This window comes from Cryobacterium algoritolerans (assembly GCF_004402785.1).
Taxonomy (GTDB): domain Bacteria; phylum Actinomycetota; class Actinomycetes; order Actinomycetales; family Microbacteriaceae; genus Cryobacterium; species Cryobacterium algoritolerans.
In genome coordinates this window covers 1-94,066 of sequence record NZ_SOFP01000040.1, presented here as the reverse complement: position 1 = coordinate 94,066, position 94,066 = coordinate 1, and the positions used below count along the sequence as shown (strand labels likewise).

Annotated in this window: 73 protein-coding genes, 2 tRNA genes, 1 other RNA gene and 4 pseudogenes; 57 read left to right on the top strand and 23 right to left on the bottom strand. The window is 67.6% G+C overall.

The annotated features are described in order from the left end of the window. Positions 1 to 334, bottom strand: a pseudogene (locus tag E3O19_RS07580) (hypothetical protein); the annotation flags it as partial. Positions 335 to 613: 279 nt separating this feature from the next. On the opposite strand from E3O19_RS07580, the gene E3O19_RS07575 reads away from it, so the two are divergent. The 19 genes from E3O19_RS07575 to nrdF all read left to right on the top strand — a co-directional run bounded on the left by E3O19_RS07575 (position 614) and on the right by nrdF (position 25,170). Next, a complete protein-coding gene (locus E3O19_RS07575; protein ID WP_134566670.1) occupies positions 614 to 1,978 on the top strand; it encodes a cystathionine beta-synthase in 1,365 nt (454 codons plus the stop codon). 18 nt (positions 1,979 to 1,996) lie between these two features. After that, positions 1,997 to 3,151, top strand: coding sequence for a cystathionine gamma-synthase (locus E3O19_RS07570; protein ID WP_134566668.1), 1,155 nt, complete (start codon positions 1,997 to 1,999; stop codon positions 3,149 to 3,151). 115 nt (positions 3,152 to 3,266) lie between these two features. Further along, positions 3,267 to 4,586 (top strand): APC family permease, encoded by a 1,320-nt coding sequence (locus E3O19_RS07565; protein WP_241981263.1) that lies wholly within the window; start codon positions 3,267 to 3,269, stop codon positions 4,584 to 4,586. A gap of 23 nt (positions 4,587 to 4,609) precedes the next feature. After that, positions 4,610 to 5,125 (top strand): cyclase family protein, encoded by a 516-nt coding sequence (locus tag E3O19_RS07560; protein ID WP_198413881.1) that lies wholly within the window; start codon positions 4,610 to 4,612, stop codon positions 5,123 to 5,125. Between the two features lie 282 nt (positions 5,126 to 5,407). Next, complete coding sequence (locus tag E3O19_RS07555; protein WP_134566666.1) at positions 5,408 to 6,430, top strand: LacI family DNA-binding transcriptional regulator; 1,023 nt, start codon at positions 5,408 to 5,410, stop codon at positions 6,428 to 6,430. Between the two features lie 383 nt (positions 6,431 to 6,813). Next, the gene (gene araB, locus E3O19_RS07545; RefSeq protein WP_134566664.1) at positions 6,814 to 8,538 is read left to right on the top strand and encodes a ribulokinase; all 1,725 of its coding nucleotides are present in this window, start codon (positions 6,814 to 6,816) and stop codon (positions 8,536 to 8,538) included. Next, positions 8,535 to 9,245, top strand: coding sequence for an L-ribulose-5-phosphate 4-epimerase (locus E3O19_RS07540; RefSeq protein ID WP_134566663.1), 711 nt, complete (start codon positions 8,535 to 8,537; stop codon positions 9,243 to 9,245). The genes araB and E3O19_RS07540 overlap by 4 nt, the downstream gene beginning before the upstream one ends. Further along, positions 9,245 to 10,762: an L-arabinose isomerase gene (gene araA / locus E3O19_RS07535; RefSeq protein ID WP_134566661.1), complete on the top strand. Its 1,518-nt coding sequence runs from the start codon at positions 9,245 to 9,247 to the stop codon at positions 10,760 to 10,762. Before E3O19_RS07540 ends, araA begins: the two co-directional genes overlap by 1 nt. Before the next feature lie 66 nt (positions 10,763 to 10,828). Further along, the gene (gene chvE / locus E3O19_RS07530; RefSeq protein WP_134566659.1) at positions 10,829 to 11,956 is read left to right on the top strand and encodes a multiple monosaccharide ABC transporter substrate-binding protein; all 1,128 of its coding nucleotides are present in this window, start codon (positions 10,829 to 10,831) and stop codon (positions 11,954 to 11,956) included. Between the two features lie 79 nt (positions 11,957 to 12,035). Next, on the top strand, positions 12,036 to 13,577 hold the full coding sequence (gene mmsA / locus E3O19_RS07525) for a multiple monosaccharide ABC transporter ATP-binding protein (RefSeq protein WP_134566658.1): 1,542 nt from the start codon (positions 12,036 to 12,038) through the stop codon (positions 13,575 to 13,577). Beyond that, on the top strand, positions 13,574 to 14,755 hold the full coding sequence (gene mmsB, locus E3O19_RS07520; protein WP_134508397.1) for a multiple monosaccharide ABC transporter permease: 1,182 nt from the start codon (positions 13,574 to 13,576) through the stop codon (positions 14,753 to 14,755). The genes mmsA (E3O19_RS07525) and mmsB (E3O19_RS07520) overlap by 4 nt, the downstream gene beginning before the upstream one ends. A 561-nt stretch (positions 14,756 to 15,316) precedes the next feature. Next, positions 15,317 to 16,867 carry a multiple monosaccharide ABC transporter ATP-binding protein gene (gene mmsA, locus E3O19_RS07515; protein ID WP_134566656.1) on the top strand — a complete coding sequence of 517 codons (1,551 nt, stop codon included), beginning with the start codon at positions 15,317 to 15,319 and terminating at the stop codon, positions 16,865 to 16,867. Further along, on the top strand, positions 16,864 to 18,192 hold the full coding sequence (gene mmsB / locus E3O19_RS07510) for a multiple monosaccharide ABC transporter permease (protein ID WP_134566655.1): 1,329 nt from the start codon (positions 16,864 to 16,866) through the stop codon (positions 18,190 to 18,192). Before mmsA (E3O19_RS07515) ends, mmsB (E3O19_RS07510) begins: the two co-directional genes overlap by 4 nt. 67 nt (positions 18,193 to 18,259) lie before the next feature. After that, positions 18,260 to 19,351: a substrate-binding domain-containing protein gene (locus E3O19_RS07505; protein ID WP_134566653.1), complete on the top strand. Its 1,092-nt coding sequence runs from the start codon at positions 18,260 to 18,262 to the stop codon at positions 19,349 to 19,351. Between the two features lie 322 nt (positions 19,352 to 19,673). Continuing rightward, positions 19,674 to 20,687, top strand: coding sequence for a type IV toxin-antitoxin system AbiEi family antitoxin domain-containing protein (locus tag E3O19_RS07500; protein WP_134566651.1), 1,014 nt, complete (start codon positions 19,674 to 19,676; stop codon positions 20,685 to 20,687). Between the two features lie 541 nt (positions 20,688 to 21,228). Then, positions 21,229 to 21,462, top strand: a complete 234-nt coding sequence (nrdH, locus tag E3O19_RS07495; RefSeq protein ID WP_134566649.1) for a glutaredoxin-like protein NrdH — start codon at positions 21,229 to 21,231, stop codon at positions 21,460 to 21,462. Between the two features lie 92 nt (positions 21,463 to 21,554). Next, entirely contained in the window at positions 21,555 to 21,959 is a 405-nt protein-coding gene (gene nrdI, locus E3O19_RS07490) for a class Ib ribonucleoside-diphosphate reductase assembly flavoprotein NrdI (protein ID WP_134566647.1), read from the top strand. Between the two features lie 5 nt (positions 21,960 to 21,964). Next, complete coding sequence (gene nrdE, locus E3O19_RS07485) at positions 21,965 to 24,097, top strand: class 1b ribonucleoside-diphosphate reductase subunit alpha (RefSeq protein WP_134566686.1); 2,133 nt, start codon at positions 21,965 to 21,967, stop codon at positions 24,095 to 24,097. Positions 24,098 to 24,195: 98 nt separating this feature from the next. Further along, a complete protein-coding gene (nrdF, locus tag E3O19_RS07480) occupies positions 24,196 to 25,170 on the top strand; it encodes a class 1b ribonucleoside-diphosphate reductase subunit beta (protein WP_134566645.1) in 975 nt (324 codons plus the stop codon). 367 nt (positions 25,171 to 25,537) lie between these two features. Here the strand turns inward: nrdF and E3O19_RS07475 are convergent, their stop codons facing one another. Beyond that, positions 25,538 to 26,836 (bottom strand): IS1380 family transposase, encoded by a 1,299-nt coding sequence (locus E3O19_RS07475; RefSeq protein WP_166804512.1) that lies wholly within the window; start codon positions 26,834 to 26,836, stop codon positions 25,538 to 25,540. Between the two features lie 162 nt (positions 26,837 to 26,998). After that, positions 26,999 to 28,042, bottom strand: coding sequence for an IS110 family RNA-guided transposase (locus E3O19_RS07470; protein ID WP_166804511.1), 1,044 nt, complete (start codon positions 28,040 to 28,042; stop codon positions 26,999 to 27,001). A 677-nt stretch (positions 28,043 to 28,719) separates the two neighbouring features. Between E3O19_RS07470 and E3O19_RS07465 the strand changes: the two genes are divergently transcribed. Beyond that, positions 28,720 to 28,902, top strand: coding sequence for a hypothetical protein (locus E3O19_RS07465; protein WP_134566640.1), 183 nt, complete (start codon positions 28,720 to 28,722; stop codon positions 28,900 to 28,902). A gap of 76 nt (positions 28,903 to 28,978) precedes the next feature. Here E3O19_RS07465 and E3O19_RS07460 read toward each other — a convergent pair whose 3' ends face one another. The 5 genes from E3O19_RS07460 to E3O19_RS07440 all read right to left on the bottom strand — a co-directional run bounded on the left by E3O19_RS07460 (position 28,979) and on the right by E3O19_RS07440 (position 33,752). Beyond that, positions 28,979 to 29,824 (bottom strand): hypothetical protein, encoded by an 846-nt coding sequence (locus E3O19_RS07460; protein ID WP_134566638.1) that lies wholly within the window; start codon positions 29,822 to 29,824, stop codon positions 28,979 to 28,981. Between the two features lie 315 nt (positions 29,825 to 30,139). Next, positions 30,140 to 31,120 (bottom strand): C-terminal binding protein, encoded by a 981-nt coding sequence (locus E3O19_RS07455; RefSeq protein ID WP_134566636.1) that lies wholly within the window; start codon positions 31,118 to 31,120, stop codon positions 30,140 to 30,142. Continuing rightward, positions 31,121 to 31,885 (bottom strand): amino acid ABC transporter ATP-binding protein, encoded by a 765-nt coding sequence (locus E3O19_RS07450; RefSeq protein WP_277613014.1) that lies wholly within the window; start codon positions 31,883 to 31,885, stop codon positions 31,121 to 31,123. It lies immediately after the preceding gene. Continuing rightward, positions 31,882 to 32,835 carry an amino acid ABC transporter permease gene (locus E3O19_RS07445; protein ID WP_134566634.1) on the bottom strand — a complete coding sequence of 318 codons (954 nt, stop codon included), beginning with the start codon at positions 32,833 to 32,835 and terminating at the stop codon, positions 31,882 to 31,884. Before E3O19_RS07445 ends, E3O19_RS07450 begins: the two co-directional genes overlap by 4 nt. Continuing rightward, positions 32,835 to 33,752 carry an ABC transporter substrate-binding protein gene (locus E3O19_RS07440; RefSeq protein WP_134566632.1) on the bottom strand — a complete coding sequence of 306 codons (918 nt, stop codon included), beginning with the start codon at positions 33,750 to 33,752 and terminating at the stop codon, positions 32,835 to 32,837. The genes E3O19_RS07445 and E3O19_RS07440 overlap by 1 nt, the downstream gene beginning before the upstream one ends. Before the next feature lie 116 nt (positions 33,753 to 33,868). On the opposite strand from E3O19_RS07440, the gene E3O19_RS07435 reads away from it, so the two are divergent. Further along, positions 33,869 to 35,482, top strand: coding sequence for a thiamine pyrophosphate-binding protein (locus tag E3O19_RS07435; protein ID WP_241981262.1), 1,614 nt, complete (start codon positions 33,869 to 33,871; stop codon positions 35,480 to 35,482). A gap of 44 nt (positions 35,483 to 35,526) precedes the next feature. On the opposite strand, the gene E3O19_RS17785 is transcribed toward E3O19_RS07435, so the two are convergent. The 3 genes from E3O19_RS17785 to E3O19_RS07420 form a co-directional block, all read right to left on the bottom strand. Further along, positions 35,527 to 36,201, bottom strand: a complete 675-nt coding sequence (locus E3O19_RS17785) for a GntR family transcriptional regulator (protein WP_166804510.1) — start codon at positions 36,199 to 36,201, stop codon at positions 35,527 to 35,529. 416 nt (positions 36,202 to 36,617) lie between these two features. Then, positions 36,618 to 37,505: a hypothetical protein gene (locus tag E3O19_RS07425; RefSeq protein WP_134566628.1), complete on the bottom strand. Its 888-nt coding sequence runs from the start codon at positions 37,503 to 37,505 to the stop codon at positions 36,618 to 36,620. Between the two features lie 59 nt (positions 37,506 to 37,564). Next, positions 37,565 to 38,032: an organic hydroperoxide resistance protein gene (locus E3O19_RS07420; protein WP_134566627.1), complete on the bottom strand. Its 468-nt coding sequence runs from the start codon at positions 38,030 to 38,032 to the stop codon at positions 37,565 to 37,567. An 87-nt stretch (positions 38,033 to 38,119) separates the two neighbouring features. On the opposite strand from E3O19_RS07420, the gene E3O19_RS07415 reads away from it, so the two are divergent. Further along, complete coding sequence (locus tag E3O19_RS07415; protein WP_134566625.1) at positions 38,120 to 38,644, top strand: MarR family winged helix-turn-helix transcriptional regulator; 525 nt, start codon at positions 38,120 to 38,122, stop codon at positions 38,642 to 38,644. Here the strand turns inward: E3O19_RS07415 and E3O19_RS07410 are convergent. After that, positions 38,641 to 39,009 (bottom strand): PGPGW domain-containing protein, encoded by a 369-nt coding sequence (locus E3O19_RS07410; protein WP_134566623.1) that lies wholly within the window; start codon positions 39,007 to 39,009, stop codon positions 38,641 to 38,643. The genes E3O19_RS07415 and E3O19_RS07410 overlap by 4 nt on opposite strands. Before the next feature lie 222 nt (positions 39,010 to 39,231). On the opposite strand from E3O19_RS07410, the gene E3O19_RS07405 reads away from it, so the two are divergent. Continuing rightward, positions 39,232 to 41,316: a carbohydrate-binding protein gene (locus E3O19_RS07405; RefSeq protein ID WP_134566621.1), complete on the top strand. Its 2,085-nt coding sequence runs from the start codon at positions 39,232 to 39,234 to the stop codon at positions 41,314 to 41,316. A gap of 210 nt (positions 41,317 to 41,526) precedes the next feature. Here the strand turns inward: E3O19_RS07405 and arsB are convergent, their stop codons facing one another. Further along, positions 41,527 to 42,636 (bottom strand): ACR3 family arsenite efflux transporter, encoded by a 1,110-nt coding sequence (gene arsB / locus E3O19_RS07395; RefSeq protein ID WP_134566619.1) that lies wholly within the window; start codon positions 42,634 to 42,636, stop codon positions 41,527 to 41,529. Between the two features lie 96 nt (positions 42,637 to 42,732). Between arsB and E3O19_RS07390 the strand changes: the two genes are divergently transcribed. Both E3O19_RS07390 and E3O19_RS07385 read left to right on the top strand, forming a co-directional pair. Next, a complete protein-coding gene (locus E3O19_RS07390; RefSeq protein WP_134566680.1) occupies positions 42,733 to 43,116 on the top strand; it encodes an ArsR/SmtB family transcription factor in 384 nt (127 codons plus the stop codon). Positions 43,117 to 43,466: 350 nt separating this feature from the next. Further along, the gene (locus E3O19_RS07385; protein WP_134566617.1) at positions 43,467 to 44,117 is read left to right on the top strand and encodes a M23 family metallopeptidase; all 651 of its coding nucleotides are present in this window, start codon (positions 43,467 to 43,469) and stop codon (positions 44,115 to 44,117) included. A gap of 81 nt (positions 44,118 to 44,198) precedes the next feature. Here E3O19_RS07385 and E3O19_RS07380 read toward each other — a convergent pair whose 3' ends face one another. The 4 genes from E3O19_RS07380 to E3O19_RS07365 all read right to left on the bottom strand — a co-directional run bounded on the left by E3O19_RS07380 (position 44,199) and on the right by E3O19_RS07365 (position 47,680). Continuing rightward, positions 44,199 to 44,525, bottom strand: coding sequence for a CHY zinc finger protein (locus E3O19_RS07380; protein ID WP_134566616.1), 327 nt, complete (start codon positions 44,523 to 44,525; stop codon positions 44,199 to 44,201). Positions 44,526 to 44,534: 9 nt separating this feature from the next. Beyond that, entirely contained in the window at positions 44,535 to 45,413 is an 879-nt protein-coding gene (locus E3O19_RS07375; RefSeq protein WP_134566614.1) for a DsbA family protein, read from the bottom strand. Beyond that, positions 45,414 to 46,193, bottom strand: coding sequence for a TetR/AcrR family transcriptional regulator C-terminal domain-containing protein (locus E3O19_RS07370; protein WP_134566612.1), 780 nt, complete (start codon positions 46,191 to 46,193; stop codon positions 45,414 to 45,416). 161 nt (positions 46,194 to 46,354) lie between these two features. After that, a complete protein-coding gene (locus E3O19_RS07365) occupies positions 46,355 to 47,680 on the bottom strand; it encodes a GNAT family N-acetyltransferase (RefSeq protein ID WP_134566610.1) in 1,326 nt (441 codons plus the stop codon). A gap of 175 nt (positions 47,681 to 47,855) precedes the next feature. Here E3O19_RS07365 and E3O19_RS07360 point away from each other — a divergent pair, with 175 nt between their 5' ends. From E3O19_RS07360 to E3O19_RS07330, 7 genes and pseudogenes are all read left to right on the top strand, one after another. Next, positions 47,856 to 49,043 carry a glycerate kinase gene (locus E3O19_RS07360; protein ID WP_241981260.1) on the top strand — a complete coding sequence of 396 codons (1,188 nt, stop codon included), beginning with the start codon at positions 47,856 to 47,858 and terminating at the stop codon, positions 49,041 to 49,043. 337 nt (positions 49,044 to 49,380) lie between these two features. After that, positions 49,381 to 50,658, top strand: coding sequence for a multidrug effflux MFS transporter (locus E3O19_RS07355; RefSeq protein WP_241981259.1), 1,278 nt, complete (start codon positions 49,381 to 49,383; stop codon positions 50,656 to 50,658). A gap of 79 nt (positions 50,659 to 50,737) precedes the next feature. Then, positions 50,738 to 51,460, top strand: a complete 723-nt coding sequence (locus E3O19_RS07350; protein ID WP_134566606.1) for a phosphatase PAP2 family protein — start codon at positions 50,738 to 50,740, stop codon at positions 51,458 to 51,460. A gap of 95 nt (positions 51,461 to 51,555) precedes the next feature. Beyond that, a complete protein-coding gene (locus tag E3O19_RS07345; protein WP_134566604.1) occupies positions 51,556 to 52,839 on the top strand; it encodes a saccharopine dehydrogenase family protein in 1,284 nt (427 codons plus the stop codon). After that, positions 52,836 to 54,209 (top strand): NAD(P)/FAD-dependent oxidoreductase, encoded by a 1,374-nt coding sequence (locus E3O19_RS07340; RefSeq protein ID WP_134566602.1) that lies wholly within the window; start codon positions 52,836 to 52,838, stop codon positions 54,207 to 54,209. Before E3O19_RS07345 ends, E3O19_RS07340 begins: the two co-directional genes overlap by 4 nt. A gap of 154 nt (positions 54,210 to 54,363) precedes the next feature. Next, entirely contained in the window at positions 54,364 to 55,167 is an 804-nt protein-coding gene (locus E3O19_RS07335; protein ID WP_134566600.1) for a GNAT family N-acetyltransferase, read from the top strand. Between the two features lie 182 nt (positions 55,168 to 55,349). Further along, positions 55,350 to 57,123 (top strand): annotated as a pseudogene (locus E3O19_RS07330) (helicase HerA-like domain-containing protein). A gap of 16 nt (positions 57,124 to 57,139) precedes the next feature. On the opposite strand, the gene E3O19_RS07325 reads toward E3O19_RS07330, so the two are convergent. Together E3O19_RS07325 and E3O19_RS07320 are read right to left on the bottom strand one after the other, a co-directional pair. Continuing rightward, positions 57,140 to 57,697 (bottom strand): hypothetical protein, encoded by a 558-nt coding sequence (locus E3O19_RS07325; protein ID WP_134566598.1) that lies wholly within the window; start codon positions 57,695 to 57,697, stop codon positions 57,140 to 57,142. A 163-nt stretch (positions 57,698 to 57,860) separates the two neighbouring features. Further along, a complete protein-coding gene (locus E3O19_RS07320; protein WP_134566597.1) occupies positions 57,861 to 58,433 on the bottom strand; it encodes a hypothetical protein in 573 nt (190 codons plus the stop codon). A gap of 285 nt (positions 58,434 to 58,718) precedes the next feature. On the opposite strand from E3O19_RS07320, the gene E3O19_RS07315 reads away from it, so the two are divergent. Genes E3O19_RS07315 through E3O19_RS07305 form a run of 3 tightly spaced genes read left to right on the top strand, consistent with a single transcriptional unit; the run spans position 58,719 to position 61,052 of the window. Further along, positions 58,719 to 60,086: a TrkH family potassium uptake protein gene (locus tag E3O19_RS07315; RefSeq protein WP_134566595.1), complete on the top strand. Its 1,368-nt coding sequence runs from the start codon at positions 58,719 to 58,721 to the stop codon at positions 60,084 to 60,086. Further along, a complete protein-coding gene (locus tag E3O19_RS07310) occupies positions 60,079 to 60,774 on the top strand; it encodes a potassium channel family protein (protein WP_198413878.1) in 696 nt (231 codons plus the stop codon). Before E3O19_RS07315 ends, E3O19_RS07310 begins: the two co-directional genes overlap by 8 nt. Before the next feature lie 38 nt (positions 60,775 to 60,812). After that, a complete protein-coding gene (locus E3O19_RS07305; RefSeq protein WP_174776907.1) occupies positions 60,813 to 61,052 on the top strand; it encodes a putative acetyltransferase in 240 nt (79 codons plus the stop codon). A 25-nt stretch (positions 61,053 to 61,077) separates the two neighbouring features. Here E3O19_RS07305 and E3O19_RS07300 read toward each other — a convergent pair. After that, positions 61,078 to 61,165, bottom strand: a tRNA-Ser gene (locus E3O19_RS07300). Between the two features lie 142 nt (positions 61,166 to 61,307). On the opposite strand from E3O19_RS07300, the gene ffs reads away from it, so the two are divergent. The 19 genes and pseudogenes from ffs (at position 61,308) to E3O19_RS07210 (ending at position 87,031) form a co-directional block, all read left to right on the top strand. Next, positions 61,308 to 61,404: signal recognition particle sRNA small type (gene ffs / locus E3O19_RS07295), an RNA gene on the top strand. Between the two features lie 137 nt (positions 61,405 to 61,541). Further along, on the top strand, positions 61,542 to 64,007 hold the full coding sequence (locus E3O19_RS07290; protein WP_134566593.1) for a phosphoketolase family protein: 2,466 nt from the start codon (positions 61,542 to 61,544) through the stop codon (positions 64,005 to 64,007). Continuing rightward, positions 64,007 to 66,217, top strand: a complete 2,211-nt coding sequence (gene pta, locus E3O19_RS07285) for a phosphate acetyltransferase (RefSeq protein ID WP_134566591.1) — start codon at positions 64,007 to 64,009, stop codon at positions 66,215 to 66,217. The genes E3O19_RS07290 and pta overlap by 1 nt, the downstream gene beginning before the upstream one ends. Further along, positions 66,214 to 67,428 carry an acetate/propionate family kinase gene (locus tag E3O19_RS07280; RefSeq protein WP_134566589.1) on the top strand — a complete coding sequence of 405 codons (1,215 nt, stop codon included), beginning with the start codon at positions 66,214 to 66,216 and terminating at the stop codon, positions 67,426 to 67,428. The genes pta and E3O19_RS07280 overlap by 4 nt, the downstream gene beginning before the upstream one ends. A gap of 155 nt (positions 67,429 to 67,583) precedes the next feature. Beyond that, positions 67,584 to 70,187: a DNA polymerase III subunit gamma and tau gene (locus E3O19_RS07275; protein ID WP_134566587.1), complete on the top strand. Its 2,604-nt coding sequence runs from the start codon at positions 67,584 to 67,586 to the stop codon at positions 70,185 to 70,187. A gap of 3 nt (positions 70,188 to 70,190) precedes the next feature. Beyond that, complete coding sequence (gene recR, locus E3O19_RS07270) at positions 70,191 to 70,790, top strand: recombination mediator RecR (protein WP_134566585.1); 600 nt, start codon at positions 70,191 to 70,193, stop codon at positions 70,788 to 70,790. A gap of 189 nt (positions 70,791 to 70,979) precedes the next feature. Continuing rightward, positions 70,980 to 72,317 (top strand): aspartate kinase, encoded by a 1,338-nt coding sequence (locus tag E3O19_RS07265; protein WP_134566583.1) that lies wholly within the window; start codon positions 70,980 to 70,982, stop codon positions 72,315 to 72,317. A 57-nt stretch (positions 72,318 to 72,374) separates the two neighbouring features. After that, positions 72,375 to 73,436: an aspartate-semialdehyde dehydrogenase gene (locus E3O19_RS07260; RefSeq protein WP_134566581.1), complete on the top strand. Its 1,062-nt coding sequence runs from the start codon at positions 72,375 to 72,377 to the stop codon at positions 73,434 to 73,436. A gap of 155 nt (positions 73,437 to 73,591) precedes the next feature. Continuing rightward, positions 73,592 to 75,985 carry an EAL domain-containing protein gene (locus tag E3O19_RS07255; protein WP_134566579.1) on the top strand — a complete coding sequence of 798 codons (2,394 nt, stop codon included), beginning with the start codon at positions 73,592 to 73,594 and terminating at the stop codon, positions 75,983 to 75,985. Between the two features lie 51 nt (positions 75,986 to 76,036). Next, a complete protein-coding gene (locus tag E3O19_RS07250; RefSeq protein ID WP_134566578.1) occupies positions 76,037 to 76,549 on the top strand; it encodes a DUF1801 domain-containing protein in 513 nt (170 codons plus the stop codon). 41 nt (positions 76,550 to 76,590) lie between these two features. Beyond that, positions 76,591 to 78,069 (top strand): malate:quinone oxidoreductase, encoded by a 1,479-nt coding sequence (locus E3O19_RS07245; protein WP_134566576.1) that lies wholly within the window; start codon positions 76,591 to 76,593, stop codon positions 78,067 to 78,069. A gap of 58 nt (positions 78,070 to 78,127) precedes the next feature. Next, a pseudogene (locus E3O19_RS18090) lies at positions 78,128 to 78,369 on the top strand (Rv2578c family radical SAM protein); the annotation flags it as partial. A 1,035-nt stretch (positions 78,370 to 79,404) separates the two neighbouring features. After that, a pseudogene (locus tag E3O19_RS18910) lies at positions 79,405 to 80,146 on the top strand (radical SAM family protein); the annotation flags it as partial. Positions 80,147 to 80,328: 182 nt separating this feature from the next. Beyond that, positions 80,329 to 81,555 carry a sensor histidine kinase gene (locus E3O19_RS07235; protein ID WP_134566574.1) on the top strand — a complete coding sequence of 409 codons (1,227 nt, stop codon included), beginning with the start codon at positions 80,329 to 80,331 and terminating at the stop codon, positions 81,553 to 81,555. Further along, the gene (locus E3O19_RS07230; RefSeq protein WP_134566573.1) at positions 81,552 to 82,334 is read left to right on the top strand and encodes a hypothetical protein; all 783 of its coding nucleotides are present in this window, start codon (positions 81,552 to 81,554) and stop codon (positions 82,332 to 82,334) included. Before E3O19_RS07235 ends, E3O19_RS07230 begins: the two co-directional genes overlap by 4 nt. A 27-nt stretch (positions 82,335 to 82,361) precedes the next feature. Beyond that, positions 82,362 to 83,018, top strand: coding sequence for a hypothetical protein (locus tag E3O19_RS07225; RefSeq protein ID WP_134566571.1), 657 nt, complete (start codon positions 82,362 to 82,364; stop codon positions 83,016 to 83,018). Between the two features lie 108 nt (positions 83,019 to 83,126). After that, on the top strand, positions 83,127 to 83,753 hold the full coding sequence (locus E3O19_RS07220) for a thymidine kinase (protein WP_134566569.1): 627 nt from the start codon (positions 83,127 to 83,129) through the stop codon (positions 83,751 to 83,753). Between the two features lie 285 nt (positions 83,754 to 84,038). Continuing rightward, positions 84,039 to 84,692, top strand: a complete 654-nt coding sequence (locus tag E3O19_RS07215) for a response regulator (RefSeq protein ID WP_134566567.1) — start codon at positions 84,039 to 84,041, stop codon at positions 84,690 to 84,692. Further along, complete coding sequence (locus tag E3O19_RS07210) at positions 84,689 to 87,031, top strand: sensor histidine kinase (protein WP_134566565.1); 2,343 nt, start codon at positions 84,689 to 84,691, stop codon at positions 87,029 to 87,031. Before E3O19_RS07215 ends, E3O19_RS07210 begins: the two co-directional genes overlap by 4 nt. A gap of 313 nt (positions 87,032 to 87,344) precedes the next feature. Here E3O19_RS07210 and E3O19_RS07205 read toward each other — a convergent pair whose 3' ends face one another. Continuing rightward, on the bottom strand, positions 87,345 to 87,668 hold the full coding sequence (locus E3O19_RS07205) for a hypothetical protein (RefSeq protein WP_134566564.1): 324 nt from the start codon (positions 87,666 to 87,668) through the stop codon (positions 87,345 to 87,347). Between the two features lie 1,592 nt (positions 87,669 to 89,260). On the opposite strand from E3O19_RS07205, the gene E3O19_RS07200 reads away from it, so the two are divergent. Both E3O19_RS07200 and E3O19_RS07195 read left to right on the top strand, forming a co-directional pair. After that, positions 89,261 to 89,677, top strand: a complete 417-nt coding sequence (locus E3O19_RS07200) for an SseB family protein (protein WP_241981258.1) — start codon at positions 89,261 to 89,263, stop codon at positions 89,675 to 89,677. A gap of 178 nt (positions 89,678 to 89,855) precedes the next feature. After that, positions 89,856 to 91,493, top strand: coding sequence for a GGDEF domain-containing protein (locus E3O19_RS07195; RefSeq protein WP_134566560.1), 1,638 nt, complete (start codon positions 89,856 to 89,858; stop codon positions 91,491 to 91,493). Positions 91,494 to 91,505: 12 nt separating this feature from the next. Here E3O19_RS07195 and radA read toward each other — a convergent pair whose 3' ends face one another. Further along, on the bottom strand, positions 91,506 to 92,873 hold the full coding sequence (gene radA / locus E3O19_RS07190) for a DNA repair protein RadA (RefSeq protein WP_134566558.1): 1,368 nt from the start codon (positions 92,871 to 92,873) through the stop codon (positions 91,506 to 91,508). A gap of 52 nt (positions 92,874 to 92,925) precedes the next feature. Beyond that, on the bottom strand, positions 92,926 to 93,690 hold the full coding sequence (locus E3O19_RS07185) for an SGNH/GDSL hydrolase family protein (RefSeq protein WP_241981257.1): 765 nt from the start codon (positions 93,688 to 93,690) through the stop codon (positions 92,926 to 92,928). 134 nt (positions 93,691 to 93,824) lie between these two features. On the opposite strand from E3O19_RS07185, the gene E3O19_RS07180 reads away from it, so the two are divergent. Continuing rightward, positions 93,825 to 93,914: transfer RNA gene (locus E3O19_RS07180), tRNA-Ser, on the top strand. The last annotated feature ends 152 nt before the right edge of the window (positions 93,915 to 94,066 follow it).

Genomic DNA, 94,066 nt, shown 5'->3' with positions numbered 1-94,066 from the left:
GGGCAGCCGGCGCGGATGGGCCGCCCGGGCTCGGCGTCGCGCCTGCTCCCGCGGTGCCGACCGATTCGCCCGGCGCGCTCGCCGGGGCGAGCACCGAGGAGACCAGCAGCGCGCTCACGGCCACGGCGGCGAGCACGCCCAGGGCGAGGCCGAACCGACGGTTCCAGATCAGGCGCTTCCGTTCGCGGGGCGCGTGCGCCGCATCCGCCGCATTGTCGATGAGTGAACCGTCGTCGTCTGGCGAACCGTCGTCGTCTGGCGCACCGTCGTCGTCTGGCGAACCGTCGTCGTCTGGCGCACCGTCGTCGTCTGGCGAACCGTCGTCAACGGGCACGGGCATCTTCCTTCATGGGCGTGATTCTACGCAGCCGGCCTGTGCGCGGTCGGAGAGTGAGCCCGGCCGTGCCCGCCGCAGTCTGGTGACTCCGAGCGCGCTTCGGTAGAGTGGGAGGCGTGCTCGTTCTGATGTCGTGTCCGCGGTGTGGCTGTCGCTAGCCGACCCGGGCACTCCCACACGACCTCGCGTTCCCTCGATTTGCCCAAAGCCGTCGCGTGCAGCCTCCGGCCGCGCGGCGAGTGAGAAACGGCGCGACACCATGACGAAGGACACTCCATGAAAATTGCCGACACCATTCTCGACCTGATCGGCGACACCCCGCTGGTCAGGCTGCACAAGGTCACCGAGGGCGTGGCCGCCACCGTGCTGGTAAAACTCGAGTACCTCAACCCGGGTGGCTCGTCCAAGGACCGCATCGCGACCCGGATCATCGACGCCGCCGAGCGGGACGGCCTGCTCCTCCCCGGCGGCACCATCGTCGAGCCCACCTCCGGCAACACCGGCGTCGGCCTCGCCCTGGTCGCCCAGCAGCGCGGCTACAGGTGCGTGTTCGTGCTGCCGGACAAGGTCGGCGAGGACAAGCGCAACGTGCTAACCGCCTACGGCGCGGAGATCGTGGTGACCCCGACATCCGTCGCCCCCGACCACCCCGACTCCTACTACAGCGTCTCCGACCGGCTGGCCACGGAGATCCCCGGGGCGTTCAAGCCGAACCAGTACGCCAACCCGAATGGTCCGCGGAGCCACTACGAGACCACCGGTCCCGAGATCTGGCGCGACACGGACGGCCGGGTCACCCATTTCGTGGCCGGGGTCGGCACCGGCGGCACCATCACCGGCACCGGGCGTTACCTGCGCGAGGTGTCCGGCGACACCGTGCGCATCATCGGCGCTGACCCTGAGGGCTCGGTCTACTCCGGCGGCACCGGCCGGCCCTACCTGGTCGAGGGCGTCGGCGAGGACTTCTGGCCGGCCGCCTACGACCCCGACGTGGTGCACGAGGTGATCGCCGTCTCCGACGCCGACTCCTTCGCGATGACCCGCCGCCTCGCGCTCGAGGAGGGCATCCTGGTCGGCGGCTCAAGCGGCATGGCCGTCGTCGCCGCCCTCCGCGCCGCCGAAAAACTCACCGCCGCCGACACCATCGTCGTGCTGCTGCCCGATGGCGGGCGCGGCTACCTGGGCAAGATCTTCAACGACGGCTGGATGCGCAGCTACGGTTTCACCAACGCGCCGGCCGGGCACACCGTCGGCAACCTGCTCGAATCGAAGACCGGCACTCTCCCGGCCTTCGTCTACGTGCACCCGAGCGCCACCGTGCGGGACGCGATCGAGCGGATGACCTCGTCGAGCGTCTCCCAGGTGCTCGTGTTGACCGCGAAACCGCCGGTCGTCATGGGTGAGGTCGTCGGATCCCTCGACGAACGCCACCTGATGGAACTCGTCTTCTCCGGGGAGGCGAAACTGGGCGACCAGGTCAGCGCCTTCGTCAGCGAATCCCTGCCGATGATCGGCGTCAACGAGCCGGTCGCTGCAGCGCGGGCCGCCTTCGCCCGGCACGATGCTCTTCTCGTCACCGACGGCGGCAAACCCCTGGGCGTCATCACGCGCCACGACCTGCTCAGTTACCTGAGCGCCTAGACAGTAAGGAACTTCTCCATGGCTCGCACGCAGAACTTCGACACCATCGCCATCCACGCCGGGCAGGGATTCGACCCGACGACCGGCGCCGTGATCCCACCGATCTACCAGACCTCCACCTATGTGCAGGAGAGCATCGGCAACCTGCGTGGCGGCTACGAGTACAGTCGCGGCGGCAACCCCACCCGCACCGTGCTCGAGACCCTCCTCGCCGCGCTCGAGGGCGGCAAGCACGGGCTGTCCTTCGCCAGTGGGCTCGCCGCCGAGGACACCATCCTGCGTGCCCTTCTTGCGCCCGGAGACCACATCGTGCTCGGCAACGACGTCTACGGGGGCACCCACCGGCTCATCAACAGGGTGCACGGCGCCTGGGGTGTGCAGAACTCCACCGTCGAGATGTCCGACCTGGCCGCCGTCGAGCGGGCGATCATCCCGGGTAAGACGAAGATCCTGTGGGTGGAGACGCCGAGCAACCCGCTGATGAAGATCAGCGACATCTCCGCGCTGGCCGAGCTGGGCCACCGCTTCGGGGTCACCGTCATCGTGGACAACACGTTCGCTTCGCCCGCGCTGCAGCATCCGCTGGCTTTCGGCGCCGACGTGGTCGTTCACTCGACCACCAAGTACCTCGGCGGGCACTCCGACGTGCTCGGCGGGGCCCTGATCATCAACGACGACGAGTTGGCCGAGAAGGCCGGGTTCCTGCAGTTCGCGGCCGGCCCGGTCTCCGCCCCGCTCGACGCCTGGCTCACCGTGCGTGGCATCAAGACCCTGTCGGTGCGGATGGACCGCCATTGCAGCAACGCGCAGGCCATCGCCGAACACCTGCAGGGCCACCGGGCCATCGACACCGTATACTACCCCGGCCTGCCGGACCACCCGGGCCACGACCTGGCGAAGAGGCAGATGCGCGGCTTCGGCGGCATGCTGTCCCTCGCGTTCGCCGGGGGAGCACCGGCGGCGCGCGCCTTCGCCGAGTCGACCCACCTGTTCCAACTGGCCGAGTCGCTCGGCGGGGTCGAGTCCCTCGTGAACTACCCGTCCGAGATGACGCACGCCTCGGTGCGCGGCACCGAACTCGAGGTCCCTGACAACATCATCCGCCTCTCGGTGGGTATCGAGGACATGGCCGACCTGATCGATGACGTGGAGCAGGCGTTGCCCGCCCGCTAGTACTGGCAGTTTTTCGACGGAGTGTGTCTTCTCTGCCATTTCGGTCGCGCCGCAGACGCACCAGCATGGTGGAGTGACCAGTGACCAGAACACCGAGACAGTGATGCCTGACCAAATGACGGATGCACGTCCCGCGCACGCCGGATCCCTCGGCCTGGTGCAGGGGGCGGCTCTCTACATCGCCGCCGTGCTCGGCACCGGTATTCTCGTGCTGCCGGGGCTCGCGGCGACCGCGGCCGGGCCGGCCTCGCTCCTGGCCGTGTTCGCAGTGTTCCTTCTCTCGATCCCGCTCGCCGGTACCTTCGGTGCCCTCGCCTCGCGCTTCCCCGACCCAGGCGGCGTGGCCAGCTACGTGCGGCGGGCTCTCGGCCAGACCTGGGCTCGAATGACCGGCTACTGGTTCTTCTTCGGGGTGGGCTTCGGCGCCCCGGTCGTGGCGATGCTCGGCGCGGAATATGTCGTGGCGATCGTCGGCGCTGACCGGGGCGCCGTGCCCTGGGTTGCCCTGTTGATCCTGATTCCGCCGTTCGTCTCCAACTTCTTCGGCCTGCGGGCGTCCGGCATTGTGCAGCTCGTGCTCACCGGAGCACTCCTGTTCGTCGTCCTCGGCGTGGTCGCCGTGGCGTTCCCCGCCGCCGACCCCGCCAACTTCGAGCCGTTCCTCCCGCACGGCTGGGGCGGCGTCGGCACGGCGATCAGCTTGTTCGTCTGGGCCTTCGCCGGCTGGGAGGTCGGCACCCACATCGCCGGTGAATTCCGCAACCCGCGCCGGGACATCCCACTGGCCACCGCGATCGCCCTCGTCGTGGTCGGGATCGCCTATCTCGCCCTGCAGTATGTGACCATCGCCGTGCTCGGCGAGCGGGCCGGCCACGGCCAGGTTCCCCTGCTCGACCTGATCCAGGCCGCCCCGCTCGGGGTCGGTCCCCTCTTCGTTGCCGTGATCGCCGCCGTCGTGGCGCTCGGTGTGCTGAACGTGTACGTCGGCGCGTTCGCGAAGCTCGGCGCGTCACTCGGCCGGGACGGCGACCTCCCGGGGTGGATGACCCCCGGCGTCGAATCCGGCGGGATTCCCCGCCGCAGCCTGGCCGTCGTGGCCACGCTCACCGGAACCTATTTCACCGTCATGGTCAGCCAGGGGCTGCCCCTGGCGGCATTCATCCTCATCCACACCAGCTCGATGGTGGCCATCTACACGCTCGGAATGATCGCGGCCGTTCGCCTGCTCTCCACCTGGTCGCTGGGCTGGTGGCTCGCCGTGGTGTCCGTGGTACTCACCGCCGGGTTACTCGTGCTGGCCGGGCCGAATCTGGTCGTCCCCGCCCTGCTGGCGGTCGTGGCGCTCATCGTGCGGGCCGCCAAACGATACGGCATCCGTACATCACTCACCAAGGAGTCCGTACGACCTGTGCCCGCCCCCGCTTCGTCGACCTGAACCACGAAATCCGGGCCGGACTGGTGACCTGCCCTGGGCTGCCTGCCCTCGTCATCTTCCCGCACCGCACCCGGGAGGACTCTCGGTCGCGAAACGTCCCCGGAACTGAACTCGCGATGGACCTGATCACGATGATCGGCAACACGGGCACCTGCCTCGACAGCCCAGTCCACCGCTACCCGCAGGGCGGCGACCTGGCGGGCCTCTCCCTGGACCCCCTGGTCGACCAGCCCGCGCGGGTATTCCATCTGACGGATGCCTTCTCCCGCGGCATAGCCGCCGACGCATTCGACCGGCGAGGGAGCGACCTGGTCGGCACTGCCGTGCTGCTTCACACCGGCTGGGACGCCCGCTCCAGCACCCCGGAGTACGCCGTCGGCGCGCCCTACCTGACCGAGGAGGCCGCCAGACGTCTGGTCGAGGCCGGGGTCTCCCTCGTCGGGTTCGACTCCCTCAACATCGATGACACGGAGTCCGGCGGTGAACGGCCCGCGCGCTCCCGGCTCCTCGCCGCGGCATCCACGTGGTGGAGCACCTAACTGGGCTCGCGGCACTGCGGGACGTCGGCGCCCGGTTCACGGCCGTGCCGCCGAAGATTGCGGGCTTCGGCACTTTCCGGGTGAGGGCCTGCGCCCGGCCGTGACAGTGACCTTTACAGATGCAACTGTCATCTTTTCGAATGTGACAGTCACCTGGAGGGCAGGGCACCGGGACATCCCGTCCATGTGACTGTCACACAGTGCTTTCCGACCAGCGGCCAGGTGTGCATAATTGATGTGCGTTCACATTTGTGACCGTGCACATGTGAACAAGGTCGTTACGTGACAGAGAATCTGCCCAAGGTGCGGGCGCCCAGCATCCGGGATGTGGCTCGCCTGGCCGGGGTGTCCCACCAGACTGTCTCCCGCGTGCTGAACAACCACCCGAGCATCCGGGAGTCGACCAAGGCCCGCGTGCTCGAGGTCATGGAAGATCTCCAGTACCGGCCCAACCGTGCAGCACGGGCGCTCTCCCGCGGACGATCCCGCACGATCGGGATCCTCTCGGCGCAGAGCTCCGAGTATGGCCCGGCCAGCAGCATCGCGGCGATCCAGGACGCGGCCCGTGAGGCCGGCTACTACGTGAACACCGCGAACCTGACCACGGTCGACCAGGAGTCGATCGAGGCGGCCCTGATGCACCTGATGCTTCAGGCGGTGGAGGGAATCGTGGTGATCGCACCCCAGGTGCGCGTGTTCGACGTGCTCGAACAACTCTCGATCACGGTGCCCTTCGTATCGCTGCAATCCACCGGCCACCTCGATGACCACGCACTGTCGGTCGACCAGATCGCCGGCGCCCGGCTGGCCACCCGGCACCTCATCGACCTCGGCCACCGGCGGATCTACCATCTGGCCGGGCCGCAGGACTGGATCGAGGCGGAGGCGCGGATGCGTGGCTTCCTCGACGAGATGGGGGCGATGGACGTCCCCACAACGGCGCCGATCCTGGGTGACTGGACGGCGGACTTCGGCTACCACGCGGGACGGGAGCTGTTCGGTCGCCGCGATTTCACCGCGATCTTCTCCTCGAACGACCAGATGGCGCTCGGCCTGATGCACGCGGCCCGGGATGCCGGCCTGGACCTCCCGCGCGACATCAGCATCGTAGGGTTCGACGATATTCCGGAGGCGGCGCACTTCTGGCCGCCGCTGACGACGGTTCGGCAGGACTTCGCTGAACTCGGTCGCCGCTGTATCGCGCTGTTGCTGAGCAACCTCCCGGGCGGCGAGCCCATTGTCGACCGCGAACCGATCATGCCACGACTGATCGTGCGCGAGTCGACGGCCCCGCCGGCCTTCTGACGCCGCGCCGGTTTCGGCAGGCCGCCACCGCGGGGGCGGGCGCGGCCTGCCGCAACCGTCGCGCCCCGGCAACGGGAGTCGCGCCCCGACAACGGGAGTCGCGCCCCGGCAACGGGAGTCGCGCCCCGGCAACGGGAGTCGCGCCCCGGCAACGGGAGTCGTACCGGGGCGAACTAGGCCCCTGCCCGGCTGACCCCGCGAACGCGGCCTGCCCTCGGACGGGGATAACAGTTCTCAAATCGACACAAATGGGACTTGACAGTGGATCCGGTAGTGGGTCTAACATGAGACCACTGAATGTGACCGTTCACATTCGAATGTCATATCCGGCCCGAGAATCACCCGGGCAGGCGTAACACCCGCCAGACAAGGGAGTCGATTTCGTGAGCACGACCGAGCAGTCCCCGACACAGGCGGGCGACGAGAGCTACGTCATCGGGATCGACTACGGGACTCTGTCCGGTCGCGCCGTCGTCGTGCGCGTCTCCGACGGCGTCGAAATCGGGTCGGCCGTGCTCGACTACCCACACGCCGTGATGGACACCGTCCTCGCCGCCACCGGAGCGGTTCTCCCGCCCGAGTGGGCGCTGCAGGTTCCGCAGGACTACGTCGCCGTGCTCAAGAACGCCGTCCCCTCCGCGATCAGGAACGCGGGCATCGACCCGGCGCTCGTGATCGGCGTCGGCACCGACTTCACGGCCTGCACCATGGTGCCGGTCCTCGCGGACGGCACTCCGTTGAACGAACTGCCGGAGTACGCCGACCGGCCGCACGCTTACGTGAAACTCTGGAAGCACCACGCCGCGCAGCGCCAGGCCGACCGCATCAACGAGCTCGCCGCCGGTCGCGGCGAGAGCTGGCTGCCACGCTACGGCGGACTCATCTCCAGCGAGTGGGAGTTTGCCAAGGGCCTGCAGCTGCTCGAGGAAGACCCCGAACTGTACAACCGGATGGACCACTGGGTGGAGGCTGCCGACTGGATCGTCTGGCAGCTCACCGGCAGCTATGTTCGCAATGCTTGCACCGCCGGGTACAAGGGCATCCTGCAGGACGGCGTCTACCCGAGTGAGGACTTCCTCGCCGCCTTGAACCCCGCGTTCGCCCAGTTCGCGAACGAGAAGGTCGCCCACCAGATCGGCGAGCTCGGTGCTGCGGCCGGCACCCTGTCGGCCGAGGCCGCAGCCTGGACCGGTCTGCCGGAAGGCATCATGGTGGCGGTCGGAAACGTCGACGCCCACGTCACCGCCCCCGCGGCGCAGGCGGTCGAGCCCGGCCAGATGGTCGCCATCATGGGCACCTCGACCTGCCAGGTGATGAACTCCGACCACCTCGCCGAAGTTCCAGGCATGTGCGGCGTTGTCGACGGCGGCATCGTCTCCGGGCTTTACGGCTACGAGGCCGGCCAGTCCGGCGTCGGCGACATCTTCGCCTGGTACGTCGCCAACCAGGTACCGCCGCGCTGCCACGAGGCTGCGAAGGATGCTGGGCAGAGCGTGCACGAGTACCTCACCGAACTGGTCCGGGACCAGCCGGTCGGCGGCCACGGGCTCGTCGCCCTCGACTGGCACAGCGGCAACCGCTCCGTGCTCGTCGACCACGAGCTGTCCGGGCTCCTGCTCGGCGCGACCCTCACCACACGACCGGAGGAAATCTACCGGGCCCTGCTCGAAGCCACCGCGTTCGGCGCCCGCACCATCGTCGAGACGTTCAACACGAGCGGGGTGCCGGTCACCGAGTTCATCGTCGCCGGCGGCCTGCTGAGGAACAGCTTCCTCATGCAGACCTACAGCGACATCCTGAGGATGCCGATCTCCACCATCGCGAGCGACCAGGGCCCCGCGCTCGGCTCGGCGATCCACGCGGCCGTGGCCGCGGGGGCCTACCCGGACGTGCGCGCCGCTGGCAAGGCGATGGGCAAGCTCAACAAGAACGTGTACAGCCCGAACGAAGAGTCGGCGACCGCCTACGACAAACTTTTCGCCGAATACTCGCTGCTGCACGACTACTTCGGCCGCGGCGCCAACGATGTGATGCACCGGCTCAAGGCCCTGCGGCGCGACGCCCTCGCACCGGTGGCCGCCGCCGACGCCCTGGCGGTGTCCGCATGAGCTCCTTCGGCCCAAGGGTCGAGGTGGCCGTCGCCCGGCTCCGCGACGACATCGCCCGCCTGCACTCCGAACTCACCCGCAACGGGCTGGTCGTCTGGACCGCCGGCAACGTCTCCGGCCGCGTGCCGGGAGCCGACCTGTTCGTGATCAAGCCCAGCGGCGTCGACTACGCCGACCTCGCGCCGGAGAATATGATCCTCTGTGACCTCGATGGCAACGTGATCCCCGACACCCCCGGATCCGACCGGTCGCCGTCCAGTGACACCGCAGCCCACGCCTACGTCTACCGCCACATGCCGGAGGTCGGCGGCGTCGTGCACACGCACTCCACCTACGCGACCGCGTGGGCCGCCCGCGGCGAGGCGATCCCCTGCGTGATCACTGCCATGGCCGATGAGTTCGGCGGCCCCGTGCCGGTCGGAACGTTCGCGATCATCGGCGACGACACGATCGGCCGCGGCATCGTCGATGCTTTGACCGGGCACCGCTCACGGGCAGTGCTGATGCAGAACCACGGCCCGTTCACGATCGGCAAGGACGCCCGCGACGCCGTCAAGGCGGCCGTCATGGTCGAAGACGTGGCCCGCACCGTGCACATCGCCCGCCAGGGCGGCGAGCTCATCCCCCTGCCGCAGGCCGCGATCGATTCCCTCTTCAACCGCTACCAGAACGTCTACGGACAAGCACCGCAAGGAGCACTCAAGTAATGCCCACTCTCTCCACGACCCTCGACCGCTACGAGGTCTGGTTCCTTACCGGCAGCCAGAACCTCTACGGTGAGGAAACGCTACGCCAGGTCGCCGAACAGTCGAAGACCATCGCCGACGCCCTCGGCGCGTCCAGCGACGTGCCCGTGAAGATCGTCTGGAAGCCCGTCCTCACCGACTCCGAGTCGATCCGCCGGGCCGCTCTCGACGCCAACTCCGCCGACCACGTAATCGGCCTGATCGCCTGGATGCACACCTTCTCCCCGGCGAAGATGTGGATCTCCGGCCTGGACGCGCTCACCAAGCCGCTGCTGCACCTGCACACCCAGGCCAACGTCGAGCTGCCGTGGAGCGAGATCGATTTCGACTTCATGAACCTCAACCAGGCCGCCCACGGCGACCGGGAGTTCGGCTATATCCAGACCCGTCTCGGCGTCTCCCGCAAGACCGTCGTCGGCCACGTCTCGAACCCGGCCGTGACCCTGTCGATCGGAACCTGGACCCGCGCCGCAGCAGGTTGGGCCGCGAGCCGAAGCATGAAGCTCGCTCGCTTCGGCGACAACATGCGTTACGTCGCCGTCACCGAGGGCGACAAGACCGAGGCAGAACTCCGTTTCGGCGTACAGGTCAACACCTGGCCGGTCAACGAACTGGCCGAGGCCGTGCACGCGGCAACGGATGCCCAGATCGACGCCCTCGTCGCCGAATACGAGGAGCTGTACGACGTGGCCCCCGAGCTTCGCGCGGGTGCCGCCCGCCACGACTCACTCCGCTACGGCGCCGCGATCGAGATCGGCCTCAAGTCCTTCCTCGAGGCCGGCGGCTTCAGCGCCTTCACGACCAGCTTTGAAGACCTCGGCGCGCTCCGCCAGCTGCCCGGCCTCGCCGTGCAGCGACTGATGGAGCAGGGCTACGGGTTCGGCGCGGAGGGCGACTGGAAGACGGCCGTTCTCGTGCGCGTGGCCAGTGTGATGGGCGCGGGTCTCCACGGCGGCGCAAGCCTGATGGAGGACTACACCTACGACCTCACCCCGGGGGCGGAGCTCATCCTGGGCGCACACATGCTCGAGGTCAACCCCGCACTGTCGAGCGCCAGGCCGACCCTCGAGATCCACCCGCTCGGCATCGGCGGCCGGGAAGACCCCGTTCGGCTGGTCTTCAACGCGGATTCCGGCCCCGCCGTCGTCGTCGCCATGAGTGACATGCGTGACCGGTTCCGCCTGGTCGCGAACGTCGTCGTCGTCGTCGAACCCACCGAGGCGCTCCCGAAGCTCCCGGTCGGCCGTGCTGTCTGGAGCCCAGAGCCCGACTTCGCCACCTCCGCCGCAGCCTGGCTCACCGCCGGCGCGGCACACCACACCGTCATGTCGACCGCCGTCGGCATCGAGGTGTTCCACGATTTCGCCGAGATAGCTCGCACCGAGCTCCTCGTGATCGATAAGACCACCACCCTGCGGGACTTCACCCGCGAGGTGCGCTGGAACCAGGCCTACTACCGACTGGCACAGGGCCTGTAATCACACCCATCAGCACCCACCTCCAACTGCAATCAGAGTTGATACAGAAACACGAAAGGTAAATCAGTGAAGACACGTAAGGTCCTCGCCGGCATCGCTGCCATCGGACTTGCACTCTCCCTCGCGGCCTGCTCCGGCGGAACCCGCGGCGGCACCACGACCGTTGACAACACGGCCGGAGCCAACAAGGGCGCCCTCGTCGGCGTTGCCATGCCGACCAAGACCTCCTCGCGCTGGATCAAGGACGGCGACGCCGTCAAGGCCTCGCTCGAGAAGCTCGGCTACAAGGTCGACCTCGAATACGGCGACGACAAGATCCCGAACCAGGTGCAGCAGATCAGCAACATGCTGACCAAGGGCGCCAAGGTTCTCATCATCGCCTCCATCGACGGCACCGCGCTCAGCGACCAGCTCGACCAGGCCGCCAAGTCCGGAGTCAAGGTCATCGCATACGACCGCCTGATCAACGGCAACAAGAACGTCGACTACTACACGACCTTCGATAACAACGAGGTCGGCGTGCAGCAGGCGACGAGCCTGCTCACCGGGCTCGGCGTTCTGGGCGCGGACGGCAAGGACACCGGCGCAGCCGGCCCGTTCAACGTCGAACTGTTCGCGGGCAGCCCCGACGACAACAACGCCACGTTCTTCTTCAATGGCGCAATGGACACCCTCAAGCCGTTCATTGACAAGGGCGTCGTCGTCGTCAAGAGCGGCCAGGTCGGCTTCACCCAGGTTGCAACCCTGCGGTGGGACCCGGCGACGGCCCAGAAGCGGATGCAGAACCTCATTGCCAGCACATACTCTGATGGCAGCAAGGTTGACGGCGTCCTCTCCCCGTATGACGGTCTCTCGATCGGCATCATCTCGGCGCTGACCAGCTCCGGCTACACCGCCAACGCCCTCCCGATCGTCACCGGCCAGGACGCGGAAGCTGCCTCGGTCAAGTCGATCGTCGCTGGCCAGCAGTACTCCACCATCTACAAGGACACTCGCCTCCTGGGCGAAGAAGCCGTGAAGATGGCCGATGACCTGCTCAACGGCAAGACCCCGGAGGTCAACGACACCAAGAGCTACAACAACAAGGTCAAGATCGTCCCGACCTTCCTGTTCCCGCCCAAGGTCGTCACGAAGGACAACTACAAGGCACTCCTGATCGACACCGGGTACTACACCGAAGCAGACCTCAAGTAGGTTTTCTCCCACACCGGGTAGTGGCGGCGGAAACGCTGCCACTACCTTTCCCCCCTTACCGCCGGAAGAAGAATTAACGGTGACCACAAATATTCTCGAGATGCGCAGCATCACGAAAACCTTTCCCGGAGTCAAGGCGCTTCAGGACGTCTCCCTCGCGGTGCAGCGGGGCCACATTCATGCGATATGCGGTGAGAACGGCGCCGGAAAATCCACCCTCATGAAGGTGTTGTCGGGTGTCTACCCGGCCGGCACCTACGACGGTGAGATCGTCTTCGAAAATGAGACCGTCGCCTTCAAATCGATCAACGAATCCGAGGCCACCGGCGTGGTCATCATCCACCAGGAACTCGCGCTCAGCCCGTTCCTGTCGATCGCCGAAAACATCTTCCTCGGCAATGAGCAACAGACCAACGGCTGGATCGACTGGAACAAGACCAACCTCGAGGCTGCGAAGCTGCTCGCCCGGGTAGGGCTCAGGGATAACCCGATCACCAAGGTGCGCGACATCGGCGTCGGCAAGCAGCAGCTCGTGGAGATCGCCAAGGCGCTCTCCAAGGAGGTGAAGCTCCTGATCCTCGACGAGCCCACGGCGGCCCTGAACGACGAGGACTCCGCGCACCTCCTGGATCTGATGAAGCATCTCAAGGGCCAGGGCATCACCTCAATCATGATCAGCCACAAGCTGAACGAGATCAAGGCCGTCGCAGACGAGGTCACCATCATCCGTGACGGCAAGCTGATCGAAACCCTCGACATGCACACCGACGAGATCTCGGAAGAACGCATCATCAAGGGCATGGTCGGCCGTGACCTGGGCAGCCGGTATCCGGACCATACACCGCACATCGGCGAGGAACTCCTGCGGGTCGAAGACTGGAACGTCTACCACCCGCTGGACCACCAGCGCAAGGTCGTCAAAGACGCGAACATCTCCGTCAAGGCCGGCGAAATCGTCGGCATCGCCGGACTGATGGGCGCCGGCCGCACCGAACTCGCGATGAGCGTCTTCGGCCACAGCTACGGCCACAACATCTCGGGCAAGGTCTACAAGAACGGCGCCCTCGTCGACACCAGCACGGTGGCCGCCGCGATCGATCATGGTCTGGCCTACGCAACGGAAGACCGCAAGCGCTACGGCTTGAACCTGATCGAAGACATCAAGCGGAACATCTCGCTGGTGTCGCTCCGCAAGATCTCAAAGCGCGGCTGGGTGGATTCCAACCAGGAGATCGTCGTCGCCGAGGGCTACCGCAAGAGCATGAACATCAAGGCCCCCAGCGTCGAGGCGCTGGCCGGTAAACTCTCCGGCGGTAACCAGCAGAAGGTCGTGCTGTCGAAATGGATGTTCTCCGACCCGGATGTCCTCATCCTTGACGAGCCGACCCGTGGCATCGACGTCGGCGCCAAATACGAGATCTACGGGATCATCAACAAACTCGCCGACGATGGTAAGGGTGTGATCGTCATCTCCTCCGAACTGCCGGAGCTGATCGGCATCTGCGATCGCATCTACACCATCTTCGAGGGACGCATAACGGCCGACGTGCCCCGCGGTCAGGCGACCGCCGAATACCTCATGCAGCACATGACTCAGGAAAGGGAGAAGGACAACCGATGAGCGCGTTCAGATCTGCACTTAATTACCTTGGCAGCCAGCTTCGCCAAGTTGGCCTCATCATCGCCCTTCTCGCGATCACCATCTTCTTCCAGATTGCGACGAGCGGCATCACGCTCAAGCCGATCAACGTCTCGAACCTGATCGTGCAGAACAGCTACATCCTGATCCTGGCCGTCGGGATGGTGATGGTCATTATCGCCGGCCACATCGACCTGTCGGTCGGTTCCGTTGTCGCCTTCGTCGGCGCGATGGCGGGCGTGATGATCACGCAGTGGAACATCCCGTGGTGGGCTGCCATCGTGCTCTGCCTCGGCGTCGGCGCTGTGGTCGGAGTGTGGCAGGGTTTCTGGATCGCCTACTTCGGGATACCGGCCTTCATCGTCACCCTGGCCGGCATGCTCACCTTCCGTGGCCTCACCCAGATCGCCTTGCAGAACCAGCAGATCTCACCATTCCCGGACGAGTTCCGCGCACTCGGCAGTGGATTCCTGCCCGACCTGGGCGGCGGAACGACCCTGCTCGAGCCGCTCACGATGGGCATCGGACTGCTGGCGACGGCGCTTCTGGTTGCCCAGGGCATCCGTTCTCGACTGGCCCGCAAGAAGTATGACGTGGAGGACGAGCCCTTTGCCTGGTTCATTCTCAAGCTCGTCTTCACGGCCGGCATCATCCTCTTCATCACCTACCTGCTCGCCAGCTACCGCGGCACCCCGATCGTGCTCGTCGTCCTCGGCCTCCTTACTGTCGTCTACGCGGCCGTGATGGCCAACAGCGTCTTCGGCCGGCATGTCTATGCGATCGGCGGCAACCTCAACGCTGCCGCCCTGTCTGGCATCAAAACCAAGCGCGTCACCTTCATGCTGTTCGTGAACATGGGTGTCATCTCCGCCCTCGCCGGGCTCATCTTCACCGCCCAGCTCAACCTGGCCAACCCGAAGGCCGGTGACGGGTTCGAGCTCGATGCCATCGCCGCGGTCTTCATCGGTGGTGCCGCCGTCACCGGAGGCATCGGCACCGTCACCGGCGCCATCATCGGTGGTCTGATCATCGGGCTGCTCAACAACGGTATGTCGATCCTTGGCGTCGGCACGGAGTACCAGCAGCTGATCAAGGGACTCGTGCTCCTGGCGGCCGTGGCGTTCGACGTCTACAACAAGCGTCGCTCCGGCGGTCGCTGACCCACGGTCGTCGGCCGGTCTCCGGCGGTCGCTAACCCACGGTCGCCGGCCGGTCTCCGGCGGTCGCTGACCCACGGTCGCCGGCCGGTCTTCAGAGCAGGGCCCGGTCGTCTTCGGGCGCCGGACCCTTCTCGATGTCCGGGGTGTGCCGGGGGGAGGTGGCACGGGCATTGCACGAATGGGCCTCGCATCGCGGGTTCTGCTGCCGGGGCGCGGACGCATCCGCTAGCCGTGCCTGCCGCGGGGGAGTACGATCCCTTTCTATCAACGGCGCGAAGGTCGATCCGCACCCGCGGGACGCCCTTGCACGTGCGTTACCCAAGTGTGACCAAGTGTCGCTTGACAGGGCTCGGTTCGCGCGAGAATATGAACGATGTGATCGGTCACATTTATTTGGCCGTTGTCAAGGTCTAGTCACACGACATTGAGGTCAAGCTGTGAGAACACTGATACACCATCCAAGTGCTGCCCGCAGTTTTTCAGCGACCGCGCCCCGCGCCGTCGTCGCCTCCACTGACCCTGCGGCGGATTCCCGCGCCCGCCGCGATGGGGAGGCCGTCGATGTCCACTGACCCGATCATCCTCGAGATGCGCTCGATCACCAAGGAGTTTCCCGGCGTCAAGGCGCTGTCGAACGTGTCGCTCACGGTCAGGGCCGGCGAAATCCATGCGATCTGCGGCGAGAACGGGGCCGGCAAGTCCACCCTGATGAAGGTACTCTCCGGCGTCTACCCCTACGGCACCTACTCGGGCGACATCGTCTACCAGGGCGAGGTCATGCACTTCAAGGACATCCGCTCGAGCGAGGCCGCCGGGATAGCGATCATCCACCAGGAGCTCGCGCTGATCCCCGAGCTGTCGATCACCGAGAACATCTTCCTGGGCAACGAGCCGACCAGATGGGGCGCGATCGACTGGATCACCGCCAAGAAGACGGCGCTCGACCTGCTCGCGCGGGTCGGTCTCCGGGACGACCCCGACACGCTGATCAAGAATATCGGCGTCGGCAAGCAGCAGCTCGTGGAGATCGCGAAGGCGCTCAACAAGTCGGTCAAGGTCCTCATCCTCGACGAACCGACGGCAGCCCTGAACGAAGCCGATTCCCAGCACCTTCTCGACCTTATCCGGGGACTCAAGGGCAAGGGCATCAGCTCGATCATGATCTCCCACAAGCTCAATGAGATCGAACAGGTCGCTGACTCGATCACGATCATCCGGGACGGCTTGACGATTGAGACCCTCGACGTGGTTGCAGACGGAGTCAACGAGGACCGGATCATCCGTGGGATGGTCGGTCGAAGCCTGGAAAGCCGGTTCCCCGACCGCACCCCACACATCGGCGATGTCTTCTTCGAGGTGCGCAACTGGAACGTGCAGCACCCCCAGGTGGCCGAGCGCATGGTCGTCAAGAACTCCAGCCTCACCGTCCGTAAGGGCGAGATCGTCGGCATCGCCGGCCTGATGGGGGCCGGCCGCACCGAGCTCGCAATGAGCATCTTCGGTCGGTCGTACGGCAACTTCCTCTCGGGGACGATGTTCAAGGATGGCAAGGAGATCCAGCTGCGTAATGTGGCCGAGGCGATCGACCATGGCCTCGCGTATGTCAGCGAGGACCGCAAGGCTCTCGGACTCAACCTGCTCGACGACATCAAACGGTCGATCGTGTCGGCGAAACTGACCAAGATCTCGGCCGGCCCGGTCGTCAACGATTCGAAGGAATACGCGATCGCGGAAAGCTATCGGACCAGCCTCCGGATCAAGACGCCGAGCGTCGACGCCGGCGTCAACAAACTCTCCGGTGGAAACCAGCAGAAGGTCGTCCTGGCGAAGTGGATGTTCACCGACCCCGACCTGCTGATCCTCGACGAACCCACCCGCGGCATCGACGTCGGCGCCAAGTACGAGATCTACGGCATCATCCAGCAACTCGCTGCGCAGGGGAAGGGAGTCATCCTGATCTCCTCCGAACTCCCCGAGCTGCTTGGCCTGGCCGACCGGATCTACACGGTCTTCGAAGGCGCGATCACCGACTGTATCCCGGCCGAAACGGCCGACCCCGAGACTCTGATGAAGAGTATGACCTCCGCAAGGAAGAAGGTTCAGAGCATATGAGCGCAGAGACGAGTCCCCGGGGCGGCCTCAGGGACCTGAAGAAGATCTTCGGCGGCGGCAGCTCCAATGTGCGGCAGTTCGGCATCCTGTTCAGCCTGATTGCCATCATTCTGCTGTTCCAGTTCCTCACCAACGGGCTGACGCTCTCCTCGGGCAACCTGATCAACCTGGTCAGCCAGTATTCCTACATCCTGATCCTGGCGATCGGCATGGTGATGGTGATCATCGCCGGCCATATCGACCTGTCGGTGGGCTCGATCGCGGCGTTCGCCGGGATCGTCGTGGCGACCGCCATGCAGGAATGGAACCTGCCCTGGCCGCTGGCGATCCTCCTCGGCCTCGTCGTCGGGGCGCTGATCGGGGCCTGGCAGGGCTTCTGGGTGGCCTACATCGGAGTGCCGGCCTTCATCGTCACGCTCGCGGGCATGCTCATCTGGCGCGGCGGCAACCAGGTCATAGGCAACGCGAACACGGTGCCGGTTCCCGACGGTTTCACCGTGATCGGCTCCGGCTACCTCCCCGAGGTGGGACCGTTCACGGGCTACAACAATCTCACCCTGCTCCTCGGACTCGTCATCGCTGCGGCCGTGGTGCTGGTCGAATGGCGCGCTCGCCGGGTTCAGAAGATCATGGGCTCCGATCCCGCGCCGCTCTGGGTCAGCATCCTCAAGGTCGTGCTTCTCGACGCGGTCGTGATCTACGCGACTGTGCTGTTCGCCGGCGGCCGGGCGGGTACAAGCTTTCCGGTGTCGGGCATCATCCTCGGCGTGCTCGTGCTGTTCTACTCCTTCATCACCCGTAACACGATCTTCGGCCGCCACGTCTACGCGGTGGGCGGCAACAAGCTCGCCGCCGAACTGTCCGGCGTCAAGTCCCGCCGGGTCAACTTCCTCGTGATGATGAACATGTCGATCCTGGCCTCGCTGGCCGGTATGATCTTCGTCGCCCGCTCGGTGGCCTCCGGACCCCAGGACGGCCTGAGCTGGGAACTCGACGCCATCGCGGCCGTGTTCATCGGCGGTGCGGCCGTCTCGGGGGGCATTGGCACCGTGACCGGTTCCATCGTCGGTGGCCTGGTCATGGCGGTGCTGAACAACGGGCTGCAGCTGCTCGGCGTCGGCGCCGACCGGGTGCAGATCATCAAGGGTCTCGTGCTCCTGATCGCGGTGGGCGTCGACGTCTGGAACAAGAGCCAGGGTCGGCCGTCGTTGATCGGGTTCCTGACCCGAAAGAGCAAGACCGGCGAGTTTCCGTCTGAGCCGCCGGCCGTGATCCCGACCTCCGGCACGCCGGACTCAGCACGGCCGTCGGATAATCCCTCCTGACCCGCCCGGTTCCGGGCGTTGCTTCACCCTTCCCTGCACCAACCTCTCCCACAGAAAGTGATTGACAATGCGAAAACTCCTTACGACCACCGCGATTGCCGCGGTCGCCTTGATGGCGCTGTCGGGTTGCTCGACCCGCACCGACACGACGTCCGGATCCAGCGCTGCTGCCGGTTTCCCGGCTGACTCGCTCATCGGCGTCGCGCTCCCGTCGAAGACCTCCGAGAACTGGGTCCTCGCCGGCGGGCTGTTCGAAGACGGCCTCAAGGCTGCCGGCTTCAAGGGCGACGTGCAGTATGCCGGTGCCTCGACCACGGTCAAGGACCAGCAGGACCAGATCTCGGCCATGGTCACCAAGGGCGCCAAGGTCATCATCATCGGCGCGGCCGACGGCGGCCAGCTCGGCACCCAGGCCAAGGCGGCGCACGACGCCGGCGCGATCGTGATCGCCTACGACCGTCTCATCCTGAACACCGACAACGTCGACTACTACGTCGCCTACGACAACTTCAAGGTGGGTGAACTCCAGGGCCAGGCGCTCCTGGACGGCCTCAAGGCGAAGAAGCCGGCCGGCCCGTACAACATCGAGTTGTTCTCCGGCTCGTCGGACGACGCGAACGCCCCGGTCTTCTTCAACGGCGCGATGAGCGTGCTGCAGCCGAAGATCGACGACGGAACCCTCGTCGTCGGTTCGGGCCAGACGGACATCAAGCAGACGGCAACCGCCGGCTGGAAGGCTGAGAACGCGCAGAGCCGGATGGACTCGCTCCTGACCAGCACCTATGGCGCCAAGGCGATCGATGGCGTCCTCTCCCCGAACGACACCCTCGCCCGCGCGATCATCACCTCGGTGAAGGCCGCAGGCAAGCCGATCCCGGTCGTCACCGGTCAGGACTCCGAGGCGGAGTCGGTCAAGTCGATCATGGCCGGCGAGCAGTACTCCACCATCAACAAGGACACCCGTGTTCTCGTGGCCCAGGCCATCGATATGGCGAAGGTCCTGCAGAAGGGCAAGACCCCCGAGGTCAACGACACCAAGTCGTACGACAACGGCAAGAAGATCGTCCCCGCCTTCCTGCTCCCCCCGGTCATCGTGACCAAGGCCAACGCGGCCGAGGCATACGCGAACGACCCGAAGCTGTCGCCGCTGACCAAGTAGCAGCCAGCCTCACAGCGCACTGAAGAAAGGGCCGGTCCTCTCGGGGGCCGGTCCTTTCTCCGTGTCCGCCCGCCCGTGCCCGTGTCCGCCCGCCGGGGTGGCTCGCGGCCCGGGCCCGAGAAGCGGGCGCGGCGTTGAACGTGCGCCCGCTTCCCAAAGGTGCGCCGCGAGTGTGTGTGGTTCTGCGCGCGGTGCCGTGGCTGTGGAGGCAACCTGCTCTCGGGGGAAGGCGCGCGTTTGTCCACAGGGCGGCATCCGGCTGGGTTGTGCACGGATGCGGCGGCGCACGCACTGGGGCGAGCCCGCGCCGCCACGGTGAGGGATGACCGATATTCGCAGCTCCGTCAGGGCCGATCTGCTGGACACCGTCAGCGCGCGACATGGCGGGCTCATCCCGGCTGCAGCGCTTCGCGAGAGCGGCCTCAATTCGCACGCGGTCGAGGCCTTGGTCCGCGACGGTTCGCTGGTGCGTCCGCGCAGGGGCCTCTACGTGCCGGGGGAAACGTGGCGCTCCGCTGACCCCGACGAGCGATATCGCCTCTACGTGCGGGCGACCGCTGCCATGGCCGCGCGGCCGATAGTTGTGTCGCACCTGTCGGCGGCCACATTGCACGGACTCCCGACCATCGGACACTGGCCGCGCACCGTCCACACGCTCAACCTTGACGCGTCCGGCGGCAGCACGGCGCGGCACCAGACCAGTCATCGCGGGGGTCCTGACCCGGAACTGCAGGTCATTGACGGCGTCCTGGTGACGTCGCTCGCCCGAACCCTCATCGACGTAGCCGCGGCCACGAGCTTCCTGATCGGGGTCGTAATGATCGACGATGCACTCCGGGTCGACCGGGAACGAGTGGCAAGTGCGGCGCGGCGCGGCATCCTTCTTCCAGCCGCTCTCACAAAAGCCCTCCTGTTCGCCGAACTCGCGGCGGTGAGCCCGCGGTTCGGTGCCAGGCAGGCGAACCGCGCCATCGAGTTCGGCAACGCCCTGTCGGCCAACGGCGGGGAATCGATGAGCCGGGTGCGAATCTTTCAACTCGGATTCGAGGTGCCCGAGCTGCAGGTTCCGTTTCGGAACGTCGAGGGGCGCGACTACTGGGTGGACTACTACTGGCGACGGGTGCGCAAGATCGGTGAGTTCGACGGAATGCAGAAGTACACTCGCGGCAGGGTACTGGCGGGGCGGGATCCCGGCGAGGTTGTCTGGCGGGAGAAGCGTCGTGAGGATGCGCTGCGCCGGCACTCCGACAGCTTCGACCGCTGGGACTGGGACACGGCATTGTCGCCCGTTCTCTTCGACCGTTTTCTGCGCGAGCGCGGTGTGCCGCGGGCGTGAGGGGCGCGGTGTGGTGCGCGCACATCCGGGCCACTCCCGCGCGGGCGAGGGATGTCGCGGCACGTGTTTGAGAACCCGGCCCGTCGTAGAACGTGCGCCGGGTTCTCGGCGGTGCGCCACGAGGTGGTGGCGTGCGGGAGTGGTGGCGTGCGGGAGTGGTGGCGTGCGGAGAAGACGTGGCGCGCGGGGACGGGACGGAACGGAACGCGGGCGGGCGGGCACGGCGCCCTGTGGGGGTCGCGACACGCCGCAGCAGTTTCCACAGGGGCAACCTCGGGTGGGCACCGGCCTGTGGATAACTTTCGCGAATGCCGCGGAGAATCGGCGTTGTCGCATCCGCTGGGCTGTGTACAACCGGTGGAATGTCGGTGGATAACTACATAATTGTAATTACTGCATGTAGTGGCCATTCCTATTTCCGATCACTACATGTAGTATAAAAGTTCAACACAGCACGCCTTGAACTTCAGATTTCACATGAAAACCGATTTTGAGCACTGAGTTTGAATACTGATTCCTGAACGACGAGAAAGGCCCTCCCATGGCAATCACGGTCTACACCAAGCCCTCCTGCGTGCAGTGCACGGCGACCTACCGCGCCCTGGACAACAAAGGCATCGAATATGAAATCCTCGACCTCTCGGTCGACGAGAAAGCCCTCGAGGCCGTCAAGGCCCTGGGCTACCTGCAGGCTCCCGTCGTCATCACCGACGAGGACCACTGGTCGGGCTTCCGCCCCGACAAGATCAACGAACTCGCGCAGCGCCTCGCGTAACCGCGGGGCTCTGGCTAGCCGGGCTCGGGCCGCGACCTCCAGCGCGCGGTTCACTACATTGCGGTCTTTTTCACACACGAAGGGGGTGTTCAGTGACCGATATCGTTTATTTCTCCAGCACCTCGGGCAACACGCACCGCTTCGTTGAGAAGCTCGGGCGGCAGGCGGCCCGCATCCCGCTCCACGCGCGGGACCAACCGCTGCGCGTCGAGGAGCCCTACGTCCTGGTGGTGCCGACCTATGGTGGCGGCGAAACCAAAGGCGCGGTGCCCAAGCAGGTGATCAGATTCCTGAACGACGAGCACAACCGGTCGCTCATCCGTGGGGTCATCGGCGCGGGCAACACGAACTTCGGCACGGCCTTCTGCGTCGCCGGTGACATCATCGCCGCGAAGTGCAAGGTGCCCCACATGTATCGATTTGAAGTACTCGGAACGCCGGATGATGTGCGCATCGTTCACGACGGATTGGAAGAATTTTGGAAGCAACAGCCGTGAAGACCATGACTCACCCGGCCCCAGGCCTGGCAATGGACTACCACTCCCTCAATGCCATGCTCAACCTGTACGGCCCGAACGGGGAAATCCAGTTCGACAAGGACCGTGAGGCGGCGCGGGAATTCTTCCTGCAGCACGTCAACCAGAACACGGTTTTCTTCCACAGCTTGCGCGAGCGCCTCGACTACCTGGTCGAGAAGGAGTATTACGAGCAGGCCGTGCTCGACCAGTATTCGTTCGAGTTCATCACCAGCCTCAACGACCTGGCCTACTCGAAGAAGTTCCGCTTCCAGACCTTCCTCGGCGCGTTCAAGTACTACACCTCCTACACACTGAAGACGTTCGACGGCAAACGTTACCTCGAGCGTTTCGAAGATCGTGTCGTGATGACCGCCCTCGGCCTCGCCCAGGGCGATGACCAGCTCGCGATTGCCCTCGTTGAGGAGATCATCGCCGGACGATTCCAGCCGGCCACTCCCACCTTCCTCAACTCGGGCAAGGCGCAGCGCGGTGAGCTCGTCTCCTGCTTCCTGCTCCGCATCGAAGACAACATGGAGTCGATCTCCCGCGGCATCAACTCGTCGCTGCAGCTCTCGAAGCGCGGCGGCGGCGTCGCGCTGCTGCTCAGTAACATCCGTGAGGCCGGCGCGCCGATCAAGCAGATTGAGAACCAGTCCAGCGGCATCATTCCCGTGATGAAGCTGCTCGAAGATTCCTTCAGCTACGCGAACCAGCTCGGCGCCCGCCAGGGGGCCGGGGCGGTGTACCTGCACGCCCACCACCCCGACATCATGCGTTTCCTCGACACCAAGCGTGAGAACGCCGACGAGAAAGTGCGGATCAAGACGCTCTCCCTCGGCGTAGTCGTGCCCGACATCACCTTCGAGCTCGCCAAGAAGGATGAGGACATGTACCTGTTCTCTCCCTACGACGTCGAACGCGTCTACGGGGTGCCGTTCGCGGACATCTCCGTGAGCGAGAAGTACTACGAGATGGTCGACGACCCGCGGATCAAGAAGTCGAAGATGAAGGCGCGTGACTTCTTCCAGACGCTCGCCGAGATCCAGTTCGAGTCCGGCTACCCGTACATCATGTTCGAAGACACCGTCAACGCGGCGAACCCGATCAAGGGCCGCATCAACATGTCGAACCTGTGCTCGGAGATCCTCCAGGTCAATACGCCGACCACGTACAACGAAGATCTGTCCTACGATTCGATCGGTAAGGATATCTCCTGCAACCTCGGGTCGATGAACATCGCCCTGTCGATGGACTCGCCCGACTTCGGCAAGACCGTGGAGACCGCCATTCGCGGTCTCAACTCGGTCTCGGAGCAGAGCCACATCTCCTCGGTGCGTTCGATCGAAGACGGCAACGACAAGTCGCACGCCATCGGCCTTGGCCAGATGAACCTGCACGGCTACCTCGCTCGTGAGCGGGTGTACTACGGCAGCGACGAGGCCATCGACTTCACCAACATCTACTTCTACACCGTGCTGTTCCACGCGGTCCGCGCCTCGAACAAGCTGGCCGTCGAACGCGGCCACGCGTTCGCAGGCTTCGAAGACTCCACCTACGCGTCCGGCGCGTTCTTCGACAAGTACACCGACCAGGTCTGGGCTCCCGCCACCGCCCGGGCCGCAGAGCTGTTCGAGACGTCGGGTGTGCGCGTGCCGACGCAGTCGGACTGGGCTGAGCTCAAGGCATCCGTCATGGAGCACGGCATCTACAACCAGAACCTGCAGGCCGTGCCGCCGACCGGGTCGATTTCCTACATCAACAACTCGACCTCGTCAATCCACCCGATCGCCTCGAAGATCGAGATCCGCAAGGAAGGCAAGCTCGGCCGCGTCTATTACCCGGCGCCGTTCATGACGAACGACAACCTGGATTTCTACCGGGATGCCTACGAAATCGGTGCCGAGAAGATCATCGACACCTACGCGGCGGCGACGCAGCACGTGGACCAGGGTCTCTCGCTCACGCTCTTCTTCAAGGACACCGCAACGACCCGCGACATCAACAAGGCGCAGATCTACGCTTGGCGTAAGGGCATCAAGACGATCTACTACATCCGCCTGCGCCAGCTGGCCCTCGAGGGCACCGAGGTTGACGGCTGCGTCAGCTGCATGCTCTGATCCAACCGCACCAGCGAACGGATGCACCGGTGGTCGGGTCTGGACAGGCTCGACCACTTGATCTCGACAGGCTCGATCACCGACTAAGGAAAGAACACATGATTGACAAGCTCAAGCTCGTCTCCCACGTTGACGCGATCAACTGGAACAAGATTGAAGACGAAAAAGACGTCGAGGTCTGGAATCGGCTGGTCAACAACTTCTGGCTGCCGGAGAAGATCCCGCTCTCCAACGACGTGCAGTCCTGGAACACGCTCACCCCGGTGGAGCAGCAGCTCACCATGCGGGTGTTCACCGGGCTGACCCTGCTCGACACGATTCAGGGTACCGTGGGCGCTGTTTCGCTGATTCCGGATGCGATCACCCCGCACGAAGAGGCCGTCTACACGAACATCGCATTCATGGAGTCTGTGCACGCGAAGAGCTACTCGTCGATCTTCTCGACGCTGTGCTCCACGAAGGAGATCGACGAGGCGTTCCGCTGGTCGACCGAGAACGTGAACCTTCAGAAGAAGGCCTCCATTGTCATGGACTATTACCAAGGCGACGACCCGCTCAAGCGCAAGGTCGCGTCGACCCTGCTCGAGTCGTTCCTGTTCTACTCGGGCTTCTACCTGCCGATGTACTGGTCCAGCCGCGCGAAGCTGACCAACACGGCCGACCTCATCCGCCTGATCATCCGGGATGAAGCGGTGCACGGTTACTACATCGGCTACAAGTACCAGAAGGGGCTCGAGGCGGCCACCCAGGAGCGCCGTGACGAGATGAAGGACTACACCTTCAACCTCGTCTACGAGCTGTATGAGAACGAGGTTCAGTACACGCAGGACCTCTACGACGAGGTCGGTCTGACCGAGGACGTCAAGAAGTTCCTGCACTACAACGCCAACAAGGCGCTGATGAACCTCGGCTACGAGGCCATGTTCCCGAAGGCCGTCACCGACGTGAACCCGGCGATCCTGTCGGCGCTCTCGCCGAATGCGGACGAGAACCACGACTTTTTCTCCGGGTCGGGATCCTCCTACGTCATCGGCAAGGCCGTCAACACGGAAGACGCGGACTGGGACTTCTGAAACAGGTGGTGCCGCGGGCAGGTGATCGCATCGCCCGCGGCAGCACCGAAGTTGTCGTCTCAGACGTCTAACGGCCCAGGGCCGCCCGCCGAGAGTGACACGGAACCGTTGCGTGACGACGTCACACACACTGTGACCGGTCACGCTGCTGAAGTCGTTCGCATGCGGGGACGTCGAGCCGGTGGTCCGCCGGGTATGTTCGACCGGGGACGGGCTCCTCTTAGCCTTTTTCCACCGATCGGCTGAGGCGGGGAGTCGTTTTCTGATTTGAGTTGCGGCGGCATGCTGGGGCGTGGTTGTGCGCTGAGCCTCGCTGCTCGTGGTGTTCCACTTGGCTTCCAGGTCGTGCCGGGTCGGGGTGGGCGGGTCACGTCGGGGTGGGGCTGGTTTGTGTGAAGGCGTGGTCGAAGAGGTGGGTCCAACCGGTTTCCCAGGGCCAGTTCTCGGGCAGGTGCAGCGTGATGCGCCGGGCTGAGGAGGCGATCCTTGCGGGGATGTTGATCAGTTTCCGGCGGATGGTCGCGGTCGTGGCCCGGGCCAGGCCGGTGCCGGCGGTCGTGGCGGCGGCGCGGGTGAGGTTGAAGGCGATGACGGCCAGCACCAGCCAGGCCGCGTTGGCGGCGAATACACCGGAGGGCAGGTGGGCCAGGGTGCTGGTGGTGAAGAACGCGTGGAAGCGGTGCAGGTCCAAGAGCGTGGTCTGGCCGGCGAGTTTGTGCTTGTTCAGTTCCGGGATCCGGCGCACGACGAAGCGGCCGGGGATGTGGTCCGACTTTTTCCGTGAGGTGAACGCGGTGTAGGGGATCTCGGCGACTTGGGCGTTGGAGATCCAGGTTCGGGTGTCCTCGTCGAAGATCGCGTGCGTGTACTTGATCGGCGTCCACCCGGTCGCCGGGATGGCCGCGATGCGCTTCCTGACGGCGGAATCGAGGCGGGCAGTGACGGAGACGTCCGCGCCGCCGGACAGTGCGGCGTGGATGGCCGCGAACGTGTAGAACGCGGAATCCGCGCGGAACAAGATCCGGGCGGCGGCCATCCCGGGCAGGCGTCGGAGGGTGGTGAGAGCGTCCCGGATCAGCCGGGTCGCGCCGTGCGGGGACGAGGCGGCGCCCCGGCGGAGGCGTTGAGCGAGAATGATCGGGGCGCCGGTGACTGTTTTCACTGTCGCGAGGATCGCGTTCAAACCCCGGACCCTGGACCCCGGAGTAGCCGAAGCTGGCGCCTTGTTTCTGGTGCCCGTGGACCTCGATTGAAAAGTGTCGTCCACGTCCAGGAACACATAGTCGTCGCCCGGTTCCGGAACAATCAGCGGGCTCTGGGCGGCGAGGCTGATCAGGAATCGGGACGCGATCGCATCAAGCTGGCGCACATGGCCGAACGTGAACGCGCGCAGGAACGACCCGAGCGTCGACGGTGCGTAGAGGTAGGCGAAGAGCTTCCGCATCCCGCCGTGGCGCAACACGGCCATATCATCGATGGAGTCCGCGCCGGCCACCATCCCCGCGACCAGCGAGGCGACTTTCAGCCCGGCGTGGGCGCCCTTGTCCGTGGGCACGCTCAACCATTTGTCAGCCAGGTGCCGCAGACCGGCCTTCTCGGCCAGTTTCATCGCCGGCACCAACCCCGCAGACGACACGAGGTTGGCGTCATCGAAGACGTGCGACACGGCGCGGGTGGTGTGCGAAACTTGAATCTACGAGATGCCCCTCTGAATCAGTCGAATTGTTCTGTGGTAAGTACAATTTTCCTTGATAAGACGGGCATTCTCTGTTTAACGCGCCGTTAGATCCCAATCCCGATCGGTGGATTGACGCTTCTATGGTTTTTGTCAAGCTGTTTGGGTGTCGAGTTTTCTGAAGAGTGAGCGTGAGATGTAGCGCTTGAGGCAGCGAAGTATCTCGTTGCGGGTTTTGCCTTCCTTGGTCCTCTTGGCGACGTATTCCAGGGTTTCAGGGTCGTGCTGGTAGCGGTTGAACGCGACGACCCAGAGGGCGCGGTTGAGTTGCCGGTCACCGCCTCGGTGGAGGCGGTAGCGAGTTGTGTTCCCCGACGACGCGGGAATCGGCGCAGCGCCCGCGAAACGGGCGAACGCCGCCTCACCGTGGATGCGGCCCTTGTGGGACCAAGTGACGATGAGTTCCGCAGCGACGAAGGGGCCGACGCCGGGTTCGTCGAGAAGCCAGGCCGCGATGGTTTTGACGTGCTTTCGGAGGCCTGCCTCGTTGTGCTTGAGCTCGCCGTCACGGCGGATGATCTCCTGCGCCTCACGGATGGCTTCCTCGCGGATCGTGGCAGCGCCGACGTCATCGCTGGGATGGGCACGCCACTGGCCAATCTGGGTGACCTGAGTCGCGGTGATGGGCCGGCGTGCGTCGATGCCGAGCCAGTGCGCGCGAAGCAATGCGGTGAGCTGGTTGATGGTGGCCGTCCGGGCGGTGCTGATGGCGTTGCGGGCAGTCAGCAGCACGCTCAAAGCGGCGTGGTCGCCGGTGTGCGTGCGGGGGGTGATTACCCGTTCGATTGGCAGGGCGAGGGCGTGGCGGGCGGCGAGTTCAGCGTCGATCTGGTCGGTCTTGCCGACGCGGCGGACGCCGCGCTTGGGAGGTCGTGTTTCAGCGACGGCGATGCCTTCCCGTGCCAACAGATCATTGAACTGGGCGCCGTAGGAGGCGGTACCTTCCATCGCCGCCAGCATGCGCCCAGGCGCATGGCGCAGCATCCAGGCGTGGGCGCGTTTGAGCCCAGCCGGGCTCGTCGGGAAAGTGTCCCCGGCTTGCTTGGCACCGTGGGAATCGAGGACGACTAACGTGTGGGTTTTGGCATGGGTATCGACCCCGATGACGTGGTCGAATTCTTGTGAGACGATGGTCACGATAACTCCTTCACCATTCGAAAATGCGGGTGTTATTACGTGCCGGTCTGGGATTCCTCACGGACATCTCTGTAATGAGCCACGGTCCCCGTGAGGGGTTCGGGCAGGCTTCTAATCAAGTCACGTCGAGGGCCACAGGCCGGCCCCGACACGATGCAGGAAGCGGACAAGTCAATCCCAAGACACGTTCTGAAGAACGGTCAGAGGCTTAGTGAGTCACACTCCTGCAAGCATCACGACCAGCCTGCCAGCTGATAACCAGACCAGCTAAAAGCCATTACAGAGGCTTACCCGTGGCGGCGCACGCAACGACGACCCACGGTCTCGCCGGGGTGTCGCCTGGGCCGGAGCGGGCCGTGCCTTCTGCCATCGTCACGTCCGCTATGCGAGGTGTCGGGCAGACGCGCCAGCACCTCGCAGCCAACAATCGCACCCCACCTGGAACCGACAACCGGCTTGCGTCGACAAGCGGCTTGTGTCGACAACCGGTTGGTACACCGTCGACATGCCCACGGCGCGCCAGGCCACCGCCCGCATGGCGTGCCAGTCGGCGGGACTGGCCGAGCGTCAGCGGCCGCTGACCTCACCAGGTTTGCCGAAGGCAATCCGGGAAACCTGGCTCCGCGACGCGCGCGCACGGACGTGCATGGGCCTTGAGGTCGAGGCTCAACACCAGGATGAGGTTCAACCTCGACACCGCGCTGGGCGAAGAGCTGAGCCGGGCAATGACACGGGATGCCTGGAACCGGTTCGAGGCGTTGGTGGCGACCGGCAACGCGGGGCAATACACCGGCGGGGTGCGCATCGAACACCAGGTGCAGGCCCACCGTCACGGCAGCGTCACGAGCAACGCCCGGTAGCCGCAGGGCGCGGGTAAGCCAACGGCCGGGAGCGCAGTGCGCTCCCGGCCGTTGGTGGTAATTCGCTTCGGGAGGGTCAGTTCCCGGCCTTGGCGTGCGCACCGGTGTCAGTGCTGCCCGGCTTGGTGTCGCTGTGCGTATCGGCTCCGGCCTCGTTCTTGCCCTGCGAGTGCGACTTTGCGCCGGCCTGGATACGCTCGACGATCTTTTGGATGTCGTGACCGTAGTCGCCGTTCAGCGCGGCCTTTTCGATCGCCTGGGCTGCGGCATCCTGCTCGGCGGCCGGAGCATTCTTCAGGTCGGTCAGGGCGGACTGCAGCTCGGCCGGGAGCTTCGAGAACAGCGCGGGGTTGTCGACAACGCCGAGGGCCAGCTTCGTGACCGAGGGGGCGGTATCCGTGCCCGTCGCGGTGTCCTCACCGAGTGCGCTGTGCAGCGCGGCGGCCAGCGGATGCGTGGGGTCGTTCTTCACGGCCAGCGCGACCTTGGCGATCTGTTCGCCGTAGCCACCGTCCAGGGCGGTGGTTTGGATGGTCTGCACCGCGGCGGCCCGGTCGGCCGCTGACGCGTCCTTGAGGGTGGTCAGGTCGGCCTGCAGATTTGCCGGCAGGCTCGCGAAGAGTTCGGCGTGGTCGACGAGCGTGGCCGCGACCTTCTGCGCCTTCTCGTTCACACTCTTTCCGTGGGAGAGGTCGCCGCGGAGCTCCTTCTGAATCGAAGCGAGGAACGCGTCGCCCGAGGTTGACTCGGCGGATGCGCTGGAGCTGGCCGTGTGCCCGGGCGCCGGGGTGAGTGGGGTAGCGCTCGCACCCTGCACGCCTGCACCGAGAAGAGCGCCCGCAGCCAGAACGGATGCTGCCCCGATGGTGAGGCGCTTCGTGCGGGATGCGCGGGGCGACTGGAAGATCTTGTTCTCGTTCATGGTGGTTCCTTTCGATTGCGGCGACCGTTTCGGCGAAAAACCCGGGCGGGCCGCACGTAGTCACCGGGCGAGTCTAGGCAGGCGAATTGTGCGGCCCGTCACTGCGGGCAGAGAAACCCGGTCGCAAACGGATGCAGCCCCTCGGCGCGTCGGCCGGACCGCGGCGACCCAGCGTGTAACCGCCGGCGCCGGGATTCGGCTCTCACCGGGGGATGCGTCCGACCGGCGAGGACGGCGGGCGGAAGGGCCGTATCCAGTCCGCCCAGCTTGTGTGCGCACCGGAGATTACGCTCTGCGCGGAGTTCCCGTGCGAAGTCAGCGCGGGTCGACCACCGGAACCGTCTCGGGCTCGCCCGTCGCAGAGAGAGAAATGACATTCTGGGCCTGGATGCGGACGTACTCCGCGAGCGTGTGGTCGGAAAGGAATCCGACGTGGGGCGTGACGATGGTGCGTTCGTGGGCGAGGAGCGGATGATCGGCGGGAGCCGGCTCGGCGTCGAGCACATCGAGTCCCGCCCCGCGGATCTGCCCGCTGTCCAGCGCGCGTGCGAGAGCGGGCGTGTCAATCAATTGGCCTCGACTGACGTTGACCAGGTAGCTACCCGGTTTCATCCGCGCGAGCGACTCGGCATTGATGATCCCGCGCGTTTCCGGCGTCAGCGGCAGGTGGAGGGAGAGCACGTCGGCGGAGGCGAGCACCTCGTCGAATCCCGCCAGGTGCACGCCCAGGGACTCCAGCCGGGCGGTCGCCTCCGGATTCTGCGCGAGGTAAGGGTCGTAGCCGATGATCTCCCCGAACAGCGATGATGCGAACCCGGCCAGCTTCGCGCCTATTCGGCCCAGCCCCATCAGCCCCAGCGTCTTCTGGCTGAGGCGGGGCGGAGTCCTGGCCGGACGCGCGTTCCAGTCCTCGCCGGCGACCCGCTCGAAGAACGGGAAATCCCGGGTCGTCGCCAGGATGAGTCCGAGCGCATGGGTGGCGACTTCTTCGGTCGCGACACCGGGCAGGTTGGTCACCCACACGCCGGCCGAGCGCGCCGCGTCGAGGTCGACGTGGTCGAATCCCATCGAGATGAGCGAGATGATCCGCAGGTCCGGCAGCCCGGCGATCACCCAGTCCGGAATCGGCGCGTAGCCGACCAGCAAGGCCTGGGCGCCTCGCGACTCCGCCAGGATCCGCTCGGGGTCGAGCGTTTCCAGGAAGCGAACTGTGAAGCCGCTCTGTTCCAGAAGGCGGATGCCCGGGGTCGGGTCGATGTCCTCGTTGTCGGTGTAGATCGCCAAGGGCTTCGTCATCTACAGGACCTTCGACAGGAACGTCTGGGTGCGCTTGTGCTGCGGGTTCGAGAGAACGTCCCTTGGGGCACCCTGCTCGACGACGACGCCGCTATCCATGAAAACGAGGTGGTCGCCGACCTCGCGGGCAAAGGCGATCTCATGGGTGACGACGATCATCGTCATGCCGCTTGCGGCGAGGTCCCGCATGACGTCGAGCACCTCGCCGACGAGTTCCGGGTCCAGCGCGCTCGTCGGCTCGTCGAAGAGCATGAGCTTGGGTTTCATGGCGAGGGCCCGGGCGATCGCGACGCGCTGCTGCTGTCCGCCGGAAAGCTGCGACGGATATTTCTGAGCCTGGTCTGCGAGGCCGACGCGTCCGAGGAGCTGCATGGCGTGCTCACGAACCTCCGCCTTCGGCAGGCGCCGGACATCCATCGGCGCGAGCATCACGTTCTGCAACGCGGTCATGTGGGCGAAGAGGTTGAAGCGTTGGAACACCATTCCGATGTCGCGTCGCTGGTCGGCGACTTCGTTCTCGTTCAGCTCATAGAGCTTGCCCGACCGCTCGCGGTACCCGACGAGCTGGCCGTCAACGGACAGTCGGCCCGCGTCGATGCGCTCGAGGTGGTTGATGCAGCGCAGCAAGGTGGACTTTCCCGAGCCCGACGGTCCGAGAACGCAGAAGACCTGACCCGTGCGAACCTCAAGGTCGATGCCCTTGAGTACTTCGACGTGGCCGAAGGACTTGTGCACGTTTTCTGCTGTGACCATGGGAGCGCTCATGAGCCCGCTCCACCTTTCGCGTAGACGACGGGCCGGTCGCCCGGCGTGATCACCGGAGAGGTGACCCGGCCTGGCTTGAGATTGAGCAGGATTCGACGACGGCGAGGCGCGACTCCGGCGACCCCCCTGGCGAACCGTTTCTCCAGTCGCATCTGGATCAGCGTGGAGATCGTCGTCAGGGCGAGGTACCAGATGCTGGCGACGATGAGCAGCTCGAAAATGTAGAAGTTGCGTGACGAAATGACTTGCGCCCGGTTGAGCAGGTCCGGCGCCGCGATCACGGTGACGAGCGAGGTCATCTTCAGCATGGTGATGAGCTCATTGCCCATCGGCGGAATGATGACCCGCATGGCCTGTGGCAGCACGATCTTGAACATGGTCGACCGGCGGCGCATCCCCAGTGCCATGGCGGCTTCGCTCTGGCCGTGGTCTACCGAGAGGATGCCGCCGCGAACGATCTCCGCCATGTAGGCGCCCTCGTTGAGGCCGAGCCCCAGCAGCGCGGCCACGAAAGCCGTGATGACCGTGTTCGTGTCGAGGCTGAATTCGCCCAGCCCGAGCCGCGGAAAGAACAGGGCCAGGTTGAACCAGAGCAGAAGCTGGACGAGCACCGGGGTGCCGCGGAAGGCCCAGATGTAGCCTCCCGCGACGGAGTTCAGCACCCGGTTCGGCGACAGGCGCATGACCGCCACGGTGACGCCGAGGGCGGCACCGATGATCAGAGACAGCACGGTCAGGGAAATGGTGACCCACAGCCCGCTCAGGATCGTCGGACCGAACAGGTTCGCGGCGATGATGGACCAGTCCAGGTTCTCATTTGTGGCGACGGCGTAGATGAAGGCAACCAGCGCGGCGAGCACGATGACGCCCGAGACCTGCTGTCCCCAATGTCGGACTGGGATGGCACGAATCGGAGTCTTCGCGTCAGTGGGCGCCGGCAGGCCGCTCATTACAGGGTGCCGCCGTTGACCATTACCTCGGTGACCGCGCCTGAGCCCAGGTCATGCTTGTCGAGGATGGACTGGTACGTGCCGTCGGCGATCAGTTTTTCGACGGTCGCCTTGACTGCGTCCCGAAGGCCGGCGTCTTCCTTGGTGAACATCGGCCCCATGACGACGGGCAGGAGCGGCTGGTCGTTGCCGATTTCAAACTTGCCCTTGCCGCCGTCCGCCGCGGCGTTGTAGCGCGCGACGGCATCCTGGGAGAAGGAGGCGTCGGCACGGCCGCTGTGCACTTGCAGCATCGCGTCCGCGTCGGTGGCCAACGCCGTGACGGTGATCGCGTTGCCAGCGCACTCTGCGGTGTTGAACTTCTCCAGCAGGCTGACCTGGGTCGAGCCCTCCAGGGCCGCCACCTTCCGGCCGCACAGGCCTTCGACGCCCGTGATGGCCTTGGGGTTGCCGGCCGGGACGACGATGCCCTGGCCGGTGAGGAAGTAGTCGACGAAGTCGTACTTCGCCTGGCGCGCCTTCGTGTCGGTCATGGCCGCAACGACGACGTCAATCCGTTTGGCGTCGAGGGCCGGGAGCAGGCCGTCGAAGGCCATGTTCGTAACGTCGACCTTGAGGCCGAGTTCGGCGCCGATCGCGTGGAAGAGGGCCATGTCGAGCCCGACGACGGTGCTGTTGTCGGCGTCCAGGTACTCGAACGGCGGGTAGAAGGCCTCGGTGCCGATCTTGAGCACGCCCGCCTCCTTGATGTCCGCGGGGAGCATGGCGCGGAGGGTTGAGTCCGCCGTGGGGGACGGGTCCGTGCCGGCCGCCTTGCCGGCTTCCGCCGAGCATCCGGCCAGCAGGGTCGCGGAAACCGCAAGGGTCACCCCGAGAACAATTGCCTTTCGCGTACCGCGCATTTTCATGGACAGCATGGCTCCTCCTTGAGCGTGAAATCGGGATGATGGTCAGACGATCATTGCATGAATGTAGAACATTATGACGTCTTTGCCGATAATTGTCCTACGATGGAGCAATGTTGACGACAATGATGACTGACGCACCCCCGACTACCCTCCACCACAACGGCGGGGCGGCGGTCGCCGAGACCCTGCAGGCGCACGGGGTCGATACGATCTTCGGCATCCCGGGCACCCACAACCTCGAGATCTACCGGCATCTCGTGCGCCTGGGCATCAGGCCGGTCACCCATCGCCACGAGCAGGGCGCCGGCTACGCCGCGGACGGCTACAGCCAGGTCGCAGGCAAGCCGGGCGTTGTCATCACGACCAGCGGCCCTGGCACGCTGAACGCCATGGTCGCCGCGGGCACGTCCTACGCGGAATCCCGTCCGGTTCTCATCATCTCATCGGGACTACCCTCCGGCACGGAGCACCTCGACGGGGGCGAGCTCCACGACACGAAGGACACCCTCGCCGCCATGGCGAGCATGACAGAGTGGAGCACCCGGGCGAGGACGCCGCGGGAAGCGACCGAGGCGATCGCCCACGCCTTCGAGGTCATGCGCACGGGGCGTCCGCGGCCGGTCTACGTGGAGATCCCGAGCGATGTGCTCGGCCAGGACTGGGACGGCCGGATCGCCAGAGCCGGTTCCACGCCCACCCCGTCGCTGGACGACGCGCTCGTGCATCGGGCTGCCCAGCTGCTCGGCGGCGCCAGCCACCCGGCGATCATCGTCGGCGGCGGCTCTCGCGGAGCCGACGCGCAGGTGCGCCGGCTTGCCGAGGCGCTCTCGGCACCCGTGATCTCGACCTGTAACGGCAAGGGGGTGCTGCCGGAGGATCACCCTCTCTCGCTGGGGGCGCAGATTCGCCTGAAGGCGGCCCAGGACTGGCTGAATGCCAGCGACGCGCTGCTGGTGATCGGAAGCGAACTGGGTGACTCCGATCTGTGGGAGGGCAAGATCACGTCGCCCCATGTCATCCGCATCGACATCGCCCAGAGCCAGCTGGCCCTCAACGCGCCGGCGCGGATTGCCATCCACGCGGATGCCGCCGAAGCGCTGACCGCGATCCAGGCGGCTCTCGACCAGCAGGGCGCCCTCGCTGAACCTTCCGATGCAGCGGCCGGCGATCTGGCCGAGCTCAAGGCGGCCCTCGCGGCCGAAGCTCGCTCCGACGGCGAACTCTGGTTTGACATCAACAATGAGCTCCGCCTGGCCCTGCCCGAGAACACAATCATCACGGGCGATTCCTCGCAGGTGACCTACTTCGGAACCGTGCACTTCTTCCCCGTCCCGTCGAAGAACTCGTTCCTCTATATGCCGCGCGTTGCCACACTCGGTTACGCCCTCCCCGCCGCGATCGGCGCGAAGGTGGCCAGGCCCGACGCGCCGGTCATCGCGCTCCTCGGGGACGGGGCGCTCATGTTCTCAATCCAGGAGCTGATCACCGTCGTCGAGCAGGGTCTGACGATAGTGGTCGTTGTTGCGAACAACGGCGGATACCGCGAGATCCGCGACCAGCAGGCGGCACGGGGCATCGCCCCGGTGGGCGTGGACCTGCATGTGCCTGACCTGGTGGCCCTGGCGAACGCGATCGGGGCGACCGGCGAGCGCGCCGCGAATGCCCAGGATGCTGCCGCCCGTGCCCGCGCGGCCCTCGGGCGCCCGGGTCCCACCGTCATCACCCTCGACTTTCCGTAACGGTGCGTCGTTCTTCCCGGGCGGTGGGGGTCCGGGAAGAACGGCTAGGCTTCGGCGGCGTCGAGCCGGGCGCGGAGCCGGCGAATGGTTTCGTTGATGTGATCCTGGACGAAGCGCGCGGCGCCCGCCCTGTCCCCGGCAGCGATCGCCTCGTAGATGCGCCGGTGTTCGTCCAGGAAAGACTCGTCCTCTGCGTAGTCGAGACGCGAGGCGGCGAGGGCGTTGAGGAAGAAGGAGAGTTCCACCGCGATCTGGGCGTAGAAGGCGTCGATGCGCTCGCTGCGGAAATTGCGAACCGTGGCGGCATGGAACGCGAGGTCCTTCGCGACGATCTCGCGGTCGTCGCCCTCCGTGGCGGCGCGTTCCAGGTCGTCGAGTGCTGACTTGATCCCGGCGATGTTCTCGGCGTCGGCGGGGAGGGAGACGGCGCCCACCTCGAGTCCGCGACGAGCGTCGTAGAGGTTGATCAGCGCATCCTTGGTCGGCTCGGCGACGATCGCCCCATGGTGCATCTCGTGACGGATGAGACGGCTTTGGCCGAGCAGCAACACGGCTTCGCGAACGGTGTTGCGGGACACGCTGAGAGCGGTGGCGATCGCGTTTTCCCGCAGGGGAGTGCCGGGTTTCAGCTCGCCTGCGAGGATCAGCGTCGTGATGTGGTCTCGCACGTGTTCCGCGGTGCTGACGCGCTGAACGGACATCTTCGTCAAACCTTGCATGGGCGCCAGTCTATTGCTCCTGCCCACATTGTTGTACGGTCCGACATTGGGACGCGCGGAGTGGGCTCCCGGTCCAGGCCGCGCGTCCGTTTGCCGCGGACTGGAGTTTGCACGGGAAATGAGTTTGTCAGGCTGCAGCGCTCTCGTGTGAATTGATCCTCTTCGGTGAATCCGCTTTGTCAGTGAATTCGGGTACGGCGGCTGGAACACCGCCGCCAACCCGCGGATCGGTGTGCAGCAGAAATTCGAACACGATCTCAACGGCGTGCTCGTCGACCTCAATTCGTTCGACGCCGCTCTCCTCACCGCCGCCCAGGGCTGTTCGGCGCTGACCTCGTGCTGACCATCCTGATGCCCGAAACGCACTGAGGTCGCCCGAACCGCACCGGCCATGCCCGAAAGGCGAGCGTGCTGCCTCAGCGCGGCCAGAACTCCTGCGCGCGGCACGGCTGGCCGCCGACCAGGTTCAGGCAGGACCCGAAGACGGTGGGATAGCCCTCCGTCTGCGCGGGGCCGAACCAGGCCGTGTAGAACAGCCAGAAATTCAGGTTGCCGTGGGTGGAGCAGCCGTCGCCGTCGTCTCCCGGCTGGGCCAGGGCGGCCTTGTTGGGCTGGTACGGCGTGTAGTTGTAGAGGTTGGCCGTGGCCTGGTTTCGAATGCGCACCGGAGACGCCCCGCAGGTGGGGTCAGGGTTGTAGCCGACATCCACGACGCCCACCTTGTAGGCACGGTCCGGCTCCTGGGTGTACTGCCGGAACTGCCAGGCCGCCCGGTAGACCTGATTGAAAAAGCCGAAATACTCCGTGTCGCAGTCGGCGGTGTCGGGGCAGCCGTACCCGGTCGCGCGCAGATAGCCGGATGCGCTGGGTCGGGTCAGCAGGGACTGCTCCTTCTGCAGGAGCACCAGCAGCACCCGCGGGCTGATGGTGCACGCCTTCGCGACCTTGGCGATGATGCGGCTCGCGCGCTCGGCGGCGGCCGGGTGATAGGCCGCGCAATGCCCGGCGCCCTGGGTGGGCTGGGCCGTGGTGGCCTCCCTGAACTCCCAGAGGCACGGCGCGTCCGCCCGGGCGACGCACCTTCGGTGCTCAAGGAACGACTGGATGTCGGCCTCGGTCATGGCGTCGGGGTTGAAGAAGTTGTAGTCGCTGATAATCGTGCCAGGGTCGAAGGCCGCCGGCGCCGCGATCGTCTCAATCCGGCGGATCGAGCCGCCGAGCGCGAAGCCGGAGCCGACGACGACCACGACGATTGCGGTCACCAGCGCGAGGAGTTTGCGGCGCGGCGTACCGAGGTGCATCATGGGGAAACCCTATCGGGGCCCGGCGGGAGAGCGCTGGGAGGCTCAGCCGCGCCCCGTGCCTAGTCCTCGTCGTCGACCACGACGAGGGTGACGGCGATGTTGCCGCGGGTGGCGCGGGAGTACGGGCAGACCTGGTGCGCGGCCTCAAGGACCTCCTGGGCGGCCCGGGCGTCGATGCCGGGCAGCTGGGCTTCGATGGTGACCTCGAAATCGAAGCCGGTGGCCATGCCGCCGACCAGGTGCACGGTGAGGGTGACCGCCGAGTCCGCCACGTCCAGCTTCCGCTGCCGGGCGACGCCCTTCAGCGCGTTGTGGAAGCAGGCCGCCCAGCCGCTGGCGAACAGCTGCTCCGGGTTCGTGCCGGGCCCGCCGTCGCCGCCCATCTCGGCCGGCATTGACAGGTCGAGGTCAAGCTTGCTGTCGCTCGTGACGACCTTGCCGGTGCGGCCGCCCCAGGATGTGGCGGAGGCGGTGTAGACGGCGGTGCTGGTTGGGGCGGCGGTGCTCAGTGCGGTGGGGGTACTCATGAAGGTCCTTTTTCTGCTGGGGGAGAGGGACACTAGGAACAGGCCCTCACGGAAGTGCTTCGTATTCGAAACAACTAGGAGTGACCGATGAGTATTCCCCCGGATGATTTCCAACCGGCGGTGACCCCGGATGAGATGCGCGCGTGGGCGGCGATCTTCGAGACATCCAACATCGTGCAATACGCCGCCGACCGGCAGCTTCGGGATGCCGTCGGCCTCACCCTGGCCCAGTTCGAGATCCTCGCCCGCATCGGCGAGGGGGTGGAGGGGGGCCGAAGGATGACCGACATCGCCGACGATCTCACCGTCTCCCGGAGCGGTCTGACGTACCAGGTCGACCAGCTGGAGAGGAAGGGGTTGGTCGCCCGCCGCCCGGCCGGCGACGACGAGCGGTCGGTCGTCGCGCACCTCACTCCCCGGGGCGCCGAGTGCCTGGCAGCCGGCAACCCCGGCTACGTGCGGCTCGTGCGCGAGATGCTGTTCGACCGGATCAGCCAGGCCGACCTGCTCGCGGTCACGGACATCCTCGACTCGGTGCGCACGCAGCTCAAATCCCAGCCGAAACGGTCCACCCTCCGCCGGCCGCGCCGACAGGCGGGACCGGCCACTTAGTCGGTGGTGGCCGTGCCGCGGGTTGCTTCTCGGGCCACGCGGGTTGCGGCGGCGCGGTTTCGCCACCGGGCCCAGAGTCGGGTCAGGATGCGCTTGAGGAAAGCCCCGACCCGATGAGCCGCCGGGTACTCCGTGCCGAGGACCGCGAGCCCGAGGAAGACGATGAGCCAGCCGGGGCCGGGCAGGGGGACGAGGATGAGGCCGATGCCCACGATCCCGGCCCCGAGCAGACCGACCAGGATGCGGTAGATCCAGCGCACCCTGCGATGAAGCTCCACCCAGGCGCGGCAACGCAGCAGGAGGCGCCGGATCGGGTGACCGGGGTTGTTGCCGCTGTCGATCTCCTCTGGAATGCTGGCTCCCATGCCCCGAGGCTAGAACCGCCCGCTGGGAATGGACTGCGCGCTTCGGATCGGCTCCGACGGCCACGGCGCACGATCGCCGCCTGGGGTGGCGTGTGCGGCATCCGAGGTCCATTCGTCCCGTGTTCGGGGGCCTTTCTGGGCGATTTCTCTTGACAGCATTCAACTTAACCGGTTTAGTTAACAGTGCTGAACCGGTTCAGCACTCGAACCAGGAGACCCACAATGACGTACACCGCCGTTCGCGCATCATCCACCCTCACGGTCGTCGCGCTCGCGGCCGCCCTGTCGATGCTTCTGCTCGGGGCGGGCCCGGCCGCCGCGGCCGCATCGCCACTGACATCCGTCGCCGATGGTGGGCAGGGAGCCTCGGCGCCCCTGACCAACCTCGCGCATCTCGACTTTCTCCTGGGCGTTGTGCCACTCACGGCCATCGAGGGCCACACGACCTACGGCATCGAGTCCACGCCGACCGCCCAGGCGCCGTGGACCTACTCGAACAAGTTGCCCGACGGCAGCTACGGCCGCGTCGGCGGCGGGTCGCTCAACCCGGCCACCGGCCATTGGAGTCAGGGAGCGTACAACGCCGACGACATCGCCCGCACCGCGGTCGTCTACCTGCGCCACTGGCAGCAGACCGGCGACGCCGGCAGTCGGGAGCACGCGATGCAGACGCTCCGCGCCCTGACCTACCTGCAGACCTCCACCGGCCCGAACGCGGGCAACGTCGTGCTCTGGCAGCAGGCCGACGGAACGCTGACGCCGAGCGCAACGCCCAGGGAGCTGCCCGATCCGAGCGACTCCGCCGAGTCGTACTGGGTTGCCCGCACGGTCTGGGCCCTCGGCGAGGGGTACGCAGCCTTCACGGTCGCCGATCCGAAGTTCGCCGCGTTCCTCCAGGACCGGCTGCATCTCTCCCTCGACGCGCTCGGTCGCCAGTCGCTGGCCAAATTCGGCCGGTTCGATGTGGCCGACGGCGTGAAGGTGCCAGCCTGGCTGATCGGGGGCGGGGCGGATGCCTCGGCCGAGGCAGCGCTCGGACTCTCCGCCTACGTCGCGGCGGCGCCCTCCGACACTGCGGCGAGCACCACTCTCACCCAGCTGACGGAGGGCGTCGCCGCGATGTCCTCAGGATCGGTGAACGAGTGGCCGTTTGGGGCGATCATGCCGTGGAACAAGTCGCAGACCCTCTGGCATGCCTGGGGTGGCATGGCCCCTGCCGCCGTCGCGACAGCATCCGCCACGCTCGGCCGGACCGACCTGCTCGGCGCGGCCGTGAGGGATTCCGCCCAGTTCACGGCGCAGCTGCTCGCCGCCGGCGGACCGGACAACGCTTGGAGCCCCACCCCCGGTGAGGCGCAGATCGCCTACGGCGTCGACTCGCGGGTGCAGGGCCTGGTCGCCACGGCCAAAGCAGCGAACGCCCCCGGCTTGATCGACCTGGCCGCCGTCACCGCCGGCTGGTTCTTCGGCGCCAACCGGAGCGGGCTGCCTGCCTACGATCCGGCCACCGGCTCCGCCATCGACGGCATCGAACACGACGGCCGGGTCAACCCCAACTCCGGCGCTGAATCAACCGTCCACGCCCTGCTCACCATGCTGGCGCTGGACGCGAACCTCACGCTGAAAGCGAAGGCACTCGGCATCAACAGGACGGTCGGCACCAACGGCCTGAGTGTCGTCGAGGCCGAGGCCGGCACGATCACCGGGACCGGCGCCGTTGTCCGGCCCGCATCAGCGTGGACCGGCGAGGCCAATCTCTCGGGCGGAGCATACGTCGCCCTGGCCGCCGGTGACACCGTGAGCATCCCCGTTCCCGCCGCCGACCAGGCGCGCAACGTGTACCCGATCGTCAACCAGGCCGAGGCGCCCTCCGGCACCACGACCTGGTCCGCCGGTACGGCAAGGCTGGGCCGTACCGCCAACGGCGGTGCGGGCGCGCAGGGAATCACGGATGCGCCGGGCCGGCTCTTTCCGCTCACGCTCCAGCGCTCCCTCCCGGCCGGTGTCACCGCCTTCGTGGGGGCCACCGACGGTCCTGCCGCCGTGGACGCCCTTCTGGTGCAGCCGCTCGTCTCCACCATCTCGGTGACCGGGCCTGCCGGGAACAGCACCGTTTACGTCAGCGCGGACGGGGAGACGGCCCTGCGAACGGTGGATGTACCGCGCGGATTCCGACTGCAGCAGCAGGCGTTCGATGCGATCGGCAGACCGGCGGCGTCCGGGCGAGGCGACCGGACGGGCGGACCGTCCAGCACGGTGACGGTGGCACCCGGCGGCTTCACCGTGGCGAAGCTGGTGCGCAGGTAGGGTCTCCCCTTTCCGGCCCTGACCGGCCCACGGGCGGTCGACCATGACCGGAAAGGTCGAACTCGCCGGCGAGGGTCAGGCGGCCGGGAGGATCTCGGCGAGCAGCTTCTCGATCCGGGCCTTGATCTCGTCGCGGATCGGGCGAACGGACTCGATACTCTGGCCAGTTCTTCATCTCGAGTGGGCGTGCAGGGCAGTGGTGAGAAGAGGCTAAACCCGTTCGGGGACCGGTTCGGTGGCGGTGAATAGCGGGGGCGCCGAGCCGGGGAACAGGCAGGAGCGCAGCCAGAGGGCCAGGTAGACGAGGGCGAGCAGAGCCGGAACCTCGATCAGCGGGCCGACGATCCCGGCCAGGGCTTGGCCGCTCGACGCGCCGAAGGTGCCGACGGCCACGGCGATCGCCAGCTCGAAGTTGTTGCCGGCGGCGGTGAAGGCGAGGGTGGTCGTGCGCTGATAACTGAGGCCGACCAGCCGACCGAGCAGGAATCCGCAGAGGAACGTCACCGCGAAGTACACCAGCAGGGGCAGGGCGATCCGGGCGACGTCCAGCGGCCGGTCGATGACCTGCCGGCCCTGCAGGGCGAAGAGGAGCACGATTGTGAAGAGCAGGCCGTAGAGGGCGAGCGGGCCGACCCTGGGAAGGAAACGGTCCTCATACCAGGCCCGTCCGCGGGTGGCCTCGCCGACCCGGCGGGACAGGTAGCCGGCCAGCAGCGGGATGCCGAGGAAGACCAGCACGCTGGCGGTGATCGCCCAGAACGAGAACACCGCACTGGTGGTCGACAAGCCGAGCCAGCCGGGAAGCACCTGCAGGTAGAACCAGCCGAGGGCGCCGAAGGCGACGACCTGGAAGACGGAGTTGACGGCGACGAGGAACGCGGCCGCCTCCCGGTCGCCGCAGGCCAGTTCGTTCCAGATCAGCACCATGGCGATGCAACGGGCGAGGCCGACGATGATCAGGCCGGTGCGGTACTCGGGCAGGTCGGGCAGGAAGATCCAGGCCAGGGCGAACATCAGGGCAGGGCCGATGAGCCAGTTCAACACCAGTGAGGAGAGGAGGAGGCGACGGTCGCCGGCGACGGCGCGGGCATCCGAGAAACGCACCTTGGCGAGCACCGGATACATCATGACCAGAAGCCCAACGGCGATCGGGACGCTGACCGAGCCGATCGTGACGGCGCCGAGGGCGTCGCCGATGGCCGGGGTGAAGACCGCCAGCAGCAGCCCGACGCCCATCGCCGAGAGGATCCACACCGGCAGCAACCGATCGGTGAAGCCGAGGCGGGCGGACGACTCGGTGGTCGGTTCGGGGGATGGCATGCGGCTCCGTCGATCTGCGCCACTGGTTCGAGCGGCGTCGGTATGGAGTCTGGCGAATGCATCGATGGATGTCAATTTATGGGGGATACTATCCAGATGTCGTTCATCGAGATCCAGCCCATCGCGGCAAGCCTGCGCGACGATGCCGTGATCGCCGAGACGGACACCGCCTGCTCGCCGCCGGCCCGCCGGGACGCGATCGGAGCGGAGGCCGCGGACGAGCTGGCCAGGTCGCTCAAGGCGCTCGCCGACCCGGCGCGGCTGCGCCTGGTCTCGATGGTGGCCGCCCATGTCGATGCCGAGGCCTGCGTCTGCGACCTGACGGAACCGCTCGGACTCAGCCAGCCGACCGTGTCGCACCATCTCAAGGTGCTCGTCGAGGCAGGGTTGCTGACCAGGGACAAGCGCGGCACCTGGGCGTATTACCGCCTCGTGCCGGGGGCGCTCGACTCGCTGGCGGCGCTGCTCGCCGCCGTCTGACTGCAGCCGGGCTACCATCGCCGGGCGAGCGCGCGGCGGAGTCCGGCGGCACGGTCATGGCTTTCACAGGGCGTTGAGATATTCTCAAGTCTTGCGCGCCTGACCCGATGCCGATCCAGGTGTGCCCCAGGACACTTCCCGACGAGGGAGCGTCGTTCCCTTGGGCCAACTCCTTGCCGTGAACGCATCTCCGTCTGCTGAGGTCTTCGCTTCCCGACCCTAGACGAGAGATTCCACGATGCCCCACCTCATTTCCCCTGTGCCTGGCGTGAACACGCCGACTCGCCTGTGCACGCCGACGAAAGGCGCCTGTGCGGACGCGTAGGCCGGCCACGTTCGCTTTCCTGTCCATGGTGTTCGCAGCCCTGCTCATCACGGTGCTTGCCATCCCGGCCCAGGCCGTCGATCGGGCTGCCGCCGCCGGGCTGCCGCTCAGCGTCACGGCGGCGGAGGCCGGTCAGGCGCAGGGCCTGGCTGTGGGCGACGTGCTCGAGGCGACGATCGCGCGTGACGGTTACTCCGTCGGCCAGGCGCCGGTCGCCGTGGCGAGCACCGCCGCCGCGACCGGACCGGCCGTGCGCTGGCCGTTCCCAACGGCGGCGCGACTGTCCGACACCTTTGGTCCGCGAGACGCGCCGTGCGCCGGCTGCTCGACGTTCCACAAGGGGCTCGACCTGCTGCCGGGCGAGGGAACCCCCGTTCATGCGATTGCCGACGGCGTCGTCCGCGAAGTGTCGGCCTACGACGACGGTGGCCTGGGCGTGCACGCTGTGCTCGACCACACGATCGACGGGCGGCAGGTCAGCAGTGTCTACGCGCACTTCCAGGAGGGCTCGCTCGCCGTGGCCGTCGGCCAGGCCGTATCCGTCGGCGACGAACTCGGCGCCGTTGGCTCGACCGGGCAGAGCACCGGGCCGCACCTGCACTTCGAGATCCTGCTCGACGGGGTCACCCCCACCGATCCGTTCGCCTGGCTGACCGAGCGGGCCGGGCCGCAGTAAGCGCAGACCGCGATGCCCGGCGGCGCTTACCGCCCGCGGCTCGATGCCGGGGCCACCCCGGGCGGCAGGCCGACTACGAGATCAGGCGGAGGGCTCTGGAAGCTCGAAGTACAGGTGCGCGTGCGCGCGGCATCCTTCATTGAACGCGGCCAGGCAGTGCGGGCACCGGGTGACCTGCCGGTATTCGGTGATGCTCAGGATGCGCCCGCACGCACCGCAGAGGATGGCCGGCTCAGACCACTCCGACGCCGGCCACTGTCTCGCCGGGTGGGTTTCCCCGGCCGTGTGGCAGTGGTAACAGGGGTAGAACCGACCGCAGCAGGCGAATTTGATCGCCACGATGTCCGCCGACGTGCGGTAGTGCACACAGCGGGTCTCGTCGTCGACGGTCTGGCCGAACACCTGCATGGGGCGAACCTACTTCGCCGCGGTGACCTGGGCGGTGACGAAATCAGAGAACGTGGTCGCGTTGTCGAGCGCACCCTTGTACGTGACCCCGTTCACCAGCACGGTCGGAGTGCCGCTGACCTTCTTGATGTCGGCATCCGGCAGCGGGCCGGCCAGCGCGCGCTTGGTGGCGGTGCCCAGCCAGCTCGCAAAGGTGCGGTCGGTGATGCAAGAGTCCACCTTCTTGTCGGTGACTCCGGCGGTCTTGACCAGACTGGCCAGTGCGGCGTCGGTGAGCCCGGCGGTGTTTTCCTTGGGCTGTCTGGCGAACAGGGCGGTGTTCACCGCGAGGAAGTCGTCCGGCCGGTAATTCGCCACGCAGGCGGCCGCGTTGGCGGCCCGGGTGGAATACTTGCTGCCCGCGGAGTTGGAGTCGAGGATTGAGATCGGGTGAAACTCGAGCGTGGCGTTTCCTGCCGTCACCCAGCTCGCGATCTGTGCGCCGTTGGTGGCCTCGAACTGGCCGCAATACGGGCATAGATAGTCGACGTAGATCGCGATGTTAGCGGTCTTGGTCAGGGCGGTGCGGTCGGTCGCGATCGGCTTGGCGTCGGCCGCGAGGGCCTTCGTCGGCGTGGCCTTGATCACCGATCCGTTGCCGGTGAGCAGGATTCCGTCGCTGGCCATGTTGGCCGGGCCGCCGACGGCTGGGCCGACGCTGTTCACGATTACCAGGACGACGATCGCCGCGACGGCGAGCAGGCCGGCGCCGATTCCACCGCGCAGGAAGAGGCTCTTGCGCTTGTCGCGCTTGTGCTGCTCCTCGCGCATGAGCCGGGCGCTTTCGCGCGCCTGCTCGCGGCGGTCCTTCTTCGGGGGGACTGGCTTGCCGTAGGCGTTGCTGTTCATCTAGCTGTGCACCGTTTCGTCTGGACTGACACGTCGATTCAAGGTTACGGCGTGCGCCGATGGACGAGTTGCGGCGCGGCTGTGAGGCGGCTGTGAGCCGCGGCGCTGGTCGGTTTCCAGCATGGTCTCGAGCCCGTCAAGCACGAGGTCGAGCCCGACCAGGAACTCGTCACCGTAGAAGTACCCCGGCGTCAACACGTGGTCGGCCGTGAGCTCGGCCAGGTAGGGGTATTCGCCGCGGGGCAACTGCGCCAGCATGATCGCGGCCATCGCCGCCGTTTCCTCCGGCGTGGTGAAGGGCAGACTCTTCTCCTGCATCGCAAAACCGTAGATGTAGCTGTCGACGGCCGAGAACGCGTGGGCCGTCTTCTCCACCGAGAACCCGCCGTTGCGGAAGGTTCCGATCACCCGGTCATGGTGTCGGAGGGTGGCCGGTCCCGGGTTGGTCCCAGAGTCTCGCACGGTGGTCGCCCAGGGGTGGCGCGCCAGGACCTCGCGGAAGGAGATCGAGCGCTTGCGGATGGCGCTCTTCCAGTCGTCGCTGTGCGACGGCAACTCGATCTCACCGAAGATCGCATCGGCCATCCCGTTGATCAGGTCGTCCTTGTTGGCCACATGGTTGTAGATCGACATGGCCTCCACGTTCAGGTCGTCGCCGAGGCGCCGCATGGTGAGGGCCTCAAGCCCCCCGGCGTCGGCGATGACGATCGCTGCGGCGATCACCCGCTCGCGGTTCAAACGGACGCGTGGCACTGGCGCTGCCCTGCGCGGTGATGCCATTTCGCACTCCTGCACTTTCCTGTTGACAGACCTGACTGAGTCGACATCTCTTACTTACAAGATAAACATACACCGTAAGTTTTTGGTTTGACCAAGCCCCAGTGGCCGGCGTTCGGGACAAACCTCGCGGGGAGGCGGTGCTGATCTCCCCGGCGCGAGGCTCAGAACCAGGTGCTCAGGTGCGGCGGCTGCGCCGTGTGGAAGGCGGCGTCGAGGTGCGCGGCGGCATCCGTGCTGCCCTCGCGGAGCCGGCCTGACCTGGCGAGGGTGACCGCGCTTGTGCCGCTGAGATAGACGCTGGCCAGGTCCGCGGCCGACAGGGAGACCCGCACGGCGTCGGATGCGGTCGACCGGGTCGCCGGCTGGGCGTCGCCGCGGCCGTTCTCATCCACGGTGAGCAGGAACTCGCCGTCGGCGAATCCGAGGTCGTCGCTCACCGTGAGGTGGAAGGTGCCCGGCGCGGCGTAACGCCGCCGTCCGAGCACGACCGGCAGGTTGAGGATGCGCAGCCAGAGGTGGTCGCGCTCGGCGGTCTTGCGCAGGGCGCGCGGATCGGCGACCTGCCAGCGGACGGGCTCGGCCACGCTGCGGAGTGGGGCCGTGATCTCGCTGACCAGGTCCATCTCGAGCAGGAAGCGCCAGAGTGCGGCGTAGGCGTCGTCGGTCGCCGCGACCAGGTCGGTGAGGTCGAGCCGGGCCGGGTAGGCGTTCTGGCCGAGGGCCACCCGGTAGAGAGCAAACCCCTGGGGGGTGCCGTCGGCGTCGTCGAAGCGCACTGCGCGGAGGGTGAGCCCCGGCGCGCCCGGTATGGTCGGCGTCAGGCCGAGCGCCTGCCGCCACCAGACCTCCCTGCGGTCGACCTCGCCGGTGGCACCGGCCAGGACCCTGGACCGGGCGAAGACGAGCGGCCCGTCGGCGAGGAGCGACTCGGGTGCGACCAGGTGCAGCCGGCCGGTCGGCACCGGTCCGGCCCAGCGGGCGCGGGTCGTGTCGATCACGTAGCCGGCCTGGTACGCGGCCGGTCCGAAGCCATAGCGAGCGTAGATGGTGGCCTCGGAGACCGTGAGCATGGCCAGCGGCAGGCCGAGCCGGTCGGCGGTGCGCAACTCGGCGGTGAGCAGGGCTCGGGCGATGCCCCGCCGCCGGTGCGTCGGGGCGACCGTGACCGAGCTGATCGCCCAGGCCGAGAGGCTCCCGCCGGGAACGGTGACGTCCATCGGCCAGCACCGCACCGTGGCGACGGGCGTGGCGAAATCCGCGGCGGCAGGGTCGAGCACGGCGGTGATCCGGTCGCCGGCAACCTCCATGGCCTGGGCCGCGAGCGACTCCTCGCTCGGAGCGGCATCGTGGAAGCCGCGGGCATCCGCCTGAAGCCACCGCTTCACTGCGGGCGCGTCCGTCGGGTCGACCAGGCGAAGCTCGAGGTCGTCGGCCGCCAGGGCGGCCCGGGAAACGGCGTCGATGGGGAGAGCGGCGTAGTCGGTCACCGCCTCACCCTAGCCGTGTTGAGTGCGGGCGTGCCGGGCCTGCCGGGTGGGGAACATGGGAGTGGGGAACCGGGCGGCGGAACAGGAGCGGCCGGTCGCGCGGGCCGGAGCGGCCGGTCGCGTGGGCCGGGACATCCGGAGCAGAATGGCCACGCAACAGAATCGGAGGTCACCCGTGTCGAATCCCCGTTCCGGGGCTCATGCCCCGGCCCCGGCCGGCGCTCGTGTGGTCGTGATCGCGCCGGATTCGTTCAAGGGCACGATCGGGGCGAGCGATGCCGCCCGCCGGATCGCCGCGGGCTGGGCATCCGTGCGCCCGCTGGACCGGCTGCGACTGCTGCCGATGGCCGACGGCGGCGAGGGCACCACCGACGCGTTCGAGCTCGCCGTTCCCGGCGCGAGACGGATGCCGGTGACCGTGCAGGGCCCGGATGACCGCCCGGTCCACGCGCACTGGCTGCTGTTGCCGGACGGCACCGGTATCGTCGAGCTGGCGGCGACGAGCGGGATCACCCTGCAGGACCGGCTGCGCCCGCTCGACGCGCACACCCTCGGATTTGGCCAGGCCATCATCGCGGCCCTGGACCAGGGAGTCACCCGGCTGCTGCTCGCCGTCGGCGGCAGCGGCTCGACCGACGGCGGCTCGGGCGTGCTCAGCGTGCTCGGCGGCGTCTTTCTCAACTCGGCCGGCCGGCCGGTGCCGCCGGGCAACCGCGGTCTCGCCCGGCTGGCCAGCGTGGACCTTGCCGGCCTGCGTCCGCTACCGCCGGGAGGTGCGCTCGTGCTCAGCGATGTGACCAGCCCGCTGCTCGGCGAGCGGGGCACGGCCGCCGTCTTCGGCCCGCAGAAGGGTGCGAGCCCGAAGCAAGTGGCGCAGCTGGAGGCGGGGCTGGCTCGGTGGGCGGCGTTTGTCGGCGACGGCAGGGCGGGGACTCGGGTTGAGGTTGGAACTGGGACTGCGGGTGCGGCCGCGACTGACATTGCGGGTTCCGGGGCCGCGGGCGGGACGGGCTTCGGGTTACTTGCCTGGGGGGCAACCCTCGCCCCGGGGGCCGATGCCGTGGCGGCGGCTCTGGGGGTTCCGGCGGCGGTGGCGGTGGCATCCGTTGTGGTGACCGGGGAAGGCCGGTTCGACGCCCAATCGGTCGCGGGGAAGGTGCCGGGCTTCCTGGCCGCGCTCGCCGCCGACGTCGGGGCGCAGGCGATGCTCGTTGCCGGCGTGATCGAGGCGCCGACCATCGGGTTCGCGGCCGCGATATCCCTGACCGACCTCGCCGGCGGCCATGAGAGAGCGACCCGAGACGCACCCGTTTGGCTTGAGCGGGCGAGTGCGCGCCTCGCCGCGGCGTACCGGCCCGACTGAGTGGCGGCCCGGCCGGGGGTGTGAAGTCTTGGTTCGCCGGGTGTTCAGCTCTGCACCCGGTTCGCGGCGCCCCGACCGCCTGACGCGTCCCGGCCGAGGCTGTCCAGCCTGCCGGGTACTGTGCGCGATCGGGCTGATTCGCGCAATCTTCGGCGCGGATCCCGGCAGAGGGAATAGGAACGGCCCGGGCTCGCTTGTCCCACACGGCGGCCCCGTCATCCGCTGCCGGCAGCGTCGCCCGTGACTCGGTGCCCGAACGCCGTCTCCAGCCCCTGTCAGCCTCGCCCGGCCGGCGCCCCACCAGACACTCCCCAACGACACCGAGGAACTCCACCACGTGACTACCGCCGTCATCCCTGTGATCACCCAGGCCCAGCTCCGGTCGACCGCCCCGCACCCCGGGGACGCCCTCACCCGGCGCCAGCGCCTCGTCTACGTCCTCGTCCTCGGCGCGCTCACCGCGCTCGGCCCGTTCACCATCGACCTGTACCTTCCGGCCTTCCCGACCCTGCAGAACGAACTCGGCGTCTCGGCCGCGGCCATCCAGCTCACCCTCACCGGCACGATGATCGGCTTCGGCTTCGGCCAGCTCATCGTCGGCCCGTGGAGCGATAACGTCGGCCGCCGGCTGCCGCTTATGCTCGCCACCGGGTTCCACATCCTCGCCAGCGTCGGCGCGGCGCTCTCCCAGGACATCGTCTGGCTGGGCGTGTTCCGCCTGCTTCAAGGATTCGGTGCGGCGGCCGGCGCAGTCGTCGCCCTCGCCATGGTGCGCGACCTGTTCGGCGGCAAGCCGCTGGTGCGGATGCTGTCCCGCCTCGCCCTGATCAGCGGCCTCGCGCCAGTGCTCGCCCCGGTCATCGGTTCCCAGCTGCTACTTGTGATGAGCTGGCGCGGGATCTTCTGGGTGCTCGCCGCCTACGGCGCCGTCGTCATCCTCGCGGTCGCATTCTGGATCGTTGAGACCCTGCCCGCTGCCGAACGGCACACCATCGGGCACAACACCCTCGCCCAGCGCTACCGGGCCGTGCTCAGCGACCGCATCTTCGTCGGTGTCGCGATCATCGGCGCGATGACGTTCACCGGACTGTTCTCCTACCTCTCGGCCTCGTCGTTCCTGTTCCAGGAGGTCTACGGCTTCAGCGCGCAGCAGTACGGCATCCTCTTCGCCGTCAACTCGCTCGGTATTGTCACCGGGGTGCAGTTGAGTTCCCGGCTGATGCACCGGTTCAACGTCGGCCCGCAGTGGATCGTGGCGGTGTCCACCGTGGTGCTGGTGATCACCTCGGCGGCCATCGTGCTGCTCGACCTGGCCGGCGCCGGGCTGTGGGGCACCCTGGTGCCACTCTGGTTTTTCATCGCGGCCTGCGGGTTCACCCTGCCGAGCGTGCAGGTGATCGCCCTCAGCGCGCACGGGCACGAGGCAGGAACCGCCGCGTCCCTGCTCGGCGCCGCGAACTTCGGCGTCGCCGGCCTGATCTCGCCGATCGTCGGCGTGCTCGGCGTGGGCAATGCCATCCCGATGGGCGCGGTGATGGGAACCACTGCTCTGGTCGCGATCGTGGTGCTCTGGACCGTCGTGCGGCCCCGCTCCGTGCCCGCCCTCGAACACTGAGGCTGACCTCGGGCGCGCGGACGGGGAGTTCGGGTGTGGGACGAGCCGTACGACCTGCGTCACGATCTAGCATTGACGGATGACCAGCGAGAGATCCCCGGAGACCGCCGCCGCCCCCGCGGCACGCCGTATCGCCCGGCGCTGGCCGCTCGTGAGCGCGCTGGCCGCGGTCGCGCTGGCGTTCGGGCTCGGAGCACTCATCGTGTACCGGGACAACGGCCGCCCGTTGCGGATCGACGCCGCGTGGATGGACGAGATCATCGAGCACCGCGCACCCGTCTGGGAGTACTTGTCGCTCGCGATGAACTTCCTCGGCGCCGGTATCGCAGGCGTGATCGTCATCCCCGTGCTCATCCTCGGCACCTTCCTCCTGCTTCGACGAAAATGGGCGGCCGGGTATTTCCTCGCCGCGACGGTCGTGAGCAGCGGCCTCGTCCAGCTGTTGAAGAACCTGTTCGGGCGGGCCAGACCGGAGGACATGCTGGTGACCAGCGACTTCGGCTCGTTTCCGTCCGGCCATGTTGCCAACGCGGCCACGATGGCCGTCTGCCTGGCCATCCTCTTCCCGCGGGTCTGGGTCTGGCCGGCCGGAGCGTTCTACACCGGGGTGATGATGGTCAGCCGCACCTACCTGGGCGCGCACTGGCTCACCGACACCATCGGTGGACTGCTCCTCGGAGTGGGGGTGGCCGTGCTGCTCTGGGCGCCGGTCGCCGCGAAACTCGACGGCGAACGGCAGCTCGCGGCGCGGCATCCGTCACCCCGTCGAATTCGACGGAGAATTGCCGGAAAAGACGCCTGAAACACCCCCAAAACAACGTTTTCGCCCACAATCTCCGTCGAATTCGACCGAAGACGGGGCAGACAGGGGCGGATGCCGCAGGGTAGCGTCGTGCCATGAGAATCCTCCTTGTCGGGGCGGGCGGCGTCGGCGACGCGTTCGCGAAGATCATCGCCCGCCGCACGTTTTTCGAGCACGTCATCGTCTGCGACTACGACCTTGCCCGGGCGGAACGCACCGTCGTCGCCGTCGCGGCCAAGCACGGGCCCGAGGTCGCGAGTCGGTTCACGGCGGCACAGATCGATGCCGGCGACCCGGATCGGGTCGCGGCCGTGGCCAGCGAACACCGCGCCACCCACGTGATGAACGCGGTCGAACCCAAGTTCGTGCCGACCATTTTCACCGGGGCGCTCGCCGCCGGTTGCGACTACCTCGACATGGCCGTGAGCCTGTCCGAGCCGCACCCGACGAATCCGTACTCCGAAACCGGTGTCAAACTCGGCGACGACCAGTTCGCGCTCGCAGCGGACTGGGAGACCGCGGGGCGGCTCGCCCTCGTCGGGATGGGCGTGGAGCCCGGGCTCTCGGATGTCTTCGCCCGCTACGCCTCCGACCACCTGTTCCGCGAGATCGACGAACTCGGCACCCGCGACGGCGCCAACCTGGTGGTGCGTGACGAGGCAGGCAACGAGATCTTCGCGCCCTCCTTCAGCATTTGGACCACGATCGAGGAGTGCCTGAACCCGCCGGTGATCTTCGAGAAGGACCGCGGCTGGTTCACTACCGAACCGTTCAGCGAACCGGAGATGTTCGATTTCCCCGAGGGCATCGGACCGGTCGAGTGCGTCAATGTCGAACACGAGGAAGTGCTGCTGATGCCGCGCTGGCTCGACGCGAAGCGGGTCACGTTCAAGTACGGCCTCGGCGAGGAATTCATCGGCGTGCTCAAGACACTGCACCTGCTCGGCCTGGACAGCGTCGAACCGGTGCGCGTGCGCAGCGCGGCCGGGCCGGCGATGGTCGCCCCGCGCGACGTCGTCGCCGCCAGCCTGCCCGACCCGGCCACGATCGGCCCGCGGATGACCGGCAAGACCTGCGCCGGGGTGTGGGTCACCGGCACCGGGCCAGGCGGCCGGCGGCGCGAGGTCTATCTGTATCACGTGAGCGACAACGAGTGGACGATGCGGGAGTACGACGCCCAATGCGTGGTCTGGCAGACCGCGTTGAACCCGGTGATCGCGCTGGAACTGCTGGCGGCCGGCACCTGGGGCGGCATCGGCGTGCTCGGCCCGGAGGCCTTCGACGCCAAACCGTTCCTCGACCTGATGAGTGCGCCGATCGAGGAGGGTGGTTACGGCGAGGCGTGGGGGATGGAAGACCGGCTGGCCGCGCGCGCGTGATCAACGGCGACGTCTCCTTCTGGTGGAACCAGATCGGTCGCAGCGCCCCGCGCCCGCCGCTGCCCGGGCCGATCACGGCCGACGTGTGCATCGTCGGTGCCGGGTACACCGGGCTGTGGACGGCCTACTACCTGAAGAAGGCCGCCCCGGCGCTGCGCGTCGTCATCCTCGAGCAGCGCTTCGCCGGCTACGGCGCCTCGGGGCGAAACGGCGGCTGGTTGACCAACTCGGTCACCGGCGGTCGTGAGCAGTATGTCGCCAGCCATGGGCGTGAGGCCGCCGGCAGGTTCCAGACGAGCATGAACGACACCGTTGACGAGGTGATTCGGGTCGCCGCCGCCGAGGGTATCGAAGCCGACATCGTCAAGGGCGGCGAGTTCACGGTGGCCTACGATCAGCCGCAGCAACAGCGGTTGGAGGCATCCGCTCGGGCCGAGCAGCTGTGGGACATGACGGATGTCGAACTCCTCTCCCCGGCGGCGGCGCGCGCCCGGATCGACGTGGCCGGCACGACCGGGGCGATGTGGCACCCGCACTGCGCCCGCATCCACCCGGCCAGGCTTGCGGCCGGGCTTGCCAGTGTGGTCGAGGCGCTCGGCGTGGAGATCTACGAGAACACCCGGGTGATCGAGATCACTCCGCGCCGGGCGGTCACCGGCCGGGGGCCGGTGGATGCGGAGTTCGTCGTGCGCGCCACGGAGGGATTCACGGCGGGGCTCAAGGGCCTGCACCGGGCCTGGCTGCCGATGAACTCGTCGCTGATCGCGACGGCCCCGCTCAGTGAGGCCGTCTGGCAGAGCATCGGCTGGAACGGCCGCGAGACCCTCGGCGACATGGCGCACGCGTACATGTACGCGCAGCGCACGGCAGACGACCGGATTGCGATCGGCGGCCGGGGAGTGCCCTACCGCTTCGGCTCGCAGACCGACTCCGACGGGCACACCCCGGCGAGCACGGTCGAGGCGCTGCGAGGCATCCTGACCCGGTTCTTCCCGGCGACGGCCGGCGTGGCGATCGACCACGCCTGGTCCGGCGTGCTCGGCGTGCCGCGGGACTGGGCGGCGACCGTGGGGCTCGACCCGGTCACGGGACTAGCCTGGGCCGGCGGCTACGTGGGCACCGGGGTGGCCACGACGAACCTGGCCGGGCGCACCCTGACCGATCTGATCCTCGAGCGTGACACCGGACTGACCGGGCTGCCCTGGGTGAACCATCGCGTGCGCAACTGGGAGCCGGAGCCGCTGCGCTGGCTCGCCGTGCACGCGCTCTACCGGGCCTACTCGTTCGCCGACCGCGCCGAGTTGACCCGGCGACAGACCACCTCCCCGATCGCGAGCATCGCCGACGTCGTCTCCGGCCGCGGCCACTAGGCGTGGCCGGGGCATCCGTCTGCCCGGTGTCCGGCCCGCCCCGTGGCCAACTCAGGATATCCGTGCCGGAATGCCCTGTTCCGGGCCGCCTGCGAACACAGTCCAGCGGATCTCCTGAGTTACCCACGCGCGGGGGATGTGGTCTACTCGTTGCATGAGCGTTGAGCCCGAAGTCGTCGCCGAGGCCTACCGGCTGGCGGATGCCGCAGCCCTGGCCGCAGGGGTGTCCGTGCGGATGGCGGAACCCGGCGACATGACCCCGGTGATCGGCCTGTTCGAGCGCACCTGGGGTGCCGGCCGCAGCCCCGACCGCTCGATGCTGCTCGCCCTCGACTACGCCGGGAACACCGTGCTCGTCGCCGGCGAGGCAGGCAAGGCGGTCGGCGCGACGCTGGGCTTCCTCGGCTGGAGCGACGGCATCCATCTGCACTCGCACATGGCGGCCGTGGTGCCGTGGCGGCGCAGCGGCGGCGTCGGCTATGCGCTCAAGTTGTTCCAGCGCGCGGTCTGCCTCGAGCACGACATCGTCGAGATGCGTTGGACCTTCGACCCCCTGATCCGCCGCAACGCGCACTTCAACCTGGTCAAGCTCGGCGCGGAGGTCGTGCGGTTCCTGCCCGACTTCTACGGCCGCCTCGACGACGTCATCACCGGCAGCGACCGGAGCGACCGCTTCGAGGTGCGCTGGCTGCTCGAGTCCGACCGGGTGCGCGAAGCCCTCGCCGCCGCACCGCGGCCGGCCTGGGACGCGCGCCTGCGACTGCCGCTGAACGTCGACTTCGAGCGGCTGCGGGCCGACGACCCGGCCGCGGCCGCCCGGCTGCGCGAGCGATCCCGGGCGCTGTTCACGGATGCCCTGGACCAGGGGCTCCGCCCCGAACTCGACGCCGCCAACGACTACGTCTTTGTGCGGCCGGCGACCGATGCGACGGCGCCCCATCCAGAGCCGCAGCCCTGACCGGCCGGTCCGGCGGAGCCCGCCCGAAATGACCTGCCCGCGCCGGTCGAACCGGCGCTAGTATTCGGGCCATGATGACCCCGAGTGAACCCGTGGAGTCGGTGTCCGAGCTGAAGGCCCAGGCCCAGGCGGAGGCCGCGATCGCCGCCGCTTGAGCGGCCCAGGCCGAGGCCGAAGCGGCCATCGCGCGGGCGGAAGCCGCCCAGGGCGCGGCCCAGGCTGCCACTCAAGCTGCCGCACCGGCAGCAGCCCCGAGCCGGCTGCTCCGGCACCCGCACCGGCAGCAGCCCCTGAGCCGCCTGCCGCGCCGACCACCGGCCCGCTCACCGCCGCTGCGGTCGACACCATCCGCGCCGGCTACGCCTTCGCCGGCCCCGCGCTCGAAATGGGGGCACTGGTCAACGGCGACCCCCAGCCAGACGTGCCCGTGCGCATCGCGCCGGCGATGACCAACCGGCACGGCCTCGTCGCCGGCGCAACCGGAAAAGGCAATGCCAAGACCCTGCAGGTGCTTGCCGAGCAGCTCTCCACGCACGGGAGTGTCCGTTTTCGCGGCCGACATCAAGGGCGATCTGTCCGGCGTCGCCACCGTGGGCACCCCGAACGAGAAACTGCTCGCCCGCACCGCGGGCATTGGTCAGGCCTGGTCCGGTGTGGCGTCACCCACCGAATACTTCTCGCTCGGCGGGGTCGGCCGTGGTATCCCGGTGCGCGCCACGGTCACCGGCTTCGGCCCGCTGCTGCTGGGTAAGGTGCTCGGCCTCAACGACACCCAGGAGTCCAGCCTCGGCCTGGTCTTCCACCACGCCGACCAGGCCGTCCTGCCTCTGCTCGACCGGACCGACGCGCGGGCCGTGCTCAGCTTCCCGATCAGCGATGCCGGCAAGGGCGAGCCCACCGGCCTCGGCGGGTTGTCCCCGGCCACCGTGGGCGTCATCCTGCGCGAACTGATCGTTTTCGCCGACCAGGGCGCCGACGTCTTCTTCGGCGAACCGGAGATCGACACCGCTGAGTTCCTCCGCACCACGCCTGACGGCCGGGGCATGATCAGCCTGCTCGAAGTACCCGGCGTCGCCGACAAGCCCGCCCTGTTCTCGACCTTCCTGATCTGGCTGCTGGCCGACCCGTTTAACGACCTGCCGGAGGTCGGCGACCAGGACAAGCCCAGTCACGTCTTCTTCTTCGACGAAGCGCACCTCCTGTGCAAGGACGCGTCGAAGGATTTCCTGGCCTCGATTACCCAGACCGTGCGGCTGATCCGCTCCAAGGGTATGGGCATCTTCTTCGTCACCCAGACCCCGAAGGACGTGCCCAGCGACGTGCTCGCGCAACTCGGTTCCCGGGTGCAGCACCAGCTGCGTGCGTTCACCCCCGATGACGCCAAGGCCCTCCGGGTAACCGTCTCCACGTACCCGAACTCGGGTTACGACCTCGAGGAGGTGCTCACCGGGCTCGGCATCGGTGAGGCCATTGTCACGGTGATGAACGAGAAGGGCGCCCCGAGCCCCGAGCCCCGTCGCCTGGACCCGCCTCCGCGCACCGCAGGGCTCGATGTCGCCCACCCCGCCAGAGCAGATCGACGCCACCGTCGCCGCCTCCCCGCTGCTCGCCGTCTACGGCGCCGCGATCGACCGCGACTCGGCGCGTGAGATGCTTGGCGACCAAGCTGGAGGCCGCCAACCGGTCGCGCTCGCCCAGCAGGTCGCCCTCGACCAGGCGAAGGCCGCAGCCGACCTGGAGAAGCAGAAGGATGCCGTCGCCGCGCAGCAGGCGAAGGGGGAGAAGAAGGCCCAGGCCGAGTACGACCGCCTGATGAAGCAGACGCAGGGCGGGGCCCGCAACCGCACCAGTTCACGCCCGCAGAAAAGCGTGCTCGAGCAGGTGCTCAGGTCATCCGTCACGAGGTCGATCCTCACCGGAGTCGTCAGCGGCATCTTCGGCACTCGCCGCCGCTGACCGGCGCCGGGCGCCCTCAGCCGGCGTGGTTGGTGATGCGGCGTTCGAACCAGTACAGCAGCTCGGGGCGCACGCGGTTCAGATCTTGCAGGGTCATCGGCTCTGGCACGCGCACGACAGGCGCGTCGAGCAGGTCGACCACGGTTTCCATCGCTCCGCGAGAGTAGAACTGGCCCCGCATCCGGATCAGCAGGCGGCCGTCGGTGCCGGTGACGAAGAGCTGCGGATGCGTGTCGAGCGCGCCGCTCTGGTACAGGTCGAGCAGAACTATGCTGCCGATCTCATCCTTGGAGAAATCGGAGTTGCGGCCGAGGAATCCGCGCTCGGAGATGCCTTCCGCGTCCACCCAGATGACGGTGCGGTAGAAGGCGACGGCCGCGACCAGGCTGAACGTGACGACGACGAGTTCGCCCAGGGCCACCGGCTGCCACGAGTTCGTGGGAATGGTCAGCCAGAACAGCACGGCCGACAACGGCGCGATCAGGGCGAGAGCGGAGAGGCCGGACTGCAGCAGAATCCTGCCGTGGGGTCGCAAAGCGTGCGCCCGAGTGCGCAACCCTCCGCGGAATTTCACCCGTGGTTCCCCCTTACCGGTGTAGTCAGATTATCCCGGAATTCACCGTCGTGTGCCAGCCACCGTTCCGGGGGTTCGGTCGGGCAATCGTCTGGTGCCTTCGGTGCACGAAAAGAGGCACGGCCCTCTGAGGAGCCGTGCCTCGTCGTTCTGGTTGGGCTGGTTAGCGGCCGAGGACGGCGCCCAGGCCGAGCCCGCCGAGTGACCCGTCGACCACGTCGTTCACAGACGATCCGATGTCGCCGACGTTGCCGCCGGTGACGTCGTTGCCGGAACCGACCGGCGCAGTGACCGGCGCAGTGACCGGCGCAGTGACCGGGGCCGTGACCGGAGCGGTGACCGAGGTGTCGTTTCCGGAGGCAACCGGGACGTCGTTGCCGTTTCCGATCGAGGTGCCGTTGCCGACCTGGTTACCCGAGGCGACGTCGCCGACGTCGCTGGTCAGCGAGCGGTCGACGACCGGACCGTTGACCAGCGGGGCGTTGAGCACGCCGCCGCCGAGGAGGGAGGTGTCGTTGCCGGCGACGCCGTTTCCGGTGGCCTGCTGGCCTGTCAGGGCGTCGCTCAGCAGGCCGAAGTCGACGGTCTGGTCGGACGACGAGCTGTCGGGGCCGGTGAGCTGGGGGCTGGCCTGCTCGGCGGCCTGGGCAGGGGCGGCCAGTCCGCCGACGATGATGGCGGATGCTGCGATGCCGGCGATGCCGAATGCACTGAGACGCTTCGTGATGGTGTTCATGATGTGGGCTCTCTTCCGTTGTTCATTTCCGGCCTCGGATTTCCCCGGGCCGCAATGGTGGTCCGGGGCCGTGTCCGAACCGGATTGGTCGACATCCCGCGCACGGGCTCCCGATTGGGCCCCTGGGCCGCAGATCGGACCGTTCGCCCAGCGCCGATCCCAGTCGGGAAGCGGAACTCTGCCACGCGGTCGCCCGATCCTGCGAGAAGGCTGGCAACCCGTATCCGCGCAGATCCGATCGCGATCGGCGACCCGCCTGAGCGGCATCGACCGTAGAGTGAGTAGGTGACTTCCCGCACGACGCCACGCCCCGCCGCGCGCACCCCGCGGTTCAGGCCGCACCCGGCCCAGGTCGTGGCCGCCGCGTTCGCCACGACGATCCTGATCGGCACGGGCCTGCTGATGCTCCCGATCGCCACCCCGGGGGTCGGCGGGGCGTCGTTCCTCGACGCGATCTTCACCGCGACCAGCGCGGTCTGCGTGACCGGGCTGATCGTCGTCGATACGGCCACCCGATGGTCCGCCTTCGGGCAGGTTGTCATCCTGTTGCTGATCCAGATCGGCGGCCTGGGGATCATGACCTTCGCGTCGGTGATCGGGCTCGCGGTGATGCGCAAGCTCTCGCTGCGCTCCCGGATCACGGCGGCCGCCGAGGCGAAGAGCGTTGGCCTCGACGACGTCAAGGGGCTCGTCTTCGGCGTCGTGCGGATGACGCTGGTGATCGAGGCGAGCGTCGCGCTGCTGCTTGGCCTCCGCTTCCTCATCGGCTACGGCGAGCCACTCGGCCGCGCCGTCTGGCTCGGCGCCTTCCACGCCGTCTCCTCGTTCAACAACGCGGGGTTCGCGCTGTTTTCCGACAACCTCATCTCCTACGCCACGGATCCGTTCATCTGCCTGCCGATCGCTGCCGCCGTGATCCTCGGTGGCCTGGGCTTCCCCGTGATCGTGCAGCTGCGCCGGCACCTGAGGATGCCCCGCAAGTGGAACATGAACACCCGCCTCGTGCTGGCCGGCACCCTGATCCTGCTGGTTGGGGGCACGGTCTACATCACGGCCGTCGAGTGGTCCAACCCGGCGACCCTCGGGCCGCTCGACTGGCCGAACAAGCTCCTGGTCGGCTTCTTTCAGTCCGTGCAGGCGCGCACAGCCGGTTTCAACAGCGTCGACACCGGGGCGATGGACTCGGCCAGCCTGCTCGGCACCGACATCCTGATGCTGATCGGCGGCGGTCCAGCCGGAACCGCCGGTGGCATCAAGATCACCACCTTCGGCGTGCTCTTCTTCATCCTCCTCGCCGAGGTGCGCGGCGACACCGCCGTCAACGTGTTCGGCAAACGACTCTCCCGCGCCGTGCACCGCCAGGCGATCACGATCGTGCTGCTCGCGGTCGCGGTCGTCACCGCGTCGACGGCTGCGCTGATGGTGATGACGGACATCAGCATGGACAAGCTCCTGTTCGAGGTGATCTCGGCCTTCGGCACCGTCGGCCTGTCCACGGGGATCACCGCCGGGTTACCCGAGGCAGGAAAGGTCATCCTGATGCTGCTCATGTTCATCGGCCGGCTGGGACCGATCACCTTCGCGTCGGCGCTCGCCCTCCGCGACCGCCCGACCGCCTACGAGCTACCGAAAGAGAGGCCGATCATTGGCTAAGTTCACCCTGTTCGGGTCTCACGACCCTGCCCGCATCGCCGAAGCCGAGTCCGTCGTCGTGATCGGCCTCGGCCGGTTCGGCAGCTCCCTCGCCCTCGAACTGATGGAGAGCGGCACCGAGGTGCTCGGCATAGACGGCGACGAGGACATCGTGCAGGCGCACAATGGGCTGCTCACCCACGTCGTGCGCGCCGACTCGACCAAGGAGGAAACGCTCAGGCAGCTGTCGGTGAGCGAGTTCAGCAGTGCCGTCGTGGCGATCGGCGGTGACATCCAGGCGAACATCCTCACGGCGTCCCTGCTGCTCAAGCTCGGCATCCCCAACATCTGGGCGAAGGCCGTGAGCGACCCGCACGGCGAGATCCTGCAGCAGCTGGGGGTCAGCCACGTCGTCTACCCCGAGAAGGACATGGGCAAGCGGGTCGCCCACCTGGTGCGCGGGGTGATGCAGGACTACATCGAGATCGGCGAGAACTTCGCGCTCGTGAAGACCACGCCGCCGCGGGAGATAATCGGCGTGCCGCTCGGCAAGACGCGCATCCGGCCCAACCACGGGGTCACCGTCACCGCGTTCAATCGGGACGGCGTGTGGAGTTACACGACCCTGGAGACCGTGATCGCGGCGACCGACATCATCCTGATCGCGGGGGAGTCCAAACGGGTCGAGGCGTTCAGCCGGCTGATCTGACCGGCTCCGGGCGCCCCGCTGCGGGTAGGCTCGGCCCAATGAGTGCAGCAGCAGCCCGGTTCGTAATGGACGCCGAACCGGGAACCCGGGTCGTCGTGCGCAAACGCATCGAGGGTGGGGTGACAGATGCCGTCGGCTACCTGCGCTCCTGCGACGACACCGAGTGCGTGGTCGAGACCAAGCGCGGGCTCGTCTCGATCGCACTCGCGGACATCGTCGCCGCGAAAGAGGTGCCGCCGCCGCCCGCGCCGCGGACGCGCCGCCGCGTGGACGAGTGAGCCCGGGCGGTGAGACGTTGCTATTTGGCGGAGAATGGGGGATTCGAACCCCCGAGGGCTCTCACCCAACACGCTTTCCAAGCGTGCGCCATAGGCCACTAGGCGAATTCTCCTGGCCGACCGTATCCGTGAGGAACGACCAAGAAAGAATCTTACCTGTTTCCGTCGGCTGCTGTCACACCCGGCCGCGATCGGCCACGATTGACTCCCCGCCGGCGGGTTTTGGGAGCGCGGCTCTTTCCGCCTAAACTGGCAATCGGCTCCTCGCGTGGCGCCATCTCGGCCAACTCCCCCAGGACGGAAACGTAGCAAGGGTAACCGGGCTCTGGTGGGTGCGCGAGGAGTCTTTTTTTGTGGATTCTTCCGCTCTGCCGGGATCGGTCTCCCGCGGGGAGGCCACCGAAATGCCGTTAGCCAAGATAACGATTCCGCAATTTCTCCTAGGATGGTAGGGCGCAGATAACGCCCCGATAGTGCCTGGAGGCACCCATGGTTGAATCGTCCGGTAAATCCTTCCTCTGGCCTCAACGCCAGACGCACCCGCTGAGCGCAAACACCCTCGCCAGCGTCGACGCCTGGTGGCGGGCCGCAAATTACCTGTCGGTCGGGCAGATTTACCTACTGGACAACCCGTTATTGCGTGAACCCCTTAATCGTGACCACATTAAACCGCGCCTGCTGGGCCACTGGGGAACGACCCCAGGGCTCAACTTCCTCTACGCCCACCTGAACCGGGCCATCCAGGAACGCGCCATCAGCACCCTTTATGTCACCGGGCCCGGCCACGGCGGCCCCGGCATGGTCGCCAACGCCTACCTCGACGGCACCTACAGCGAGATCTACTCCGGCATCGAGCAGTCCGAACGCGGCGTGAAAGCCCTGTTCCGCCAGTTCTCCTTCCCGGGCGGCATCCCCAGCCACGCCTCACCGGAGACCCCCGGCTCGATCCACGAGGGCGGAGAACTCGGCTACGCGCTCAGCCACGCCTACGGTGCGGCCTTCGACAATCCAGACCTGCTCGTCGCCGCCGTCGTCGGCGACGGCGAGGCCGAGACCGGCCCGCTCGCCACCAGCTGGCACTCGAACAAGTTCATCGACCCGCTCGTCGACGGCGTCGTGCTGCCGATCCTGCACCTCAACGGCTACAAGATCGCCAACCCCACCGTGCTCGCCCGCATCCCCGAGGAGGAGCTCCTGGACCTGATGCGCGGCTACGGCCACAAGCCCTACATCGTCTCCGGCGGGTTCAACGGGGAAGACCCGCTCCTGGTGCACCAGCGGATGGCCGAGACCCTCGACGAGGTGCTCAACGAGATCGCAGACATCAAGGCCCGCGCCCTCGCCGGCGACACCGAGCGCCCCCGCTGGCCGATGATCATCCTGCGCACCCCCAAGGGCTGGACCTGCCCGACCACGATCGACGGCGTGCAGGTCGTCGACTCCTGGCGTTCGCACCAGGTGCCGCTCAGCAACGCCCGCGACACGCTGGAGCACACCAGGCTGCTCGAGGGCTGGCTCGCCTCCTACCACCCCGAAGAACTGTTCGATGAGGCCGGCGCCCCGGTCGCGAAGATCACCGCCCTCGCCCCGGTCGGCGACCTGCGGATGAGCGCCAACCCGGTCTCCAACGGCGGCCTGCTCCGCAAGGACCTGCGGCTGCCGAACTTCCGCGACTACGCCGTCGACGTGCCCTCGCCCGGCGCGACCACCGACGAGGCCACCAAGGTGCTCGGCACCTGGCTGGCCGATGTCATCCGTGACAACCCCGACAACTTCCGCATCTTCGGGCCGGACGAGACGGCATCCAACCGGCTCGCCCCCGCCGTGTTCGCGGCCACGGACAAGACCTGGAACGGCGAGTACCACCCCGGCGACACCAACCTCGACCGGGCCGGACGGATCATGGAGATGCTCAGCGAGCACCAGTGCCAGGGCTGGCTCGAGGGCTACCTGCTCACCGGCCGCCACGGCCTGTTCAACTGCTACGAGGCGTTCATCCACATCGTCGACTCGATGTTCAACCAGCACGCCAAATGGCTCAAGGTCACCCGCGAGATCCCGTGGCGCCGCTCGATCTCCAGCCTGAACTACCTGCTCTCCTCGCACGTCTGGCGCCAGGACCACAACGGCTTCTCCCACCAGGACCCGGGCTTCATCGACCACGTCGTCAACAAGAGCGCGGATGTCGTACGCGTCTACCTGCCGTTCGACGCCAACACACTGCTCTCCGTCTACGACCACTGCCTGCGCAGCGTCGACTACGTGAACGTCGTCGTCGCCGGCAAGCAGCCCGCGCCGAACTGGCTCACCATGGATCAGGCCGTCGCGCACTGCGAGCGGGGCCTGGGCATCTTCGACTGGGCAGGCACCGAGGTCACGGGCACCGAGCCGGATGTCGTGCTCGCCGCCGCCGGTGAGGTGCCGACCCTGGAGATCCTGGCCGCGGCCGCGATCCTGCGGAAGGCCATGCCCGAGCTCAAGGTGCGTGTGGTCAACGTCGTCGACCTGATGCGCCTGCAGTCCGAGGCCGACCACCCGCACGGGCTCAGCGACGCCGAGTTCGACGCCTTCTTCACCGCCGACAAACCGATCGTGTTCGCGTACCACGGCTACCCGTGGCTGATCCACCGGCTGAGCTACAAGCGCCACGGCCACGCCAACCTGCACGCCCGCGGCTACAAGGAAGAGGGCACCACCACGACCCCGTTCGATATGGTCATGCTCAACGACCTCGACCGGTACCACCTGGTGATGGACGTCATCGACCGGGTTCCGGGCCTCGGCGCCCGCGCCGGGCTGCTCCGCCAGGAGATGCAGGACGCGCGCCTTCGAGCCCGCGCCTACACCCGAGACCACGGGGAAGACATCCCCGAGGTCACCGAATGGGTGTGGGACGCCCACGGCGCCGGAGCCGGCGTCACCACTGCGATCGAAACGGGCGGGGACAACGAATAATGGCCGACAGCATCTACATCACCTCGGCAGAGGGCAACACCGGCAAGTCGACGATTGCGCTGGGCGTGCTCGACACCCTGCTCCGCTCGGTCGAGCGGGTCGGTGTTTTCCGACCCGTCGCCCGGTCGGTGCACCACCCCGACTACGTGCTCGAGCTGCTGCTCGCGCACCTGGCCACCGGGTCGGCGAAGAGCACACCACCGCTCAGCTATGACGAGTGCGTCGGTGTCAGCTACGACGACGTGCACCTCGACCCCGACGCGGCCCTCGGCCGGATCGTGGCCCGTTACAAGGCCGTCGAAGCGAAGTGCGACGCGGTCGTGGTCGTCGGCAGCGACTACACGGATGTCGGCAGCCCCACCGAGCTGGCGTTCAACCTCCGCGTCGCCGCGAACCTCGGCGTGCCGGTACTGCTCGTGCTCGGCGGCCGGGTCGGCCCCGGCCAGGGCGAGGTACTCAACCAGAGCGACCGGCTCGGCCAGAGCGACCCGCGTGGGCCTGAGGACATCCGTCAGCTGACCGACGTCTCCCTGGCCGAACTGCGCGACGAGCATGTCTCGCTGCTCGGGGTGATCATCAACCGGGCCGACCCCGAGCGTCTCGACGAGCTGATCGGCTCCGTGCGCGGTGTGATCGACGCGCCGGGCAGCCAGCTGGCCTCCGTGCCGGTCTGGGCGATCCCCGAGGACCCGTACATCGTGGCCCCGAGCATGAAGAGCATCCTCAATTCCACCAAAGGCACCCTCGTCAACGGCGACCCCGCGCTCCTGTCGCGGGAGGCGCTCGGCGTGGTCGTCGCGGCCATGTCGATGGTCAACGTGCTGCCCCGCCTGTTCGACGGCGCCGTCGTCGTCATCCCGAGCGACCGGCCGCAGGTGCTGCTCGCCGTGCTGATGGCGAACTCCTCCGCAACATTCCCGTCGATCGCGGGCATCGTGCTCGTGGGCGGATTCGCGCTCCCCGACGAGATCGAGCGCCTCGTTGACGGCCTCGCGCCTTCGGTGCCGATCATCCGCACCGAGCTCGGATCCTACGAGGCGGCGCTGCGGATCACGCACACCCCGGGCAGGATGGCCGCGGACTCGCAGCGTAAGCACGACACCGCACTGGCCCTCTTCGAAGGCCACGTGGACGCATCCGTTCTGCTCGACCGGCTGCGGGTGAGCCGTGCGGACGTGGTGACGCCGCTCATGTTCGAGTACACGCTGCTCGAGCGGGCCAGGAAGAACCGCAAGCGCATCGTCATGCCGGAGGGAGACGACGACCGCATCCTGCGGGCCGCCGCCACCCTGCTGGCCCGCGACGTGGCCGACATCACCATCCTCGGTGAGGAGTTCGAGGTACGGTCCCGGGCGATCGGACTGGGCCTGGACATCGCCAAGGCGCAGGTGGTCAGCCCGTTCGACGACGTGCTGCGCACCCGGTTCGCGGAGGAGTACGCGAAGCTGCGGGCACACAAGGGCGTCACCATCGACCAGGCGATGGACGTCGTCACCGACGTGTCCTACTTCGGCACGATGATGGTGCAGCTCGGCCTCGCCGACGGCATGGTCTCCGGTGCCACCCACACCACGGCGCACACCATCCGGCCGAGCTTCGAGATCATCAAGACCCGACCGGACACCTCGGTCGTCTCGAGCGTGTTCCTGATGGCACTCGCCGACAAGGTGCTCGTCTACGGCGACTGCGCGGTCAACCCTGACCCGTCCGCGGAACAGCTGGCCGACATCGCGATCTCGGCCTCCGAGACCGCGGTGGAGTTCGGAATCGAACCGCGCATCGCTATGCTCTCCTACTCCACCGGCGAGTCGGGCAAGGGCGCGGATGTCGACAAGGTGCGGGCAGCGACCGCGCTCGTGCGCGAGCGCCGCCCCGACCTGCTGATCGAAGGTCCGATCCAGTACGACGCGGCAGCGGATGCCGACGTCGCCGCAGCGAAGATGCCAGCTTCCGCCGTGGCCGGTCGCGCGACGGTGTTCATCTTCCCCGATCTGAACACCGGCAACAACACGTACAAGGCCGTGCAGCGCAGTGCGGGCGCCCTGGCAATAGGCCCTGTCCTGCAGGGCCTTCGCAAACCCATCAATGATCTTTCCCGAGGAGCACTTGTGCAGGACATCGTCAACACCGTAGCCATCACGGCGATCCAGGCGGCGACACTCTCCGCCGTGGCCGCAACCGCAGCCCAGACCGCGGCGGTGTCCGCGTGAGCGCCGTCCTGGTCGTCAACTCCGGCTCGTCGTCGTTCAAATACCAGCTGATCGACATGGACACCGAGACCGAGCTGGCCAGCGGCCTGGTCGAACGCATCGGCGAGCCGGTCGGGCACTCCCGGCACAACGCCGGCCCGACCAAGGCGGACCGCTCAGAACGCGACCTGCCGATCGTCGACCACACCGCCGGCTTCGCCGTGATGATCGAGGCGTTCAGCCAGCATGGGCCGCAACTGTCCGACGCGAGCCTGATCGCTGTGGGCCACCGCGTGGTGCAGGGCGGAAACCGCTTCTTCGAGCCGACCGAGATCACCCACCTGGTGGAACTGAACATCGAAGACCTCTCCGAGATAGCGCCGCTGCACAACCCGGGCGCCGTGCAGGGCATCCGTGCCGCTCGCGCGAGCTTCCCGAACGTGCCCCACGTTGCCGTCTTCGACACCGCGTTCCACCAGACGCTGCCGCCGGCCGCCTACACCTACGCCATCGACAAGGACCTGGCGACGCGGTACCGCGTGCGCAAGTACGGTTTCCACGGCACCTCGCACAAGTTCGTCTCCGAGGCCGTAGCCACCTTCCTGGACCGGCCGCTGGCCGACCTGAAGACGATTGTGCTGCACCTGGGCAACGGCGCATCGGCGTGTGCCGTCGACGGCGGCCGTTCGATCGACACGTCGATGGGCATGACCCCGCTTCAGGGACTCGTCATGGGCACCCGCTCGGGCGACATCGACCCGGCCGTCATCTTCCACCTGCGCCGCCGGGCCGGCATGAACACGGCCGAACTCGACGACCTGCTCAACCGCCGCGGCGGCATGCTCGCGCTCGCCGGCAACGGCGACATGCGCGACGTGGAAGACGCCTCGATCGCGGGCGACCCGGTCGCCCAGGCCGCCCTCGACGTCTACTTCCACCGGCTCAAGGGCTACGTGGGCTCGTACTACGCGCAGCTCGGCGGCGCCGACGTCATCGTCTTCACCGCGGGGGTCGGCGAGAACTCGCCGATCGTGCGCGCCGGTTCGCTGGCCGGCCTGGAGGGCATGGGGATCGAGATCGACCCCGTGCGGAACGAGGCCAAGTCGCGCAAGTCCCGCGTGATCTCCACGGATGCCTCGAAGGTCACCGTGCTCGTCATCCCGACGAACGAGGAGCTGGAGATCGCGCGTCAGACCCTCGCGACGATCAACCGCACCCACCCCTCGAATTAGAGCTTCATCACGCGTACGGCCGTCCCGGTTTCCGGGGCGGCCGTACGCGCGTTGCACGCAGGCCCGCGCCGCCAATGGGCCGGTGACGACGGATGCTTCGCGGCACCGTCCACACCCCGGGGCGCACTGTCAGTGGCGCCGACTACGATTGACCCGTGGTTACCGCCCTGTATCGCCGCTACCGGCCAGAGACCTTTGCCGAGATGATCGGCCAGTCCCAGGTGACCGAACCCCTGATGACCGCGCTGCGCACGAATCGGGTGAATCATGCCTACCTGTTCAGCGGCCCGCGAGGCTGCGGCAAGACCACGTCCGCGCGCATCCTCGCTCGCTGCCTGAACTGCGCCGAAGGCCCCACAGACACCCCGTGCGGCGTCTGCCCGAGCTGCGTCGAGCTGTCCCGGGACGGCGGTGGCTCGCTCGACGTGGTCGAGATCGACGCGGCCAGCCACAACGGCGTCGACGACGCCCGCGACATCCGGGAACGCGCCATCTTCGCGCCGGCCCGCGACCGCTACAAGATCTTCATCCTCGACGAGGCACATATGGTCACGCCGCAGGGCTTCAACGCGCTGCTCAAGATTGTCGAGGAGCCGCCCGAACACGTCAAGTTCATCTTCGCGACCACCGAACCCGAAAAGGTGATCGGCACCATCCGTTCGCGAACGCACCACTACCCGTTCCGGCTGGTGCCGCCCGGGCCGATGCTCGAGTACGTGCAGACGCTCTGCGAGAGCGAGACCATGACGGTCGCGCCGGGGGTGCTGCCGCTCGTCGTGCGCGCCGGCGGCGGTTCCCCCCGCGACACCCTGTCCCTGCTCGACCAGCTGATGGCCGGTTCAGACGGGCACTCCGTGGAATACGAGCGTGCGGTCGCGCTGCTGGGCTACACTAACGCCTCCCTGCTCGACGAGTCCATCGACGCGATCGCCGCGCGCGACCCGTCCGCCGCGTTCGACGCGGTCGACCGGGTCATCCAGACCGGGCAGGATCCGCGGCGCTTCGTCGAGGACCTGCTCGAGCGCATGCGTGACCTGATCATCGTCGCCGCGACCTCGGCGGCGGGTGCGGCGGCCGTGCTCCGCGGCGTGCCGCAGGACGAGCTCGACCGAATGGCCGCGCAGGCCGCCAAGTTCGGCCCGGCGGAACTGTCGCGCACCGCCGACATCCTCAACGCCGCCCTGACCGAGATGACCGGTGCCACCTCGCCCCGCCTCCACCTCGAACTCATGATCGCCCGGGTACTCATCCCCGCGAGCGACGACTCCACCCGCGGCGCGCTCGCCCGTGTGGAACGGCTCGAGCGCCGGATCGGCGTCGACGGGCCTGGCGCCGGTTCCGGCATAGGCTCAACGAACCGGGCGACGGATGTTTCGCCCCCGCCAGCGCCCACGGTTCCGCCGGCGCGAGGTGCCCCGCCCGTCGCCGAGGTGGCGGCAGCCGTCACCGTGCGCCCGGTCGGACCGGTCACCTTCCAGCAGGTGAAGGATGCCTGGCCCGAGGTGCTCGAAGCCGTTCAGGCCGCGAAGACCAGCGCTTGGCTGGTGCTGTACACCGCCCGAGCCCTTGAACTACGCGATGGCGACCTGCTCGTGTTGTCGTTCCCGAGCCAGAAAGACGTCGAGGGGCTCAAGCAGCCCGCCGCGCCGGGTCAGGGGGTCGGCGACTTCCTCAAGCGGGCGATCAACGATGTGCTCGGCTTCACGCCCCGCCTCACCGCGCGGGTCGACCGCCCGGGCGGCAACGACGACACTGACGGCAACGGCAACGGCAACGGCAACGGCAACGGCAACGGCGGCACCGGCGCGCCGACCGCCCCGCGGACCTCCTCGGGCCCGTCAGCGTCCGCCCGCACCGAGGACCGGAGCGTTATGGAGCGTTCCGGTGCCGAGGCCAACCGTGGGGGAGCCGGACGTGCCGCTCGCGGCACGACAGTTCCGGCGGCCGAGCCGGCGCCGCCCTCCGACGACGACGCGCCGCCGGAACCCGAAGACGCGCCGTCGGAAGCCGAAGCCGAAGCCGAAGTCGAAGCCGAGCCCGAGTCTGGGCGCGGTGACGACTCTTCCGCCGGCCTGGAAACCGATCCTGATCCTGATTCCGATTCCGATTCCGGTGCTGACGCGGAAGTTCTCCCGGCCTCGCGGCATCCGACGCGGCCCGCAGCACCGACCGGAGCTGCGGTCACCGCGTGGGCCACCGCGGTGATCCCGGGTTCGGCGTCGGCCACCCCTGCGGCCGAGCAACACGGCGGGGACACCCGGTCTGCCAGCGCACGGTCTGCCAGCGCACGGTCTGCCACGGCACAGTTTGCCACGGCACCGTCTGCCACGGAGCCGTCTGCCTCCGCACCCTCTGACTCAGCGCCATCCCCGGTTCCGCCCGCCGCCCCGGTTCCGCCAGCCGAAGCGACTTCGTCCGCCGATCCGGCGGGAACGAACGGCGGCTCGTCAGCACCCCCGGCCGACGTCGACGAACCGCCGCCTTACGACGATGGCGACGTACCGCCCGACGATGAGTACCCGCCCGACCGATTCGACCGGTCAGCGCCGGCGCGTCCACCGGCGTCCGTCCCGGATTCCCGGTCGCCCGCCGCTCCGGTCGCGACGGCTCCTTCCGGGCCGGCCGGCACCGCGGCCCGCCGCGGCCCGGCCTTCGCCGAGAAACAGCGCTACGGGGAATCCGTCGTGCGCGAGATCCTCGGCGCGACCTTCCTCGAAGAACACGAACACATCCCGGCATCCCGAAGCAGAGGCGACTAGTCCATGTACGAAGGCATCGTTCAGGAACTGATCGACGAACTCGGCCGGCTCCCCGGCATCGGCCCGAAATCCGCCCAGCGCATCGCATTCCATATCCTGCAGACCGAACAGTTCGATGTGACCCGGCTCGCGAACGTGCTGCTCGAGGTGCGCGACAAGGTGCGCTTCTGTTCGATCTGTGGCAACGTCTCCGAGCAGGAGACCTGCCTGATCTGTCGCGACCCCCGGCGCAACCCGGCCATGATCTGCGTGGTCGAGGAGGCCAAGGACGTCGTCGCGATCGAACGCACCCGGGAGTTCAAGGGGCTCTACCACGTGCTCGGCGGGGCCATCAGCCCCATCGACGGCATCGGTCCCGACGACCTGCGCATCCGTCAACTGATGCAACGGCTCGCCGACAACACGGTGCAGGAGGTCATCATCGCCACCGACCCCAACCTCGAGGGCGAGGCCACTGCCACCTACCTGTCCAGGCTGCTCACGACATTGGAGATCCAGGTCACCCGGCTCGCGTCGGGGCTGCCGGTCGGTGGCGACCTCGAATACGCCGACGAGGTCACCCTTGGCCGGGCCTTCGAGGGGCGCCGCACCGTCACGCACTAGCCGGCACCGACGGATGCCCGCCGAGGCGAGTCCGCGATTCTTCGTCCTCACGGTCGGACCACGCGATTGGACCACCCGATCGGACCACCGCCACCCGATGCACAGCGTCACATTGCCGCCGCCGAATACAAACGCATTTATGATGAGATCTTGGGCCGTGCCCGCCTATCCGATGTTCAGGAGTCCGACGTGAGCTTGATCGTGCAGAAGTTCGGCGGTTCATCCGTCGCCGACGCGGAAAGCATCAAGCGCGTGGCCAAGCGCATCGTCGACACCCGTAAAACCGGCAACGAGGTCGTCGTCGCGGTCTCCGCCATGGGCGACTCCACCGATGAACTCCTTGACCTGGCCCACCAGGTCACGCCGATCCCCGCCCCGCGCGAGCTGGACATGCTCCTCACCGCGGGCGAGCGCATCTCGATGGCGCTGCTGGCGATGGCGATCAAGAGCATGGGCTACGACGCTCGCTCCTTCACCGGCAGCCAGGCCGGTATGATCACGGATGCCCAGCACGGCGCCGCGCGCATCGTCGACGTGACGCCGGGCCGCATCCGCGACGCACTCGACGACGGCGCGGTGGCGATCGTCGCCGGCTTCCAGGGCTTCAACCGCGACACCAAGGACATCACCACGCTCGGCCGCGGCGGCTCCGACACCACGGCCGTCGCCCTCGCCGCCGCCCTCGGCGCCGACATCTGCGAGATCTACACCGATGTCGACGGCGTCTTCACGGCCGACCCTCGCGTGGTGCCGCGCGCTCGCAAGCTCGACCGGATCACCAGTGAGGAAATGCTCGAACTCGCCGCCGCCGGCGCCAAGGTCCTCTACATTCGCGCGGTGGAATACGCCAGGCGGCACGGGGTGACCCTGCACGTGCGGTCCTCGTTCAACAACAACGTCGGCACCATCGTCTACAACTCGGAGACGACCAGCCCGACCAGCGCCATCCCGATCTCCTCGGTTCCCGAGGCCGCCCAGCCCAATCCCGTATCCGCGAATGGAGAGAAAGTGGAAGAGCCAATCATCGCCGGGGTCGCCGCCGACCTGAGCGAAGCGAAGGTCACGGTCGTCGGTGTCCCCGACATCCCCGGCAAGGCCGCGCAGATCTTCAAGATCGTCGCGAAGACGAACGCCAACGTGGACATGATCGTGCAGAACGTGTCAGCCGCGTCCACCGGGTTGACCGATATCTCCTTCACTCTCCCCAAGTCGGAGGGCCAACAGGTGCTCACTGCGCTGACCAACGAGCAGGACAACGTGGGTTTCGCCGGCCTGCAGTACGACGACCAGATCGGCAAGCTCGCCCTTGTCGGCGCCGGGATGCGCACCAACACCGGTGTCTCGGCCCGCCTGTTCGAGGCGCTCTACGAGGCCGGGATCAACATCGAGATGATCTCGACCAGTGAGATCCGAATCTCCGTCGTCACGCGCGCCGATACCATCAACGAGGCGCTTCGGGTGGTGCACACTGCGTTCGGGCTCGACGCCACCGACGACGCGATCGTGCACGGCGGCACCGGCCGCTAGCCTGGCGCCGTCGAGCCCAGGGCACAACGCACCACGCGAGCAGCAGAGGAACCACCAATGAACAGCACCGCAGGAATCCAGATCGGCGTCGTCGGGGCCACGGGCCAGGTCGGCGCCGTTGTGCGCCGCCTGCTCGAGGAACGGGATTTCCCGGTCGCCGGCATCCGGTTCTTCGCCTCAGCCCGCTCCGCCGGTACCACCCTGCCGTGGAAGGGCGAGAAGATCGTCGTCGAAGACGCGGCCACCGCCGACCCGACCGGCCTTGACGTGGCCATCTTTTCCGCCGGCGCCACCCTCTCCCGAGCCCAGGCGCCGCGCTACGCCGCGGCCGGTGTCACCGTCATCGACAACTCCTCCGGCTGGCGGATGGACCCCGAGGTTCCCCTGGTCGTGAGCGAGGTCAATCCGGAGGCCATCAGGCAGGCCGTCAAGGGAATCATCGCCAACCCGAACTGCACCACGATGGCCGCGATGCCCGTGCTCAAGGTGTTGCACGACGAGGCCGGTCTCGAGCGCCTGATCGTGAGCACCTACCAGGCTGTGTCCGGCAGCGGACTGGCCGGCGCCCAGGAGCTGGCCAGCCAGGTGCGCGCCGCCGCGCTGAACGACAACCTGCTCCAGCTCGTGCACGACGGCTCGGCGGTGCCCATGCCCGAACCCGTGCTCTACGCCCGCCCGATCGCCTTCGATGTGGTGCCGCTGGCGGGGTCGATCGTCGATGACGGCGAGTTCGAGACCGACGAGGAGAAGAAGCTCCGCAACGAAAGTCGCAAGATCCTCGGCCTGCCCGACCTGCTCGTGTCGGGCACCTGCGTGCGAGTGCCCGTCTTCACCGGACATTCGCTCTCCATCAACGCCGAGTTCGCCAGCCCGCTGACGGTCGCCCGCGCGCTCGAACTACTCGCCACCGCGCCCGGCGTGGTTGTGACGGATGTTCCCACCCCCCTCGAAGCGGCCGGCCAGGACCCGAGCTTCGTTGGCCGCGTCCGCCAGGACCGCGGCGTGCCGGACGGGCGGGGCCTCGCCCTGTTTATCACCAGCGACAATCTCCGTAAGGGTGCCGCGCTCAACGCTGTGCAGATCGCCGAACTCGTCGCCGCCGACGTGCTGGTCTCCTGACCCGAGCGGATCCTGCCGACGCCGGATCCGGTCGGCGCCGATCCGCTCGCACGGCCGTGGGAAGGGTCCGCCTATCCTCCCCGGGCACACCGGGAGTGGGGGGCGCAGGCAGGCAGGTAGGTGCACTACTGTTTGGAAACATGGGCGGGTTTTCGGTGGAAGCGATCGTACGGCGCTCCGGACTCGCAGCGTTCGGTGCTGTCGCCATCCTGATGATCATCGCAGCGGTGGCCTCCCTCCTTTCGGCTCCGCCGGAGCGCTGGGCAGTCGCTGCCGTCGGAGCGCTCTGTGCCGGGGTGCTCGAGCTCACCTGGTTACGGCTTGGCCGTGTCGCGCACCGCAGCCCGATGGTCGCCCTCCCTGTTCTCGCTCTCCCTGCCCTGGCCTCCCTGATGCCGACCGAGACGGCGATCGGGGTCATCGCTCTCGGGGTGTTCCTCGCAGTCCTCCTTGAGGCAGGCCGCGTCACGGTCGCCCTCTACAGCGCCGGACTTCAGAGCCTGGGCGGATTCCTTGCCGCGGTCCTCTTCACCTGGTTCCTGGCCTTCGGGCTCATCGATCTCGCCGCGGTGGCGGCAGCGAGTGTGGGCTACCTCGGGTTCGTGCTCCTGGTCGAGATCCTGCGCAAGCAGATCATCGATTCTTCCGTCGATCGTGGCGGACGCCCGTTGCTCGACCTCCTCCGAATGACCGGCACGGTCGTCGGTGCTGCCCTCATCGCGGTCTTGGCGGCGCTGTGGAGCAGCGAGGGACCGCCGTTCCTGGTCGAGGTGAGTCCGACCGTGAACACGCTCGAGGTTCTCCTCGGAATTGTGATCGTGGCCGCGGTCGTCAAGGTCGTCTCGGTCTTCGCCGACATGAGGCGTCGGCTGGCGGGCCTGGTCGCCGGCGCCAGCGCTCTGAGCGCGGATGTCGAGACCGGTGCTCGGTCAGGGGCTGAGATCGCCGAGGCGCTCTGCCAGGCCGTCGCCGACTCGGTCGGGGTCGAGGCGGTCGTCGTTCGGGAGGAGCCGGCTCGGCCGGGCGAGATCAGCCTGCCGCTGTCGTTCGTGGCGCCGGGCGCAGACCGGTACATCGTGGTCAGCCGGGATGCGATGGACGGTGCATTCACCAGAAACGACCGCCGGGCCCTTGACGCCCTGGTCACGACCGCTGAAATGGTGGTCAAAGCCGGCCAGAACGTCGCGGGGCTGACCCTGCGCGCGAACACCGACCCGCTCACCGGCCTGCCCAACTATGGCGCCTTCCAGGAGGCGCTCGCGAACATCAACGACCATCGGGACTACTCCGAGGCCCTAGCGGTGCTCTTCCTCGACCTCGACGACTTCAAACGCCTGAATGACCGGCACGGCCACTCGGCCGGCGACGAGGTCCTGCGCGAACTCGGCCGACGTCTACGGGCAGTCGTGCGCCCCGACGACCTGGTCGCCCGGGTCGGTGGTGACGAATTCGTGGTCATCCTGACCCACCTCACCTCCCTCGGTGAAGCGAAGCTCGTGGCCGAACGCATCCTCGCCGCCACTGGAGAACCCCTCACCGTCGGTACGACCACGGTCCACCCGATGATGAGCATCGGGCTGGCGTACTCAGCCCATCGGGAGACCGACGTGACCCAGCTCGTGCAGGACGCCGATCGGGCCATGCTCGCGATCAAGAAGACCCGGCGGCGCGGCGGCTCCGCCAACGAGAGCAGCATCAACATCTCGAGCCACCGCTCGAGCCAGATGAACGACATCATCGCCAGGGCCATCGACGAGGACCTGCTGGAACTCGCCTTCCAACCCATCGTCAGCCTGGTGACCGGCCAGATCTGGGCGTTTGAGGCCCTCGTGCGCTACACCGACCCCGACCTGGGCCCGCTGTCGCCGCCGTCGATCGTGGAGAAGGCGAAGGGCCTGGGCCGACTCGACGCGATGACCCGGCAGGTCGCGGTGAAGGCCATGGCGGCGGCCGCGGACTTCCGGTTGGTCGAACCTCGCGTGGTCTGCATGACCTTCAACGTGGAGGCCGGCCAGATCCTGCCCGAGCGCGTCGGCACGTTTGTCGAGGACCTCGCCGACCGCTATCCCGGGATCTCGCTCTGCCTTGAGCTGAATGAGCGGTCGATGGCCAAGGTGACCCCGGCCATCCGCGCCCAGGCCGACCGGATGCGCGATCTCGGCCTGCTGATCGCGCTGGACGACTACGGCTCCCAGGATTCCTCGGTCGACTCGCTGGTGCGGATGCCGATGGATATCCTCAAGATCGACAAGAGCCTGGTCGACGACCTTGACGACATCCGGCAGCGCGAGGTGCTCACCGCGTTGCAGGGCTTCGGCGACAACCTCGAATATTCGATGATCGTCGAGGGGGTGGAGAACGAGACCATGGCTTCGCACCTGAGCGCGCTCGGCATCCGCAGCGCCCAGGGCTTCCACTTCGGCGTGCCGGAAAGCTTCGAGCACACCCTGAGCCGCCTCGAGCAGTATGGCGCTGCCGCCGTGGTGCCGCGGGTCATTCCCGTGCCGACCGCCGAACTCGTCGTCCCCGCCGAGTTGCCGGCGGCCTGATCGCCGCACGTCGGCCGCCGGCCGGGCTGCGACACCGGTTATTCTGGGGAGATGAGCACTGAGCCCGTACCCGCAGAGGTCGAGAACTACTTCGCCGACCTGGAGCCGGACCAGCGCGTCGTGCTCTACCCGGTGATCGACACTGTGCGCGACGCCATGCCGCCCGGCTACGTGCTGGGGATGTACTGGGGGATACCCGGCTGGGTGATCCCGCTGGAGACCTACCCGAACACCTATAACGGTCAGCCGCTGGCCTACGTCAGCGTCGCCGCCCAGAAGAACTACAGCTCGCTCCACCTGATGGGGCTCTACGGCGACCCGGAGGCGGATGCCGCGTTCCGCGCCGAATGGGCAGCCACCGGCCGCAAGCTGAACATGGGCAAGAGCTGCCTGAGGTTCAAGACCCTCGCCGACGTCGACCTGGGCATCATCGCGCGCACGGTCGCGAGCATCCCGGTTGACCGGTACCTGGCGACCTACCGGCGGATCAAGCCGGCTGCGGGCCAGGCCTCCGCCCGGAAAACACCGCGCGGCCAGCAGCCAGGGGCGACCGTTACGCGGTGAGCTGCACGGAGCATCCGTTCGCCGGAGATACACTGAAAAGTGTGAATCCAATGGCGAAGGTCGATGTCGTATTAATTGGTGGCGGCATCATGAGCGCCACCCTCGGTACCCTGATCAAGCAGTTGCAGCCCGACTGGAGCATCGAGGTCTATGAGCGTCTGGGTGAGGTCGCCCAGGAAAGCTCCAACCCGTGGAACAACGCGGGCACCGGCCATGCGGCCCTCTGCGAGCTCAACTACATGCCCGCGGCCAAGGACGGCTCCGTCACGGCCGACAAGGCCGTGAGCATCAATGAGCAGTTCCAGATCAGTCGCCAGCTGTGGGCGCACCTCGTCACGACCGGCGCGCTGCCTGAGCCCACCAACTTCATCAACTCCACCCCGCACATGACGTTCGTGCGCGGCAAGGACAACGTGGCCTACCTCCGCAAGCGGTTTGCGGCGCTCGAGAATGAGCCGCTGTTCCACGGCATGGAGTACAGCGAGGACCCCGCCGTGATCGGCGCCTGGACTCCATTGCTCACCAGCAACCGGCCCAAGGGGCACAAAATCGCGGCCACCCGGATTGTCTCCGGCACCGACGTGGACTTCGGTGCCCTGACCCGCTACCTCTTTGAGAACCTCGCCGAGTCCGGCGCGGGCATCCACGTGAACCAGCAGGTCACCGGCCTGAAACAGCTCGCGGATGGCAGCTGGCGGCTGAACCTGCGCCGCCTGGTCGGCGGGCACCCGAGCCAGGTGAACGCCCGCTTCGTTTTCGTCGGCGCGGGCGGCGGCGCGCTCGCCCTGCTGCAGCAGAGCGGCATCCCTGAGGTCAAGGGTTTCGGCGGCTTCCCGATCAGTGGGCAGTTCCTGCGCACCACGAACCCGAAAATCGTCGCCCGGCACCAGGCCAAGGTCTACGGCAAGGCCGCCGTTGGAGCCCCGCCGATGTCGGTGCCACACCTGGACACCCGGATCGTCGATGGAGAGGCTTCGCTTTTGTTCGGCCCGTATGCCGGCTTCACGCCCAAGTTCCTGAAGTCGAGCACCTGGTTCGACCTGCCGTTCTCGATCCGTCCGCACAACATCGGGCCGATGCTTGCCGTGGCCGCGCATAACTTCGGGCTGATGAAATACCTGCTCGGAGAGGTTTTCGCCTCGAAAGCCACGAAGCTCAAGGCGCTGCAGGAGTTCGTGCCAACTGCCAAGCTGACCGACTGGGAGCTCATCACCGCCGGCCAGCGCGTGCAGGTCATGAAGAAAGACCCCGAGCAGGGCGGAGTGCTCCAGTTCGGCACCGAGGTCATCGCCTCGGCCGACGGCACGATCGCCGGACTGCTCGGTGCGTCCCCTGGCGCGTCGACCGCGGCGCCGATCATGGTCGACCTGATCAAGCGCTGCTTCCCCGAGCAGTACCCCGCCTGGGAGCCCAAGTTGCGCGAGATGATCCCGAGCCTCGGCACGAAGCTCTCCGACGACCCGGCCGCCGCGGCCGCGTCGCTCGCCGCCACCGCAGCCGCGCTGAACCTGACCGCGTAGCCGGGAGCGGCTTGGGGCGCCGCTTGATCAATTCTCGAACATGTGTCCGAATACTTGCATGAGGTGGAACGCACAGGAACTGAGCACGGAGCAGGCCGGCGCGCTGCCCGGGCTGGCCCGCTGAACAACCTCGTGCGCAGCGTACGCACGCCCGAGTTCGCGGGGATCGTCTTTCACGAGGTGCTCGCCAAGTCGGTGCTCAATCGGGTGCCCGGCCAGAGCGCGATGCCGTTCGGCTGGACCATCAACCCCTACCGGGGCTGCTCTCATGCCTGCTCCTATTCTCTGAGCCCGGAAACGCTCATCCTGATGGCGGATGGTCGGCAGAAGCCACTTTGGGAGGTCAGGGTTGGCGAGGGCATCATCGGCACTGTGACCGTGGGCGCATATCGGCGATACGTGAAGACGACGGTGCTCGCTTCGTGGAATACCCGCAAAAGCGGCTATCGCATCACCCTCGCGGATGAAACCGAAGTGGTGGCCAGTGGCGACCATCGCTTCCTCACCGAGCGGGGGTGGAAGTTCGTCACGGGCGCCATGAGCGGGGACGGGCAGCGGCCCTATCTGACCATGAACAACATGCTGATGGGCTTCGGGCTCACCGGGCTGACGGAGGCCACGCAGCCGAAGTATTTCGAGCCGAGCTATCGGCGCGGATACTTGACCGGAATGATTCGTGGCGACGGGATGGTGATCGCTCGGGGCTACCCCCGGCGCACAGGCGGCGGAGGCAAGGTACGGCATTTCCGGCTCGCCCTGACCGACATCGAGGCCCTCAACCGATCTCGTTTGTTCCTCGGCCAGGAGGGAGTGGGCACTCAGACCCGGCCGTTCTCGGCGGCATCCGTCAGCCGGCGCCCCCGTACCTCCATCCACTCCGGCAAGGCGTCTTTTGATGACCGGATCACCGAGCTCATCCAGTGGCCGCGAGACCCCGACGGCGACTGGCACGCCGGGTATCTGGCCGGTGTTTTCGACGCCGAGGGTTCGTGCTCTAAGGGTATTCTGCGGATCAGCAACAAAGATGAGGCAATTCTCGACAACATCCGGGGCTCGATGTTTGCTGTGGGCATCGTCCACGTGCTGGAGAATGCCCGGCCGAATGGGGTCCGCTGCGTTCGGGTCACCGGCGGGCTGCCCATGCGCTCTCGGTTCTTCAGCCTGGTCGGGCCCGCCATCGACCGGGAACTCTCCATCGCCGGCGCCGGCGCCGCAGTCAAGTCGGCGGCAAAGTTGCAGATCGTGTCCATTGAGGACCTGGGCACAACGATGGACATGATCGACATCACGACCGGTACCGGCGATTTCATCGCGAACGGTGTCATCAGCCACAACTGTTTTGCCCGGCCCACGCACACCTACCTCGAACTCGATTCCGGCAAAGACTTCAACAACGAGATCATCGTGAAGGTCAACGTGGCCGAGGTCCTGCGGAAGGAGCTGGCGAAACCGAGCTGGGGCCGGCATCCGGTGGCCCTCGGCACGAACACCGACCCGTACCAGCGGGCGGAGGGCCGCTACCGCGGTGCGCGAGCGCGGGGTCGACTGTTCGGTGTTCATGATGCCGATCCTGCCGATCCTGCCGTTCCTCACCGACCCGAAGGCGCACCTGGATGCCGCGCTGTGCCAGGCGAAGGCGGCCGGCGCGTCGAACATCATGTATACCGCGCTGCACCTGCGCCCCGAGGTCAAGGACTGGTACCTGCAGTGGCCGGCCCGCGACCACCCCGAGTTGATGCCGCGCTACCAGGAGCTGTACGCGACGGCCGCGTACGCCCCGAAGGTGTACCGGATCTGGCTGGCGGCGCGAATCAAGCCGCTGATCCGCGCGCACGGCCTCGAGCGCGGCCGGGAAGATACCGCGACCTGCGGCGTGCGCTCGAGCGCCCGCAGCCGCCTGCAGTCCGGCAATCCTGACGCCGCAATCCCCACCTCCGCAATCCGCGCCGGTGGAAACCCCGGCATCCTCGCCTTCGGGCTCCCGGACGCCCCGGTACGGTCCGCAGCGTCCGCCCGAACCCGGCGGTCCCTGATCGCGGAGGAACTCCCTCCTGAGCTGGCGCCCACCCTGTTCTGACCGTCACGAACGGATGCCCGGCGCAGCGCCTGCCCGCGCGGTCTCCGTTGCCGCAGTCGCCCGCGTCGCAGCCCGCATCCCGCCGCACTGCCCGCGCTCGCGTTCATGTGACCTGACCGGCGAATTCTTCCGCCGCGCTTCCCGGCTGCGTGGAATACTCAACCAAGGCAGAGGAGGCCCCGATGACCTTGGGTTTGCCCGACCACCTGGTCGAACCGATCCTGAGTCGTGCGCTTGCGCGCGCATCGCACTGGTTCGCCCTCACCTGCCTCGCCGGCGCCCTGCTCTCGGCCCTGTCCCTGGGCCTTACCTACGAGGCCGGCCTGCTCTGGATGGCCGTACTCTCGGTCCTCGCCATGGCCGCGCTCCTCGTCACCCTCAGCCTGCGACCCACGGTTGTGCTCACCATCGCCTACCTCCTGGTCGGCACCGGCGGCACCTACCTGTACACGACTGACCTGCTCGGCCTGCCCGACGTCTTCCCCGCGTCCAACATGTTCCTCGCCGCGCTGCCCAAGCTGGCGCTGATCATGGTCGGCGGAGCCGGCTCCGGTGCGCTCACCGGGGTGCTCTGGAGCACGGCCGGGTTTGTGCTGGCCGAGACCGTCACGGTGATCGCCGCGGCGGAAGCCGAGGTGACCTACCTGCCCGACGGGTTCACCATCTCCGCCTGCCTGTTCCTCGTCGCCGTGCTGCTGCTCGCCGGCACCGCCCGTCGTCCGCACCGTGCCGCCCAGTCCGCGATCCACCGGGCGGTGCACGCCGATCAGTCCCGTCTCCTCCGTCAGGACCTCGACTTGCGCGCCCTGGACCTTAACCAGGACACCACCCTCAACGAGCTGATTGCCCTGTCCCGGGCCCGCGCCGGCCCGCTCACGGAGAACCTGTCCGGCAGCATCCGCGCCGCCCTGCACAGGCTGCGCGGCACCGACTGGCTGACCGACGCCGACGCTCACCGCGTCTCCCATTCTCCCGGGGCGGATGCCTGGCTCACCAGCGAGGTCTACCTGGCGATTGAGCGGTGCCGCGATCGGGGACTCGTGGTCGACGTCATCGGTGACCGGTCCGCGCTCGGCCGCCTCGACCCCGTGGTCGACCGTGAGCTGGGCCTGGCCGTGCAACAGTGCCTGATCAACGTGATCCTGCACGCGGGGATTGTGTCAGCCGAGGTCGACATCGGCGGCGACGGCGGCATCTTTTCGGTAATGGTGATGGATGCCGGCCGTGGCTTCACGGAGTCGGAGACCGGTGCCGACCGGCTCGGCCTCCGCCAGGCGGTGCGCCGACGGATCAAGCGGCTCGGCGGATCGGTGACGGTCCTGACCCGGCCAGACGCCGGCACGTCGGTACTGCTGAGTGTGCCCGCCGCAGCCCCCGCCGCAGCCCCGGACGGTCAGGGCACACGATGACCGTCACACCCCTCGCTCAGCCGCGGCCCCACGCTCAACAGGGCACCCTCACCCAGCAGAGACTCGACCCGCTCGGCGCCCTCGCTGCCTGGCCGCTCGCGCCCGTGGTCGCGCTGATCGTGGTCGCCTACGCGGCCACCAGCACGGCGCTGCAGGCCGGCCAGATCCAGCATCCGCTGCTCTCCGTGCTCGCCATCGTGGCATCTGTTGCCGCGGCCGGTACCCTCGTGGCCGCGAGCCGGCCCGACCACGCGCCGTTCGACCGGCCCCTGCACCTGGTCATGGTCGGCCTCGCCGTCTCGGCGCACCTGCTCGACCAGGCCGCCCGCTGGGGCCACAACACCTTGATCCAGGACGACTTCGGTCCGCTCAGCATCGGACTGCTCCTGCTCGCGCTCGCGCCCTACCGGCCGTGGCGGGAGATCGCTCTCTCCGGGTCGGTCGCGGGCGCAGTCGTGGCCGCCGTCACCGTGCCCCAGGCGCCGTTCCTCAGCATCGTCGTGCCGCCGCAGATCTACGTGATCGTGGCGGTCAGCCAGGTGCTGGCACCCGCGCTCGCCGGTGCCGCGTACTCTCGCCGTATCGTGCGGTTGCTGTTGACCTGGCAGACGGATGCCCGTCGCGCCATGGCCGCCCGCACCGAAGAGAGCAGGGGCCATGTCGTCCGCGCCGTGGTCGAGCAACAGTGGGCGAGCCTCGGAGCCGGCGTCTTCCCGCTTCTGACCGGCGTTCTCGACCACGGTGAGGTCACCAGGGCCGACATCATCCGGTCCGGCTAGCTGGCCGGCGCGCTGCGCAAGGAACTCGTGCGCGACATCGACAAGACCTGGCTGGACGCGGTGGTCGACCGCGAACGCACGGGCCTGCGCGAGCGTGGAACCACACCGCTGCTTGTCGTGGCCGACCCGGAGCATCGGGCAACAGCCTTCACCGCGGATCACCGGGTGGCGATAACGGCGCTCATCGGGGCGATCTGCTCGGCCCGCGGATTCGACCCATGCAGCCTTGTCGTGCAGGTCGCCGACGGCACAGCCCGGACCAGCTCCGGCCCGAACCTCCTAAACCGCCCGGCCGGCCAGGCCGGGCCCGGCCGCACCCCCCCAAACCTCGCCGCCACGGCTGGATCGGGAGGTGCGGCAGCGGGTCAGATCGCCACGACCACCGGTTCGATCGCCACCGCGCCGGGTTCGACCGCCACGGTCACCGAGCTCGCCGCCCGGGAACGCCGGGTCGCCACCGTCACGATCCAGGTCGGCATCGACCTTCCGGAGCGGCGACTGCGCCGGCTGCTCCGCCCCTACCTCGCCGTGCTCCGGGTGGTCTTCGGCCGGGTTCGGGTATCGATGCGCCGGCCGCTGCTCATGCTCGAGTTCGACGACGAACGCGGGCCGACGAGCATCCGCCGCGGCTTGAGTGCGGGCCGGTGGGCATTCATCCGGGCGCGGGGCAAGTACGCTGAGTGAGGCCTGGCGCCGGGCAGTGGTTCGACTGAACCGGTGGAGCGGTGCTTTGGCGTCGCAGGAACGACAGATGAGCGGCACAAGGTTGGCCGAGGGGCGGGGTTCGTAGCAGTGGCAAAACTGTACTTCCGATACGGGGCGATGAACAGCGGCAAGAGCACCTCGATGCTCCAGGCCGCCTACAATTACGAGGAGCGCGGGCACAAGGTGTTGCTGGCCAAGCCGTCGGTCGATACCAAGGGCGATCGCGGCATCCTCTCCCGGCTCGGCGTCACCCGCGGTGTCGACTTCCTGCTCACCCCTGCGGCGGATGCGTTCACCATTTTCGCCGAGCATCGTGCCCGGGTGCTCGCCGACTCGGGCCTCGACGTCAGCTGCCTGCTCGTCGACGAGGCCCAGTTCCTTACCGAGCCGCAGGTCGATGACCTGCTTCGCATCGCGATCCTCGAGAACATCCCCGTGCTGGCCTACGGCATCCGCACGGATTTCCAGACCGTGGCCTTCCCGGGCAGTCGCCGGCTGCTCGAAGTGGCGCACAGCCTCGAGGAACTGAAGACGATCTGCCGCTGCGGACGCAAGGCCGTGTTCAACGGGCGCAAGATCGACGGCGTGTTCGTCTTCGACGGCGATCAGGTGGCCATCGACGGCACCGAGGTGACCTACGAGTCGCTCTGCGGCTCCTGCTACCTCGAAGAAAGCGGCGGCGTGCTCAACAACCGCAGCCGCGGCAACGCCTGACCAAACGCCCGGCGCTTCTCGGCGCCAGCGCGTGATGGGCGCCGCGCCCGAAAACTGGAGAAGGGGCGCTCAGCCGATCCGGTCACTCAGTGTGTTGCCGTATCACGAGCGCCCCGCCAATCCCCCCAGTGGTTTCCCCCACTTTACACCCTAGGACGGTGAAAACGGCCTGAACAGCCGTCATTTCTTAGGGCACCAGTACGGGGGTGAAAGCTGTCGGTGCGGCGGCGGCCATGGCACACTCGTTGGGGCAGGTCCAGAAAAACCCCAGACAAAGGAACGAATATGGCTCGCTTTCGAGTCGCTCTGATCGACGACCACGAAATCGTGGCACGCGGCTTCGCCGACCTGTTCTCCACCATCCCCGAGATCCACGTGGTGGCCACGGTGGCCACCGTCTCCGAGCTTTTGGCCTCGCCGGCCCAGGCGGAGGGTATCGACCTCGTGATCCTCGACCTTCGGCTGTCCGACGACTCCGCCGTCACGAGCAACGTCGACCGGCTCCGGGCGACGGGTGCCGCAGTGCTCGCCTTCACCGCCGGCGACGACGCCCTGCTGATGCGTGCCGCAGCCCGAAGCGGAGTGCTCGGTGTGGTGCGCAAGTCCGAACCCACTGTCGTACTGCTCGACGCGGTGCGCCGGGCGGCTGCAGGGGAGACGATTGCGTCGACCGAGTGGGCCGCTGCCCTCGACGGCGACCCTGATCTGGCCGACGCGGCGCTGAGTCCCCGTGAACGCCAGGTGCTCTCGCTCTATGCCGCCGGCGCAAAGGCGCCGCTGGTGGCCTCGCAGACCGGGCTGTCCGAACTCACGGTGATTGACTACATCCGTCGGGTGCGGTCGAAGTACGAGCGGGTCGGTCGCCCCGCCAACACGAAGATCGACCTCTACAAGCGGGCGCTGGAAGACGGCATTCTACCGATTCCCGGGCAGCCGTGAGCGTCGAGAACGTCGCGCTGCCGCCCCCGCAACCGCACCCAAGAACGAGCATCGACCGACTGCCCAGGCGGACGCGGACACGCACGCCGAGGTCGGGCCAAGCCGCCGGCCGGACGGCCACCGAACGCCAGTTCCGGGTACTCTGCACCGCGACAGGCCCAACCGGCCTGATCTTCGGTCTGCTCTGCCTCGACACCTTCCGGGCGCAGGCCTGGCCGGTCGCCCCGGGTGTCGCGCTGGCCGCGTGGCTGCTGGTGTTCGGCCTCCCCGTGTTGATTGGCATTCTCGCCACCTGGGGGCCGCTACGCCTGCTCCGCACGCTCGCCCTGGCCGAGGGCGTCGTCTTCCTGGCGATCCTCGGATTCTGGCTGGTCATGCGGGCCGAACCGCTCCCGGCCGGCGCCGACATTCCCTGGGTCATCTCGCTCACCGGCATCCCGGCGGTCGCCGTGGCCGCGGCCACCCGGGATCGCGTCGGCTGGGCTTACACCGCACTTGTCTGCACGCTGAGCGGGATCCTGCGGTCCGCGACCTCGGCCGACCCGCATCCGATGCTCGTCGGAATCGAGGATTCGCTCTACGCGTTGCTCGTGATCAGCGTGTTCGTGGGCCTGACCATCATGGCCAGGCGGGGGGCCGCCAGGGTCGACGAGACCGCGCGGATCACCCGGGCAGCCGTGGCCGGCCGGGCTGCCCGGGTCGCCCGCAAGCGGGAGCGGCTCACCATCGACGCCCTCGTTCACGACAGCGTCATCTCGACCCTGTTGATGGCCGGACGTGGCGGCATCCCCACCGAGATGCTCTCCCGTCACGCCGCCTCTACCCTCGACCGCCTCGACGCCCTCCGGACGCCCCGGTCGAACCAGTCCATGCCCGGCCCCGAGGTTGCCGGCCGTCTGGAACAGCTCGCCGCCGAGCTGTCCCCGAATGCGATAGTGCGGGCCGACCTGGACGAGCACCTGGCCGTGCCGGCCGTTGCGGTCACCGCCCTGCTCGGTGCGGTCGGTGAGGCACTGCGCAATTCCATCGCGTCAGCCGCCCTCGGCGCTCACCATCGGGTAATGCGCACGGTAAACGTGCAGGCGCACCGGGGCGGGATCCGGGTGGTCGTGCGTGACGACGGGGTCGGTTTCGATCCGGCCCTGGTCCCCGGCGAAAGGCTGGGGATCGCACAGAGCATCATCGGCCGGATGGAACGCCTGACGGGCGGCGAGGCGAGGGTGCGATCGCGCCCTGGCGCCGGCACAGAGGTGGAGGTGTCGTGGACCCCCGAACCGTCCCGGCCGGCCCCGGATGCCCGCCCGGTGCCGGCCTTCGTCGACGCCATGACCACCGAGATCGACAATCCGGGCACTGTGGTGCGTCTGCCGCGGCCGCTGGCCCTCGGCATCCTCACCATGTTTATCGTCGTGCACGCCCTGCTCGCCTTCGGCGACTACGAGCCGCTCTTCGGGCTGCCGTGGGAGATCGCGGGCTTCATCGCGGTGTCTGCGGCGGCCATCCTGATCTCCAGGGCGGGGGCGGACCAGCTACCCCTCGCGGCGACCATCGCCGTGCTGGCGCTTGGCGCGGCGTGCGCCGCCCTCGTGTCCCACCCGATGACGGCCGTGCAGGGCACGCCATTCGGGCACTGGTACCTCGGGGCGATCACCCTGCTCCTGGTCGTGCTCGCCGTGCGGGGCCGTGAAGGGTTCGCCTGGATCGGCTACCTGATCATGACCGCCATCACAATCTCCTGGGCGCTCAGCAACGGCCTCACTGTCGTCGACGGCGTGCTCCTCGTCGTGCGCCACGCCGGCACCCTGCTGGCCGGCACTCTCTTCGCCGTGGGGCTCAAACGGTCCGCGCTCACCCTGGCCGTGCTGAACCGTGCGCGCGTCCTGAACGCCGCCGCTGCCGCTACCGCGGTCGCCGCAATCGAAGAGCGCGAATCCCAGCTGGCGCAGGTGAACGCACTCTCCCGGCGCACCCTTGAGCATCTCGCGCGGTCCGACGAGATCCGCCCGGAAATGCGGGCAGAGTGCCTGCTCGTGGAGGCCACCTTACGCGACGCCATGCGCGCCCGCGCCCTGTTCGTGGAGCCACTCGTCGCGGCGACCCGGGCGGCGCGGCTGCGCGGTGTCGAGGTGACGCTGCTCGACGACAGCGGTGACCACCCGCCCGTCGAAGCGGCCAGGGTCGCTGCGGCTGTTGTCGACCAGCTGGGTTCCCTCGACTCCGGTCGCCTGACCGCCCGGGTGTTGCCCGCCGACCGGGCCACGATCGCCTCGATCGTCATCGAAGCCGGCGACAATCGGATGCTCGTGGTCACCCCTGACGGACTGCTCCGCGACGCGTGACCGACCGTCCGTCCGCCCTCCCGAACTCGTGCCCGGCCGGTGGGCGAGCCGGTCGAGAGCCCGCTGCGCCGCGACTCGTGCCCTGCCCAGCCGGTGGAGCCGCCGAGCCGGTGGCGTCGAGACCGTAGCCCACCCTGGTGGTCGAGCATCCCAGCCGGTCGGGTCAAGACTTCGGCCCACCCGGTGGTCGAGCCAACCAGCCGGTCGCGTCGAGACTCCGGCCCACCCCGGTGGTCGAACTTGTCGAGCTGGGGAGGGGGCGCTTCGCGCCCGGGTGGGGGGCGAAAGCATCTACATTATTAGGAGACCTGGCTCAGTCGGGTGGTTGCTGACTCGCCCCGCGCTTTATGGCTGGCTTGTTCTGGCGGAGCTTGAGGTGGGTCTTGCTGGGGAGTGGGATGAGGGTTTGTTCCGGGTCGAGTGTCGTGGGTGGTTTGAGCCGGTAGGTGTTGGCGTTGCGGAGGATTTCCCAGTGTGTGTTGTGGAGTGGTAGGTGGTGGGGGTGGCAGAGGCAGATTCCGTCGGCGAGGTCGGTGAGTCCGTGTTCGAGTAGCCATTTTTTGAGGTGGTGGGCTTCGGTCCAGGATGGTGGTCGGTCGCAGTCGGGCCAGAGGCAGCCGCCGTCACGTGCGCCCATGGTGGTGCGTTGTTTTTCGGTGAAGAGTCGTTGTTTTCGTCCGACGTCGAGTGCTTGTCCGGTGTCGTTGGAGAGGATCCCGCGCGCACNAGTGCTTGTCCGGTGTCGTTGGAGAGGATCCCGCGCGCACCGGTGTCGCGGAGTTGTCGTTCGATGGTGGCGAGGGAGATCGGGGCGGGACTGCCCTCAAGGTAGCCGTGGCCGACCGGTGGAGAGGATGCAGCGGTTTCTGCGGGAGTTGAGGGAGAAGTGCCGGCCGGTGAGTCGGCTGCGTTGCCGGCACTGGCACTGGCACCGGCACTTGCACTGGCACTGGCACTGGCACTGGCACTGTCGCCGGCACCGGCACCGGCACCGGCACTGGGACTGGGACTGTCGCCGGCACGGGCACTGGCATCGCTGGCAGCACTGGCGCGGGTGTTGGCGTTGGTGAGGTCTTTGTGGGTGACGATGACGCGCACGGCAGGGCGGCGGCCGCCGAGCATTTTTCCGGGTTCGACTTCGCCGGCGATTTTGAGTAGTTGCACGAAGGAGTCCGCGGCGATCTGTTCGGTGCTGCGGGGGTCGTCGTAGGCCTGTTTCTCCCGGGCGGCGATGCCGGCCTCGTCGAGGTCGTCACGCATCCGTCTGGCCCGTTTGAAGCACTCGGCCGCATTCCAGACCGATGAACCCGCAAGCAGCCGGGTGAGGGTGGTAAAGAGTTTGTCCGCGGTGACAGCGGTGTCGATGTCTCCCAGGCCCTTCCGGATCGACTCCGCCGCATCGACTCCGCGGCATCGACGGAGAGCGTGCCGGCGGCTACGGCGCGCGCGATCGGGCCCTGCCACGACCCGGGAGCGCCTGAACCGGGCAGGAGACCGGGCAGGAGACCGGGCGGGAGACCGGGCGGGAGACCGGGCGGGAGACCGGGCGGGAGACCGGGCGGGAGACCGGGCAGGAGACCGGGCGGGAGACCGGGCGGGAGACCGGGCGGGAATCCGGGCGGGAAACCGGCAGGACGGTCGGGGCTGTCGGGCCCGCCGGCACCACCGGTGTCGCCGGTCCCACCGGCGCTGGGCGACCCGAACGCGTCATTCTTGCTGGAACCGGTGACCTTCTGGATCATCGCCTCCGGCGAGAGGAACCCCTGCCGGGCGGCCAGACCCGAATGGCCCAGCTCCGGCCGGGACCGGTGGGCGATCGTCGCGGCCATCCACGCCGCATACTGTTCGATCAGACGGCGGGCTACGGCGATCTGACCTTGACCCGTCAGCACCGCAGCACCAGGCAGGGCCTCCAGATCGGCGCTGGAACAGCCCAAGCGCGCGACGGTCTCCGCTGCCTGCCTGAGCTGATCTGCCGGTGAATCCATACCACGAGAATACCGACACGTGAACATAAATATGAGTGAATATCACGTCCTGTGGATAACTATTCGAAAGTACATCCGCCGGGTGTCGACGGGCTCGACCACCGGGGCTGGCTTGATCCGCGGGGTTGGATCGGGGCTGGCGCCCGCCGGGGATCTTCGCGGGCTTGAGCCGGCTGGCCGTTCGCTCGTGGCGTGCGTCGTCGTCGGGGCCCGGCTCCCAGCAACTGGTTGAATGGATGTCGTGACTGATCCGACTCCCGCGACCCGATCCGATGCCCTGGCGGCGGCTCTTGCCGAGCAAGACGTGGTTGCCGTGGCCTACGCCCTCCGCAATGACGTCGTGATCGTTCCTCAGCTCGTCGTGAACGGCCAGGGCGAACAGGTGCGCGTATTCGGGCGGGAGGGCACCGACAAACGGATGCTGCTGCTCTTCTCCTCCGCCGAGAACTACGCCCAGATGGTCCCGGACGAGCCGAACCCGCAGGTGATGGTGGGCGACGCCCAGTGGCTGCGGGAGTTTCTTACCGTGCACCAGAGTGTGCTTGAGATGGTGTTCTTCGACATCGCCGGTCCGCACGTGATGCAAGCCGACCCGGCCGACCTGATGCGAGCCCTCGGCCCGTTGCCCGGAGAGAGCTTCGACGCGCCCGAACGGTAGTCCAGACGGGCCAACGTCGTGGAGGGAAGCGATCCCCATGCTGGGGGTCCGGACCAGGCCTGATGACGGCGCCGTCACGCTAGGCTGAGGCTCGACGGTGTTCGGCCCGCTCGGTGAGCGGGATCCGACGGACTCTTCACGGTCCGCTCTCCTGGCACCAGTCAGGGAGCAGGTCGCAGTGCTGGGGACTGATCAGGATGCCGTCGGCATCCGTTTGGCGAGCGTCGAGCGTCGATTCTGGATCGACCGTGACGATACCCTCAGACTGGCGCAGGACTGGCTCGCGGAATTCGGCGATGCCGAGTGCGGCGCGACCGGCCGTCGGCTGCAGGTCCTGATCGCCGCGGTCAGAATCCACCGGGCCGATCCCAGCCGGAGCGCCATCGACGTGCAGCAGATCCTCGCCTGGGCCCAGCAGCACGGCGAGATCGCCCTGCAGTCCCGTTGCCACGACGTGCTCGGCTCGCTGTTCGAAATGGTCGGCGACCCCGCGGCGGCCCTCGAACACGCCGTCGCAGCCAACGACCTTCTGTCCGAATCGGAGGCCCCGCTCATGCGGGCCGCCGCCCGCAAGTGCCTCGCGGACGCCCTCGGCTCGGCCGGATCCCTCGACGAGGCTCGGCGGCGCTACGACGACGCCCCCCGGCTTGTGATCGATGACCCGGAGACCAACATCCGGTACATCATCCTCAACAACCTTGCCTTCACGGAGCACCTCGCCCACAACAACGACGAGGCCCTCGAGGCCGTCGAACGCCTGGTCGGGCTGTCGCAGCTCAGTGACCGCGAAATCGGGATGTCCGCCCGCGACACCATCGCCAGGGTCTACATGGCCGCCGGACGGCTCGCCGAGGCCGAAACCATGCTCCTCCCGGCAATGGATTCAGCATTCAGCGACGCGCACCCGGACAGCTCCGCGGCCGCCCTGGTCGCCCTGACCGAGCTGTACCGAGAGCAGGGTCAGCTGGGCAAGGCGCAGATCGCGATCGACCGTTGCCGAGATCTCGCGCACCGGAACGGACTGAACCGGCGCACGACGGAAGTTGCCCGCGAGCAGGCCGAAGTCCACGCCGCGAACTCGGACTACCGCGCCGCCTTCGAGGCGTTCCGCGACTTCCACGAGAAGTTCGAGGCGCTCGGCGCGAGCGAGAATGAGGCGCGCGGGCGCATCCTGGAGGCCATGTTCCAAACGGCTGAATCCCGTCGGGAAAGCGAGCGCTATCGCGAACTCGCCGAGCGCGACCCGCTCACCGGACTGCATAACCGGCGGTTCGTCGACGAGCACCTCGGTGCGGCCCTGATGACGTTGCGCGAGGGTGGCCTTCCGCTCGCGATCGCCATGATCGACCTCGACCATTTCAAGCGCATCAACGACACTCTCTCGCACGAGGTCGGCGACGAGGTCCTCCGTACGCTCGGTCGCATCCTCATCGACGCCGCGAAAGCGACACCGGGTGCCATTGCTGCACGCCTCGGTGGCGAAGAGTTCCTGCTCATCCTGCCCGCGACCGATGCCGACACCGCCCACGCGAACTTCGAAGGCCTCTGTCGTACGATCGCCGGCTACGACTGGGCGCCGATCACCCACACCCTGCCTGTCACGGCGAGCATCGGCGTTGCCCTGGCGCCCGACGATGGCATTCAGAGTTCCGACCTTCTGCGCGCAGCGGATGTGCGCCTGTATGTCGCCAAACGGGATGGCCGCAACCGCGTCGTCCATTCGGCGATCATTGCGCGGTCGGGTGCGGAATCCGGTGAGGCAAACCTGGTTGCCGCCGGCCTGCCTGGCTTCGGCGCGATGGGGATTGTCGCCTAGTTCGCCCGGGCTCTAGAAGACCGCGTCGAGTTCGGCCTCCCTGGCCGAGAACCCGGTCTTGATCGCCAGGGCGACCGCGGCGCCGATCGAGCCGGTGGCCGACGCGTCGATGCGCGTGACGAAGCCAAGGCGAGCCGCCTCCGCCGCCCGCAGCTTGGCCGCCGACACCGGCCTCACCTCGCCGGCCAGGCTGATCTCACCGAACGCGACCGCGTTCTGGGCGATCGGCAGATCTTTGCACGCTGAGGCGATGGCGAGGGCGATGGCGAGATCGGCGGCCGGCTCCGTGAGACGGATGCCGCCCACCGTCGACACGTAGACATCCATGCCGCCCAGTCCCTCCAGCCCCGCCCTTCGCTCGAGCACCGCGAGGAGCATGGCCACCCGGGAGGAGTCGACCCCATTGGTGACGCGGCGGGGGTTGGGCGCCTGTGACTTGATCACAAGGGCCTGCACCTCCACCGGCATTGCCCGCCGGCCCTCGAGCGCCACCGTGACGCAGGTGCCGGAGACGGCCACGGCACCGCGGCTGAGGAACAGCCCGCTCGGGTCGGGCACCTCGGCGATGCCGTCGCCGGTCATCTCGAAGCAGCCGACCTCATCAGTCGAGCCGAACCGGTTCTTGAGCGCGCGCACGAACCTCAGCGAGGTCTGCCGATCACCCTCGAACTGGCAGACCACGTCGACGAGATGCTCGAGCAGCCGCGGCCCGGCGATCGAACCGTCCTTGGTCACGTGCCCGACGAGGAGGATGGGCAGGTTGCGGTCTTTGGCGACCCGGATCAGGGTCGAGGCCACTTCCCGCACCTGGCTGGGCTGCCCGGCGAGACCGTCGGAGTTCGAGCTGGCCACCGTCTGCACGGAGTCCACAATGACCAGGTTGGGTTTCACTGCGTCGATCTGGCCGAGGATGGTGGCCAGGTCGGTCTCCGCGGCGATGAACAGTTCTGGCTGCAGTGCGCCGGTTCGCTCGGCTCGCAGGCGCACCTGGCTGACCGACTCCTCGGCGCTCACGTAGAGCACCCGGGACTTCGCGGCCGCGGCTTTCGACGCGACTTCCAGCAACAGGGTCGACTTGCCCACTCCCGGCTCGCCGCTGAGGAGGATGACCGACCCGGGCACGATGCCGCCGCCCAACACGCGGTCGAATTCGGCGATGCCGGTCGGCCAGTGCGAGACTGCGGTCGTGTCCACGTGCGTGATCGGCCGGGCGACGCCGGTGCCGTTGAGCGAGACCGGTTTGAGCGAACGCGCCGCGCTGGCCTTCTCCGTGCTGTCCACCACGGTGCCCCATTCGTGGCATTCGGCGCAGCGGCCTGCCCATTTCAGGGTGGTCCAGCCACAGTCAGTGCAGCGGAAGGAGGAAACGGGTCTGGCCATGTCAGCGAGCCTAGCTTCGGCCACTGACCCTCGATTACTGCGGGGCCAGTTCCTAGGGAATCAGCCGGGCAGCCTGGGCGCCTACCGCGGGCAGGAACGCCTCCGCCCACATCCGGTAACCCCGGTCGTTCGGGTGGAACAGGTCACTCGCCACGTGGGTGGCGATGCTGCGCAGGCCCTGCCGTTTGGTCGTGGCGTGCAGCGGAACGACGGTCAGGTCGTGCTCAGCGGCGACGGTGCGCAGGATGCGGTTGGCCACCGAGACCATGCGTTCGTTCCGCGGCAGATGAAAGCAGGGCAGGTCGGCAACGAGACTGCGCGCGGGCAGCACGGCGAACAGCTCGCGGAGTCCGGCCTCGAACGTGGCCGGATCCCAGAGCGCGATGTCGTTCGCCCCGATCGCCACGGTCACGATGTCGGGGGAGAGCTTGACGAACCGGGGCAGCTGATCGCGCACGGCCAGCTCCACGGTGGCGCCCGACACGCTGAGGTTGATCACGCGCACCGTGCGGCCGGTGGCCAGACGGAGGTGGTCGGCCAGCAACCCGACGTAGCTGCGGTGCGGTTCGCTGGCACCGATGCCCTGCGCGGCACTGTCGCCGATGGCGACGTAGAGCAATTCGCCCTTCACCTTGGCCTGATTGCGCCACCATAGGGAGTGCACCGGCAGGGTCTCGTTGAGCACGGCGGCGTTCTGGGACAGCCTGCCCTTGAAATTGCGGAAGTTCACCAGCGCTGCGGCACCGATCCCGGCTGCAGTCGCCACGGCGCCGGCGGCGACGGCGAGAGTCCGGATATTCTGGTTCACGTTTGTCACCCGCCGAGATTATCCCGGCCCTCTGGGTGTTCGCTGCCCTCCCTTCACAGTTCCAGTCCACCGCCCGGGCGACGACCGGATGCCGTGGTGCCGCCGATTCGCATCCCGCCCCGGTCTCAACTACAATCTCCCTCGGTACCGTGTCCGAGCGGCCGAAGGTGCAACTCTCGAAAAGTTGTGTGGGGGAGACTCCACCGTGGGTTCAAATCCCACCGGTACCGCCATTGGGTTGTTCCTGGAACTGGGTGAATTCGTTCCTAGAACTAGCCCCAAAAAGAATGGCCTCCGAGATTTCGGAGGCCATTCCTTGTTTGCGGAGCTATTTTCCGTGTGCCGACGGGCGGTTTTGCCTTGGATGCCCTCGGGATTACGGGCG

Excerpts from the sequence above, each read along its gene's own strand:
- E3O19_RS07575 (WP_134566670.1), top strand. The coding sequence starts at position 614 with ATGAAAATTGCCGACACCATTCTCGACCTGATCGGCGACACCCCGCTG.
- E3O19_RS07570 (WP_134566668.1), top strand. The coding sequence starts at position 1,997 with ATGGCTCGCACGCAGAACTTCGACACCATCGCCATCCACGCCGGGCAG.
- E3O19_RS07565 (WP_241981263.1), top strand. The coding sequence starts at position 3,267 with ATGACGGATGCACGTCCCGCGCACGCCGGATCCCTCGGCCTGGTGCAG.
- E3O19_RS07540 (WP_134566663.1), top strand. The coding sequence starts at position 8,535 with ATGAGCTCCTTCGGCCCAAGGGTCGAGGTGGCCGTCGCCCGGCTCCGC.
- araA (WP_134566661.1), top strand. The coding sequence starts at position 9,245 with ATGCCCACTCTCTCCACGACCCTCGACCGCTACGAGGTCTGGTTCCTT.
- mmsB (WP_134508397.1), top strand. The coding sequence starts at position 13,574 with ATGAGCGCGTTCAGATCTGCACTTAATTACCTTGGCAGCCAGCTTCGC.
- mmsA (WP_134566656.1), top strand. The coding sequence starts at position 15,317 with ATGTCCACTGACCCGATCATCCTCGAGATGCGCTCGATCACCAAGGAG.
- mmsB (WP_134566655.1), top strand. The coding sequence starts at position 16,864 with ATGAGCGCAGAGACGAGTCCCCGGGGCGGCCTCAGGGACCTGAAGAAG.
- E3O19_RS07505 (WP_134566653.1), top strand. The coding sequence starts at position 18,260 with ATGCGAAAACTCCTTACGACCACCGCGATTGCCGCGGTCGCCTTGATG.
- E3O19_RS07500 (WP_134566651.1), top strand. The coding sequence starts at position 19,674 with ATGACCGATATTCGCAGCTCCGTCAGGGCCGATCTGCTGGACACCGTC.
- nrdH (WP_134566649.1), top strand. The coding sequence starts at position 21,229 with ATGGCAATCACGGTCTACACCAAGCCCTCCTGCGTGCAGTGCACGGCG.
- nrdE (WP_134566686.1), top strand. The coding sequence starts at position 21,965 with ATGACTCACCCGGCCCCAGGCCTGGCAATGGACTACCACTCCCTCAAT.
- nrdF (WP_134566645.1), top strand. The coding sequence starts at position 24,196 with ATGATTGACAAGCTCAAGCTCGTCTCCCACGTTGACGCGATCAACTGG.
- E3O19_RS07465 (WP_134566640.1), top strand. The coding sequence starts at position 28,720 with ATGAGGTTCAACCTCGACACCGCGCTGGGCGAAGAGCTGAGCCGGGCA.
- E3O19_RS07460 (WP_134566638.1), bottom strand. The coding sequence starts at position 29,824 with ATGAACGAGAACAAGATCTTCCAGTCGCCCCGCGCATCCCGCACGAAG.
- E3O19_RS07455 (WP_134566636.1), bottom strand. The coding sequence starts at position 31,120 with ATGACGAAGCCCTTGGCGATCTACACCGACAACGAGGACATCGACCCG.
- E3O19_RS07450 (WP_277613014.1), bottom strand. The coding sequence starts at position 31,885 with ATGAGCGCTCCCATGGTCACAGCAGAAAACGTGCACAAGTCCTTCGGC.
- E3O19_RS07445 (WP_134566634.1), bottom strand. The coding sequence starts at position 32,835 with ATGAGCGGCCTGCCGGCGCCCACTGACGCGAAGACTCCGATTCGTGCC.
- E3O19_RS07440 (WP_134566632.1), bottom strand. The coding sequence starts at position 33,752 with ATGCTGTCCATGAAAATGCGCGGTACGCGAAAGGCAATTGTTCTCGGG.
- E3O19_RS07435 (WP_241981262.1), top strand. The coding sequence starts at position 33,869 with ATGACTGACGCACCCCCGACTACCCTCCACCACAACGGCGGGGCGGCG.
- E3O19_RS17785 (WP_166804510.1), bottom strand. The coding sequence starts at position 36,201 with ATGCAAGGTTTGACGAAGATGTCCGTTCAGCGCGTCAGCACCGCGGAA.
- E3O19_RS07425 (WP_134566628.1), bottom strand. The coding sequence starts at position 37,505 with ATGATGCACCTCGGTACGCCGCGCCGCAAACTCCTCGCGCTGGTGACC.
- E3O19_RS07420 (WP_134566627.1), bottom strand. The coding sequence starts at position 38,032 with ATGAGTACCCCCACCGCACTGAGCACCGCCGCCCCAACCAGCACCGCC.
- E3O19_RS07415 (WP_134566625.1), top strand. The coding sequence starts at position 38,120 with ATGAGTATTCCCCCGGATGATTTCCAACCGGCGGTGACCCCGGATGAG.
- E3O19_RS07410 (WP_134566623.1), bottom strand. The coding sequence starts at position 39,009 with ATGGGAGCCAGCATTCCAGAGGAGATCGACAGCGGCAACAACCCCGGT.
- E3O19_RS07405 (WP_134566621.1), top strand. The coding sequence starts at position 39,232 with ATGACGTACACCGCCGTTCGCGCATCATCCACCCTCACGGTCGTCGCG.
- arsB (WP_134566619.1), bottom strand. The coding sequence starts at position 42,636 with ATGCCATCCCCCGAACCGACCACCGAGTCGTCCGCCCGCCTCGGCTTC.
- E3O19_RS07390 (WP_134566680.1), top strand. The coding sequence starts at position 42,733 with ATGTCGTTCATCGAGATCCAGCCCATCGCGGCAAGCCTGCGCGACGAT.
- E3O19_RS07385 (WP_134566617.1), top strand. The coding sequence starts at position 43,467 with ATGGTGTTCGCAGCCCTGCTCATCACGGTGCTTGCCATCCCGGCCCAG.
- E3O19_RS07380 (WP_134566616.1), bottom strand. The coding sequence starts at position 44,525 with ATGCAGGTGTTCGGCCAGACCGTCGACGACGAGACCCGCTGTGTGCAC.
- E3O19_RS07375 (WP_134566614.1), bottom strand. The coding sequence starts at position 45,413 with ATGAACAGCAACGCCTACGGCAAGCCAGTCCCCCCGAAGAAGGACCGC.
- E3O19_RS07370 (WP_134566612.1), bottom strand. The coding sequence starts at position 46,193 with ATGGCATCACCGCGCAGGGCAGCGCCAGTGCCACGCGTCCGTTTGAAC.
- E3O19_RS07350 (WP_134566606.1), top strand. The coding sequence starts at position 50,738 with ATGACCAGCGAGAGATCCCCGGAGACCGCCGCCGCCCCCGCGGCACGC.
- E3O19_RS07345 (WP_134566604.1), top strand. The coding sequence starts at position 51,556 with ATGAGAATCCTCCTTGTCGGGGCGGGCGGCGTCGGCGACGCGTTCGCG.
- E3O19_RS07335 (WP_134566600.1), top strand. The coding sequence starts at position 54,364 with ATGAGCGTTGAGCCCGAAGTCGTCGCCGAGGCCTACCGGCTGGCGGAT.
- E3O19_RS07320 (WP_134566597.1), bottom strand. The coding sequence starts at position 58,433 with ATGAACACCATCACGAAGCGTCTCAGTGCATTCGGCATCGCCGGCATC.
- E3O19_RS07305 (WP_174776907.1), top strand. The coding sequence starts at position 60,813 with ATGAGTGCAGCAGCAGCCCGGTTCGTAATGGACGCCGAACCGGGAACC.
- E3O19_RS07290 (WP_134566593.1), top strand. The coding sequence starts at position 61,542 with ATGGTTGAATCGTCCGGTAAATCCTTCCTCTGGCCTCAACGCCAGACG.
- pta (WP_134566591.1), top strand. The coding sequence starts at position 64,007 with ATGGCCGACAGCATCTACATCACCTCGGCAGAGGGCAACACCGGCAAG.
- recR (WP_134566585.1), top strand. The coding sequence starts at position 70,191 with ATGTACGAAGGCATCGTTCAGGAACTGATCGACGAACTCGGCCGGCTC.
- E3O19_RS07260 (WP_134566581.1), top strand. The coding sequence starts at position 72,375 with ATGAACAGCACCGCAGGAATCCAGATCGGCGTCGTCGGGGCCACGGGC.
- E3O19_RS07250 (WP_134566578.1), top strand. The coding sequence starts at position 76,037 with ATGAGCACTGAGCCCGTACCCGCAGAGGTCGAGAACTACTTCGCCGAC.
- E3O19_RS07235 (WP_134566574.1), top strand. The coding sequence starts at position 80,329 with ATGACCTTGGGTTTGCCCGACCACCTGGTCGAACCGATCCTGAGTCGT.
- E3O19_RS07230 (WP_134566573.1), top strand. The coding sequence starts at position 81,552 with ATGACCGTCACACCCCTCGCTCAGCCGCGGCCCCACGCTCAACAGGGC.
- E3O19_RS07215 (WP_134566567.1), top strand. The coding sequence starts at position 84,039 with ATGGCTCGCTTTCGAGTCGCTCTGATCGACGACCACGAAATCGTGGCA.
- E3O19_RS07205 (WP_134566564.1), bottom strand. The coding sequence starts at position 87,668 with ATGGGCGCACGTGACGGCGGCTGCCTCTGGCCCGACTGCGACCGACCA.
- radA (WP_134566558.1), bottom strand. The coding sequence starts at position 92,873 with ATGGCCAGACCCGTTTCCTCCTTCCGCTGCACTGACTGTGGCTGGACC.